This window comes from Streptomyces sp. NPDC001678 (assembly GCF_042892945.1).
Taxonomy (GTDB): Bacteria; Actinomycetota; Actinomycetes; order Streptomycetales; family Streptomycetaceae; genus Streptomyces.
Window position 1 is genome coordinate 57,889 of sequence record NZ_JBIAUP010000005.1, and the last position, 112,227, is coordinate 170,115.

The 112,227-nt window shown below is 72.5% G+C and carries 102 protein-coding genes, 1 tRNA gene and 3 pseudogenes (2 of these 106 cut by a window edge); 63 read left to right on the forward strand and 43 right to left on the reverse strand.

Annotated elements, in window-relative coordinates:
- The 5 genes from ACFYZR_RS12045 to ACFYZR_RS12065 form a co-directional block, all read left to right on the forward strand.
- Positions 1 to 1,237, forward strand: the 3' portion of a protein-coding gene (locus ACFYZR_RS12045) for an NtaA/DmoA family FMN-dependent monooxygenase (RefSeq protein ID WP_391909757.1). 59 nt of this gene lie to the left of the window's left edge; only the last 1,237 of its 1,296 coding nucleotides appear in the window; its start codon lies beyond the left edge, outside the window; the stop codon is at positions 1,235 to 1,237.
- Between the two features lie 5 nt (positions 1,238 to 1,242).
- The gene (locus ACFYZR_RS12050; RefSeq protein ID WP_391908717.1) at positions 1,243 to 2,037 is read left to right on the forward strand and encodes a DUF1684 domain-containing protein; all 795 of its coding nucleotides are present in this window, start codon (positions 1,243 to 1,245) and stop codon (positions 2,035 to 2,037) included.
- 246 nt (positions 2,038 to 2,283) lie between these two features.
- Positions 2,284 to 3,204, forward strand: coding sequence for a S1 family peptidase (locus tag ACFYZR_RS12055; protein ID WP_391908719.1), 921 nt, complete (start codon positions 2,284 to 2,286; stop codon positions 3,202 to 3,204).
- 193 nt (positions 3,205 to 3,397) lie between these two features.
- The gene (locus ACFYZR_RS12060) at positions 3,398 to 4,309 is read left to right on the forward strand and encodes a slipin family protein (RefSeq protein WP_391909759.1); all 912 of its coding nucleotides are present in this window, start codon (positions 3,398 to 3,400) and stop codon (positions 4,307 to 4,309) included.
- Positions 4,310 to 4,566: 257 nt separating this feature from the next.
- Positions 4,567 to 5,607, forward strand: a complete 1,041-nt coding sequence (locus ACFYZR_RS12065) for a S1 family peptidase (protein ID WP_391908722.1) — start codon at positions 4,567 to 4,569, stop codon at positions 5,605 to 5,607.
- 78 nt (positions 5,608 to 5,685) lie between these two features.
- Here ACFYZR_RS12065 and ACFYZR_RS12070 read toward each other — a convergent pair whose 3' ends face one another.
- On the reverse strand, positions 5,686 to 6,135 hold the full coding sequence (locus ACFYZR_RS12070; RefSeq protein ID WP_391908726.1) for a subtilase-type protease inhibitor: 450 nt from the start codon (positions 6,133 to 6,135) through the stop codon (positions 5,686 to 5,688).
- A gap of 529 nt (positions 6,136 to 6,664) precedes the next feature.
- Positions 6,665 to 7,699: a DUF3533 domain-containing protein gene (locus tag ACFYZR_RS12075; protein ID WP_391908729.1), complete on the reverse strand. Its 1,035-nt coding sequence runs from the start codon at positions 7,697 to 7,699 to the stop codon at positions 6,665 to 6,667.
- A gap of 166 nt (positions 7,700 to 7,865) precedes the next feature.
- Between ACFYZR_RS12075 and ACFYZR_RS12080 the strand changes: the two genes are divergently transcribed.
- The 3 genes from ACFYZR_RS12080 (at position 7,866) to ACFYZR_RS12090 (ending at position 13,591) form a co-directional block, all read left to right on the forward strand.
- Entirely contained in the window at positions 7,866 to 11,354 is a 3,489-nt protein-coding gene (locus ACFYZR_RS12080; RefSeq protein WP_391908732.1) for a DNA polymerase III subunit alpha, read from the forward strand.
- 176 nt (positions 11,355 to 11,530) lie between these two features.
- Positions 11,531 to 12,511 carry a hypothetical protein gene (locus ACFYZR_RS12085; RefSeq protein WP_391908735.1) on the forward strand — a complete coding sequence of 327 codons (981 nt, stop codon included), beginning with the start codon at positions 11,531 to 11,533 and terminating at the stop codon, positions 12,509 to 12,511.
- A gap of 183 nt (positions 12,512 to 12,694) precedes the next feature.
- A complete protein-coding gene (locus ACFYZR_RS12090; RefSeq protein WP_391908737.1) occupies positions 12,695 to 13,591 on the forward strand; it encodes an esterase/lipase family protein in 897 nt (298 codons plus the stop codon).
- 69 nt (positions 13,592 to 13,660) lie between these two features.
- On the opposite strand, the gene ACFYZR_RS12095 is transcribed toward ACFYZR_RS12090, so the two are convergent.
- Positions 13,661 to 14,014 (reverse strand): zinc ribbon domain-containing protein YjdM, encoded by a 354-nt coding sequence (locus ACFYZR_RS12095; RefSeq protein ID WP_391908740.1) that lies wholly within the window; start codon positions 14,012 to 14,014, stop codon positions 13,661 to 13,663.
- 160 nt (positions 14,015 to 14,174) lie between these two features.
- Between ACFYZR_RS12095 and ACFYZR_RS12100 the strand changes: the two genes are divergently transcribed.
- The 5 genes from ACFYZR_RS12100 (at position 14,175) to ACFYZR_RS12120 (ending at position 17,587) form a co-directional block, all read left to right on the forward strand.
- A complete protein-coding gene (locus tag ACFYZR_RS12100; protein WP_391908742.1) occupies positions 14,175 to 14,516 on the forward strand; it encodes an ArsR/SmtB family transcription factor in 342 nt (113 codons plus the stop codon).
- A 68-nt stretch (positions 14,517 to 14,584) separates the two neighbouring features.
- Positions 14,585 to 16,261: a SulP family inorganic anion transporter gene (locus ACFYZR_RS12105; protein WP_391909762.1), complete on the forward strand. Its 1,677-nt coding sequence runs from the start codon at positions 14,585 to 14,587 to the stop codon at positions 16,259 to 16,261.
- The gene (locus tag ACFYZR_RS12110) at positions 16,258 to 16,728 is read left to right on the forward strand and encodes a pyridoxamine 5'-phosphate oxidase family protein (protein WP_391908745.1); all 471 of its coding nucleotides are present in this window, start codon (positions 16,258 to 16,260) and stop codon (positions 16,726 to 16,728) included. Before ACFYZR_RS12105 ends, ACFYZR_RS12110 begins: the two co-directional genes overlap by 4 nt.
- The gene (locus ACFYZR_RS12115; RefSeq protein WP_391908748.1) at positions 16,725 to 17,153 is read left to right on the forward strand and encodes an ATP-binding protein; all 429 of its coding nucleotides are present in this window, start codon (positions 16,725 to 16,727) and stop codon (positions 17,151 to 17,153) included. The genes ACFYZR_RS12110 and ACFYZR_RS12115 overlap by 4 nt, the downstream gene beginning before the upstream one ends.
- Before the next feature lie 62 nt (positions 17,154 to 17,215).
- A complete protein-coding gene (locus ACFYZR_RS12120) occupies positions 17,216 to 17,587 on the forward strand; it encodes an anti-sigma factor antagonist (protein WP_391908750.1) in 372 nt (123 codons plus the stop codon).
- 10 nt (positions 17,588 to 17,597) lie between these two features.
- On the opposite strand, the pseudogene ACFYZR_RS12125 reads toward ACFYZR_RS12120, so the two are convergent.
- From ACFYZR_RS12125 to ACFYZR_RS12145, 5 genes and pseudogenes are all read right to left on the reverse strand, one after another.
- A pseudogene (locus ACFYZR_RS12125) lies at positions 17,598 to 17,690 on the reverse strand (hypothetical protein); the annotation flags it as partial.
- A 104-nt stretch (positions 17,691 to 17,794) separates the two neighbouring features.
- Positions 17,795 to 18,106 (reverse strand): annotated as a pseudogene (locus ACFYZR_RS12130) (ATP-binding protein); the annotation flags it as partial.
- Positions 18,103 to 18,453: an ArsR/SmtB family transcription factor gene (locus ACFYZR_RS12135; protein ID WP_391908753.1), complete on the reverse strand. Its 351-nt coding sequence runs from the start codon at positions 18,451 to 18,453 to the stop codon at positions 18,103 to 18,105. The gene ACFYZR_RS12135 and the pseudogene ACFYZR_RS12130, both read right to left, overlap by 4 nt.
- Positions 18,450 to 18,644 (reverse strand): hypothetical protein, encoded by a 195-nt coding sequence (locus ACFYZR_RS12140; RefSeq protein ID WP_391908755.1) that lies wholly within the window; start codon positions 18,642 to 18,644, stop codon positions 18,450 to 18,452. Before ACFYZR_RS12140 ends, ACFYZR_RS12135 begins: the two co-directional genes overlap by 4 nt.
- 83 nt (positions 18,645 to 18,727) lie before the next feature.
- Complete coding sequence (locus tag ACFYZR_RS12145; RefSeq protein WP_391908757.1) at positions 18,728 to 18,952, reverse strand: hypothetical protein; 225 nt, start codon at positions 18,950 to 18,952, stop codon at positions 18,728 to 18,730.
- An 80-nt stretch (positions 18,953 to 19,032) separates the two neighbouring features.
- Between ACFYZR_RS12145 and ACFYZR_RS12150 the strand changes: the two genes are divergently transcribed.
- Positions 19,033 to 19,974 (forward strand): DUF4232 domain-containing protein, encoded by a 942-nt coding sequence (locus ACFYZR_RS12150; RefSeq protein WP_391908760.1) that lies wholly within the window; start codon positions 19,033 to 19,035, stop codon positions 19,972 to 19,974.
- Between the two features lie 91 nt (positions 19,975 to 20,065).
- Here the strand turns inward: ACFYZR_RS12150 and ACFYZR_RS12155 are convergent, their stop codons facing one another.
- A complete protein-coding gene (locus ACFYZR_RS12155; RefSeq protein ID WP_391908762.1) occupies positions 20,066 to 20,233 on the reverse strand; it encodes a hypothetical protein in 168 nt (55 codons plus the stop codon).
- Positions 20,234 to 20,363: 130 nt separating this feature from the next.
- On the opposite strand from ACFYZR_RS12155, the gene ACFYZR_RS12160 reads away from it, so the two are divergent.
- From ACFYZR_RS12160 to ACFYZR_RS12235, 16 genes are all read left to right on the forward strand, one after another.
- A complete protein-coding gene (locus ACFYZR_RS12160) occupies positions 20,364 to 21,158 on the forward strand; it encodes a helix-turn-helix transcriptional regulator (RefSeq protein WP_391908764.1) in 795 nt (264 codons plus the stop codon).
- A complete protein-coding gene (locus ACFYZR_RS12165) occupies positions 21,155 to 21,355 on the forward strand; it encodes a DUF397 domain-containing protein (RefSeq protein ID WP_391908767.1) in 201 nt (66 codons plus the stop codon). Before ACFYZR_RS12160 ends, ACFYZR_RS12165 begins: the two co-directional genes overlap by 4 nt.
- A gap of 41 nt (positions 21,356 to 21,396) precedes the next feature.
- A complete protein-coding gene (locus ACFYZR_RS12170) occupies positions 21,397 to 21,885 on the forward strand; it encodes a DUF402 domain-containing protein (protein ID WP_391908770.1) in 489 nt (162 codons plus the stop codon).
- Positions 21,886 to 21,889: 4 nt separating this feature from the next.
- Positions 21,890 to 23,452, forward strand: a complete 1,563-nt coding sequence (locus ACFYZR_RS12175; RefSeq protein WP_391908773.1) for a carboxyl transferase domain-containing protein — start codon at positions 21,890 to 21,892, stop codon at positions 23,450 to 23,452.
- Between the two features lie 165 nt (positions 23,453 to 23,617).
- Positions 23,618 to 24,577 carry a FecCD family ABC transporter permease gene (locus ACFYZR_RS12180; RefSeq protein WP_391909765.1) on the forward strand — a complete coding sequence of 320 codons (960 nt, stop codon included), beginning with the start codon at positions 23,618 to 23,620 and terminating at the stop codon, positions 24,575 to 24,577.
- Positions 24,574 to 25,629, forward strand: a complete 1,056-nt coding sequence (locus ACFYZR_RS12185) for a FecCD family ABC transporter permease (protein ID WP_391908776.1) — start codon at positions 24,574 to 24,576, stop codon at positions 25,627 to 25,629. The genes ACFYZR_RS12180 and ACFYZR_RS12185 overlap by 4 nt, the downstream gene beginning before the upstream one ends.
- 89 nt (positions 25,630 to 25,718) lie before the next feature.
- A complete protein-coding gene (locus tag ACFYZR_RS12190; protein WP_391909768.1) occupies positions 25,719 to 26,558 on the forward strand; it encodes an ABC transporter ATP-binding protein in 840 nt (279 codons plus the stop codon).
- A 43-nt stretch (positions 26,559 to 26,601) separates the two neighbouring features.
- On the forward strand, positions 26,602 to 27,603 hold the full coding sequence (locus tag ACFYZR_RS12195; protein WP_391908779.1) for an ABC transporter substrate-binding protein: 1,002 nt from the start codon (positions 26,602 to 26,604) through the stop codon (positions 27,601 to 27,603).
- Between the two features lie 119 nt (positions 27,604 to 27,722).
- On the forward strand, positions 27,723 to 28,958 hold the full coding sequence (locus ACFYZR_RS12200; protein ID WP_391908782.1) for an acetyl-CoA carboxylase biotin carboxylase subunit family protein: 1,236 nt from the start codon (positions 27,723 to 27,725) through the stop codon (positions 28,956 to 28,958).
- On the forward strand, positions 28,955 to 30,721 hold the full coding sequence (locus ACFYZR_RS12205; protein WP_391908785.1) for an IucA/IucC family protein: 1,767 nt from the start codon (positions 28,955 to 28,957) through the stop codon (positions 30,719 to 30,721). Before ACFYZR_RS12200 ends, ACFYZR_RS12205 begins: the two co-directional genes overlap by 4 nt.
- The gene (locus tag ACFYZR_RS12210) at positions 30,718 to 31,935 is read left to right on the forward strand and encodes an MFS transporter (protein ID WP_391908788.1); all 1,218 of its coding nucleotides are present in this window, start codon (positions 30,718 to 30,720) and stop codon (positions 31,933 to 31,935) included. Before ACFYZR_RS12205 ends, ACFYZR_RS12210 begins: the two co-directional genes overlap by 4 nt.
- A gap of 1 nt (position 31,936) precedes the next feature.
- Positions 31,937 to 33,694 (forward strand): IucA/IucC family protein, encoded by a 1,758-nt coding sequence (locus tag ACFYZR_RS12215; protein WP_391908790.1) that lies wholly within the window; start codon positions 31,937 to 31,939, stop codon positions 33,692 to 33,694.
- The gene (locus ACFYZR_RS12220; RefSeq protein WP_391908793.1) at positions 33,691 to 34,896 is read left to right on the forward strand and encodes a type III PLP-dependent enzyme; all 1,206 of its coding nucleotides are present in this window, start codon (positions 33,691 to 33,693) and stop codon (positions 34,894 to 34,896) included. Before ACFYZR_RS12215 ends, ACFYZR_RS12220 begins: the two co-directional genes overlap by 4 nt.
- Before the next feature lie 51 nt (positions 34,897 to 34,947).
- On the forward strand, positions 34,948 to 36,810 hold the full coding sequence (gene asnB, locus ACFYZR_RS12225; RefSeq protein ID WP_391908796.1) for an asparagine synthase (glutamine-hydrolyzing): 1,863 nt from the start codon (positions 34,948 to 34,950) through the stop codon (positions 36,808 to 36,810).
- A 71-nt stretch (positions 36,811 to 36,881) separates the two neighbouring features.
- Positions 36,882 to 37,256 (forward strand): GntR family transcriptional regulator, encoded by a 375-nt coding sequence (locus ACFYZR_RS12230; protein ID WP_391908799.1) that lies wholly within the window; start codon positions 36,882 to 36,884, stop codon positions 37,254 to 37,256.
- Positions 37,257 to 37,397: 141 nt separating this feature from the next.
- Positions 37,398 to 37,817 (forward strand): hypothetical protein, encoded by a 420-nt coding sequence (locus ACFYZR_RS12235; RefSeq protein ID WP_391908802.1) that lies wholly within the window; start codon positions 37,398 to 37,400, stop codon positions 37,815 to 37,817.
- 102 nt (positions 37,818 to 37,919) lie between these two features.
- On the opposite strand, the gene ACFYZR_RS12240 is transcribed toward ACFYZR_RS12235, so the two are convergent.
- From ACFYZR_RS12240 to ACFYZR_RS12265, 6 genes are all read right to left on the reverse strand, one after another.
- Entirely contained in the window at positions 37,920 to 38,288 is a 369-nt protein-coding gene (locus ACFYZR_RS12240) for a hypothetical protein (protein WP_391908805.1), read from the reverse strand.
- Positions 38,289 to 38,422: 134 nt separating this feature from the next.
- Positions 38,423 to 38,818, reverse strand: a complete 396-nt coding sequence (locus ACFYZR_RS12245) for a hypothetical protein (RefSeq protein WP_391908808.1) — start codon at positions 38,816 to 38,818, stop codon at positions 38,423 to 38,425.
- A gap of 87 nt (positions 38,819 to 38,905) precedes the next feature.
- Entirely contained in the window at positions 38,906 to 42,286 is a 3,381-nt protein-coding gene (locus ACFYZR_RS12250) for an ALF repeat-containing protein (protein WP_391908811.1), read from the reverse strand.
- Positions 42,287 to 42,597: 311 nt separating this feature from the next.
- Positions 42,598 to 44,190, reverse strand: a complete 1,593-nt coding sequence (locus ACFYZR_RS12255; protein WP_391908814.1) for a trypsin-like serine protease — start codon at positions 44,188 to 44,190, stop codon at positions 42,598 to 42,600.
- 92 nt (positions 44,191 to 44,282) lie between these two features.
- Complete coding sequence (locus tag ACFYZR_RS12260) at positions 44,283 to 45,884, reverse strand: S1 family peptidase (RefSeq protein ID WP_391908817.1); 1,602 nt, start codon at positions 45,882 to 45,884, stop codon at positions 44,283 to 44,285.
- 102 nt (positions 45,885 to 45,986) lie between these two features.
- Positions 45,987 to 46,484 (reverse strand): hypothetical protein, encoded by a 498-nt coding sequence (locus ACFYZR_RS12265; RefSeq protein WP_391908820.1) that lies wholly within the window; start codon positions 46,482 to 46,484, stop codon positions 45,987 to 45,989.
- Positions 46,485 to 46,925: 441 nt separating this feature from the next.
- Here ACFYZR_RS12265 and ACFYZR_RS12270 point away from each other — a divergent pair, with 441 nt between their 5' ends.
- Positions 46,926 to 50,228, forward strand: coding sequence for a hypothetical protein (locus ACFYZR_RS12270; protein ID WP_391908823.1), 3,303 nt, complete (start codon positions 46,926 to 46,928; stop codon positions 50,226 to 50,228).
- 43 nt (positions 50,229 to 50,271) lie between these two features.
- Positions 50,272 to 50,673, forward strand: a complete 402-nt coding sequence (locus tag ACFYZR_RS12275) for a hypothetical protein (protein WP_391908826.1) — start codon at positions 50,272 to 50,274, stop codon at positions 50,671 to 50,673.
- 145 nt (positions 50,674 to 50,818) lie between these two features.
- On the opposite strand, the gene ACFYZR_RS12280 is transcribed toward ACFYZR_RS12275, so the two are convergent.
- The gene (locus ACFYZR_RS12280) at positions 50,819 to 51,952 is read right to left on the reverse strand and encodes a DUF5925 domain-containing protein (RefSeq protein WP_391908828.1); all 1,134 of its coding nucleotides are present in this window, start codon (positions 51,950 to 51,952) and stop codon (positions 50,819 to 50,821) included.
- A 104-nt stretch (positions 51,953 to 52,056) separates the two neighbouring features.
- Here ACFYZR_RS12280 and ACFYZR_RS12285 point away from each other — a divergent pair, with 104 nt between their 5' ends.
- The 4 genes from ACFYZR_RS12285 (at position 52,057) to ACFYZR_RS12300 (ending at position 55,086) form a co-directional block, all read left to right on the forward strand.
- The gene (locus ACFYZR_RS12285; protein ID WP_391908830.1) at positions 52,057 to 53,451 is read left to right on the forward strand and encodes a xylan 1,4-beta-xylosidase; all 1,395 of its coding nucleotides are present in this window, start codon (positions 52,057 to 52,059) and stop codon (positions 53,449 to 53,451) included.
- Between the two features lie 68 nt (positions 53,452 to 53,519).
- Positions 53,520 to 53,777, forward strand: coding sequence for a hypothetical protein (locus tag ACFYZR_RS12290; protein WP_391908833.1), 258 nt, complete (start codon positions 53,520 to 53,522; stop codon positions 53,775 to 53,777).
- The gene (locus tag ACFYZR_RS12295) at positions 53,777 to 54,403 is read left to right on the forward strand and encodes a hypothetical protein (RefSeq protein WP_391908835.1); all 627 of its coding nucleotides are present in this window, start codon (positions 53,777 to 53,779) and stop codon (positions 54,401 to 54,403) included. Before ACFYZR_RS12290 ends, ACFYZR_RS12295 begins: the two co-directional genes overlap by 1 nt.
- A 50-nt stretch (positions 54,404 to 54,453) precedes the next feature.
- Entirely contained in the window at positions 54,454 to 55,086 is a 633-nt protein-coding gene (locus tag ACFYZR_RS12300; protein WP_391908838.1) for a hypothetical protein, read from the forward strand.
- A 22-nt stretch (positions 55,087 to 55,108) separates the two neighbouring features.
- On the opposite strand, the gene ACFYZR_RS12305 is transcribed toward ACFYZR_RS12300, so the two are convergent.
- From ACFYZR_RS12305 to ACFYZR_RS12330, 6 genes are all read right to left on the reverse strand, one after another.
- Positions 55,109 to 58,744 (reverse strand): lipopolysaccharide biosynthesis protein, encoded by a 3,636-nt coding sequence (locus ACFYZR_RS12305; RefSeq protein ID WP_391908841.1) that lies wholly within the window; start codon positions 58,742 to 58,744, stop codon positions 55,109 to 55,111.
- Positions 58,737 to 59,579 (reverse strand): polysaccharide deacetylase family protein, encoded by an 843-nt coding sequence (locus tag ACFYZR_RS12310; protein ID WP_391908844.1) that lies wholly within the window; start codon positions 59,577 to 59,579, stop codon positions 58,737 to 58,739. The genes ACFYZR_RS12305 and ACFYZR_RS12310 overlap by 8 nt, the downstream gene beginning before the upstream one ends.
- A complete protein-coding gene (locus tag ACFYZR_RS12315) occupies positions 59,576 to 60,721 on the reverse strand; it encodes a glycosyltransferase (protein ID WP_391908847.1) in 1,146 nt (381 codons plus the stop codon). Before ACFYZR_RS12315 ends, ACFYZR_RS12310 begins: the two co-directional genes overlap by 4 nt.
- Complete coding sequence (locus ACFYZR_RS12320) at positions 60,718 to 61,539, reverse strand: glycosyltransferase family 2 protein (RefSeq protein WP_391908850.1); 822 nt, start codon at positions 61,537 to 61,539, stop codon at positions 60,718 to 60,720. The genes ACFYZR_RS12315 and ACFYZR_RS12320 overlap by 4 nt, the downstream gene beginning before the upstream one ends.
- A gap of 409 nt (positions 61,540 to 61,948) precedes the next feature.
- On the reverse strand, positions 61,949 to 63,043 hold the full coding sequence (locus ACFYZR_RS12325) for a GNAT family N-acetyltransferase (RefSeq protein ID WP_391908852.1): 1,095 nt from the start codon (positions 63,041 to 63,043) through the stop codon (positions 61,949 to 61,951).
- A 1-nt stretch (position 63,044) separates the two neighbouring features.
- Positions 63,045 to 63,518: a hypothetical protein gene (locus tag ACFYZR_RS12330; protein ID WP_391908854.1), complete on the reverse strand. Its 474-nt coding sequence runs from the start codon at positions 63,516 to 63,518 to the stop codon at positions 63,045 to 63,047.
- Between the two features lie 336 nt (positions 63,519 to 63,854).
- Here ACFYZR_RS12330 and ACFYZR_RS12335 point away from each other — a divergent pair, with 336 nt between their 5' ends.
- Complete coding sequence (locus ACFYZR_RS12335) at positions 63,855 to 64,658, forward strand: SGNH/GDSL hydrolase family protein (protein ID WP_391908857.1); 804 nt, start codon at positions 63,855 to 63,857, stop codon at positions 64,656 to 64,658.
- Between the two features lie 19 nt (positions 64,659 to 64,677).
- Here the strand turns inward: ACFYZR_RS12335 and ACFYZR_RS12340 are convergent, their stop codons facing one another.
- Positions 64,678 to 66,336: a serine/threonine-protein kinase gene (locus ACFYZR_RS12340; protein WP_391908860.1), complete on the reverse strand. Its 1,659-nt coding sequence runs from the start codon at positions 66,334 to 66,336 to the stop codon at positions 64,678 to 64,680.
- Positions 66,337 to 66,575: 239 nt separating this feature from the next.
- Here ACFYZR_RS12340 and ACFYZR_RS12345 point away from each other — a divergent pair, with 239 nt between their 5' ends.
- Positions 66,576 to 66,866: a hypothetical protein gene (locus ACFYZR_RS12345; RefSeq protein WP_391908863.1), complete on the forward strand. Its 291-nt coding sequence runs from the start codon at positions 66,576 to 66,578 to the stop codon at positions 66,864 to 66,866.
- Positions 66,867 to 66,989: 123 nt separating this feature from the next.
- Here the strand turns inward: ACFYZR_RS12345 and ACFYZR_RS12350 are convergent, their stop codons facing one another.
- From ACFYZR_RS12350 to ACFYZR_RS12360, 3 genes are all read right to left on the reverse strand, one after another.
- Complete coding sequence (locus ACFYZR_RS12350; RefSeq protein ID WP_391908865.1) at positions 66,990 to 67,769, reverse strand: GntR family transcriptional regulator; 780 nt, start codon at positions 67,767 to 67,769, stop codon at positions 66,990 to 66,992.
- Positions 67,766 to 69,091: a homogentisate 1,2-dioxygenase gene (gene hmgA, locus ACFYZR_RS12355; protein WP_391908867.1), complete on the reverse strand. Its 1,326-nt coding sequence runs from the start codon at positions 69,089 to 69,091 to the stop codon at positions 67,766 to 67,768. Before hmgA ends, ACFYZR_RS12350 begins: the two co-directional genes overlap by 4 nt.
- A 138-nt stretch (positions 69,092 to 69,229) precedes the next feature.
- Positions 69,230 to 69,757: a DUF2165 domain-containing protein gene (locus ACFYZR_RS12360; RefSeq protein ID WP_391908870.1), complete on the reverse strand. Its 528-nt coding sequence runs from the start codon at positions 69,755 to 69,757 to the stop codon at positions 69,230 to 69,232.
- Between the two features lie 146 nt (positions 69,758 to 69,903).
- Between ACFYZR_RS12360 and ACFYZR_RS12365 the strand changes: the two genes are divergently transcribed.
- Positions 69,904 to 70,548 (forward strand): TetR/AcrR family transcriptional regulator, encoded by a 645-nt coding sequence (locus ACFYZR_RS12365; RefSeq protein WP_391909771.1) that lies wholly within the window; start codon positions 69,904 to 69,906, stop codon positions 70,546 to 70,548.
- A gap of 26 nt (positions 70,549 to 70,574) precedes the next feature.
- The gene (soxR, locus tag ACFYZR_RS12370; protein WP_391908872.1) at positions 70,575 to 71,039 is read left to right on the forward strand and encodes a redox-sensitive transcriptional activator SoxR; all 465 of its coding nucleotides are present in this window, start codon (positions 70,575 to 70,577) and stop codon (positions 71,037 to 71,039) included.
- 80 nt (positions 71,040 to 71,119) lie between these two features.
- Here soxR and ACFYZR_RS12375 read toward each other — a convergent pair whose 3' ends face one another.
- Together ACFYZR_RS12375 and ACFYZR_RS12380 are read right to left on the reverse strand one after the other, a co-directional pair.
- Positions 71,120 to 71,731, reverse strand: a complete 612-nt coding sequence (locus ACFYZR_RS12375; RefSeq protein ID WP_391908875.1) for a hypothetical protein — start codon at positions 71,729 to 71,731, stop codon at positions 71,120 to 71,122.
- Between the two features lie 179 nt (positions 71,732 to 71,910).
- Positions 71,911 to 73,266, reverse strand: a complete 1,356-nt coding sequence (locus ACFYZR_RS12380) for a serine-threonine protein kinase (protein ID WP_391908878.1) — start codon at positions 73,264 to 73,266, stop codon at positions 71,911 to 71,913.
- Between the two features lie 235 nt (positions 73,267 to 73,501).
- On the opposite strand from ACFYZR_RS12380, the gene ACFYZR_RS12385 reads away from it, so the two are divergent.
- Entirely contained in the window at positions 73,502 to 74,113 is a 612-nt protein-coding gene (locus tag ACFYZR_RS12385) for a TetR/AcrR family transcriptional regulator (RefSeq protein ID WP_391908881.1), read from the forward strand.
- A 60-nt stretch (positions 74,114 to 74,173) separates the two neighbouring features.
- On the opposite strand, the gene ACFYZR_RS12390 is transcribed toward ACFYZR_RS12385, so the two are convergent.
- The 3 genes from ACFYZR_RS12390 to ACFYZR_RS12400 form a co-directional block, all read right to left on the reverse strand.
- The gene (locus ACFYZR_RS12390) at positions 74,174 to 75,391 is read right to left on the reverse strand and encodes an acyl-CoA dehydrogenase family protein (RefSeq protein WP_391908884.1); all 1,218 of its coding nucleotides are present in this window, start codon (positions 75,389 to 75,391) and stop codon (positions 74,174 to 74,176) included.
- A 5-nt stretch (positions 75,392 to 75,396) separates the two neighbouring features.
- The gene (locus ACFYZR_RS12395) at positions 75,397 to 76,425 is read right to left on the reverse strand and encodes a phosphotransferase family protein (protein WP_391908887.1); all 1,029 of its coding nucleotides are present in this window, start codon (positions 76,423 to 76,425) and stop codon (positions 75,397 to 75,399) included.
- A 179-nt stretch (positions 76,426 to 76,604) separates the two neighbouring features.
- On the reverse strand, positions 76,605 to 77,786 hold the full coding sequence (locus ACFYZR_RS12400) for a helix-turn-helix domain-containing protein (RefSeq protein ID WP_391908890.1): 1,182 nt from the start codon (positions 77,784 to 77,786) through the stop codon (positions 76,605 to 76,607).
- A gap of 143 nt (positions 77,787 to 77,929) precedes the next feature.
- Between ACFYZR_RS12400 and ACFYZR_RS12405 the strand changes: the two genes are divergently transcribed.
- From ACFYZR_RS12405 to ACFYZR_RS12420, 4 genes are all read left to right on the forward strand, one after another.
- Complete coding sequence (locus ACFYZR_RS12405; RefSeq protein WP_391908892.1) at positions 77,930 to 78,256, forward strand: hypothetical protein; 327 nt, start codon at positions 77,930 to 77,932, stop codon at positions 78,254 to 78,256.
- Positions 78,238 to 79,368, forward strand: coding sequence for a radical SAM protein (locus ACFYZR_RS12410; RefSeq protein WP_391908895.1), 1,131 nt, complete (start codon positions 78,238 to 78,240; stop codon positions 79,366 to 79,368). The genes ACFYZR_RS12405 and ACFYZR_RS12410 overlap by 19 nt, the downstream gene beginning before the upstream one ends.
- The gene (locus ACFYZR_RS12415; RefSeq protein WP_391908897.1) at positions 79,365 to 79,517 is read left to right on the forward strand and encodes a hypothetical protein; all 153 of its coding nucleotides are present in this window, start codon (positions 79,365 to 79,367) and stop codon (positions 79,515 to 79,517) included. Before ACFYZR_RS12410 ends, ACFYZR_RS12415 begins: the two co-directional genes overlap by 4 nt.
- 85 nt (positions 79,518 to 79,602) lie before the next feature.
- Positions 79,603 to 80,469, forward strand: coding sequence for a GNAT family N-acetyltransferase (locus tag ACFYZR_RS12420; RefSeq protein ID WP_391908898.1), 867 nt, complete (start codon positions 79,603 to 79,605; stop codon positions 80,467 to 80,469).
- 55 nt (positions 80,470 to 80,524) lie between these two features.
- Here ACFYZR_RS12420 and ACFYZR_RS12425 read toward each other — a convergent pair whose 3' ends face one another.
- Together ACFYZR_RS12425 and ACFYZR_RS12430 are read right to left on the reverse strand one after the other, a co-directional pair.
- Positions 80,525 to 81,472, reverse strand: coding sequence for an MBL fold metallo-hydrolase (locus tag ACFYZR_RS12425; RefSeq protein ID WP_391908900.1), 948 nt, complete (start codon positions 81,470 to 81,472; stop codon positions 80,525 to 80,527).
- Positions 81,473 to 81,568: 96 nt separating this feature from the next.
- Positions 81,569 to 82,009, reverse strand: a complete 441-nt coding sequence (locus ACFYZR_RS12430; RefSeq protein ID WP_386724708.1) for a MarR family winged helix-turn-helix transcriptional regulator — start codon at positions 82,007 to 82,009, stop codon at positions 81,569 to 81,571.
- A gap of 149 nt (positions 82,010 to 82,158) precedes the next feature.
- On the opposite strand from ACFYZR_RS12430, the gene ACFYZR_RS12435 reads away from it, so the two are divergent.
- Positions 82,159 to 83,655, forward strand: coding sequence for an MFS transporter (locus ACFYZR_RS12435; protein WP_391908902.1), 1,497 nt, complete (start codon positions 82,159 to 82,161; stop codon positions 83,653 to 83,655).
- An 89-nt stretch (positions 83,656 to 83,744) separates the two neighbouring features.
- On the forward strand, positions 83,745 to 84,668 hold the full coding sequence (locus ACFYZR_RS12440) for an NADP-dependent oxidoreductase (protein WP_391908905.1): 924 nt from the start codon (positions 83,745 to 83,747) through the stop codon (positions 84,666 to 84,668).
- A gap of 28 nt (positions 84,669 to 84,696) precedes the next feature.
- Here ACFYZR_RS12440 and ACFYZR_RS12445 read toward each other — a convergent pair whose 3' ends face one another.
- Both ACFYZR_RS12445 and ACFYZR_RS12450 read right to left on the reverse strand, forming a co-directional pair.
- A complete protein-coding gene (locus ACFYZR_RS12445; protein ID WP_391908907.1) occupies positions 84,697 to 85,239 on the reverse strand; it encodes an NUDIX hydrolase in 543 nt (180 codons plus the stop codon).
- 62 nt (positions 85,240 to 85,301) lie between these two features.
- Positions 85,302 to 86,186 (reverse strand): DMT family transporter, encoded by an 885-nt coding sequence (locus ACFYZR_RS12450; protein ID WP_391909774.1) that lies wholly within the window; start codon positions 86,184 to 86,186, stop codon positions 85,302 to 85,304.
- 419 nt (positions 86,187 to 86,605) lie between these two features.
- On the opposite strand from ACFYZR_RS12450, the gene ACFYZR_RS12455 reads away from it, so the two are divergent.
- The 3 genes from ACFYZR_RS12455 to ACFYZR_RS12465 all read left to right on the forward strand — a co-directional run bounded on the left by ACFYZR_RS12455 (position 86,606) and on the right by ACFYZR_RS12465 (position 91,345).
- Positions 86,606 to 87,595, forward strand: coding sequence for a hypothetical protein (locus tag ACFYZR_RS12455; RefSeq protein WP_391908910.1), 990 nt, complete (start codon positions 86,606 to 86,608; stop codon positions 87,593 to 87,595).
- Between the two features lie 146 nt (positions 87,596 to 87,741).
- Positions 87,742 to 89,301: an APC family permease gene (locus ACFYZR_RS12460; protein ID WP_391908913.1), complete on the forward strand. Its 1,560-nt coding sequence runs from the start codon at positions 87,742 to 87,744 to the stop codon at positions 89,299 to 89,301.
- 16 nt (positions 89,302 to 89,317) lie between these two features.
- Positions 89,318 to 91,345 (forward strand): primary-amine oxidase, encoded by a 2,028-nt coding sequence (locus ACFYZR_RS12465; protein ID WP_391908915.1) that lies wholly within the window; start codon positions 89,318 to 89,320, stop codon positions 91,343 to 91,345.
- A 6-nt stretch (positions 91,346 to 91,351) separates the two neighbouring features.
- On the opposite strand, the gene ACFYZR_RS12470 is transcribed toward ACFYZR_RS12465, so the two are convergent.
- Together ACFYZR_RS12470 and ACFYZR_RS12475 are read right to left on the reverse strand one after the other, a co-directional pair.
- Positions 91,352 to 91,753 carry a (2Fe-2S) ferredoxin domain-containing protein gene (locus ACFYZR_RS12470; protein WP_391908918.1) on the reverse strand — a complete coding sequence of 134 codons (402 nt, stop codon included), beginning with the start codon at positions 91,751 to 91,753 and terminating at the stop codon, positions 91,352 to 91,354.
- Positions 91,754 to 91,826: 73 nt separating this feature from the next.
- Positions 91,827 to 91,914, reverse strand: a tRNA-Leu gene (locus ACFYZR_RS12475).
- A 257-nt stretch (positions 91,915 to 92,171) separates the two neighbouring features.
- Between ACFYZR_RS12475 and ACFYZR_RS12480 the strand changes: the two genes are divergently transcribed.
- The 3 genes from ACFYZR_RS12480 to ACFYZR_RS12490 all read left to right on the forward strand — a co-directional run bounded on the left by ACFYZR_RS12480 (position 92,172) and on the right by ACFYZR_RS12490 (position 94,918).
- Entirely contained in the window at positions 92,172 to 93,506 is a 1,335-nt protein-coding gene (locus ACFYZR_RS12480; protein ID WP_391908921.1) for a M20/M25/M40 family metallo-hydrolase, read from the forward strand.
- 153 nt (positions 93,507 to 93,659) lie between these two features.
- Positions 93,660 to 93,893, forward strand: coding sequence for a chaplin (locus ACFYZR_RS12485; protein ID WP_391908923.1), 234 nt, complete (start codon positions 93,660 to 93,662; stop codon positions 93,891 to 93,893).
- A 158-nt stretch (positions 93,894 to 94,051) separates the two neighbouring features.
- Positions 94,052 to 94,918: a chaplin family protein gene (locus ACFYZR_RS12490; protein ID WP_391908925.1), complete on the forward strand. Its 867-nt coding sequence runs from the start codon at positions 94,052 to 94,054 to the stop codon at positions 94,916 to 94,918.
- A gap of 138 nt (positions 94,919 to 95,056) precedes the next feature.
- On the opposite strand, the gene ACFYZR_RS12495 is transcribed toward ACFYZR_RS12490, so the two are convergent.
- Positions 95,057 to 95,245, reverse strand: a complete 189-nt coding sequence (locus ACFYZR_RS12495) for a DUF5703 family protein (RefSeq protein WP_126913460.1) — start codon at positions 95,243 to 95,245, stop codon at positions 95,057 to 95,059.
- Between the two features lie 47 nt (positions 95,246 to 95,292).
- Here ACFYZR_RS12495 and ACFYZR_RS12500 point away from each other — a divergent pair, with 47 nt between their 5' ends.
- The gene (locus tag ACFYZR_RS12500) at positions 95,293 to 96,120 is read left to right on the forward strand and encodes a hypothetical protein (protein WP_391908927.1); all 828 of its coding nucleotides are present in this window, start codon (positions 95,293 to 95,295) and stop codon (positions 96,118 to 96,120) included.
- Between the two features lie 152 nt (positions 96,121 to 96,272).
- Here ACFYZR_RS12500 and ACFYZR_RS12505 read toward each other — a convergent pair whose 3' ends face one another.
- Both ACFYZR_RS12505 and ACFYZR_RS12510 read right to left on the reverse strand, forming a co-directional pair.
- Entirely contained in the window at positions 96,273 to 98,633 is a 2,361-nt protein-coding gene (locus ACFYZR_RS12505; protein ID WP_391909777.1) for a helix-hairpin-helix domain-containing protein, read from the reverse strand.
- A 122-nt stretch (positions 98,634 to 98,755) separates the two neighbouring features.
- Complete coding sequence (locus ACFYZR_RS12510; RefSeq protein ID WP_391908930.1) at positions 98,756 to 99,739, reverse strand: aldo/keto reductase; 984 nt, start codon at positions 99,737 to 99,739, stop codon at positions 98,756 to 98,758.
- Positions 99,740 to 99,887: 148 nt separating this feature from the next.
- Between ACFYZR_RS12510 and ACFYZR_RS12515 the strand changes: the two genes are divergently transcribed.
- Together ACFYZR_RS12515 and ACFYZR_RS12520 are read left to right on the forward strand one after the other, a co-directional pair.
- Positions 99,888 to 100,937 (forward strand): LLM class F420-dependent oxidoreductase, encoded by a 1,050-nt coding sequence (locus tag ACFYZR_RS12515; RefSeq protein ID WP_391909780.1) that lies wholly within the window; start codon positions 99,888 to 99,890, stop codon positions 100,935 to 100,937.
- 221 nt (positions 100,938 to 101,158) lie between these two features.
- Positions 101,159 to 101,947, forward strand: coding sequence for a ferritin-like domain-containing protein (locus ACFYZR_RS12520; protein WP_391908932.1), 789 nt, complete (start codon positions 101,159 to 101,161; stop codon positions 101,945 to 101,947).
- 141 nt (positions 101,948 to 102,088) lie between these two features.
- Here the strand turns inward: ACFYZR_RS12520 and corA are convergent, their stop codons facing one another.
- Positions 102,089 to 103,081, reverse strand: a complete 993-nt coding sequence (gene corA / locus ACFYZR_RS12525) for a magnesium/cobalt transporter CorA (RefSeq protein ID WP_391909783.1) — start codon at positions 103,079 to 103,081, stop codon at positions 102,089 to 102,091.
- Between the two features lie 64 nt (positions 103,082 to 103,145).
- Between corA and ACFYZR_RS12530 the strand changes: the two genes are divergently transcribed.
- From ACFYZR_RS12530 to ACFYZR_RS12550, 5 genes and pseudogenes are all read left to right on the forward strand, one after another.
- Positions 103,146 to 103,841 (forward strand): histidine phosphatase family protein, encoded by a 696-nt coding sequence (locus tag ACFYZR_RS12530; RefSeq protein WP_391908934.1) that lies wholly within the window; start codon positions 103,146 to 103,148, stop codon positions 103,839 to 103,841.
- Positions 103,842 to 103,947: 106 nt separating this feature from the next.
- On the forward strand, positions 103,948 to 104,538 hold the full coding sequence (locus tag ACFYZR_RS12535; RefSeq protein WP_126913456.1) for a DUF3090 domain-containing protein: 591 nt from the start codon (positions 103,948 to 103,950) through the stop codon (positions 104,536 to 104,538).
- On the forward strand, positions 104,502 to 105,323 hold the full coding sequence (locus tag ACFYZR_RS12540) for an SCO1664 family protein (RefSeq protein ID WP_391908937.1): 822 nt from the start codon (positions 104,502 to 104,504) through the stop codon (positions 105,321 to 105,323). The genes ACFYZR_RS12535 and ACFYZR_RS12540 overlap by 37 nt, the downstream gene beginning before the upstream one ends.
- Positions 105,324 to 105,454: 131 nt before the next feature.
- Positions 105,455 to 106,684: a cysteine--1-D-myo-inosityl 2-amino-2-deoxy-alpha-D-glucopyranoside ligase gene (mshC, locus tag ACFYZR_RS12545; protein WP_391908939.1), complete on the forward strand. Its 1,230-nt coding sequence runs from the start codon at positions 105,455 to 105,457 to the stop codon at positions 106,682 to 106,684.
- A gap of 140 nt (positions 106,685 to 106,824) precedes the next feature.
- A pseudogene (locus ACFYZR_RS12550) lies at positions 106,825 to 109,092 on the forward strand (TIM-barrel domain-containing protein); the annotation flags it as partial.
- 403 nt (positions 109,093 to 109,495) lie between these two features.
- Here ACFYZR_RS12550 and ACFYZR_RS12555 read toward each other — a convergent pair.
- On the reverse strand, positions 109,496 to 109,948 hold the full coding sequence (locus ACFYZR_RS12555) for a hypothetical protein (protein WP_391908941.1): 453 nt from the start codon (positions 109,946 to 109,948) through the stop codon (positions 109,496 to 109,498).
- Between the two features lie 96 nt (positions 109,949 to 110,044).
- Entirely contained in the window at positions 110,045 to 111,295 is a 1,251-nt protein-coding gene (locus ACFYZR_RS12560; RefSeq protein ID WP_391908944.1) for a helix-turn-helix domain-containing protein, read from the reverse strand.
- Between the two features lie 239 nt (positions 111,296 to 111,534).
- Between ACFYZR_RS12560 and ACFYZR_RS12565 the strand changes: the two genes are divergently transcribed.
- Both ACFYZR_RS12565 and ACFYZR_RS12570 read left to right on the forward strand, forming a co-directional pair.
- Positions 111,535 to 111,858: a hypothetical protein gene (locus tag ACFYZR_RS12565; protein ID WP_391908947.1), complete on the forward strand. Its 324-nt coding sequence runs from the start codon at positions 111,535 to 111,537 to the stop codon at positions 111,856 to 111,858.
- Positions 111,859 to 111,925: 67 nt separating this feature from the next.
- On the forward strand, positions 111,926 to 112,227 hold the 5' end (the start) of the coding sequence (locus ACFYZR_RS12570; RefSeq protein WP_391908949.1) for an SDR family oxidoreductase. 460 nt of this gene lie beyond the right edge of the window; the window shows 302 of its 762 coding nt (coding positions 1–302); the start codon lies at positions 111,926 to 111,928; its stop codon lies beyond the right edge, outside the window.

Here is a 112,227-nt window from a genome sequence, read left to right on the forward strand (position 1 = left end):
GGCGGGCAGCCAGATCGACTTCGCCTCCTTCGAGCACCTCGCGCGCGTCGCCGAACGCGGGCTCTTCGACTTCTTCTTCCTCGCCGAGGGGCTGCGCCTGCGCGAGCACAAGGGGCGGCTGCACGACCTGGACGTCGTCGGCCGTCCCGAGTCGATCACCGTGCTGAACGCGCTGGCCGCCGTCACCGAACGGCTGGGCCTCGCCGCCACCGTCAACGCCACCTTCAACGAGCCGTACGAGCTCGCCCGGCGCCTCGCCTCCCTCGACCACCTCAGCGCGGGGCGCGCGGCCTGGAACGTCGTCACCTCCTCCGACGCCTTCACCGGCGAGAACTTCCGGCGCGGCGGCTACCTCGACCGGGCCGACCGCTACACCAGGGCCGCCGAGTTCGTCGCCACGGCCAGGGAGCTCTGGGACTCCTGGCCGCCACATTCCTCGGGGGCCGACGGCACCCCGCGTCCCTTTGCCCACCACGGACGGCACTTCTCCGTCACCGGGACCTTCGACGTGCCCCGGAGCCCGCAGGGCCACCCCGTGGTGATCCAGGCGGGGGACTCCGAGGAGGGCCGGGAGTTCGCCGCGTCCGCCGCCGACGTCATCTTCACCCGGCACGGCACCCTGGAGGCGGGCCGCGCCTTCTACGCCGACGTCAAACGGCGGCTGGCGGCGTACGGGCGGCGGCCCGGGGACCTGAAGATCATGCCCGGGGTGACCTTCGTGCTGGGCGACACCGCCGCCGAGGCCCAGGAGAAAGCGGACCACATCCGCGAGCAGCAGGTCTCCCCGCAGACCGCGATCCTCACCCTGGAACAGGTCTGGGGCCGGGACCTGTCCGGCTACGACCCCGACGGCCCGCTGCCCGACGTCGACCCCGACCCGGAGGGGCGGCTGACCCAGGGGCGGGTGCCGCTGGGCGATCCGTTCGCCGTCGCCGCCAAGTGGCGCGCCCTGGCGGAGGCCAAGGGCCTGTCCATCCGGCAGACCGTGATCGAGGCGACCGGGCGGCAGTCCTTCATCGGCACCCCGAGCCAAGTCGCCGCGCGGATGGACGAGTTCGTCACCGAGGACGCCGCCGACGGCTTCATCCTCGTCCCCCATCTCACCCCCGGCGGGCTCGACGACTTCGTCGAGCGGGTCGTCCCCCTGCTCCAGGAGCGCGGCGCGTTCCGTAAGGAGTACACGGGGTCGACACTCCGGGAGCACCTCGGGCTTCCGCTGCCCGTATGGAAAGGTTGACGGCCATGAGCACGAGTGACGCGCGACAGCGGTGGAAAGAGTGGCGCGAGGAGCGCACCGAGGTGGTCTCGGCCCCCTACGGCCCGCTCGCCCTGACGGGGACGTACTGGCTCTCCGGGCTCGCGGAGGGGCGGATCCCGGACACTCCCGGGCACTGGACCGAGGCCCCGGGCGGCTCGGGCGTCCTGCTGGCCGCGACCGCCGGCGACGGGCTCGCCCTGGACGGGCGGCCGTTCGAGGGCGAGACGGTGCTCACCGCCGACGCCGGGCCGGGCGCGGCCCGGGTCGCCCACGGGGAGCGGAAGCTGGTGGTCATACGGCGCGAAGGGCTCTGGGCGGTCCGGGTGTTCGACCCGGCTTCCCCGGGCCGCCGGGCGTTCACCGGGATCGACGCCTTCGAGCACGACGAGAGCTGGGTGCTGCCCGGGGTGTTCCGCCCGTACGACCGTGACCGGACGGTCGTGGTGGAGAACGCCGACGGGCGGACGCGCGGCCTGGGCGTGGCCGGTGAACTGGCCTTCGTCAAGGACGGGGAGGAGTACGCGCTACGGGTCTCGGCGGAGGCCGACGGCTCGCTGTGGGCCGTCTTCGCCGACGGCACCAGCGGCGTCTCCAGCTATCGCTTCCGTTTCCTCAAGCCCGGGGCCCCGGACGCCCAGGGGCGGCTGACCGTCGACTTCAACCGGGCGCTGCTGCCGCCGTGCGCCTTCGCCGACCACTTCATCTGCCCCTTCCCGCCACCGGGGAACAGGCTGCCGCTCGACGTCCCGGCGGGGGAGCGGAACCTCCTCGCCCGCTGACGCGTCGAAGCACCCGGGCAGGCCCAGGGCGATGGCCCCGGCGGCCGGAGAGCCGCCGGGGCGCTTCGTGGTGCGCGGGGGGCGCGTCCGAAAGGAGCCCTTGCGCCATGCCGTCCATGGCCCGAATACTCCCGAACAGCGCTTGTCAGGGGCACGGCGAAAGCGGAATCCGGTGTGCCTTTTCGGCTGCGCCTCACGGGTCCGCGCCCACCACGCGGACCCCCGACCCCCCTCGGGAGGAAGAACGTGAGGATCAAGCGCACCACCCCCCGCGGCACCACCACCGGACACATCAGGGTCCTGGCCGTGACGACCGGACTCCTGGCCGCCTCCGCCCTCGTCACAGGCGTCGCCCGGGCCGAGCCCGGCGCGTCGGCCGTCCCCTCGGCCGCCCGGCTCGCCTCCTTAGGGATGGCGGTGGAGTCCGCCGACGTCCCCGGCACCGCGTGGGTCGTCGACCGGGCCGCCGGATCCGTCGTGGTCACCGCCGACTCCACCGTCTCCGACGAGGCCATAGCCGGCATCAGACGCTCGGCCGGGGACGACGCCGACGCGATACGCGTCGAACGCACCCCCGGCACCTTCCGGAAGCTGCTCGCCGGCGGCGACGCGATCTACGCGCCGACCTGGCGCTGCTCGGTCGGCTTCAACGTCCGCAAGGGCAACACCTACTACTTCCTGACCGCCGGTCACTGCACCCAGGGCAAGCCGCAGTACTACACCAACTCCAGCCACACTACGAGCATCGGCCCCACCACCGGCACCAGCTTCCCGGGCAACGACTACGGCATCGTCCAGTACACCAACGGCACGATCCCGCACCCCAGCGAGGTCGACCTCTACAACGGCGGATCGCAGCGCATCACCACCGCCGGCAACGCCACCGTCGGACAGCGCGTCCAGCGCAGCGGCTCCACGACCGGGGTGCACGGCGGCACCGTCACCGGCCTGAACGCCACGGTCAACTACGGCAACGGCCAGGTCGTCCGCGGCCTGATCAAGACCGACGTCTGCGCGGAGCCGGGCGACAGCGGCGGCGCGCTCTTCGCCGGCTCCACCGCCCTCGGCCTCACCTCCGGCGGCAGCGGCAACTGCTCCTCCGGCGGTACGACCTTCTTCCAGCCGGTCACCAAGGCGCTCGGCGCCTACGGGGTGAGCGTCTTCTGAACCCGTTCCGAACCCGCCGGGCGCCCCTCGCGGGCGCCCCTCCACACGCCTGACCGCGAGCGCGCTCCGCCCTTCCCCACGCCTGCGGCCAGCAGCAAAGGAGCCCCCGGCCCCCGGGCCGGGGGCTCGACCACACCCGGGCGCGGGCATACCGTGGATATGTATCACCCGACGGTAACGGCAGGGGGTCATGATGCTCGCAGACCTCGTGGCGGCGGCGGTGGCCGCCGGTTCGGCCGGGGCGGTGTACGCGGCCGCGGCGTCCCGGGTGGTCAAGCAGTACGAGCGCGGTGTGGTGCTACGGCTGGGCCGGCTGCTCCCGGAGATCCGGAAGCCGGGATACACCATGATCATTCCGGGCGTCGACCGGCTGCGCAAGGTCAACATGCAGATCGTCACGATGCCCATCCCGGCCCAGGAGGGCATCACCCGCGACAATGTCACCGTCCGGGTGGACGCGGTCGTCTATTTCAAGGTCGTCAACCCCACGGAAGCCGTGATCGCGGTCGAGGACTACCGCTTCGCCGTCTCGCAGATGGCCCAGACCTCGCTGCGCTCGATCATCGGCAAGAGCGACCTGGACGATCTGCTCTCCAACCGGGAGAAGCTCAACCAGGGGCTGGAGCTGATGCTCGACAGCCCGGCCATCGGCTGGGGCGTGCAGATCGACCGGGTCGAGATCAAGGACGTCTCGCTGCCGGAGACGATGAAGCGCTCGATGTCGCGCCAGGCGGAGGCCGAGCGCGAGCGCCGGGCCCGGGTGATCAACGCGGACGCGGAGCTGCTGGCGTCGAAGAAGCTCGCGGAGGCGGCGGGCACGATGGCCGCGCAGCCCGCGGCCCTGCAACTCCGGCTGCTCCAGACGATCGTGGCGGTGGCGGCGGAGAAGAACTCGACGCTGGTGCTGCCGTTCCCGGTGGAGCTGCTGCGGTTCCTGGAGCGGGCGGGGGCGCCTGCGGCTTCGGAGGACTTGGAGGGGCCGCCTGTGCCGCCGGCCGCCCCGCCACCGGTCGCGCCGGAGGCTTTGGGCGTGCCGGATGTGCCGGAGATGCCGCCCGGTGTTCCGGAATCCGGTGAAGGGGAGGCGGGTATCGGACAGGCGTAGCCCACGGACCCCTTCTTGTCCTCAAGCGCCGGACGGGCTGAACAGCCCGTCCGGCGCTTGAGGACAAGAAGGGGCGCGCGTATGAAAATACGCGCTTCTGAAATTCGCCCTTGTGCACTCCCTCGCCCGCTGGGGACACTCGACGGACCAACTTGGCATGGACGCGACCCCCTCGTGGGGGTGCGGCTGTGTCGTTCTCCCTCCGGGCCCGGTCCGCATCCCGACCCTGGGCCCAACCCCCCACTGGAGGTGCCGAGTTGAAGAACCGTCGGGTGTCCGTCCGCGCCGTCCTGGCCGGGGTGGCGGCCGCCGCCCTCGCCGTGGTGACGCTCGTCCCGCAGCAGGCCCAGGCCTCGCCGGGCCCGGTCGTCCCCACCGCCCTCGCGGGGCTCACCGCGCTGACGGCCGCGGGGTCGTACTACGACGAGGGGTCCGGGCGGCTCGTGGCCGACGTCCTGGGGCGGGACGCCGAGGAGGCCGTCCGGGCGGCGGGCGCGCTGCCCCGGCAGGCCCGGTTCTCCCGGGCGCGGCTGGACGCGACCCGGCAGGTGCTGAGCGACCGGGCGGCGATCCCCGGCACCGCGTGGGTGACGGATCCCAGAGTCAACCGGGTCGTCGTGACCGCCGACAGCACGGTCACGGGGGACAGGCTCACCCGGCTGAACGAGGTCACCTCGAAACTCGGCGACACCGTGACCGTACGCAGGATCGGCACCCGGCTCACCCGGATGATCGCCGGCGGTGACGCGATCTGGGGTGGCTCCGCCCGCTGTTCGCTGGGCTTCAACGTCGTCAAGGACGGACAGCCCTACCTGCTGACCGCCGGGCACTGCGGCAACGTCGTGGCGAACTGGACGGCGGAGAAGGGCGGGCCGGTGGTCGCCACCACCCGGACGTCCGTCTTCCCCGGCCACGACTACTCCCTCGCGAAATTCGTGCCCGGTGTCGAGCACCCCAGCGCGGTGACCCTCGGCGGCGGCCGGACCCAGCCCATCACCCGTGCCGCGCCCGCGTACAACGGCGAGTCCGTGCGGCGCAGCGGCTCCACCACCGGGGTGCGCAGTGGGCGGGTCACGGGCCTCGACGCGACCGTCAACTATCAGGAGGGCCAGGTCACCGGGCTGATCGAGACCACGGTGTGCGCCGAGCCCGGCGACAGCGGCGGGCCCCTCTACGACGGCGACGCGGCGATCGGCCTGACCTCGGGCGGCAGCGGGGACTGCAAGCTCCCGGGCGCGAAGACGTACTACCAGCCGGTGCCGGAGGCGCTGGCCGCCACCGGGGCGGCCATCGGCTGACCCCGCCACGGACCGCGGCCCCCGGACACACCTCCACGGTGTCCGGGGGCCGCTTTTCGCGCGAGGACGCGCTCCGGATCAGAACTCGAAGACCGAGCCCTTGCCCGACTTCAGTTCGCACGGGTTGGCGAACGTGTGCTCGAAGCTGACCCTACGGCCGTCCCAGACGCCTTCCGCGGTGACGGTGGAGGGGTTCCACTCCCGCGTGCACGCGGTGCCTTCCTTGATCTTCACGACCTTGTCGAAGTCACCGTCGTTGAGGCGCAGCTGGGCACAGGCGCCGCGGGTGTTCGGGTGGGTGCCGCCGGCCTTCGGCGTACAGGTGAGCGTCACCGCGCGCTGAACGCCCGCGGTCGCCGCCGAGTCGCCCTGGCCGATGGTGAGTACGAGCGCTGAGGGCGCGTACAGACTCTGTGTCTGCGCCGCGGGTATGGGCGAGGGCGAAGCGGTCGCCGTCGTGCCCGCTCCCGCCAGGCCGCCCAGCGCGAGCGCGGCTCCCAGCGCGATTCCCCCAGTGATGTACCGCATTCCGAACACTCCCTTGTTCGTCGGTGCAGATAACGGACGGCAGTCTGGCCCAACTCGAGCATGAACGCACCCCGAACGGACACTTTCAGTCGTCGCCCGAAAACCCTGTGTAGCGGTGCCGTATGGCTGGATCCCGCGTGAGGCGGGTCTCCTCGGTGGCGGCACGGGAGTGCCGGACGGAGAAGCGAGTCCGGATTGGCGGGATATGGAGGGATTAAATGTTTCAGGAGTGTTGACCAGCGAGGATGCCTTGTTTTCATTGACGAAATATCAAGCAAGGCTTTGAAAACGCGAATTGCAACCCTTCGAGCCATCAGATCTAATGATCCCCAGGTCGCTCCGGGAGGCCCCCGTAGCCCGGCCGAAAAGAGGCTCGCCCGGTGACCGTGCGGCGGTCGCACCGATTCCGGGGCGTCGCAGCAATGGCCGAAGACCACTCAGACCGACCGTTCGGTCTGGGCCCTCCGGGGTGTCGCCGCCCGTGGAGGGGACGGGCGGCGACACCCGTACCGGAACCCCCGTGCGGCCGTCAGTCGGCCGGGATCTCGCGCCCGCGCCGGAGCGTGGCGGAGAGCAGCGTGACCGCCGTGCCCGCCACGGCCCACGCGGAGAGCACCAGCAGCGGGCCGGTCAGCGCGTTGCCCCGGAAGTAGGCCAGGGAGCGGGCCGACCAGGTGCCCGCGCCCGGTGGGAGGGCCGGGCCGATGGCCCGCCAGAAGGGTGGCAGCAGGGGGTAGGGGTAGGCCCCGCCCGCGCTGGGGTTGCCCAGGACCACGACGATGCCGATCGCCAGCCCGATGCCGACGATGCCCACCAGCCCCTGGAGGGCCAGCGTCAGGGACCCGACGGCGAAGACGACCAGCGCGCCCAGCCCCCACAGGCCGAGGATCCCGCCCGGCAGCGCGCCCAGGGCCGGGCCCGCGATCACCGTGCCGAGCAGGCCCGCGGCCAGCGCGTAGAGCGCGAGCGAGGCCAGCCGGATGACGGCCCGGTGGAGGTTCGCGGGGCGGGCGCCCGCGCTGATGGCGAGGATCGCGGCACACAGATAGCCGCCCACACACCAGCCCACGACCAGGTAGAACGCGCTGAGGCCGCGGGCGTCGCCGGCGGCGGCCGGGGCGGTGTCGACGACCCGCAGGCTGCGGCCCTCGGCCCGTTCGGCACGGGTGAGGACCGCCTCCGCCGCCTGGGCGAGCGAGGCGCCCGCGCCCCCGGCGACGAGCAGGGTGTCGGTGGTGCCGCGCGGGTGGACGAGCAGGGCCGCGTCCAGGTCCCGCGCGCCGATCTCCGCACGGGCCCGCGCCTCGTCGGGGACCGTGCGTGGGTCCAGGGGGTGGCCGGGGAGCGCGTCGAGCTTCTTCACCAGCTGGTCGCCGAGCGGCCCGGGCGCGACCACGCCGACCGCGATGTCCTTGGGCTTCGGGTTGTGGAAGGCGCCGACATGGGAGGCGACGAACGCGAGCTGGAGCACCAGCGCGCCGATCACCAGGACCGCCGCCCGGCCCGTCACGGCGTCCCGGACCTCCTGGACGAAGCGGGCGCCGCCGCCCGGGGTGCTGACCATGCTCCGAGCCTGCGGGGTTCGGGCGGCGGGCGCAGGCGGTGGGGGCCGGCCGGGTGACGCCATCGGGCGTGTTCGTACGAATGTTCGAGAGTTGGTTTATGGTGGAGACAGGAGGGGCGAAAAGAATCGGCCAAGGGGAGGGTGAACGCGAGCGGCAGGAGGTGCGATGGCGGCGTTCCGGGCGACCCGGGCCCCCGGGTTCACACACCTGCGCGTCGCGTCCGGCTTCTCGGCACGCTACGGGGCCGCACACCCCGAGCGGCTGGCCGAACGGGCCGCCGAGCGCGGCATGGACGCCCTCGCCCTCACCGACCGCGACAGCCTCGCCGGCGCGATCCGGTTCGCCAAGGCCGCGGCCAAAGCAGGGGTGCGCCCGCTGTTCGGCGTGGACCTGGCCGTCTCCGCGCCACCGCCCGCCGACGGCCCCACCGTGCGCCACCGCGCCCCCGACCGCGGCGGCGCCTTCGTCGACGAGTCCGCGCCCCGCGCGGTCTTCCTCGCCCGCGACGGCGCCCCCGCCTGGGCCGCGCTGTGCGGGCTGGTCTCCGCCGCCCACGCGAGCGGCGCCGAGCGGCCCGAGGTGCCCCGGGAGGAGCTGGCCCGCGCCGGCGCCGGGATCCGCGCCCCGCTGACCGTCCTGCTCGGACCGGACTCCGAGATCGGCCGCGCGCTCGCCGCCGGACGCCCCGACCGCGCCGCACTACTGCTGCGGCCCTGGCGCGAAATGTTCGGTGACGGGCTGCGGCTGGAGGCCGTCTGGCACGGCCGCACCGGCCCCGGCACCGGCCCCGGCTCACTGCGGCTCGCCGCCCGCACCGTCGGCTTCGCCGCCGACCAGGGCGTACGCGCCGTCCTCAGCAACGCCGTCCGCTACGCCGACCCCGGCCAGGGGCCCGTCGCCGACGTCCTCGACGCCGCCCGCCGGCTGGTGCCCATCGACCGCCGCCGGCCCGAGACCCTCGACAGCGGCGAACGCTGGCTCAAGGACCCGGCCGCCATGACGGCCGTCGCCACCCGGATCGCGGAGGCCGCAGGGCTCCGCCGGGACGCCGCGCACCGGCTGCTCGCCACGACCGAGGAGACCGCGGCCGAGTGCCTCGTCGACCCCCGGGACCACCTGGGCCTGGGCTCCGTCCACTTCCCCGAGCCCCACCTCGTCGGCACTGGCCCCCGCACCTCCGCCCGGGTGCTGCGCTCCCGCTGCGCCGCCGCCTTGGTGCTGCGCGGATACGACCGCGACCGCCGCTACTGGGACCGGCTGGAGGACGAGCTGCGCACCGTCGAACAGCGCGGCCTCGCCTCGTACTTCCTCACTGTCGCCCAGGTCGTCGACGACACCCGCGCCCTGGGCATCCGGGTCACGGCCCGGGGCTCCGGCGCGGGCTCCCTCGTCAACCACCTCCTCGGCATCGCCCACGCCGACCCCGTCGAACACGGCCTGCTGATGGAGCGCTTCCTGTCCACGCGGCGGACCGCGCTCCCCGACATCGACATCGACGTCGAATCCGCCCGCCGCCTGGAGGTCTACCGCGCGATCTTCGACCGCTTCGGCGCGGAGCGCGTCGCCACCGTCGCCATGCCCGAGACCTACCGCGTCCGCCACGCCGTACGGGACGTGGGCGCCGCCCTCGGCATGGCCCCGGCCGTCGTCGACCGGCTCGCCAAGTCCTTCCCGCACATCCGCGCCCGGGACGCCCGCGCCGCGCTCGCCGAACTGCCCGAGCTGCGCGCCGTGGCCGCCGAGGACCACGGCCGGCTGTGGGAGCTGGTCGAGGCGCTGGACGGGCTGCCGCGCGGTGTCGCCATGCACCCGTGCGGGGTGCTGCTCTCGGACGCCTCGCTGCGCGCCCGCACCCCCGTCGTGCCCACCAGCGGCGAGGGGTTCGCGATGTCGCAGTTCGACAAGGACGACGTGGAGGACCTGGGCCTGCTCAAACTCGACGTGCTGGGCGTGCGGATGCAGTCCGCCATGGCGCACGCCGTCGGGGAGCTCGAACGGGCCACCGGGCGCCGCCTCGACCTCGACGACCCCGCGCAGGTGCCGCCCGGCGACCGCAGGACGTACGAGCTGATCCGCTCCACCGAGACCCTCGGCTGCTTCCAGATCGAGTCGCCGGGCCAGCGGGACCTGATCGGACGGCTGCAGCCCTCGACCTTCCACGACCTCGTCGTCGACATCTCGCTCTTCCGGCCCGGCCCGGTCGCCGCCGACATGGTCCGGCCCTTCATCGAGGCCCGCCACGGCCGCGCCCCCGCGCGCTACCCCCACCCGGACCTGAAGGAGGCGCTGGCCGAGACCCACGGCGTGGTCGTCTTCCACGAGCAGATCATCGAGATCCTGCGGATCATGACCGGTTGCGACCGGGGCTTCGCCGACGAGACCCGCCGCGCCCTGTCGAACCCGGCGCTGCTGGGCCGGGTACGGGCCTGGTTCACGGAGCGGGCGGCGGCGCGCGGCTACGCGCCGGACGCCGTCCGCCGCACTTGGGAGATCGTCGAGGCGTTCGGCAGCTACGGCTTCTGCAAGGCGCACGCCGTGGCCTTCGCCGTGCCGACCTACCAGTCGGCCTGGCTCAAGGCCCACCACCCGGCGGCCTTCTACGCCGGGCTGCTCACCCACGACCCCGGGATGTACCCCAAGCGGCTGCTGCTCGCCGACGCGCGGCGGCGCGGGGTGCCGATCCTGCCGCTGGACGTCAACCGCTCGGGAACGGCCTATTCGATCGAACTGGTGCCTGAGTCCGGGTCCGATGGGGTCTTCGGGATCCGGCTCGCACTCTCCGACGTACAGGGCATCGGCGAGGCCGAGGCCCGCCGGATCGCCGACGGGCGCCCGTACACCTCGCTCCAGGACCTGTGGCAGCGTGCCCGCCCCAGGCGGCCCGTGGCCGAACGGCTGGCGCGGGTCGGGGCGCTGGACGCCTTCGGCACCAACCGCCGTGACCTGCTGCTGCACATCGCCGAGCTCCACCGCGGACTCCGCCACGGACGGCGGGTGCCCGCCGCCCAGCCCACGCTGATCGACAGCGCCCGGACCGAGCCCGCCGGCCTGCCCGACCTGGACGCGGCCGAACGGCTCGGCGCCGAGTTGTCCGTGCTCGGCATGGACGCCTCCCGCCACCTGATGACCGATCACCGCGCCTTCCTGGCCGAGCTGGGCGCGATCCCGGCCCACCGGCTGCGCGACGCCCGCCACGGCGAGACCGTCCTGGTCGCGGGCGCCAAGGCCGCCACGCAGACACCTCCGGTGCGGTCGGGGCGACGGGTCATCTTCACCACCCTCGACGACGGCACCGGCCTGGTCGACTGCGCCTTCTTCGACGACAGCCACGCGGCGTGCGCGCACGTCGTCTTCCACTCCTGGCTGCTGCTCGTCCGCGGCGTGGTCCAGCGACGCGGACCGCGCAGCCTCAGCGTGGTGGGGGCGGCGGCGTGGGACCTGGCGGAGCTGGCGGGGCTCCGGGCGGAGGGCGGGTTGGGGGCGGTGGCGGCGGTCCTCGCCGCGCCGGCTGCGCCGGTGGCTCCGGTTGACCGGCGCATCCGGTTGTCCACCGGCTATGCCATGCACCCGTGGGCGGATCTGCAGCCCGCGGGTGAAGGGGTGCCCACGGGGCGGAAGTTGTGGCACGCGAGTTCTGGGAGTGCGGGCCGATGACCGAGCGTTGGCTTTCCCCAGTCCCGCCCCTTCCCGGCTCAGCCGATATGCGGCTCCGCCGCGTGGGGGGCTCCGCCCCCGGACCCCCGCCCGGTTGTGGGCAATCGTCCCGCTGGGCGGGACGGGTGGGCACAACCGGACCACCGGCCCGCACCGGCCCGACAACCGTCCTGTACGTGCACTTCCACCCGGCCGATGGATCCCTCGGAGAGGAGACGTACGACGGACTCCTCGCCCTCCTCGCCGAGATGACCCCCGTGGTGGAGGCCGTGCCTCCGGATGCCGCGCTCATGGACGTACGCGGAGCGTCCCGCTACTTCGGCCATCCCCCAGCGGAGCTGGCCGTCCTGCTGCGGGTGCGCGCCCTCGCGCGATACGGCGCCGACTGCACCGTCGGTATCGCGGCCAACCCCACCCTCGCGCGGATGGTCGCGAGGGACGGCCCGCCCGGCGCCGTCCGTGCGCTCCCCGCCCCGGACGCCGTCGCCGCCTTCCTGGCCCGCAAGCCGGTCGCCGCGCTGCCCGGCGTGGGGCCCGCCACCGCCCGTGCCCTCTGCGCGTACGGGCTCGACAGCGTCGGCCGGGTCGCCGAGGCGCCGCTGCCCACCCTGGAGCGGATCCTCGGCTCGGCCGCCGGACGGCGGGTCCACGAGCGGGCGCGCGGCATCGACCCGACGCCCGTCACCCCGGACGCCCGGGCGCGGTCGATGGGGGCGGAACACCGCTTCGCCACCGACGAGCTGGACCCCGGCCACCGGCGCCGCGCGCTGCTCGCGCTCGCCGACGGGCTGGGCGCCCGGCTGCGGGGGAGCGGCCAGGTCGCCCAGGGGCTGAAGCTCACCGTCCGCTACGCGGACGGCTCGTCGAGCACCCGCGCCAAGTCCTTCGCCGAACCGACCGCGCACTCACCCGACCTGATCGCCGCGGCGTACGCGCTGCACGCCGCGCTCGCCCTCCAGCGGGCCAGGGTGCGGTCCGTGGCGCTGCGCGCGGAGCGGCTGCGCGACGGCCACGCCGCCGCGCACCAGTTGTCGTTCGATCCCGCCGACGAGAAGGCCCGGCGCGTCGAGGCCGTGGTCGACCGGGCGCGGGCGCTCTTCGGCCCGGGAGTGGTGGGCCCCGCCGCGGCCCTGGATGTGGCACGAGACGTGGCGTGAGACGCGGCATGAGACGTGGCGTGACCTGAGCAAATCGTCGCGATCTTTGTGATTTTGCTTGACGCAAGCAAAGATCGCCCGCAATCTACCCGCAAGTAAGTTAACGACTTTTTCACACGCCCGTAACAGCTGTTGCCGGCGCTGTTCGGCGTACCCAAAACCCCCCATCCGCGAGGAGTTCAGATGAAGCAGCGTCGCAGCATCTGGAGAACGGTCAGATCCCTGCTGCCCGCGCTCGGCCTGGCCGTGGCCGCGGTCGCGATGCCCACCGCCGCGTCCGCCGCCACGGCCTCCGCGTCCCCGGCCGCCGCCTCCACCGTCAGCAGCGGCTGGAACGACGAGTCGTGCCGGCCGTCCGCCGCCCACCCCCGCCCCGTCGTCCTCGTCCACGGCACGCTGGAGAACGGCACCAACAACTGGTGGTCCTTCGCGCCCTATCTGACCGCGCGCGGCTACTGCGTCTTCTCGTTCGACTACGGCAAGATCCCCGGCATCCCCGCCATGTACGGCCTGGGCCCGGCCGAGAAGTCCGCCGGGGAACTGGCGGCGTACGTCGACAAGGTGCTGGCGGTCACCGGTGCGGCCAAGGTCGACATCGTCGGCCACTCGCAGGGCGGCATGCTGCCGCGCTACTACCTGAAGTTCCTGGGCGGCGCGCCCAAGGTCAACGCCCTGGTCGGCATAGCGCCCAACAACCACGGCACCACCCTGTCCGGGATCGCCAAGCTCCTGGACGTCGTCCCGGGTGCCCGGGGCATCATCAGCGGCACCGCCGCCGGCCTGACCGACCAGGTCGTCGGCTCGGACTTCATGAAGAAGCTCAACGAGGGCGGCGACACCGTCCCCGGCGTCCGCTACACCGTCATCGCGACCCGCTACGACGAGGTCGTCACTCCCTACCGGTCCGGGTTCCTCGACGGCCCGAACGTCCGCAACGTGCTGGTGCAGGACCTCTGCCCGGTCGACATCTCCATGCACCTGACGCTCGGCACCATCGACCGCGTCGCCTTCCACGAGGCCGTCAACGCCCTCGATCCCGCGCACGCCACTCCGGCCACCTGCGCGTCGATGCTCAGCTGACCCGCACCGATCCGTATCCCCGGGGGCCGCACTCGCGTGCGGCCCCCGGCCCCGTTCCGGCGTACGGGGTCAGGCCTTCTTGACCACACTCGACTTGAGCTGCATGGCGCCGAAGCCCTCGATCTTGCAGTCGATGTCGTGCCCGGCCACGCCCTCCACGAGGCGGATGTTGCGCACCTTGGTGCCCGCCTTGATGCCGGTCGGGTGGCCCTTGACCTTCAGGGTCTTGACGACGGTGACCGTGTCGCCGTCGGCGAGGACGTTGCCGACCGAGTCCCGGATCACGCCCTCCTCCGCACCGCCCGCGGACTCGGCGGGGGCGGGCGTCCACTCGTGGCCGCATTCGGGGCAGACCAGCAGCGCGCCCATCTCGTAGGTGTAGGCGCCGGAGCACTCGGGGCAAGGGGGGAGGTTCTCGTTCACCAGGACAGTCTATGGCGAGGCCCGCAAGGATGACGAATTGCAAAACTTTGCAATTCGCTACATGATGGCTTCGCTGTGCCCGCAGGTAGCCGCGGGCACAGCATCAGACGCCGCCTCCGCGTCGGAGGCCGGGTGACGCGAGAGGCTGGAGGTTGGTTCCATGCCGGTTCCGCTGTATCAGGCGAAGGCCGAGTTCTTCCGGATGCTCGGGCATCCGGTCCGCATCCGTGTGCTGGAGCTGCTCCAGGACGGGCCGCAGCCCGTACGCGATCTGCTGGCCGCGATCGAGATCGAGCCCTCCAGCCTCTCCCAGCAACTGGCCGTACTGCGCCGCTCGGGCATCGTGACCTCCACCCGCACCGGCTCCACCGTCGTCTACGAACTCGCCGGCGGCGACGTCGCCGACCTGATGTCCGCCGCACGCCGCATCCTCACCGAAATGCTCACCGGACAGAACGAGCTGCTGGAGGAGCTGCGGGACGCCGAGGTCGGGGCCCGGTGAGTTCTCCCGTCGTCCGGGCGTGGGCCCGGGTGCGTTCCGTGCTGCCCGCCCGCGCCGACCTGGCGGTCATGGGCCGCAGCCCGCGCCGTGATCTGCTGGCGGGGCTCACCGTGGCGATCGTGGCGCTGCCACTGGCGCTCGGCTTCGGGGTCTCCTCCGGTCTGGGCGCGGAGGCCGGGCTGGCCACCGCGGTGGTGGCCGGTGCGCTGGCCGCGATATTCGGCGGGTCGAACCTTCAGGTCTCCGGGCCCACGGGCGCGATGACCGTGGTGCTGGTGCCGATCGTCGCCCAGCACGGGCCCGGCGGCGTCCTCACGGTCGGTCTGCTCGCGGGACTGATGCTGATCGCGCTCGCCCTCGCTCGTGCCGGACGCTATATGCAGTACGTGCCGGCCCCGGTGGTGGAGGGCTTCACCCTCGGAATCGCCTGTGTGATCGGCCTGCAGCAGATGCCGAACGCACTGGGCGTGGCCAAACCGGAGGGCGACAAGGTCCTGGCGGTGAGCTGGCGAGCCGTCGAGGCATTCGTGAAGGCCCCCGACTGGACCGCCCTCGCCCTCGCCGCGGCGGTGGCCGCCGTCATGCTGACCGGCGCGCGGTGGCGGCCGACGGTCCCGTTCTCGATCATCGCCGTGATCGGAGCCACCGTCGTGGCCCAGGGCTGTCACCTGGAGGCCGCTCGTCCCATCGGGGATCTGCCCTCGGGGCTTCCCGCGCCCTCCCTGTCCTTCCTCGACCTCGGCGCCCTCGGGTCGCTGCTCGCGCCCGCCGTGGCGGTGGCGGCCCTGGCGGCCCTGGAGTCGTTGCTGTCGGCGTCCGTCGCGGACGGCATGACCGTCGGGCAGAAGCACGATCCCGACAAGGAACTGTTCGGACAGGGACTGGCCAACCTCGCCGCCCCGCTGTTCGGCGGTGTCCCGGCCACCGGTGCGATAGCCCGGACCGCGGTCAACGTCCGTACGGGCGCGACGACGCGGCTGGCGGCCCTCACCCATGCCGCTGTCCTCGCGGTCATCGTCTTCGCGGCGGCCCCGCTGGTCTCCCGCATTCCGCTGGCCGCCCTCGCCGGCGTACTGATCGCCACCGCCGTCCGCATGGTGGAGGTGGGCAGCCTGCGGGCCATGGCCCGCGCCACCCGCTCCGACGGCCTGGTGCTGATCCTGACCGCCGTCGCCACCGTGGCCCTGGACCTGGTGTACGCCGTGATCATAGGTCTGCTGGTGGCGGGCGCGCTGGCGCTGCGGGCGGTGGCCAAGCAGGCCCGCCTGGACCAGGTCCCCCTGAAGGCCGACCTGCCCGGCGACCACAGCGCCGAGGAGCACGCGCTGCTGGCGGAGCACATCGTGGCGTACCGCATCGACGGACCGCTGTTCTTCGCCGCCGCCCACCGCTTCCTGCTGGAACTCTCGGAGGTCGCGGACGTACGCGTGGTGATCCTGCGCATGTCGCGGGTGACGACCATGGACGCCACCGGCGCCCTGGTCCTGAAGGACGCGGTGACCAAGCTGAACCGGCGCGGCATCACCGTCCTGGCCTCCGGCATACGCCCCGGCCAGCGCCAGGTGCTCGACTCCGTCGGCGCACTCGGCCTCCTCAGGGCCACCACGGGAGACGACTACGCCGCCACTCCCGAGGCCATCGCGGCAGCCCGTGCCCATCTGCACGGTGCCGGCGTCCTGTCCGTCCCGGCCCAGAGCCCACCCGTCCGTCCTGTGCCCGTGATCACCGAGGAGCCCTCCCGTTGACCACCTCTCCACCCCTTCGCCGCATGTTCGAGGTCTCCGGCGAGGAAGCCTGGTACCTGCTCGGCGGAATCTCCCAGGGCCGCATGGTCTACGAGCAGCGGGACGCGCTCGCCGTGCGTCCCGCCGCCCACGTCGTGGAGTACGGGCGGCTGATCGTCCGCACCCCGGCCCCCAGTGCCGCGCTCTTCGGCCGGGTCGGCGTCACCTACCACTGCGACTACATCCACCCCAACACCGGCACCGGCTGGGCCGTGACGACAGGCGGCCTCGCCGAGGTCATCACCGACCCGGACGAGGCCGCCCACTACCGCCGCACCCTCCCCGGCTGGGCGCACGGCCCCCACGACACGCTCCTGCGCATCCATCCGCAGACCACGACCGGCTTCCGCTTCACCCACTCCACCGAGACGACCGGCACGACCTCCGGCGCCGCCCGTGGCGCCGCCCGGAGGCCGCAGGCCCGGTGACAGGCCCGGTGAAGCGGCTCGCGGTCCTGCCGTACCGGCACGTGCTCACTTGCCCGGCGGTCCCCGCGTCGGTGTCCCTGGCCCGCCGCACGGCCGAGGCGACGTACGCCTCCTGGGGCATCGACCCCGGCCACCGCGTCATGGGACCGGCACTGCTGATGCTGAGCGAGCTGGTCCTCAACGGCGTCCGCCACGCCGCCCGCACCTCCCCACAGCTGACCGTCGTCTACGCGGTCCGTACCGGCCTGCTCGACTTCGCCGTCCACGACCGGCACCCGTACCGGCCCGACCCGGCGCGTTTCACCGAGAGCCCCGGCGGACTCGCCGTCGTCGCCGAGTTCCTGACGGAACTGGGCGGTTCCTGCACCGTGCTGGCCGACGGCGACGGCGGCGGCAAGAACATCTGGATCACCCTGCCCACCTGACCGGCACCGGGACCGGCGTCCTGCCGCCGGAGACCGCCGGAGAGAACACCGCGAGGAACACCATGACCATCGAATGGCGCTACACCGACTACCCGGCCGCGGGCGTCCTGTCGATCTCCGGCCATCTCGGCGTGCAAGCGGCGGACCGCTTCGGCGGCGCCATCGGCTGGGTCGCCGAGCGCGGCACCGGACCCGTCATCCTCGACCTGACCGAGCTCAAGGGCTGGTCGGCCGAAGGCCAGGCCGCCATCGCCGAGGCCGCCGTCCGCCTCGCCGCGCACGACCGGCCCTTGGAGCTCGCCGCGATTCCCGCCGACGGCTCCCTCGTCCCCGACGCGGACCAGCGGCCCATACCGGTGCACCCCGATCTGACCGCCGCTCTGGCCGCCCACCGGGTGGGTGCGGACGGCCGAGGTGGAGCAGCAGCCGGATGAAGCCCGCTACGAGGTGGGTGACGAAGGCGTAGACCAGGACCCGCAGGGCGACCTGTCCAGGTCCTCGGGGACACAGAAGCGGACCAGTACGACTTTGCCGCAGCCGTGCACGGCGGGTTCCACGCTCAACATGCCGTCGTAGGCGGCGGCCAGGTCGGCGACGGTCCGCAGGCCGTCCCCCACCACCTCCGGGGACAGATCGGGCAGGCGTGGGTCCTGGTCCGCCACGCCGACGACGAGCTGACCGGCCCCGATCGCGATGGTCACATCCGCCGTGGGGGACTGGACGGCGGCGTGCCGGACGGCGTTGGCGACCAGTTCGCTCACCACGAGCAGGACGGCTCCCGCGAAGGCGGTGTTCGGGTGGAGCCCGTACTCCGAGAGCGCCGTCGTCGTATCGCGCCGTGCCTGCCGCACCGCTTCCGGGACCAGCGGAACCGTCAGGATGCGCCGCCATACGGGCGAAGAAGTGCTCTCGCACGCCGCTACCGGCAGCGTGCGCCTGCGACGCCACTTCACCGCGATGCCTCCGCCTCGGCTCCGAGGAGTTCTTCGAGGAGCTCGTTCTGTCCGGTGAGCATTTCGGTGAGGATGCGGCGTGCGGCGGACATCAGGTCGGCGACGTCGCCGCCGGCGAGTTCGTAGACGACGGTGGAGCCGGTGCGGGTGGAGGTCACGATGCCGGAGCGGCGCAGTACCGCCAGTTGCTGGGAGAGGCTGGACGGCTCGATCTCGATCGCGGTCAGCAGATCGCGTACGGGCTGCGGCCCGTCCTGGAGCAGCTCCAGCACACGGATCCGGACCGGGTGTCCCAGCATCCGGAAGAACTCGGCCTTCGCCTGATACAGCGGAACCGGCGCCCTCATGACCGCTCGTCCTCCGTGTCCACGCCGTGCGCCTCGGCGATACGCAGCGCGTCCTCCAACTCCTCCTCGGCCACAGCCATCGCGTACACGTCCCCGGCCTCCCTCGCGGCATCGAGAGCCGACCGCGCCTCGCGCACCCGAATCCGCGCCGCCTCGACGAACCCGCCCACCCAGACCTCCACGCCCGACACGTCTTGACCATTACGGCAACTGGTGAATTGAAGAACTCTTCAAGTCTACCGCGCAAAGGCTCCGGGCTGTCTGTGCTCCGTGCCTACGCGTCCTCGGACCGGGACCAGACGCCGGGCCCTCCCTCACGCCATTCGACCAGGCCGGGATCCTCCAGCCGTAGGTCGTTCATGTCCAGGCCGGCATGGCCGAGGAACTCGAGCACATCGGCGAGCCCATAAGCCACCCCGAGGAACTCCGTTCCGATCGTCACCTGCCGGCCGCCCGACGCCAGCGGGGGGTGGACGATGATCCGTGCGGGTCTGGACATACTCCCAGCCTGCGCCCGGACGGGCCGGGACGCCTCCGGGCCGCTTGCCCAAATGGTCCGGTGCTTGATGGGGTGGCCGGATGCGTATACGTATCGCCACGCCTTGTGTCGTATCCGCCGTTTTTGCGAGCGCCGTGCTCCTGACGGCGTGCGGATCGGAGAGCGCCCGTCCGGAAGGCGTCCGTCCGGCGGGCGGCGGTGAGGGACGGACCGCCGTGCCCAGCGGCCCCGAGAAGGACGGTGTCAGGATCACCGGCAGTATCGGCAGTAGTGGACAGGCGGCCTCGGCCGACTTCGAGGTCACCAACCGCGACACCGAACCGTTCACGTACACCATCACCTTCGAGGTCCTCTCCGACTCCGGCGGGGTGATGACGAACGAGCGACAGACGGTGTTCTCGGTCGGCCCCGGCCGGACCGTGAAGGACACCGTCCGCACACATACTCCGGGGCGGGTACGGGTCGGCAAGGTCCGGCGCGTCCCCTCGGCCGAAGCGCCGGACGGGACCGGCGCGTGCCCTCCTTCCGGGGTCCGCGTCACGGCCGACGAGGGCGACGCCGCCATGGGCCTCCGCGTCCTGGGACTTCACCTGGAGAACTGCGGGACCCGCCCCTACACCGTCGAGGGGTACCCGCTCCTCGGGCTGCTGGACGAGGACAGGAAACCGGTCTCCGGCGTCGGGATCCTGCACGGCAGCGGTGATATCGCCACCATGAAGGCTTTCGACGAGCCGCCTCGGCCGGTGGTCCTGAAGCCGGGCGAGACCGCGTCCGCCGGTCTGATGTGGCGCAATACCACCGGCGCCGGCGACGCTGTGAACGTCCCTTACGTGAGGGTCGAGGCCAAGCCCGGGGCTCAGCCGATGACGGTGGCGCCGGAACTCGACCTCGGCACCACGGGAAAACTCGGTGTCGGCCCATGGAAGAAGGAGACACCCCAGCGTGAGGGCGTCAGGCCCCTCGCCCTGGTCGTGGGTGCGGCTAAGGGCGGTGGCGGCTCGTCCCAGAGCAGGGCCGCGTAGTCGCTGAAGCGGCGCACCCCGCAGTTGCCGCATGTCATGACGCCGCGCGTCTCGCTCCGGCTCTCCGCCGGGTGCGCACAGAAACGCAGGCTCACGCGTGGGCCTGCCTCTGGTGCCGGCCCATCGTGGTCGCCCAGTACGCGGCACGTTCACGGTCGCCCGTGTGGCACGCGGCGTAGTACTCGCCCTTGATGCGCTGACACTCCTCGCACCGCTTGCGCGTGTGGGCTTCGCTGACCTGTTCGGGGGTATGGGGCATGAAGCAAACCCTTGTTAGACGGTCGCTCACTCACGCGAGCGATGTTCGCTGCTTGCGCTTCCAGCGTTGCGCCTCGTGCCTACGCTCAACAGGTCTGGAGCCACGCCAAAGGGTTTGGGGTGAAGGTGGGATGGCGGAGAGCGGTGCGGCCTACTTCGGGACCGAGGTGCGGGCCTGGCGCACGGAGAAGGACATGAGTCAGCGGGAGCTGGGGAAGGAGGCGCAGTACGGGCAGCAGTACGTGGCGAAGGTGGAGGCGGGGGAGCGGCTCGCCAGCCCGGAGTTCGCCGACGCGTGTGACGTCGTGTTCGGTACGCCGGGTACGTTCGCGCGCTTGCGGAAGCGGGCCGCGCAGCGGGGGTATCCCGACTGGTTCGTGCCGTACGTGAAGCTGGAGCAGAGGGCCACCACGATCCTCGACTACAGCTCGACCTTCATCATGGGCTTGCTGCAGACGGAAGACTACGCACACGCGATCTTCCGCAAGGCACACCCACGAGACGACCTGGACACGACTGCCGAGAGGGTCGCCCGACGGTTCAAGCGGCGGCGGATCATGGAGGTGGACAAGCCACCGTTGCTATGGGTCGTCCTCGACGAGTCGTGCCTACGGCACATGATCGGCAGCCCGCAGGTCATGACGGAGCAACTGCTCCATCTCCTCAGGAGGCAGGATGTAACGCTTCAGGTGTTCCCGTATGCGTCGGGCGCACCGGCGTGGCACGTCCCTTTCACTCTCCTGCAGTTCGCCGCCGACGAACCCGACGTGCTCTACCAGGAGGACCTCGTCGCTGGCCAGGTCTTCGACTCGCCTGCGGCAGTCGCCGACGCCAAGGAAGCCTTCGATCGGCTGCGTGCCGACGCGCTCTCCCCGGACGCGTCATTGACGCTGATCCGCAAAGCCATGGAGGAATGGAACGCATGACACACATACGCGCCCTCTCGGGGGCGGAATGGACCAAGTCCAGTTACAGCGCAGGTAACGAGGGCCAGTGCGTCGAGTTCGCCCGCAACCTCGCGGGCAGCGGCATCGTCCCTGTCCGGGACAGCAAGAACCCGCAGGGTTCGGCGCTCGCCTTCACCCCCGCCGCCTGGGCGGCGTTCACCAGGGCCCTCCGGTAATTCACTGGCGTCCGGCCGACGGCCCGGGAGACGCTGCGATCATGAACACGACCGTTTCCCTCCTCAAGGCAGGCCGCATCAAGGTGCGCTATCCGGCGGAGGTCCTGACCGACGACGGCACGCACGTCGTCGTCCGCGCGGCCTGGGCCGGAACGTCCGCGCGGGACTTCGGGTTCGTCCGCTTCGAAGAGGGCGACGTCTTCACCGAGCACTACTGGCGTGACCGCTGGTACGCCGTCAAGGAGGTGCGGGACGGCGGCGGCACGCTCAAGGGGTGGTACTGCGACGTCACCCGCCCGGCCGCCGTCGGGCCGGACGGGATCGTCGTCGAGGACCTCGACCTCGACCTATGGGTATCGGCCGACGAGACCGCCATTCTCCGCCTCGACGAGGACGAATTTGCCGCCAGTGGGCTGGCGGAACGGGATCCCGGCGCGGCCGACGCCGCCCTCCGGGCGCTGGACGAGCTGGAGGGCCTGGCCAAGGCGGGTTTGCTCACAGACCTGCCCGGGGGCGCCGTGGCAGGGTGAGGCCATGACCGAGCACAGCAGACCCGCCCCCGTTCCCGCTCTCGACCTCATCCTGGCCGTCGTCGACCCCGGCAGCTGGCGCAGTTGGGACCGGCCCGTCCCGCTCGCCACGCAGGACGCCGACTACCGCGCCGATCTGCTCGCCGCGCGGGAGCGGACCGGGCTCGACGAGTCCGTCGTCACCGGCGAGGGGACGATAAAGGGTCGCCGGGTGGCGCTGGTGGCCTGTGAGTTCCGGTTTCTGGGCGGGTCGATCGGGGTCGACGCGGGGGAGCGGCTGGTGCGGGCCGTGGAGCGGGCGACGGCGGAGGGGCTGCCGCTGCTGGCGGCGCCGGCCTCGGGCGGCACCCGGATGCAGGAGGGCACGATCGCCTTCCTCCAGATGGTGAAGGTCGCCGCCGCGATCACCGACCACAAGGCCGCCGGGCTGCCCTATCTCGTCTATCTGCGGCACCCCACGACCGGTGGGGTGCTGGCCTCCTGGGGTTCGCTCGGCCATCTCACCGCCGCCGAACCGGGCGCCCTCATCGGCTTCCTGGGCCCGCGCGTCCACGAGGCGCTGTACGGCGAGGAGTTCCCGCCGGGCGTGCAGGTTTCCGAGAACCTGCTGGCGAACGGGCTGGTGGACGCGGTGCTCCCGGCCGCGAGCCTGGCGGGGGTCGCGGCGCGGGCGCTGTCCGTGCTGTGCGACGGAGCGGATGGGCCGGACGCAACCGCCCCCGCCGGCCCGGAGGGTGGCGTTCCGGAGCCGTCCGTCCCGGCCGTCGTGCCCTCCGCCGAGGAGTCCATCCGGGCCTCCCGTCGCCCCGGGCGGCCCGGGGTACGGGAGTTCCTGCAAACGGCCGCCACCGACGTCACCCCGCTCAGCGGCACGGGCGCGGGGGAGCGGGACCCGGGGCTGCTGCTGGCGCTGGCCCGGGTCGGCGGGACCCCGTGCGTCGTCCTCGGGCACGACCGGGGCAGCCGTCCCGACCGGAGCGCGGGGCAGGCGCTCGGGCCGGCCGGGCTGCGGGCCGCCCGGCGGGGGATGCGGATCGCGGCGGAACTGGACCTTCCGTTGCTGACGGTGGTGGACACCGCGGGGGCCGCGCTCTCCCGTGAGGCGGAGGAGGGCGGGCTCGCCGGGGAGATCGCCCGCTGTCTCGCCGACCTGGTGAACCTGCCCGCGCCGACGCTGTGTCTGCTGCTGGGTCAGGGAGCCGGCGGGGCGGCTCTCGCCCTGCTGCCGGCGGACCGGGTGGTGGCGGCCCGGCACGCCTGGCTCTCCCCGCTGCCGCCCGAGGGCGCCTCGGCGATCCTCTACCGGACCACGGACCGGGCGTACGAGATCGCCGCGCGGCAAGGGGTGCGCTCCGCCGACCTCTTGGCGAACGGGATCGTGGACCGCATCGTGGAGGAGGAGGCCACCGAGGCCACCGAGGGCGGGGACTTCCTGGTGACTCTCGGCCGGGTGATCGGAGGGGAGATGGCTGCTCTGGTGGCGTGTGATGAGCAGGAGCGGCGCACGGCCCGACGTGCGCGCTACCGGCGCCTCGGTAGCGCGGGTGCGGGGGTCCTTCACGCCTAGGTCAAAGGGGGTATTACGGGCACACATTCGCAGGGAATTGACAAGGTTAGGTTTGCCTAACCTAAGGTCGATCTCGTGAACGTGACTGATGTGCGGCCGGCCGGCCCGGCCCGGCCGTCGCGGCCCCCCGCCGGGCGGGCCTCGGCGACGCGTGGGGCGTTTCTCCTGGCCGGCGGGGTGGTTCTGCTCCTCGTCGTGGCGGTGCTCGGCCTGGCGGCGGGCTCGCGCCCGGTGCCGCTGACCACCGTCTGGCACGCCCTGGCCGACGGGGACCGCAGCCGGGATGGTCTCGTCGTCACCGGGCTGCGCGTGCCCCGCACGGTGATCGGTGTCGTGGTCGGCGCCGCCCTCGGCATCGCGGGCGCCCTCGCCCAGGGCATCACCCGCAACCCCCTGGCCTCGCCCGCCACTTTGGGTATCAACCACGGTGCCGGATTCGCCGTGGTCCTCGCGAGCTACGCGCTCCACCTCTCGCGCCCCGCCCAGTACCTGCCCTTCGCCTTCGCCGGCGCCGCCCTCGCCACCTTCGCCGTTCTCGCCCTCGCCCGCCGCGCCGGCGACCTGGACCCCGTACGCCTCGCGCTCGGCGGTACCGTGCTGGACGCCGTCCTCATCTCCTGGACCTCCGCGGTCATGCTCACCAGCCACCGCACCCTGGACGAGGCCCGGTTCTGGCTGGCGGGCTCTCTCTCCGGGCGGCAGACCGGCATCCTGCTGCCCGTCGCCGTGCCGCTGTTCGTCGGTCTCGTCCTCGCCCTGGCCGTCGCCCCCGCGCTCAACGCCCTCGCCCTCGGCGACGAGACCGCCCAGGCGCTCGGCGTCCCCGTCGCCAGGATCCGCGCGGCCGGCGGCATCGCGGTGATCCTGCTCGCCGCCTCCTCCGTCGCGGTCGCGGGCCCCCTGTCCTTCGTGGGCCTCGCCGCCCCCCACCTCGTCCGCAGGCTCATCGGCACCGACCACCGCTGGGTGCTGCCCGGTTGTGCGATCGCCGGGCCGCTGCTGCTGCTCTCCGCGGACATCCTCGGCCGTCTGGTGCTGCGGCCCGTCGAACTCGAGGTCGGCATCGTCACCGCCCTGCTCGGTGCCCCGCTGCTGGCCTTCCTCGCCCGGAAGGTGGCCCGATGACCACCCTCGTGACAACCGCCGCACCGGCGGCCCCCCGTGCGCTCGCCCGGCAGCGCCGCCGCACCGCGCTGCTGAGCGCGGCCGCCACGGCACTGATCGTCGTCCTGGCGGCGGTCGGCCTCGGCACCGGCGAGGTGTCGATCGCCCCGCTCGACGCCTTGCGCGCTCTGGTGGGCCTCGGCGACCCCGGCTCGGTGATGCTCGTTCAGGAACTGCGCGCCCCCCGGGTGCTCTCCGCCCTCGTGGCGGGCGCCGGGCTGGCCGTCGCCGGAGCCGTGCTCCAGCGCGTCGCCCGCAACCCCCTCGCCTCCCCGGACGTGGTCGGCGTGACCGGCGGCGCCTCGCTGGGCGCGGTGGTCGCCATCGCCACGGGCGCCTCGGCGGCCCTCACCCCGCTCGCCGCCCTCCTGGGCGGGCTGCTCGCGGCCGTCCTGCTCGGAGCGCTGGCCTGGCGGGGCGGGTTCACCGTCTCCCGGCTCGTCCTCGTCGGCATCGCCGTCCAGTCGGGGCTCGCCGCCGCCGTCAACCTCTTCATCGTGCGCTTCCCCCGCGAACTCGCCTCCACCGCACTGCAGTGGACCACCGGCTCGCTCTACGGGCGCACCTGGACCGAGTCCGGCGCCGGAGGCGCGGCGATCCTCGCCGGGATCGTCCTCGCCCTGGTCTGCCACCGGCGGCTCGCCGTCCTCGACCTCGGCGACGACACCGCCGGCGCCCTCGGACTGGCCCCCAGGGCCGCCCGGCTGCAACTGCTGCTCCTCGCCGTCGTCCTGGCCTCGGTCGCCGCCGCCCTCACCGGGCCCATCGGCTTCGTGGCCCTGGTCGTCCCGCACATCACGCGGTTCCTGGCCGGCCCCCACACCGTGGGCACGCTCGCGCTGACCGCCCTGACCGGAGCCGCCCTGCTGCTGGGTGCCGACCTGGTCGTGCTGCACCTCCTGCCCGTGCACGGGCTGCCCGTGGGTGTCGCCACCGCGACGCTCGGGGCGCCCTGGCTGCTCGTACTGATGCTGCGTCAGATGAAGCCCAACGCTGGGAGTACCACCCGATGAGCGCCACGAACGCCTCGACGAACGCGAACGCCTCGACGAACGAGGACGCGAACGCCTCGACGGAAGCGAACGCGAACGCGAACGCCGCCATGGGCACGGGCCCCGGCGACGCGGCGCGCCCCGGCCGGCTCGCCGCCCACGGCCTGACCCTCGGCTACGGCGGCACCACCGTGGTCGACGGCGTCGACCTGACGCTCCCCGGCGGCGCCGTCACCGCCGTCGTCGGCCCCAACGCCTGCGGCAAGTCCACCCTGCTGCGCGGCCTGGCCCGGCTGCTGGCCCCCACCGCCGGGACCGTCACCCTCGACGGCGCCGGCATCCACCGGATGTCCGCCCGCGCGCTCGCCCGCCGCATGGGCCTGCTGCCCCAGCAGGCCGTCGCCCCCGAGGGCATCACCGTCGAAGCCCTCGTACGCCTGGGCCGCTACCCCCACCAGAAGCTGCTCACCCCCTGGTCCAAGGCCGACCAGGCGGCCGTGGAGGAGGCGCTCGCGCGCACCGGCACCGCCGCGCTGCGCGACCGCGCCGTCGACGAGCTCTCCGGCGGCCAGCGCCAGCGCGCCTGGATCGCCCTCGCCCTCGCCCAGGACACCCCGCTGCTGCTCCTGGACGAGCCCACCACCTTCCTCGACCTGCGGCACCAGCTCGACGTGCTCGACCTGGTCGAGGAGCTCAACGCCGAGGCCGGCCGGACCGTCGTCATGGTCCTGCACGACCTCGGTCAGGCCGCTCGCTACGCCGACCACCTGGTCGTCATGTGCGACGGCCGCCCGGCCGCGGCCGGGCCCCCGGCGGAGATCCTGACCGCCGGACTCGTCGAGGAGGTCTTCCGGGTGCCCTGCCGGGTCGTCCCCGACCCCGAGACCGGCACCCCCCTGGTCGTCCCGCGCGCGAGCGCCCGCAGACGCCCGGCGCCCGGCGCCTCCTGACACCCCCTCGCACCACCCGACCCGCTCGAAAAGGAACCCCACCATGACCCTGCTCCGACCGGCCCTGTGGCGACTGCGCAGAGTGTTCGCGGTGCTGCTCGCCGTGATCGTCGGTACCGCCGCCCTCGCCGCCTGCGGGGGAGAGGAGAAGAAGGACGACGGGGCCGAGCCCGCCGCCGGGAGCGGCTTCCCGCGCTCGGTCACCCACGCCATGGGCACCACCGAGATCAAGAAGAAGCCCGAGCGCGTCGTCGTCCTCGACACCGGCGAGCTCGACGACGTGACCATGCTCGGCATCGAGCCGGTCGGCGCGGTCTCCCCCCATATGAAGACCGAGGGCGGCTTCCCCTCCTACCTCTCGGCCAGGACGAAGAACACCAAGGACGTGGGCCCCATGGCGGAGCCCGACATCGAGCGGATCATGTCGCTCAAGCCCGATCTGATCCTGTCCTCCAAGGTCCGCCACGCCAAGGTCTACGACAAGCTCAAGGGCATCGCCCCCACCGTCTTCACCGAGACCACCGGCGCCCCCTGGAAGGAGAACCTGAAGGTCCACGCCCGGGCGCTGGGCCTGGAGAAGGAGGCCGGCGCGGCCATGGACGCCTATGAGAAGCGCGCCAAGGCTCTAGGCGAGGAGATCAAGAAGAAGAACGACGGGAAGATGCCCACCGCCTCCGTTGTCCGCTTCGTCGCCGGCCCCACCCGGCTCTACCAGAAGCAGTCCTTCAGCGGCATCGTCCTGACCGACATCGGCCTGCGCCGCCCCGAGTCCCAGGACGTCGACAAGGCGATGCTCGAGGTCTCCCCTGAGCAGATCGACAAGGCCGACGCCGACCTGGTGTTCGTGACCGTCGCCGACGACCCCAAGAAGACCCAGCAGAGCGCCGTCCAGGACAACCCCCTGTGGAAGGGACTCGGCGCCGTCAAGAACGACAAGGTCTTCCAGGTGCCCGACGAGACCTGGATGTCCGGCATCGGCATCCAGGCGGCCAACCACGTCCTCGACGACGTCGCCAAGGCCGCGGGCGTCCCCGCGCCGAAGTAGCTCCCCCCGGCCCGCAGGGCCGGCCTCCCCCTCCGTTCGCCCCGGGCCGTACACCCCCGGCCCGGTGCGGACGCCTGCCCCTCTCTTCGCGCACCCCTGCCCCCACGAAAGGTGCCCCCGTGCGGCTGCATCTCCTCGCGCTCAACCCGACCGACTCCGTCACCGAGGGCTATCTGCCCGCCGCCGCCCGCCTGGGCCTCGCGGTCACGCTCCTGACCGACGCGCCCGAGGCGCACCGCCGCGCCTACGCGCGTCACGTCGCCCGGGGCGGCGACCCCCTGCCCGAACTGGACGTCGTCGCCTGTGACGTACGCGACTTCCGCGAGGTCATAGGGCGCGTCTCCGAACTCGGCAGGCCCGACGCCCTCTTCACCAACAGCGACCACCTGCAGACCCAGGCCGCGCTCGCCGCCGACTACTTCGGCCTGCCCGGCAAGGACTGGAAGGCGGCCCTCAACGCCAAGAACAAGGCCCAGCTGCGCCGCGCCCTGGCCGGAGCCGGCCTGGACGCCGTGCGCTCCCTCGAACTCCGCCCGGACGCGGACCTCACCTCCCTCGCCACCTCCCTCACCGCCGGCGACTTCCCCTTCCCCTGTGTGGTCAAGCCCCGCGAGGGCGTGGCCAGCGAGGACGTCGTCCTGGTGAACGACGCGGGCGAACTCCTGGAGCGCTGCCGGGAGATCCGCGCCCGCCGCCCCGACGCCGCCCTCGTTGTCGAGGAGTACCTGGACGGGGAGCTGCACACCCTGGAGACGCTCGGCGACGGCGCCACCCTTCACACCTACGCCGCCTTCCGCACCGAGCTCTCCCCCCTGCCGTACTTCATCGAGGAACGCCTCCATCTGCTGCCGGAACCGCCACAACCGCACAGCGGCCAGATCCTCGCCCAGCTGAAGGCGCTCGGCATCGGCTTCGGCGTCTGCCACACCGAGTACGTCGTCCAGGGCGACCGCGCCCGACTCATCGAGGTCAACTACCGCTCCATCGGCGACCAGTGCGACCTCGTCCTCGCCGGACTGCTGGACATACCGCTCTTCGAGCACGTCCTGCGCACCCACCTCGGCGAGCCCCTGCCCGCCGCACTCGGTGGGCGCACGGACGGAAGGGTACGTATGGAGTACGTGTGCGCCGAGCGCGGCGGCACCCTCAAGACCGCGCCCGGGGCGAGCGACACCGAGCGCGACGGGGTCCGTCTGGTCTACCGGCCGCTGCGCGAGCTCGGCGAGGAGCACCCGCATTACCGCACGAACCGCGACTACCTGGGGGTGTTGCGGGCGACCGGTACCGACCAGGACCGGATCGACCGTGCCGTCGCGGAATTCCTGGCCGCCCAGCGATGGGAGATCGTCTCATGAGCCCGCTCATGGGCACGGCACCTACGGCCGCCGTGGCACCCGACGCCCTGGAGGACGAGCTCCTCGGCAGGGTCCTGAACACCCTGCTGCGCGAGGACGCCTACCGGCTGCGCACCAAGGCGGTCGCCGAACGGCACCCCGACGGCGACTGGCTCCGGCTCCCCGTCGAGGGGGAAACGTTGTTGCTGCCGGTCGGGCCCGAGGGCTTCCAGTGCGAGGTCCAGGCCCGCGAACCCGTCCTGCGCACCCCCGACGGCCCGGTACGCGGCCTGCGTCCCGCCCTGGCCAGGCTGCGGTCCGCCGCCGGGCCCGAGGACCGGGCCGGTTTCGACGCCTTCCTCGCCGAGTGCGACGAGGCGCTCGCCGCGATACGGCTGCACCACCGGGTCCGCGAGGACGTCGTCGCCCGGCTGGCCGGCACCTACGGCCGCTCCACCGCCAAGTGGACCGGGCTGCGCGGCTCCCTCGCCTTCGACACCCTGGCCGCCTACCGCGACCACCCCGTCTATCCCACCGGGCGGGCCCGCTCCGGCCTCACCGAGGACGAACTGCGCGCCTACGCCCCCGAGTTCCACCCCGGCTTCGCCCTGCGCTGGCTCGCCGTCCCGCAGGAGGCGGTCACCGGCGACCGGGCCGGGCTGCCGCACTGGTGGCCCACCCCCGGCGCCCTCGGACTGCCTCACCTGGACGGCACCCACCTGGCCTTCCCCGTCCACCCCCTGACCGCCCGCGGCCCGCTCGCCGGGGCGCTGCGCGCCACCGGCCTCGCCGGATCCGCCCACCTCGCCGAGAAGCCCCGGCTGGAGGTGATCCCCACGCTGTCGACCCGGACCGTCGCCGTCGCCGACGATCCCACCACCCACCTGAAGCTGCCGCTCGCCACCGCCACCCTGGGCCTGCGCAACCGGCGCACCATCAAGCCCGGCACCCTGCTGGACGGCGAGACCGGCCAGCGGCTCCTGGAGGAGATCATCGCCCGCGAGCCGCGCTTCGCCGGCAGCGTGCTCCTCGCCGACGAGCGCACCCACCTCGGTGCCGGCCACGAACTCCTGGCCGCCCTGGTCCGGCGCTACCCGGCGGGCCTGGGGAACGCCCATGTGGTCACCGTCGCCGGGCTGCTCGCCCGTACCCCCGACGGGCGGCTGGTCGCCGACGCCCTCGCCGAGCGCTACTACGGCGGTTCCCTCGTCGCCCTGGTCGACGCCTATCTGACCCTGCTCCTGGACTGGCACACCACCCTCTTCTCGTACGGCATAGCCCTGGAGTCCCACCAGCAGAACACCTCCGTCGTCCTCGACGAGACCGACGGACGGCCCCGGATGCGGCTGCTGCTGAAGGACAACGACGGGCCGCGCGTGCACTCCGTCCGGCTGGCCGCCCGGCTCGGCGGCGAGGCCGCCGACCTCCTCGGCTTCGACGACCGGCGCATCCTCGTGGCCGGCGACGGCCCGGTCGCCGACGTCTTCGCCACCATCACCGTCCATCTGTGCGCGGGCGCCCTGGCCTTCGAGCTGGCCCACCTGGGCCGGGGAAGCCTGGAGCGCTGGCTGCGGCAGCTGCGCGAGCGACTCGCCGAGGCCCTCGGCAGGATCGCGCCCGGCTCCGCCGCCGTGCTGAGATCGAGGGTCCTGGACGCCGACCGGCTGCCGGTCAAGGCCATGATCACCGCGGGCACCCTGCTGACCAAGGAGCGCTCGGGCGCCGCCGACATCAACAAGCACTACGTCGACGGGCCCAACTACCTGCGGGGGGCGGCCCGGTGAGCACCGTCCTCGCGCCCGCGCGGCGGCAGGAGACCGCCGCCCTGCGCACCCGGCAGATCCACGCCGTGGCCGCCTGCTACTTCGTCGCCTCCTTCGCGGCCCTCGGCCTGCCGCCCTACCTCACCGAGATCCTGCCCTCCCTCGGCGACCGCGAGGCCCGCTGGGCCGGGCTGCTGTACGTCGTGCCCACCGTCTTCGGCGCGCTGTGCGCCCCCGTGTGGGGCCGGCTGGCCGACCGCTACGGCCGCAAGCGGCTGCTGCTGCGGGCCCAGCTGGGCCTCGCCGTCTCCTTCGTCCTCGCCGGCTGGGCGGACAGCCTGCCCGCCTTCGCCGCCGCCCTCGTGCTCCAGGGCGTGCTCGGCGGCACCTTCGCCGCCTCCAACGGCTACCTCGCCGCCGCCATCGACGGCCACCGGCTGTCCTGGGCGCTCACCCTGATGCAGGGCGCCGCCCGGCTCGCCCTCGTGGCCGCGCCCATCGTGGTGGGCTCCCTGTCGCCCTGGATCACCCCGCACCGGCAGTACGCCGTGCTCGCCGCGCTGCCGCTGGCCGCCGCCCTGATGCTGGCCGCGCTCCCCGAACCGCCGCGCACCGGACAGGACGGACCCCCGGCGCCGGACACCGGGGACACGGCGGAGGACACGACGGCCACGGGCCCGGCCACGGGGGCGCTGCGCACCCTCTACGCCCTCGAGTTCGCCTTCGTCCTCGCCACCGTCATCTCCTACCCCTACCTGATCACCCTGATCGGGCAGCGGCTGCCCGGCCTCGGCCCCGTCGTCGGCGGAGTGCTCTTCGCCCTCCCGCACATGTGCTACCCGCTGCTCGCCAGGCCCGTGCACACCGCCGTGGCCGGCCGGCCACTGCTGGGCGCGGTCACCGGACTCGGGCTGGTCGCCGTGGCCCTCGCCGGGCACTGGGGTGCCGCGACCATGGCCTCGTTCATCGCCCTGCGACTGCTGCTGGGCGCCGGGATGACCCTGGGGCTGGTGAGCCTGTCCGCGCTCGCCGCCGACGCCAGCCGGGGGCGCCGGCCCGGCCGGATGTTCGGAACCCTGGAGTTCATATCCAAGGCCGGGGCCGTCGTCGCCGGAGCGGTCGCCGCCGTCTCCAACGACGTCTGGGGCCCGGCCGCCCCCGTCGTCGCAGGATCCGCCGTCGCAGCCCTGACGGCGGTCGTCAGCACGCCCGTCCTCCTCCGCTGGAGTCGCTGAAATGTCCTCAGCCCCCTCTGCCGCCTCGCTCGCCGCCTCCTCGCGCACCCGTCCCCTGGCACCCGCGGGCGTGCCCGCCGCCGACCACGTGGTCGCCCACACGCTGCTGAACTGCCTGCTGCGCGAGGTCTCGGGCCCCGAGCACCAGACCGCCGTCACGGACGGGCACCTGCTGCTGCGGCTGCCCCGCAACGGCGCCCTGCTGCGCGTCAGGCTCCGCCGCGCCTCCCTCGTCGGCGCCCACCGTTTCACCGGGCCCGTCACCGAACAGCGCGACGGGACCTGGGCCGAGCTGCCCTGGCAGGACCTGGCCGGCTACATCCACCGCGAGCTGGAACTGCGCACCGGCGTCCGCAACGACGAATTCCTCGGCCAGGTGGCCTCCAGCCACGCCGGAGTCAGCGCCGCCCTCGCGGCCCGGCGGCCCGGCGCGGACACCGTCACCCCCGCCGGCCGCTACCTGGACTCCGAGCAGTCCCTGCTCTTCGGCCACCGCTTCCACCCCACCCCCAAGGCCCGTACCGGCGCCGCCGAGGACTGGGCCCGCTACGCCCCCGAGGCCCGCGCCCGCTTCGCCCTGCGCCACCTCGCGGTGCGCCGCGAGTTCGTCCGCGAGGAGGCCGCCGTCCCCCGGGCGCTCGACGCGTTCGACCGGCAGGGGAGCGTGCCGGAGGGGTACGTCCTGCTGCCCGCGCACCCCTGGCAGTACGGGATGCTCGCCGGGCATCCCGTACTGCGTGCCGCCCTCGGCCGGGGCGACGTCCTCGACCTCGGGCCGCGCGGAGCGGACTTCGCGCCCACGGCCTCGGTGCGCACCCTCTACGACGGCCGGGACTTCCTGAAGTTCAGCCTGAACATCCGCATCACCAACTGCCTGCGCAAGAACGCCGAGTACGAGCTGACGGGCGCCGTCGCCCTGACCCGGCTGCTGGAGCCGGTCGCCGCCGGCCTGGCCGCCCGCTTCCCCGGCGCCGAGCTGCTGCGCGAGCCCGGCTACCGCACCCTGGACCTGGGCAGCCGCGAGCTCGCCGAGGGCTTCGGCGTCATCGTCCGCGAGGGCCTCGGCGCGCGGCTGGCCCCCGGCCTGACCGCGCTGCTGGCCGCCGCCGTCGCCGACGAGTACCCCACCGGCGCGGCCCAGGTCTCCACCCTGCTGGCGGGCACGGGCCCCGAGGCCGCCCTGCAGTGGTGGGACGCCTATCTGGACCTGCTCGTGCCCCCGGTGCTGGCCGCCTACTTCGACCACGGCGTCGTCCTGGAACCGCACCTGCAGAACGTCGTCGTCGGCGTCGACGACACGGGCATGCCCCGCCAGGTCCTGCTGCGCGACCTGGAGGGCACCAAGCTGCTCCCCGAGCACCACGCGGCGGCCCTCGCCGCGCTCGGCGACGAGGTGGCCGGGCCCATGACGTACGACCGCGAGCGCGGCTGGGACCGCGTCGTGTACTGCCTGCTCGTCAACCACCTCGCCGAGATGCTCGCCGCCCTCGCCGACCGCCACCCCCACCTGGAGCCCGCCCTGTGGTCCGCCGTGCGCCGGGTCCTGGCCGGCCGGGCGGCGGCCCACGGCAATCCGCCGCTGCTGCGGGCCCTGATCGCCGGGGTGCCGCTGCCGGCCAAGGCCAATCTGCTGACGCGCTGGGAGCGCAAGGCCGACCGGTTCGCCGGTTACGTCCGCATCGGCTCGCCCCTCGTGTCGGACGTCCTCGCCGCCGTCTCCTCGGCCGCCCCCACCGGATCCTGGAGCGCCGCGCTGTGATCACCCCCCGTGCCGCCGCCCACGCCGAACGCCTGCCGGTCGGCGAGCTGCCCGCCTACGTCCACGACCTGACCGCCCTCGACGAGCACGCCCGGGCGGTACGGGCCGCCCTGCCGCCGCAGACCGAGCTGTACTACGCGGCCAAGGCCAACCCGGCCCCCGGCATCCTCAAGACCCTCGCCCCCCACGTCAGCGGGTTCGAGGTGTCCTCGGGCGGCGAACTGGCCCACGTCCGCGAGGCCGTTCCGGGCCTGCCGCTCGCCTTCGGCGGCCCCGGCAAGACCGAGGCCGAGCTGCGGCTCGCCCTCGACCTGGGAGTGGAGCGCTTCCACGCGGAGAGCGAGCGGGACCTGCGGCTGCTCGCCGCCCTCGCCGGGGAACGGCCCGACGGGCCGCCCGTGGACGTGCTGCTGCGCGTCAACCTGCCCGTCGGCGAGGGCGACCTGGGCGGCGCGGCCCTGGCCATGGGCGGCCGGCCCAGCCCGTTCGGCCTCGACCCCCACCGCGCCGGGGACTGCGTGCCCCTGATCGAGGGGCGGCTGCGCCTGCGCGGCGTCCACGCCCACCTGGCCAGCGGCCTGGACGCGACCGCCCAGCTGGCCGTCGCGGAGCGGATCACCTCCTGGGCGCGGGAGTTCGGCGACCGGCACGGCCTCGGCCCGATGGAGGTCGACGTCGGCGGCGGCATGGCCGTCGACTACGCCCGGCCGCGCACCCGCTTCGACTGGGCCGCCTACGGACAGGGACTGGCCGAACTGGCCGCGCGCCACCCCGGCGTGACGCTGCGCGTCGAGCCGGGCCGGTCGATGACGGTGTACTCGGGCTGGTACGTCACCGACGTCCTGGACGTCAAGCACAGCCACGGCGAGGCCTTCGCGGTGCTGCGCGGGGGCACCCACCACATGCGCACCCCCGCCACCAAGGGCCACGACCACCCCTTCACCGTCCTGCCCGTCGAGGAGTGGCCCCACCCCTGGCCCCGCCCGGCCGCCGTGGCCGAACCGGTGACCCTCACCGGCCAGCTCTGCACCCCCAAGGACACCCTGGCGGCCGGGATCCCGGTGGCGGAGCTGAGGGCGGGCGACCGCGTCGCCTTCGCCATGGCGGGCGCGTACGCGTGGAACATCTCGCACCACGACTTCCTGATGCACCCGAAGCCGACGTTCCACATGCTGGGTGGATCCAACGTTTGGACGTCATAGTTGGTGGATACAACTACCCTCGGTATTCATGCGAAGGGAGCCCCGTAAACCATGTGCGGCATCACCGGATGGATCTCCTACGACAACGACCTCACCACCCCCCACGCCTCCGCCACCCTCGACGCCATGACCCGGACCATGGCCTGCCGTGGCCCCGACGCCGGCGGCGTCTGGCTGGACACCCACGCCGCCCTGGGTCACCGCCGCCTCGCCGTCATCGACATCGAGGGCGGCAAGCAGCCCATGCTCGTCGCACACGACGGCCGTACGCGGCTCGCCCTCACCTACAGCGGCGAGGTCTACAACTACCGTGAATTACGCGCCCAGTTGGAGAGTCACGGCCACACCTTCCGCACCAGCAGCGACACCGAGGTCGTGCTCCACGCCTACCTCGAATGGGGCGAGGCCTTCACCGAACGCCTCAACGGCATGTACGCCTTCGCCCTGTGGGACCCGCGCACCGAGGAACTCCTCCTGGTCCGCGACCGCATGGGCATCAAACCGCTCTACTACCACCCCACCCCCGACGGGGTGCTCTTCGGCTCCGAGCCCAAGGCCATCCTCGCCCACCCCGCCGTCCGGCCCGTCGTCGACGCCGAGGGCCTCGCCGAGATGCTGGCCTTCACCAAGACCCCCGGCCACGCCGGCTACCACGGCATGTACGAACTGCGCCCCGGCCACACCGCGCGCGTCCGCCGCGGGGGCCTGACCGTCCGCCGCTACTGGGGCCTCGAGGCCCGGGAGCACACCGACGACACCACCACCACGGTCCGCCGCGTCCGCGAACTCCTCGACGACATCGTCACCCGCCAGCTCATCGCCGACGTGCCGCTGTGCACCCTGCTCTCCGGCGGACTCGACTCCTCCGCCATCACCGCCCTCGCCGCCAAGGGTCTGGCGGAGGCCGGGCACGGTCCGGTGCGCTCCTTCTCCGTGGACTTCGCCGGCCAGACCGAGAACTTCAAGGCCGACCTGCTGCGCCCCACCCCCGACGGCCCCTACGCCCACGCCCTCGCCGAGCACGTCCGCTCCGACCACAGCGACATCGTCCTCGACACGGCCGCCCTGATGAACCGCGCCAACCGCGACGCCATACTCAGAGCCCGCGACCTGCCCACCGCCGGCTTCGGCGACGGCGACGTCTCGCTCTACCTCCTCTTCAAGGCCATCCGCGAACAGTCCACGGTCGCGCTGTCCGGGGAGTCCGCGGACGAGGTCTTCGGCGGCTACCGCTGGTTCCACGACCCCGAGTGCGTCCAGGCCGACACCTTCCCCTGGCTCGCCGCGGGCGTCGCCGACACCTTCTCCGGGCCCGCCAGCGGCGGGCGGACCGCGCTCCTCGACAAGGGCCTCCTCGCCAAGGTCGACATGCCCGGCCACGAACGGCAGCGCTACCACGAGGCCCTCACCGAAGTGCCCCGGCTGGCCGGCGAGAGCGGACTGCAGGCCCGGATGCGCGAGATCAGCTACCTCCACCTCACCCGCTTCGTCCAGCTCCTGCTCGACCGCAAGGACCGGGCCAGCATGGCCGTCGGCCTGGAGGTGCGCGTCCCCTTCTGCGACCACCGGCTCGTCGAATACGTCTTCAACACCCCCTGGGCCATGAAGACCTTCGACGGCCGCGAGAAGTCCCTGCTGCGCGCCGCCACCCGCGACCTGCTGCCGGACGCCGTCGCCGACCGCGTCAAGAGCCCCTACCCCAGCACCCAGGACCCCCGCTACGCCGACGCCCTGCGCGCCGCGCTCGGCGAACTCCTGGCCGACAAGGAAGCGCCCGTACGCCCGCTGCTCGACGCCCCCACCGTCGCCGAGGCCCTGGATGAGCGTGCGGGGGAATCGTTCCGGACCGCCACCGAGGTGGTCCTCAACCTCAACACCTGGCTCACCGAGTACGGCACCGAGCTGCGCCTCTAGCGGGCCTGCGGCCACGGCGGGCCCGCCTGACGCACAATGGACCCACCGTAGTTCTCACCAGGAGTCCCACCGTGGCCTTGCAGCTGACCGTCGACCAGGACGCCGCCGAACCCCCGTACGAGCAGATCCGGGCCGGCATCGCCGAGCGCGCCCGCGCGGGGGAGCTCCCGGTCGGCTACAAGCTGCCGACCGTCCGCGGCTTCGCCGAGGAGCTGGGCCTGGCCGCGAACACGGTCGCCAAGGCGTACCGCGCGCTGGAGGCGGACGGGGTCATCGAGACCCGGGGGCGGAACGGCACGTTCATCGCCGCCCCCGGGGACACCGCCGCCCGCGAGGCGGCCGCGGCGGCGGTCGCCTTCGCCCAGCGGGCCCACCGGCTGGGGCTGGACCACGACGCGGCGCTGGCGGCGGCGGGCGAAGCGCTCCGGGCGGTGTACGGCGACTGACGGGGCCGCGCCCCGGGACTGTGGGCCATCCGGCTGAATATGGCCCGCGAGCCCCCGGCCTTCTGTGGTTCGCCGGGACCATGAGGGACAACCGCAGCACGATACGTCCGGGAACAACGGACGGACCAGGCAAGGAGCGTCGTGAGAAGACTCGTGCGGGTGGTGACCCTCGCCGGGACCTGCGGTCTGGTGCTGTCCGGCACCGGGGCCGGCAGCGCGGAGGCGCAGACGCAGACCAATCCGGGCTCCCTGCTGGCCGCGGTGGCGGGCGCCGACGTCGGCACCCTCGCCGAGACGGTGTCCGGTGTGGTCTGCAACAACCGGCTGGCCGACTTCCACTACAAGTCGCCGGTGTCCCGCTCGCCGCACCCTTGCGTCAACGGTCCGGTCCAGAGCGGGAACAGCGAGAACAGCAACAACTTCATCAACCACGGGAACCCCGTGGACAGCGGGAACATCGAGACCGCCGCCGGCTCCACCAACAGCCTCAACGACGTCAAGGGGGCGCAGCAGAACAGCCCGCACGACATCTCCACGACCCACCCGGTCATCTTCCCCTAGGCGGATCCGGTCCGGACCCCGCCGTCCGGCCCGCCCCGGAAATCGCCTCAGGCCCCGGTCTCCCGGGGCCTGAGGCGTTTCGCGGGCGCTGCCGCCGCCGGCTCAGAGGTGGAGCTCACCGCCCTTGCCGAGCTGCCTCTGGTGGTTGGAGCTGCCCGCCGCGGCACCCGTACCGGAGGAGCCGGAGTTCGTGGAACCGCTGTTGTCCACGGGGCTGCCGCTGTCGCTGGGGTTCCCGTTGATCCGGACGTTCTGCGAGTTGCTGCTGTTGCCGCTGTTGACGGGGCCGTTGACACAGGCCCGGGCGCGGCCCTCGCAGGAGAATCCGGCGTGGAAGCGGACGAACGTGTCGCCGCCGGCGCTGAACGGTCCGTCGCCGCCCCAGGCCATGGCGGGCGATGCCCCGCCCCCGACCAGAAGCAGGCCGCACAGGCCCGCGGTCGCCGTCCTGATGGGACTGATGCTCTTCACTGTGTGGTCCTGACCCTCGGAGGTTGGTCAATCCCCCTTGCTACCGGGAGCGCCGGTGCGGGCCAAGCCTGAGGGGCACGCGGTCACCCTCTCCGACCACCGTATTCACCGTGACTGCCTAGTCCGTCATCGAGCTAGTCCACCATCGAGAGCCAGGAGCCGATCAGGGCCACCACGATGATCACGGTGACGGCCTGGAGCTGGGCGCCCTTGGACAGGGCGTTGTCCGGGCTGCTGCCGTGCTCCGCCGCGTACCGGGCCTTCTCCCTCAGCTCCGCGCGGCGTCCCAGGAAGCCGAGCGGAAAGCCGACGAGGGCCGCGGTGTAAAGCGGCAGGGAGACCTCGGCGCCGTGGTGCTTCACCAGAGCGCTCACCGCCACGAGCAGGACCGCCGCGAACGGGGCGAGGGAGATCCGGATCCGGTACCGCCGGTTCGGCATGAGCGGGACGAAGAAGGCCAGGAACGCGAACGTCGCCGCGACGGCGACGGCCCACCAGGCGGTCAGGGGTATGACGGGAGGCTGGGGCATGACTCTTCCTTGACTCTGTGGGGCCCGGCGAGCCGGGCCCCACAGTCGTTCTCTTCGGTCGGATCGTTCCGCCGGAGGCCGGTCAGGCTACCAAGTGAACCAGCCGACGACCGGGGAGATCGCCTGCTGTACGGCGTGCACTCCGCGCTCCACCTTCGAGAGCTGGGTGATGCCCTTGATGACCGGGACGCCGAACTTGATGGCATTGCTGGCGAGGTTGCCGACGCCGCCCAGTGCCATACCGGTGACGGCGCTGATCATGTTCGAGTTGCCGAAGCCGTCCGCGTACCAGGACAGCCCGGCGCTGATGCCACCGGCGATCATCGACGCCGCGCCGAGCACGGGGGTGACGACGACGTCGGCACCCGGGATGAAGGCCGAGATCGCGGCCGCCGTCCCGATGACCGTGCTCGCGCGGTTCAGCCACTTCGCCCCGCTGCGCGCCCAGCCCTTGCCGTCGTCGCCCTTGTCGCCGGCGTTCTTGCCGTCGCTGGTCGGCGCGGTGGACGAGCCGTGCTGGTCGTACTTGGGGTCGTTGGACGGGTCGACGTTCTTCTTCGCGTTCTCCCGGGCCTGCTCCGCCGCACGGGCGGCCTCGGCGGCCGCCTCCTGCCGGCGCTTCTCGATGACGACGCTCTGCGCCTCGGACGACGCCTTGGCGGCGGCGTCGCGGTCGCGGCCGGCCTGGGTGGCCGACGCGGCGGCACTGGCCGCCGAAGCCTTGGCGCTGTCGGCCGAGTCCACGGCCGCGGCGGCGGAGTTCTCCGCCTGGCTGGCCGAGTAGTTGGCCTGGCGGCTGGCCTGGCGGGCCGTCGCGGCGGCGTTCTTGGCCTTCTCCGCCGACGCGGCAGCGGCGGCGGCCGAGTTGTCGGCCTCCTTGGCCTTGTCGCGGGCCTTGTCGGCGTAGTCGTTGGCCTCGGTGGCCGACTTCTTCGCCTTCTCGGCCCAGTCGGCGGCCTCATTGGCCTTGTTCCGGGCGTTGGCGGCCACCTTGGACGCCGTGTAGGCGTTCTCGTTGGCGTCGGCGGCGGCGCTCGCGGCCTTGGCGATCAGGGCCTGGACGGACGCGACGTGCGTGGCGGTGTCCTGGTCCTTCTGGGCGGCCCGGTACTGGACGCGCGTGACGAAGTCGTGCTGCATCCAGGCGGAACCGGCCATCGCGACCTGCGCGGCGGCCTGCACGTTGGCGGCGCCGGTGTTCATGACGCGGAGCGTCTCGACCCGGTCGTCCTCCATCTGGGCCTGACGGTAGCCGCTGCTCAGGAAGGCGTACAGGGCCTTGACGCCGCCGTCGCTCAGAGCGGCGTTGCCGGCGTCCTTGACGGCCTTGCCGGCGCCGTTCATGAGCTTGAGGGTCTGGACGCGGTAGTCCTCGACCTGGACGTCGTAGGCACCCTTGGTGAGGAACTTCTCCGCCGCGTCCGGGTCGTCGCTCTGGAGCGACTTGGCGGCCGCGTCGGCGAGAGCCGGGCCGCCGACCTTGGCGAGGGCGAACACCTTCTCCCGGTCGTCCTGGCGCTGGGCCTGCTTGAAGTCCGTCTTCGCCCAGGCGACGACGGCCTCGTCGGTGCCGGACAGCGCGGTCTCGGCCGCGGAGCGCGTCCAGGCCCCGGTGTTGTCCAGCAGGTTGACGGCGGCCTTGCGGCCGAGGTCGGCCGCGGACTTGGTGTCGATGCCGGAGGCGGCGGCCTTCGTCACGAGCTGCTTGGTGTCGTCGTCCATCTGGGCCGACTGGTTCTGCAGCTGCTTGATGAAGTCCGTGCCGTCCTGGTCGGCCTTCGCGGCCGTCTTGGCCTCTTCGATGCCGAGCTGGGTGTTGGCGTCGAGCTCCGCCTTCTCGCTGTCGCGGGCGAGCTTCTCGGTCTTCTGCGCCTGCTCGACCGCGTTGGACGCCACCTTGGCGGCATCGATGGCGTTGTTGGCGTGCTCGGTCGCCTTGTTGGCCCAGTCCTGCGCCTGGCCGGCTTCGTCGGCCGCCTTGTCGGCAGCGGCGGCGGCCTTCTCCGCGTGGTCGGCGGCGTCATTGGCGGCCTGGTGCGCCTCGCGCGCGGCGGAGGCGGCCTGCGAGGCGAGCGACTGGGCGCGACCGGCGGCCGCGGTGGCCGTGTCGGCCGCGCCCTGGGCGACGTTGGCGGCCTCGCGCGCCCGGCGGGCCTGCGCCTGCGCCACACCGGCGGAGGCGGCGGCGTCCGCGGAGGCGGCGGCAGCGGCGGCGGAGTTCTGCGCGGCACGCGCGGCGGCGGCACCGGCGCTGCCGGCGGCGGCGCTGGCGTCGGCCGCGTGGACGGCGGCCTCGGCGGCGGTACGCGCCCCCTTCGCCGCGTCACGGGCGGCCTCGGCGGCCCGGCGGGCGTTCCCGGCCTCGGAGGCGTTCCCGGCGGCAGCGGCGGCGGCGTTGTAGGCGCGCGAGGCGGCCTGGCCGGCGGCAGCGGCGGCGGAGGCGGCGGCCTGGGCGGCGCTCGCGGCCGTACGGGCGGCGGAGACGGCGGTGTTGGACGCCTGGATGGCGGTCCGTGCCGCGGCGGCGGCGCCCTCGGCGGCCTGGGCGGCGCGGTTGGCGGCGTTCCCGGCGTCCTCGAGGCTGTCCTTGGCGGCGGCTGCCTCCTTGGCGGCCTTGAGCGCGGCCTCCTTGGCCTTCGCCGCGGCCTCCTCGGCCCGTGCGCCGGCCTCCTTGGCCGCGTCGGTCTCGGCCTTGGCCCGCTTGCCGGCCTGCTCGGCGACCTGCGCCAGCGCGCCGACCGTCGCGCTCTCCTGGTCCCGGCTGCGGGCCAGGTACTGCCCGCGCTCCAGGAACTCCCGGCGGTCGTCGGCCGTGCCCTGCATGGCCCGGTCGCCGAGCTTCTTCACCTCGGGGCCGCCGGCCTGCATGATCTTCAGGACCTGGACCCGGTCGTCCTCCTCCTGGGCCGTGAAGCGACCCTTGCTGAGGAAGGCGTCCAGCGCGTCGGCGGAACCGCTGTCGAGGGCCTTCTGGCCCGCGTCGCGGACGGCCTTCTCGCCGTTGTTCATCGCCGTCAGCACGGCGACGCGGCGGTCGTCGTCCAGCGGGTTCTTGTAGCCGTTCTTGACGAACTCGTGGATGTCCGCGTCACTGCCGCTCAGCGCCTTGGACGCGGCGTCGCGCACGCCCTTGCCGGAGGAGCTGAGCATCTTCAGGACGGCGAACCGCTCGTCCTCGGCCGTCGCCCGGTCGAGCCCCTTCTGGAGAAAGGAGCGAAGGTCCGTCTCCGAACCGAGCAGGGCCTTCGTCGCGGCGTCCTTGGTCGCGATGCCCCCCAGGCGATACGCGTCGACCACCTGCGCCCGCGCGTCCGCCGGCAGCGCGGGGCCGTCCGCGTCGGCCGGAACGGCCTGGGCCACGGTGGTGCCGAACACCGTCGCGGCCAGCGTCAGGGAGGTGAGGGCGAGAAGTCTTGTACGCCCCTGCCGCGTGAGCGGCTGACGTGCTATCGGTCTCTTGCTGGTCATATCCCCTCAAAATTCCGCCGGGTTTAGTCAACAACCCGTCATGAAGCAGCAGATGCCGCCACATCGGCGTGATCGTATGGGCGGAATCTTGATTCCGGATCTTGCGGGGCGGGGCCTTCGGTGCTCGTGCGAGAAGGCCCCGAGCGCCGTCGGGCCAGTCGTGGAGCCGCGGCGAGCCGGGTGCGCGGTCCGGGGTTCCCGGCCGGGCGCCCGGCTCGCGTGTGCGATCTTTTATGGTTTATTTACGGGAGTTCGGTGATTGCATTGGGCAGTACCGGAATCGGAGGATCCAATTCCGGAATAAGCCGCCCTTACCTCGGTGACCCGTTGACGACGAGCTCGATGCCACCGTGCGTGCCTTCGCGGTCTATACGCGGCCACAGGCCCACATTGCCGTTGTTCCAGATGATCAGGGCGTCGGTGGGGTCGCGGTACTGGGCATCGGCGAAGACCCCGGTGGTCATCAGCCGGACGTTCTTCCACGCCGAACCCGCCTCCCGGATGTTGTTGGGGAACTCCCAACCCTTGTCACCGTCGGGAAGCGGGTACATCGTTGTCTGGCCATTGCTGAACTGGACGAGCACCCTGTCGACCTCCCAGGAATGCCCCCAAGCCCCAGTGCCGATCTGTGTGGCGTCGGTCCACGTCTTGTCCGCCTTCGAGAGCTGTTTCCAGCCGCTCAGTCCCTTGGAATGGATGTCGGTGTACATCGACGTGGAGCCGTTCTCCCATACGACCAGCAGGTCGTCCCGGAGGCCGTTCTCCGTGAACCGGCCGGTCGTGATCAGCCGGGCGTTCTTCCAGAAGGGGTTGTCCCCGCCGCCCGCGCGCAGCGTCTTCTCGTCGTGTGTGCCGAACTGGTCCAGGTAGGTGTACTCGGTGACCCCGCCGTCGGCCCAGCGCACCACGAGCCCGTCCGTACCGTACGCGCCCCCTTGGTCCGTGAACCGGCCGCCGGTGATGGCACGAGCGTCCTTCCAGCGGCTTCCGGAGCCGGCAAGCTTGTGCTCGGCCGCGAAGGGCGCTCCGGTGTCCGAGTTGCCGTTGCCCTGGAACAGGCTGGCCGAGCCGTCCTTCCAGATCACGAACAGGTCCATACGGCTCCGACCCGGCTGGCCCATGAAGTAGCCGGGCGTGAGAAGGCGCGCGTCGTCCCACGAACGTTCGGACAGCACGAAGTTGCTACCCGCGTTCGCGATCCAGTCCTGGATGTCGTCCACGCGAGTGGCCGGAACGTTCTGGCAGCCACCCTGCCATGACGGGCCATTGATCGCGACGAGTTCGAGACCCTCGGAGGTTTGCTTGTGCACCGGGGCTCCGGTATCTCCCTCGCACACCGCGGTATCGGTCGGCTTGCGTCCTATGAGGTCGACCGTGGTGTCCTTCACCTGGCCGAGGCGAACGGGAAAGGTCTGCAGGCGGTGGGGCTTCTCCCCGTCCTGGGCATGTCCGAATCTGGCGAGGGTGACGTCCGATTTCGCCGGGACAGTACCGGGAGAGAGGTAGCCCTCGTTCCGCGCGAGCTCGACCATCACGACGTCCCGGTCGTTACGGGGAACAAGGTTGATGGCCTCGACGCGCGCGGGCTTCTCCGAGAGATCGGCTCCACCGAGTCCGCCAAGGATGACAGTGGTCTTCAACTTCGGCGGGCCGGCGGGGATGTGAAACCCCTTGGCAGGATCGTCGGCGAAGCAACTCGCGGCGGTGAGCACATGCCAAAAGTCCACCCGCGTGCCGGTGCAGCTGCGCTGACCTCCGATGTCCAGCTTCGCCATGTAGCTGTACTGGGATTCGCTGTCTTTCGCCTCTTCGGCGCTCGCCGGCGTTGCGGCCAGCCCGCCACCTGAGATCGCGACTCCGAGCAGCCCCGCTGCCCACCTCGCGCGCACGCGTCTGCCCAACATATGTCTCCTCAAGAAAATCAGGGCCGTAAAAGCCGAAGGAGCCCGGCCGGCGGATCCGGCCGGGCTCCCGTGTCCCACGGAGTGGGGAAGGGTCAGCTGACGAGCTCGATGCCGCCGTGGGTGCCGTCCGCGTCGACGGCGGGGAAGATGCCCAGGTTGCCGTTGTTCCAGCTGATCAGGATGTCGTTCACCTTGTTGCTGTTGTTGGCGAACGAGCCGGCGACCATGGTCTGCATGTTCTTCCAGGGGGAGCCGGCCTCACGGATCTTGGTGTAGCCGTGGAAGCCCTTGGTGTCGACGCCCTGGTAGATCCTGGTCTCGCCGCTCTCCCACTGGACGATCATGTCGGAGGTCGACTTGCCCGTGAAGTCGCCCGCGCTGATCTGCAGGGCGCCGTCCCAGGACTTGCTGGCCTCGGTGAGCTGGACGTGCCCGTTCAGGCCCTTGGTGTGGATGTCCGTCTGCATGGAAGTGGAGCCGTTCGCCCACAGCACGAGGACGTCGTCGCGCTGGCCGTTGCCGGTGAACTTTCCGGCCGTCACCATGCGGGCGTTCTTCCAGAAGGGGTTGGGGTTGTCCTTCTCGCCCTTCTGCAGCTTCGTCTCGCCGTGGGCGCCCTTCTCGTCGAGGTGGGCGTACTCGGTCACCTCGCCGTCCTTCCAGACGACGAAGAGCCCGTCGCGGCCGTCGCCCGCGAAGTCGCCGCCGGTGATGGCGCGGGCGTACTTCCAGGTGCTGTCGGCCCCGGCGATCTGGTACTCGGCCGAGAAGGGTGCCTTGGGGTCGCTGCTGTTGGAGCCCTGGTACAGGCTGGCCGAGCCGTCCTTCCAGATGACGAACAGGTCCATGTAGCGCTTGCCGCCGGACGGGCCGGTGAAGTAGCCGGACGCGGTGTAGGCGGCGTTCTTCCAGTCCTTGCGGGGCAGGACCGTGCTGGCGGCGGTGGACTGGACCCAGTCGGCGACGTCGTCGACGCGGGTGCCGGTGGCGCCCTTGCGGGTCTCGCTCTCCTCGGTACCCCAGCAACCCGCCTGCCAGAACGTGGAGTTGATGGCGACGATCTCGGCCTTGCCGCCCTTCTCCCGGAAGGCGGGGGAGCCGGTGTCGCCCTTGCAGAGGGCGGTGCCGGAGTCCTTGCCCGCGAGATCGAGGGAGGTGCCGGAGACGGCGGAGACACCGAAGGCGGCGGAGTGCAGCCGGTCGGGGGCCCACTCGTCCTTGGTACGGCCGTAGCCGACGGTGCGCAGGTCCTCGCCCTGGCGGGGCTCGGAGGTGGCCACGGACGCGGGCGTCACGCCGGTCACCGGCTTGGCGAGCTTGACCATGACCAGGTCGCGGTCGCCGCGCGGTACGAGCTCGACGGCGCCGACCGTCGCGCCGGCGGTGCCCGAAAGGTCGGTGCGGCCCACGGTGACGGTGGTCTTCATCTTCGGGGCGCCGCCGGTGATGCGGTAGCCCTGTGAGGGGTCGTCGGCGAAGCAGCTCGCGGCGGTGAGCACCCACTGGCTCTCCACCAGCGCACCCGTGCAGGCGCGCTTGCCGCCGATGTCGAGCTTCGCTGTGAACTGGTACTGACCGTCCTTGGCTTCGTCACCGACGACGGCGTGCGCCTGCGTGCCGGCCAGGACGCCCGTGGCGACGGACGTGGCGAGGAGACCTGCTATCCACGCGGCGCGTGGACCTTTGCCAGACATGAGGATTCCTTCGGTGTCGTGAGAACTGCGGAACGTGAGGGAGGGCGGGCCGGATGCCGTGGGGCCGCCGGTCGCCGGAGGGAGCGGATGCCGCCCGGCCGCCTACTTCTTGGCGACGATCTCCAGCAGGTCGAACGTGCGGCCCTGCGGGTCGACGGTCTCACCAACGCCGGTCCACGCGTTCTTGTCCAGGTCGAAGGACTTCTCCTGGTTGGCCGTCACCATGTTGAGCTTGACGGCGTAGCTGTTGACACCCTTGGCGTTGGCGCCGTAGACGGAGGGGAGCTCCAGGCTCAGGAAGCCGGACTTGCCGGTGACGCGGAAGCAGAACAGGCCCTGGCCGACCGTGTCCCTCTCCTGCATGCCGCGCGCCTTCACCTCGATCACGTCGGTCCGGCCGTCGCAGGCGACGAGCATGATGTGGCCGTCACCGCGCTTGAGCTTGATGCCCCGCTCCTTGAAGATCTTGTCTGCCTGCGGGTACTCGAAGTCCTCGACACCGGTGGGCGCGGAGTCGGCGGCCATCGCGGCGGTGGAGCCGGTCATGGCGGTGACGGCGACGACGACGCCGGTGGCCAGCAGCCGGGAGAACAGCTTCATTGGTCTGATTCCTTGCCCCTCATACGCAACAACGACAGAAAAAACGCACGGTCGTGCTGCCTGTCCGGCAAGGAACCCGGACGGTGTGGTCTGCCCCCCCGGTGACCCTGTCAGTCCTGACGGCGCGTCAATCGCCCCCTGCGCTCGGACCGGCGAGCTATTGATATCACCTGAGCGTGTTGTCCGGAAAATCGCGTTGACGCCGATATTTGGCAGCCTGCGTGGCTGGTTCTCTACGGGTGCATCGACCGCTCTGTAGGGAGACGCCGGAGAAGATACCAGACTGCCGGTTTGGGCTATACGATCTTGATCGCGGTGCAGTCTTTGCTGCTTCGTGACGGGTTGATGACCGAACCCGGTGATTTTTGAGGGGATATGACCAGTAAACGACTGATAGCCCATCAGCCGCGCACACGGCAGGTGGGCAGGAGACTCGCGGCCTTGACGTCCTTGACGCTGGCCGTGACGGTGTTCGGCACCACCGTGGCCCAGGCCGCGCCGGCCGAACCCGCAGGTCCGGGGCTTCCGGCGGACGCGCGTGCGCAGGTGGTCGAGGCCTACCGGGCCGGCGGGCCGACGACCAAGGACGCCGCAGCGAAGGCCCTCCTCGGTTCCGACGCGGACATCAGCGCGTTCCTCCAGAAGGGGCTCGACCGGGCGACGGCCGAGGACGAGCGGTTCGCCGTCCTACAGATGCTCGGCTACTCCGGCCAGGGTGTACGGGACGCCGCGTCGAAGGCGTTGAGCGGCTCGGACGCGGACATCCACGAGTTCGTCAAGAACGGCTACAAGAACCCGCTGGACGACGACCGCCACATCGCGGTCCTGGCGGCCATGAACAATGGCGAGAAGGCGGTCCGGGACGCGGGCCAGAAGGCCCTCGAAGACGGTTCCGCCAAGGCCCTCGACGGCTTCCTCACCGAGGGCCGGTTCACCGCCCAGGAGGAGGACGACCGCGTCCAGGTCCTGAAGATCCTCACGGCCGGTGGCCCCGAGGTGAAGAAGCTCGGCGACCGGGCCATGCAGGGCACGGCCGACGACCGCCGGGAGTTCCTGGAGCGCGGCCAGTACCTGGCCCGCAGCCGGGACCAGGAGAGTGCGACCGTCTCCCAGCTGGCCCAGGTGGCCCTGAAGGCCGGCAAGCGCGCCAAGATCGAGACCGACGCGGCCAAGGAAGCCGGCAAGCGGGCCGACGCGGCCGCGGCCGCGGCCAAGGAGGCCGCGCAGAACGCCGCCAAGGAAGCCGCCGCGGCCAAGGACAGCCTTGAGGACACCGCGCGGGCCGCCAACCGCGCGGCGGAGGCCGCCAAGGGCGCGGCCGCCGCCGCGCGGACCGCGATCCAGGCGTCCAACACCGCGCTCGCCGCCGCCCGTACGGCCGCCGAAGCCGCGCAGGCCGCCGCTGCCGCCGCGGCGGCAGCAGGCCAGGCCGCCGCTCGCGCCTACAACGCCGCCGTCGCGGCCGGCAAGAACGCCGCCGATGCCGGCGACGCCCGCCGGGCCGCCGAGGCCGCCCGGGACGCGGCGGATGGCGCCGAGACCGCCGCCGGTGCCGCCCTCCAGGCGGCCGAGGCCAGTGAGGAGGCCGGCAAGGCAGGTGTCGCGGCCGCCCACGCCGCACAGAACGCCGCGGCCGCCGCCATCGCGTCGGCCGAGGCCAGCAGCTACGCGGGTGTGGCCACCGAGCAGGCGCGCCGGGCCCGCGAGGCCGCCGCCGTCGCCACCAGCGCGGCGAACACCGCGACCGAGGCGGCCAACCGCGCCCAGGCGCTCGCCGCCCAGTCGGCCTCCGCCGCACGCGACGCGCACAAGGCGGCCAAGAGCGCCGCCGACCACGCGAGGAAGGCCGCCGCCGCCGCGGACAAGGCCGCCGCCGAGGCCGGCAAGGCCCAGGACTGGGCGAACAAGGCCACCGAGCACGCCAACAACGCCATTGACGCGGCCAAGACGGCATCCGACGCGGTCGAGCAGGCGCAGAAGGTCGAGAAGCTCGCGCGCGAGACGGAAGCGGCGCGGCTCGCGGCCGACAAGCAGCGGGCCGTGAAGGAGGCGGAAGCCGCCAAGACCGCCGACAAGGAAGCCCGCGACCAGGCCGAGACCCTGCGCACGCAGGCGACCGCCGCCGACGCCGAGACCAGGGAACTGCTGGCGAAGGCCGCCGCCTCGAACGACACCAGGACCGTGGCCGAGCTGGGCCGGAAGGCCGCCGTCAAGCTGCTGGAGAGCACCGGCGCCTGGACTCGCGGGTCCGCCGCGACCGCACTTTCCGGTACGGACAGCTCCGTCGTCAACTGGGTCCGGGCGGACTACAAGAAGGCCACGCAGCTGGACGACCGCGAAAAGGTCCTCTACGCCGTGAAACTGGGCGGTACTGGTCTGGCCCAGGCGTCGCAGAAGGTCCTGGAGAGCGACGATCCCGCCCGGGTCGAGAAGTTCCTCACCGAGGACATCTACACCGTCCAGGCCGACGACTACCGCGTCCAGGTCCTCAAGCTCATGAACGGCGCGGGCAAGGCGGTCAAGAAGGCGGGCGACGCCGCGCTGAGCGACGGCAGCGTCAAGGCATTGATCACGTTCATGCTGACCGGCTACCAGGAGGCCCTCAAGGAGGACGACGAGGTCGAGACGTTCCGGATCAAGAGCGCGGGCGGGGCCACTGTCGCGGCCGCCGCCGATGTCGCGCTGTCCGGTCCCTCGCGGATGCAGCACGAGTTCGTCGCCCGGGGCCAGTACAAGGCGGCCCAGCTCGACGCGGACACCGCCACCCACGTGGCCTCCGTCCAGTCCGTGATCGCCTCCGCCGCACGCAACGCGGCCGTTGCCGGCCAGAACGCCTCGCTGGCGTACTCCGTGGCCTTGAACGCCCGTGGCAAGGCCACGGAGGCCGCCAAGTGGGCCGAGAAGGCACGCGCCTCGGCCAACGAGGCCAAGGGCTACTCCGACGAGGCGCAGAAGAAGGCCAAGGAGGCCGACGCCTCAGCGGCCTCCGCGGCCGAATCCGCCAAGAAGGCCACCGCCGCGGCGGCGACGGCCCGCCAGGCCAGCCGCCAGGCCAACTACTCGGCGAACCAGGCGACCGTGTCGGCTCAGCAAGCCGTGAATTCCGCGGAGCGCGCCCGCGCGTCTGCCGCCAGCGCCCGCCAGTCGTCCTTCGAGGCAAAGCAGGACGAAGCCGCCGCCTCCGCCGCCGCGAGCGAAGCCCAGGCGATCGCGTTCGTGAAGCGTCAGCAGGAGATGATCGAGGCCGCGACCAAGGCCGTGGGCGAGCTCGCGGAAAAGGTCAAGAACGGGCTCAGCAACTTCTGGGACACTCCGGACAGCGACCAGGTCATCCAGGTCGACCTCGCCAGCTTCAAGGACGACAACCCCACCTGCCGGAACGAGCTGTCGTGCAAGTGGGCGAAGCACTTGGAAACCGCGGGTGTCTGGACGGGAGGAGCCGCACTCTTCACGCTTGCCATCCCTCCGTTCTGGGAGGCTACCCCCTTTCTCGGCACCGCATCGTTTTTGTCCTTCTCCGCCAGCACCCTCTTCACCGGGGTCGGATACGGGTGGACGAGCTCCGAGTTCAAGTCGAGTGTCGGTGGCGTCGCCCTGAGTCTCATCCTGGGCGGGCAGTCCAAGTTGGTGAGCAGGATCCCCGAGGTCGGTGCGGGGGTGAAGAAGGGCGCGGACATACTTTACGAGGGTGCCTCGGACCTGATCGGTATCGTCTCCAGCTCCCGCTGGAATCCTTTCAATTGATTGTGGGGCCCTCGCAGAGGGCCCCACAGGCCAAGGAAGTGACGTGCACGCTCCCTCTGTTCCCCTGACCGCCTGGTGGGCCATGGCCGTCGCCGTGACCGTGATATTTCTCGTCGTCTTCGTTCCGCTCATGCCGAATCGCAATCTTCGGATCCGGATGTGTCTCGGCCCTGTGGGCATGGCGGCCTTCATCGCCGCCGCCGCCCGCCTGACGGATACGGGCACGTCGCAGGAGACGGCGCTCCCGGTTTACGTCACCGTGGTCCTGGCATTTCTTGTGGGATTCATAGGGCGCTGGGGCGATCTGCGGGAGAAGTGCCGTGACTATGCGATCCATGGGAAGCGTCGGGAGAACTCACTCTCTCGCGGTACGTGGGTGCAGCTGACAGCGGCAGTGCTCGTCTTCCTGCCGCTCGGAGTCTGGCTCACGACGGCGAGTACGTGACGTATGCGTCGTCCTCGGACACCGGACGGGCCGATGCCGGCCGTCCGGTGTCCGAGGACGACCACGCGCGGAGACCGCCGCCCGCCGGACCACCGGGACGGGGCTTCAGCAGCGGGCGTCCCACCCGTAAAGGCCCTGCGAGGCCCTACAGGTACAGCCCCGCGTCCGACCCGTCCCGCTGGCCCGGAACCGACGCCGGAACCGTCCCGCGCCGCAGTGCGAAGAGCTCCGCGAGCGTGGCGCCCTGCCGGCCCACGCCCTCCTCGCGGCCCAGCCACCGGACGGACTCCGTCCGCGTCAGCGGGCCCACCTCGATGCGGGCCAGGCAGCGGCCCGGCCGGACCACCGCCGGATGCAGCCGTTCCAGATCCTCGTTGGTGGTGACGCCCACCAGGACGTTCCGGCCCTGCCCCAGCAGACCGTCCGTCAGGTTCAGCAGCCGCGACAGCGCCTGGCCCGCCGCGTGCCGGGCCTCGCCGCGGATCAGCTCGTCGCAGTCCTCCAGGAGCAGCAGCCGCCAGCGGCCGCCCTCCGAGCCGTCGTCCTCGCCGATCGCGATGTCCATCAGATAGCCGACGTCGTTGAGCAGCCGCTCCGGGTCCAGCACGCAGTCCACCTGGCACCAGTCGCGCCAGGAGCGGGCCAGCGTGCGCAGCGCGGAGGTCTTGCCGGTGCCCGGCGGGCCGTGCAGCAGGAGGAGACGGCCCGCGACGTCGTCCGGGGTGACCTTCATCAGACGGTCCATCGCGTCGGCCACCGGGGCCGTGTAGTTGGCGCGGACCTCCTCCCACGTGCCGGCCGAGATCGAGCGGGTCGTGCGGTGCGGACCGCGCCGGGGCGAGAGGTACCAGAAGCCCATGGAGACGTGCTCGGGCGTGGGCTCGGGATCGTCCTCGGCGCCCGCCACCGCCTGCCGCAGCACCTCCTGGGCCAGCTCGTCGCTGACGGCCGTCACCGTCACATCGGCGCTCCGCTGCCAGCGCGACACCAGCAACGACCAGCCCTCGCCCTCGGCGAGGACCGCGCCGCGGTCGTCGTCCCGCGCGGAGCGCACCACCCGGGCCCCGGGCGGCAGCAGCGTCGCCCCGGACCGGATCCGCTCCACCGAGTGCCCGCGCGCGTAAGGCTGTTCACCCCGGCCGAACGGCGCGAGGAAGAGGGCGTCCATGACGTCGGCCGGGGAGTCGCTGTCGACGTGGATCCCGATGGCCGGGGAATCGGCTGGAGAAACCGGAGAAAGGGGGCGCTCGGCACTGCGGTCGGCACACATGCGCACCATGATCCGGCACGGATCGCCCCGGCGCACCCGGGTTTTCGCCGGTTCCGCACCCGCCTGCGCCGAACGCGCCGCAGACCGATTCCGCCCCCGTTACCCTTTCCGTGATGGGACGTCATGGTGAAGGTCGGGCGTGGCGGCGGGCGAGGGGGTGGCGGTCCGGCGGGCCGTCGCGACGGCGGCGGATCGCCGCACTGCTCGCGGGCGCGCTCCTCGCCCTGGCCGCCCTGGTCACCGCGAGCGTCGAGGCCTGGCGGTCCGGGGACGGTCCCCCGGCCGCGCCCGCCGGCTCCGCGGCCTGGGTGGGCTGGGGTTTCACCCACACCCAGTACAGCGCCGACCTCGGTCAGGACGCCGCGACGGCGACCGCCGGGAAGACCCTCGCCCGCACCCCCCTGCCGCAGGACCAGCACATCATGGGCTGGGGGGTCGACAACCCCGAACCCAGACCCGGCGCGTACAACTTCACCGACCTCGACCGGCGCGTCGCGCTGATGCGGAAGACGGGCACCACGCCCGTCCTCACCCTGTGCTGCGCCCCCGACTGGATGAAAGGCGGCGGCGACCGCACCGACTGGTCCCAGAAGTCCCTGGAGAAGGCCCCCGACCGCGCCCACTACAAGGACTTCGCCGCGCTCGCCGGAAGGATCGCCAAACGCTACCCGGACGTACGCCACTTCATCGTCTGGAACGAGTTCAAGGGCTTCTACGACGATTCCAGGAACCGCTGGGACTACGAGGGGTACACCGAGCTCTACAACCTCGTCTACAAGGCGGTGAAGAAACAGAACAGCAAGGCCCTCGTGGGCGGGCCGTACGTGGTCATGGACAGCGAGGCCCCCGGCACCGGTTCCTACGACTCGAGAGTGAGGGGCGACTGGGGGTCGGTGGACCAGCGCGCGGTCGACGCCCTGGAGTACTGGACCGAGCACAAGGAGGGAGCGGACTTCGTCGTCGTCGACGGCGCCAGCTATACCCATACGGGCAGCAGAACCGTTCCCGACGAGTTCCGGGCCACACGGAAGTTCACCGACGTCACCGACTGGGTGCGCAAGACCACCGGGCTGCCGGTCTGGTGGGCCGAGTGGTACGTCGAGCCCGCCGACGAGAGCGACGCCCGCAAGACCTGGACCGAGCCCCACCGCATCGCCGTCCAGGCCACCGCGATGATGCGGATCGCCGAGGCGAACGCCGCCGCGGCCTTCTACTGGAACCCCGAGGAGGAGGGCGCCGACTGCCCCGGCTGCCTGTGGCGCAGCACCCAACTCCCGGACGGCGGCGGGCCGCTGCCCATGCTGGACCTGCTGACCCGCTTCGCCGAGGAGTTCCCGCCCGGCACCGGACTGCGCCGCATCGACGTCGGCGGCGCCGACGCCCCGGCTGTCCAGGTGATCGGCGCGGGCAGGACCGTACTCGCCGTCAATACCCTCGACCGGAAGATCACGGCTCAGGTCGACGGCCAGAGCGTCGACTTCGGCCCGTACGAAGTCCGCTGGCTCTGACCCGTTGCCCCGCACCGCGCGGGGCGGCAACACTGAAGCGGCGTCAACCGAACGGAAAGGGAGACCTCATGCCTGAAAACACGGCTCAGGCGCTGGTCATCGTCGACGCGGAGGACAACTACTACGTGCTGCCCAGGGAGGTCGTCGAGACCGCCAGGGCGGCCCCCGAGGCCAGGGAGACCATCCGCGAGCACCTGCGGGACGCCGCCCACGTCCCCCTCGCCGACGGCTACTCCTTCGCCGGGGTGCTGAACCTGACCGACGAGAACGAGATGGCCCACTACACCCCCGAGGCCTCCTGGCCGGTCGCCACCACCACCTCGTGATGGCCGGCGTCCCCCGGAGCGGCGACACCCGGATCGCCGCCCGATTACCGGGCCCCGCCGAACGGCGGGCCTTCACCGCACTCGGCTGCCTGGCCGTCGAAGGACTCTGGGACGACGGTTGCGCCGCCGCGCTGGCGCACGAGGCAGGGCGGCTGCTGCCCCGCGGCCGCCGTGCGGGCCCCGAGGGGCCGGAGCGGCCCAGCCGGCAGGCGGTCGCCGCCGACGCCCCGCTGCTGGCCCGGCTCCACCGCGCCCTCGTCCCCCTGGCGAGGGCCCTCGCCGGACGCCTCCTCGTGCCCACCTGCGCCTGGTACAACTACTACGAACAGGACGACGGCATCTGGCTCCACATCGACATCGACGCCTCCGAGCTCGCCCTCCTCACCACGGTGCTGGGCGAGGTCGGCCCCCTCCACCTCCACCCCGCGCTGCGCGGGCGCACCCAGGAACAGCTCGACGCCCTCCAACGCGCCCCGGACTGGGACCGCCAGAGCGGTACCGCCGTCCGCTACCCCCGCCGCGGGGTACTGGCCCAGCTGGGCCGGGCCGTGCCGCACCACCGGCCCGGGCGGCCCCTGGCCCGGCCGGGAGCGGTCGCCGCCCTCCACTACCGCTCACCGTTCTAGCCCCTGCCCCAGGCACACAGACAAGCGGCTCCCGCACGGAAGAGGCACTCGTGACGCACGCCCCGGTCCTTCCGCAGCCCGCCCCCGTCACCCCCGCCGCACGACGGTCCTTCGCCGACCACGGCTTCGTCCACCTCCCCGGACTGTGGGACCGCGCGCTGGCCGACGGGATGGCCCGGGAGGGCCGAGAGCGGTGGCCGCACGCCGAGATCCCCCGGCACGGCCCCCGCACCCCCGTCACCGCGCGCCGCATCACCCGCCGGGGCACACCCGCCGCGAGCGGCCCGCTGCTCGCCCGGGTGCACCTGGCGCTGACACCGGCGGCCCGGGCCCTCACGGGCCGGCTCCTCGTCCCGACCTTCGCCGCCTACGGCTACTACGAGGACGACGACGAGGTCTTCCTCCACATCGACACCGAACAGTGCGACCTGACCCTGCTGACCACGGCCTTCGGGGACGTAGGCCCCCTCCACGTCCACCCCGGCCTGATCGGCAGCACCATGGAGCGGCTCGGCGAGCTGGAGAGCGACCCCTCCTGGGACCACGCCGGCGGCATCCGCGTCGGCTACCCCGACACGGGTGCGACCGCGCTGAACGGCCATGTCCTGCCCCACCACCGCCCGGGCCGCCCCCGCCCGGGACTCCACGCGGTGGCCGCCCTGTGCTACCGCTCCCTCTTCTGACCCGGGAGGCCGACAGGACGACTCACGACAACACTGCCATCCGCCACACCAGGGACCCCAGCACCACCAGCAGCAGAGGCAACGCGAACCAGAAGGAGCCCTGAATCCACCGCAGCTGCCGCACCCCCGGCCCCGCCGCCACCCGCACCAGCTCGCGCACCGTCAGCAGCACCAGCAGCCCCGCCGCCGCGAGCGCCCCGGCCACGGTGACCGGCGTCCAAGTCACCCGGGGCCCCACCGGCCCGGGCGCGGGCTCCGGCACCGTGCCCGCCGGACGGTCCCTGAGCTCGTAGAGCACCGCGTCGTCGTTGCCGAACACCCGTCGCAGCTCCGGCCGTCCGTCCAGGGCCCGGCGCACCCGGGAGTCCCAGTCGGGCGCGTAGCCCGCGCTGAGCTCCAGATAGTCGGACTGGCCACGGTTGACCACGAGCAGGGAGCCCGGCCCCGCCTTGCGCAACGCCTCCACCAGGTCGGCCACCCGGCCGGGGTCGCGCGGGGCGAGCGTGGGCTCGTAGCGGACGCGCTCCATGTCCCGCGCGCCCCACGGCAGGGCGGGGGTGACGTTGTTGACGGTGTCGCTGCTGGTCCACAGCAGCCGTACGGTCGGCCGGTCGTGGGCGTAGACGTAGTCCATGGCGGCGACCTCGCCGGGGCGCACCCGCTCGAAGGACTCATTGCCCCAGCGGGCCACCAGGAACCCCAGGACGAGCACCAGCCCCGCCAGCAGCGCGGCCAGCGCCCCCCGGTGCGCCCGGCGGGGTGCGGCCGCCGGACGAGGGAAGAGCGCGAGCGCGGCCAGGAGGCAGGCGCCGGGCAGCGCGAACAGGAAGACGCGCAGGGCGACCTCACCGCCGTAGGACTGCATCCCGAAGGCGAGGAACGGCACACAGGTCAGGAGCAGCAGCGACAGATCGCCGATGCCCGCCCGGCGCCGCCGCCACCAGCCGAGCGCGGCGAGCCCCAGCACCCCGGCCGCCAGCGCGACCCTTACGTAGAGCACCATCTTGTGGGTGGCGCTGCCGCCCTCGATCCGGCCGGAGACGGACGAGGAGAGATTGCCGCCCAGGGAGCCCAGCCCGCCGAAGAGCTCGTCGAAGTGGCCCGACCAGTACGGCTCCGCCAGGAACCCCACCCACACCGCCAGCATCACCCCGCACAGCAGGGGCAGCCCGGTCGGGGTGAGCCGGCGGGCCAGCACCAGCGCGGTGAGCACGCCGAGCATCACGAACGGGGTGAGCTGGTGACTCGCCACCGACGCGGCGAACAGGGCGACGACCAGCCCCAGCAGGACCGCCGCCGGGCCCCGGCCGACGGGGAGGACCTCCCGCTCACCGGGCAGCAGCCGGCCGCGCAGCTGACCGGGCCAGCGGAACCACAGCAGCAGCACGGCCACGAACAGCAGATAGAAGAGGTAGTTGAGCGACTGGGGGGAGAAGTAGTCCTGGCCCACCCAGCCGCTCAGGGCGAACAGCCACAGCGCCGCCCACGTCGCCCGCCAGCCCGCCCGCACCACCCGCGTCAGCAGCAGCATCGGGGCCAGGCTCAGCAGTTGCACGGCCAGCGGCCACCAGCGCAGCACCTCGGTCAGGTCGCCCACCCCGCAGGCGCGGGCGGCGAACGCGGCCGCGGCGAAGAAACCCGGCCAGCTCCAGCGGGCGTCCAGATCGGGCACGGCGTCGCCGGTGCGGCCGATGTAGTCCAGGAAACCCAGGTGCTGCCAGGCCGTGGCGAACCGCGGGGGACCCTCCAGTACGGCGGGCACCGCGTGGAGGGACACCACCGTCGCCAGCAGCACCGTCAGCAGCAGCCACCGGCGGCACTCCGGCAGCCACAGCGCGCCCGCGAACGCCACCACCAGCAGCCCGGCCCCCAGCAGCGTGGCCACCGGCAGCACGGACACCAGCCCGAAGCCGCCCATGCCGTCCAGGTCCACCCGGCCCACGGCCGTGAGCGGCACCCAGTACAGCGCCAGCGCACAGACGAGCAACAGCGCGATCCCGGCCTCCGGCGTACGCCACCGGACGCCCGGCCAACCGGCGACCGGCCACCCGGCACCGGAGCCCGGGGGCGGCAGCGGGGCGCTCCCGGGCCTCTCCATGACCGGCAGTCCCTCCGCCGGACGGACGTCGGGCCGGCGCTCCAGATGGTCTATGTCCAGCCGGACCCCCAGCGGCAGCGTGTCGGCGTCGAGCGCCGACCGCAGCGCCCAGCGCGTACCGGTGCGCCCCTTGGCCGGCGCGGCCTCCTCGTCGTGCCGCTCGCCGCGCGGCGCCAGATCGGCCAGATCCCCGTCGGGCGCCGGGGGCTCGGCCGCCGTCCGCTCCTCCGGCGGCGCGGCCTTGAGGACGCCGCGCAGCTTCACCGCCGCGATGGAGACGATCACCGTGAGGCTGCAGATCTCCGCCACGCCCGCGCCCGTCAGCCCCATCCGGGGGAGCAGCAGCACCGTCAGCCCCAGCACCAGCACGCACAGCAGGCCCTGGAGATAGGCGAGCCCGGCCGTACGGCTCTGGGCCCGCAGCACCGCGAAGTACACCTCCATCACCACGCGCAGCGCCGCCCCCACCGCGAACCAGCGCAGCAGCGGGGTGGCCGCGTCCGCGTACCCCCGGCCGAAGACCCGCAGGATGTACGGCGCGAGGAGGAACAGCAGCACACAGACCGGCACCATGATCCTGGCCATCCGGCCCAGCGCCGCCCGGCAGTTCTCCGCCAGCCGGGCCGGGTCGTGCGAGCCCTCCACGGTCAGCGAGGCACCCATGTTGATGGCCAGCAGATTGACCGTGCCGCCGATGGTGGAGGTGATGTAGAAGTACGCGTTGTCGGCGGAGTCGATCTGCGCCGCGACGATCACCGGCACCAGATAGACCACGGCCAGCGAGAAGAGCGAGCCCGTGTAGTCCCCGGCGAGGAAACGGCCGATCTCCCGGGCGGAGACCGGCCGGGCGCTCTCCTCGGTCGCCCTGATGTGCGCGGGCACCAGCCGCCGGAACACCAGCCAGCCCAGCGGCACCACCGACACCGCGATGGAGACCACCCAGGAGACGAACACCCCGGAGGTGGGCAGCGCCACCGCCAGCGCCACCAGCAGCGCCAGCTTCACCGCCGAGAAGACCGTGTTGCCCACCGGCACCCAGAACGCGCTGCGCAGCCCGGTCAGCACCCCGTCCTGGAGGGTGAGGAGCGACCAGGCCACGACGGCGGCGATGAACCCCAGGCCGGGCAGCGGGCCGTGGAGGAAGCGGTAGGACGGCCCCCACAGGCCGAGGGTGAGCAGGAAGACGCCCGCCGCGACCGCGACGAACACGGAGCTGCCCGCGTAGGTGGCGAGGACGAGCCGGCCCGTGCGCCGTCCGGCGACCGGGATGAAACGGGCCAGGGCCCCGGTCAGGGTGACGGCGGTCAGCCCGGCGATGAGCTTCATCGCGGCGATGGCCGCCGAGCCCTGGCCGACCGAGTCCTCGGTGTAGTAGTGGGCGGCGATCAGCCAGAAGCCCAGTCCGAGGACGGCGCTGATGCCCGTGTTGAGCATCAGCGCGAAGGCGTTGCGGAACAGCGGACTGCCGACGCCCCGCCCGGGCAGCCGCAGTCGCCGGGCTGTCGGCTCCACGGCTCGTTCCTCGGTTCGTTCCTCGATCCGGGCGGACGTGTCAGACACGGGCTTCGGTCGCTTTCCTGTTCCTGGTGGCGCGCTCTGCGGTGAGGCGGCGGCCGGCGCCGTAGAGGCCACGGCCTCTGCGGAGCACGGCGTAGCCCTTGGTCAGCGCCCGGTCCCGGGCGAACAGCCGGCCGATCCCCCGGCCCTCGACGAGCCGTTCGAACTCGTCGATGCCGGTGGAGCGGCGCACGGTCACCCGCTCCAGGGCGTACGGGCCCTGGGAGCGCCGGGCCAGGGAATTCCCCACGGCCAGCGAGATCCCGAACCCGGCCGCGCGCACGGTATCGCGCACCCGGCGGCTGGAGTAGCCGTAGGGATAGGCGAACGACACGGGTGGGTGACCCAGTTCGGCGGTGAGCAGGTCGTGGCAGTGCCGTACCTCGTACCACAGGGGCCCGTCGCGCAGCTGGTCGAGCTGGGGGTGGGTGTGGCTGTGCCCGCCGATCTCCACGCCCGCCGCCGCCAGCTCCCGGAGCTGGTCCCAGCTCAGCATCAGGTCCAGGGCGCCGCCGGTCTCGTGGGCGCCCCGCAGCCAGCCGGTCGAGGCGAACAGGGTGGCGGGGAAGCCGTGTTCGGACAGGGCGGGGAGGGCGTAGCGGTGGACGCCCTCGTAGCCGTCGTCGAAGGTGATCAGCAGGGGTCTGGGGGGCAGCGGGCCGCCGCCGCGCCAGGCGGCGGCCAGCCGCGCGGTGGTCACCGGGGTGAAGCCGTGGTCGGCCAGCACCCGCATCTGCTCGGCGAATGCCCCGGGGGACACCGACAGCCCGTACGCGGCCCGGGCCGGCGCGTGGGCCACCGCGTGGTACATCAGGATCGGCACCGGGCCGCCACTCATCCGCCCGCCCCCTCGCACGCCGGCGCGGCCCCGGCGTCCGGCGCGGCTCCGCCCTCCTCCGGCGCTCGGCCATCCGACGCGCGCCTTCCGCCCGGCGCCGCCACCCCGCCGTCCGGCGGCGCCGCCGGCTTCGCCACGGCGAAGCTGGAGGCGCCCCCGCGCGCCCGCAGCGTGCCCACGGCGTAGCCGCCGGCCGCCGCGGCGACCCCGGCGACGATCGCCCCGGCCCGTCCCGCGCCGCCCGGCCGGCCCAGCAGCGCGTCGCGCAGCCCGCGCGCGACGCCGGCCGGCAGGACGCGGGTGGTGTAGCGGCGCTCGCTGGCGAGGCCCTCGCGGGTGCCCACGCTCCGGGCCACCAGGGCCTTGGAGAGCCCCTCGGCATACGACCGGGTACGGAAGTAGCCGAAGCGCTCCCGGGCCGGCGGCACCCGGTGGTGGATCACCGAGCGGTCGTCGATGAGCAGCACGGCCTCCGGCATCGCCCGGGTGAGCCGGATGCACAGCTCCGTCTCCTCCCCGCCCAGCGGCAGCCGCTGGCCGTCCCGCCCGATGCCGCTGGCGAAGCCGCCGACGGCCTCCAGGCCGGACTTCCGGAACGAGGCGTTGCCGCCGAGGACGTTGCGGACGGCCACTCTGCCCGGCGGCAGCCCCCGGTAGCTGCACCCGACCACCCAGTCGAACTCCTCCGGAAACCACGCGGGGCGGCGGCGGGAGGCCCAGACGGGCTGGGTCCTGCCGCCCACCGCCATCACCCGGGGATCGGCGTAGCCCTCGGCGAAGTGCAGCAGCCAGTCCCGCTCGGCCACCGCGTCGTCGTCGAGGAAGGCGATCACCTCGCCGGAGGCGGCGGCCACCCCGGTGTTGCGGCCCGCCGACAGCCCGCGCGGGCCGGCGTTGGCGAGCACGCCCACCCGCTGGGCGCCCGTCTGTGCCCCCGCGCCGTCGTCGCCGTAGGTCTTGGCCAGCCGGCGCAGCAGCGCGGGGTTGTGGTCGACCACGAGCAGGGTCTCCAGCGCGGGGTAGGACTGGTCCCGCACCGAGGCCACCGCGGCGAGGATGTCGCCCCAGCGGTCCTCGGTGTAGACACAGATGACCACCGACACGGTGGGCGCGCCGGTCCGTCCGTCGGGCGCTGCGCTCAAGACACTTCCCCGCGGTTGGCCGCCGGCGCGAGGGCCAGTGGACGGCGCCGCCGGTGCCGCCGGCCGGTGCCGCGCTCATGGAGGATCACCTTCAGCACACGGATGCCGTCGCGCACGGCGCGCAGATTGCTGGTGCCGTGTATGCGGACGAACTCATGGCTGGGAATCTCCTGGACCCGCAGGCCGGCCTTGACCACTCTGATGTTCATCAGGGTCTCCACCTCGAAGCCGGCGCAGTCCAGGGCGATCTCGCCCAGGCAGCGCTTCCAGAACGCGTTGTAGCCGTAGCACAGGTCGGTGTACCGGGCGCCGAACTTGTGGTTGACCATGGACGTCAGCACCCGGTTGCCCAGCTTGCGGATCAGCGTCATGTCGTCGGTGCCGCCGCCGTTGGCGAAACGGGAACCCTTGGCGAAATCGGCCCCGCCCACCAGCGCGGAGACATAGCTGACGATCTCCCCGCCGTCGGCCGAGCCGTCCGCGTCGACCATGACGATGATCTCGCCCGTGCAGGCGGCGAAGCCCGTGATCAGGGCGTCGCCCTTGCCCTTGCCGTGCTGCTCGACGACCTTGACGCCCGGATACAGATCGCGGGCGACGCGAACGGTGTCGTCGGTGGAATTGCCGTCGACCAGTACCACTTCGTGGATCCAGTCGGGAAGCGTCTTGAAGACATAGGGAAGGTTCTCCGCCTCGTTCATGGCGGGAATGACGACGCTCACCGGTGGCGCTATCGCGAAGTGCGAGGTCACCGGCCGGTAGCGGCCGGAAGTCTCCGGATCCTCTTCGCTGGCCGCCGGCTGAAGGAACGCACTCATGTGTCTTCTTTCCCTCTCGTCCGGTGGACCGCCTGCCCCAGCGGTCCGATCGTGTGTCCGGTTCGAAAAGGGGGTACTCGACCTGGCTCCGAACGGCAGCGAGCACCGTACGGAGAGGGCGAGTTGGCAAGTACACCGTGCCGCGCGGCACGCGACCCGGCACGGTGGAACGGCCGAGCGCGGCACCCCCTGCCGCGCCCCCGCGCCGGTCACCATCGCGACGCTGCGAAGCCCTCCCCGGAGCCGCTTAGAGAAGATGGGCCGATGCGGGTAGATGTACGACGGTATTGAAGCTTGAGTCCGTATGGCAAGAGGTGGGGCGGAGGCTCCTCCTTTGGTGTTATTTGCGCCTATGCATCCATTCGCAGGGACTTAACTATTGACGCCGTGTCCATGGCGGGTGGTTCCCTCAACCGCCTTCCCGGATCCGCCCCATGCGCTTGAGCAGCCTGTCCGCCTGTTCGAACAGCTCCGGCCGGGCCAGCACCGTGTTGCGCAGCGCCCGCAGGGGCGCGCGCCGGGCCCGGTAGCCCAGCGCCACCGGGTGCCGGCGGGTCACCCAGCCCTCGGAGACGCTGAGCTCACGGGTCTTCAGCGAGTCCTTGTAGGCCTTGCCGCCCCGCCCCAGGTCCAGATAGGCCAGCCCCTGCGCCGCGGCCCCCTCGGCCATCCGCATGTGGAGTATCAGGCCGGGGGAGTAGCGGGCGAACTCCGGGTCGTACGCCGGGAACCAGCACGCCAGCACTGTGCTCGAGCGCAGTCCGAAGTGGGCCGCGACCGGCCGCCCGGCCGCGTAGAGCACCGACAGCAGCCCGGCGAAGGACTCGGTGCGGGTGTGGAACAGCTGCTCGACGAGATGGGCTATCCACGGGCGCGCGAAGCGGTCCGCACGCCCTGTTCTTCGGTACTGCGCCGATTTCCAGCCGGTCAGCACGCGCAGCACCGCCGGGTCGCGCTCGTCGTGGACGTAGCGCACCTCGCCCAGGTCCCGGCCGAGCCGGCGCTCCTTGGCGAGCGTGGTGCGGGTGAACTTGGGCGACTGTTTGCGCAGCGCCGCCAGATACCGCTCGTACCCCTGGTCGACGTCGATGACCGGGGAGGCGAAGGAGCCGGAGGCCGCCACCTCGAAGGGTTTCTGACCCTCGACCAGGTGGTCGAACTCCCACAGGGAGAGGCCGCAGGCGAGCAGCAGCTCCCGGGTGTCCCACTGGAAGCCGGGGCGGTGCACCAGCCCCTGGGCGTCCGAGACGCCCAGCCCGATGGCCCGTCCCACGCCCAACGAGGTGCGCTGGAAGGGGAAGAACGCCACCGGCTCGCCCTCCTCCCGTACCACCGCGATCCGGATCCCCCGCCGGCAGCGGCCCATCGCGAGGGCGAACTCCGGAGCGAGGAAAGGATTCGCGAGCTGTGGTGAGCCGTCCTCGACGGCCCGCGCCTGCATCGCCGACCACGCCGCCCGGTCGGCCGCCGTGAGCTCGCCGGGCCGGTACACGCTGATGTCCACGTCAGGAAGCCCGACTTCTCGTGGCGCGGCCCCGGTGGCGCCGCGCGTGTGCCAGCAGGAACGCGAGGAGCAGCAGGGCGGCGCTGACGGCCGCCACCGCCACCACGCCGCCCCGCACCGTCCAGGTGTGCAGCGCGAGCATGGTCTGGGCCACCAGCAGGTCGACCGCGACCGCCCCGCCGGTGGCCACCACGGCCCGGCTGAGCGGGTCGAGCCCCCGCAGCGGGGCGGCCACCGCGCAGGCGGGTGCCACGATGAGGAAGAACAGGGCGAACGGGGCGCGCAGCGGTGAGGTGACGTCGGCGAGCGCCAGCGCGCCGCCCACCCCCGCGATGGCCGCCGCGACGCCCGCCATGAGCGGCAGCGAGTCCCGGGCGGCCGGACCCCCGTCGCGGCCGCTTCCCCCGTCCGTACCCTCGGTGCCGTCGCGTTCCGCCGGGTCGTCGAGTCCGGTGAGATCAGTAAAGCTCTGCATTGGCGACTTTGCCCCCCGAAGCGCCGGATGCCGGGCTTCAATGTCGCGCAATCGGCAAAGGCCCGTCAAGATGTGAAGGCCATGCGAAACAGCCCCGGACGGTCGTGACCGCCACAACCGGAGGCTGTCCGTCAGATGAACAGTGAGTGACGTGGTCCTACTGTCGGATCGTGCGTCAACCGACGGATTTCAAACGCGGGTTGACGGCTCCGTTCCCACCCTTCGTGCCCGGATGACCGTTTGACGAACCGGCCCTTATTTTTGGCATGGACACTTCCAGCGACATGGGGTCGCTGCTACCACGGAGGTGGCAGAAACCCCTGCTAGGGAGGTTCCATGAAACTGTCCCGGTTCGCGGGTGCCCTATCCGCGCTGGCCCTCACCGCCGCCCTCGCCCTCGGCGGGGCCGGCGCCGCGCACTCTGCCGAACGCGCGTCAACCCCCGCTTACACGGCCCTCGGTGACTCCTACTCCTCCGGTCTCGGCGCCGGGAGCTACGACTCCGCCAGCGGTGACTGCAAACGCAGCACCAAGGCCTATCCGGCCCTGTGGGCCGCCGCCCACAAACCGTCCAGATTCGACTTCAAGGCCTGTTCCGGCGCCCGTACGGGTGATGTTCTCAGCGGTCAGCTCGGCACGCTGGACGGCTCCACCGGGCTCGTCAGCATCTCCATCGGCGGCAACGACGCGGGCTTCGCCGACACCATGACCACCTGTGTCCTCGGCACCGACGCCTCCTGTCTGAGCCGGATCGACCAGGCCCGCGCCTACATCCAGGACGAGCTGCCCGCCAAGCTCGACGACGTCTACTCCGCCATCAGCGACCGCGCGCCCCAGGCCCAGGTCGTCGTCCTCGGCTACCCGCGCTTCTACCACCTCGGCGGCGTGTGCCTCGGCCTCAGCGACACGAAGAGGAGGGCCATCAACGGGGCCGCGGACCTGATCAACTCGGTCACCGCCAAACGGGCGGCCGACCACGGCTTCGCCTTCGGCGACGTCACGACCACGTTCACCGGGCACGAGCTGTGCTCGGGGAGCGCGTGGCTCAACAGCGTGACGTTCCCCGTGAACGAGTCGTACCACCCGACGGCGTCGGGCCAGTCACGCGGCTATCTGCCGGTGTTCGCCGCGGTGGAGTGACGCTCCCCGGGGCGGGGCCTCAGCCGCTCGTGCCGCCGTATCCCCCTGGGTAACCCGACGGACTCGCCGATCCGGACGGCGAAGCCGAAGCCGACGGCGGCGACGAGGGCGCCTTCTGGCACGTCACCGTGAACGGCACGTGCCGCGACACCCCCGCCCCCTTCACCTCCAGCGCGATCCAGTCCTTCTCCTGGTCCCCCGCCCGGTGCGCGGTGTCCGTGTGCGCGAGCACCTTGCTCCGCTCCCCGGCGCCGACGCGCGTCGTCCGCCAGCCGCCGTCCGTGACGTTCCCGCTGCCCGTCACCCAGCGGTAGGTGACGTCGGCGGGGGAGCGGTCCACCGCGATGGCGGCCTGGAAGGCGGGGGCCGCGTCGCCCGGCGGCGGGCAGGGGCCGGAGTAGTGGTCGCGCAGGGCGACGACGGTGATGGTGACGTTCACCGCGGGCGTGCCGCCGGGGGAGGCCGAGGTGGGCGGTGACGCGGCGGCCGACGGCGTCGTACGCTCGCTGTCCCCCGGCGTGGGCGCCGCCCCCGCGTTCTTGTCGCTCCCGGTGGAGGGGGCCGTGCCCCCGCCGCCCGACCCGCCGCCCCCGTCGTTGTTCGAGGTGAGGGCCCACACCAGCCCGCCCACGGCGAGCAGCGCGACCAGCGCGCCCCCGGCCAGCGCCACCCGCTTCCCCGCCCGCAGCCCGGCCGGACCGGCCGGACCCGACGGGCCGGGCGGCGGCACCGGCACCGGCTGCGTCGGTGCCCCGGCCGCCGCCCCCACGGGCTCCGGGGGTGCCACGGATCCCGCCGCCACGGTCGGCGCGTACGCCCCCGCGCCCCCGCCCGTCTCCACGCGCGGCACGCTCCCCGCCGCCACCGTCCGCAGCAGCCGTTCCGCCTCCGCCGCGCCGAGCCGTCGTGCCGGGTCCTTGCGGAGCAGTCCGTCCAGGACGGGCGCGAGCGGGCCGGCCCGGCGCGGCGGGGGGAGCTCGGCGTCGACGACGGCGCGCAGCGTGCTGAGCGGGGTGTCCTGCCGGAAGGGGGAGTAGCCCTCCACGGCCGCGTAGAGCATCACCCCCAGCGACCAGAGGTCCGACTCGGGTCCCGGCGGGTGGCCCAGCGCGCGTTCCGGGGCGAGGTACTCGGGGGAGCCGACCAGCTGGCCCGTCGCGGTCAGCGCCGAGCTCCCCTCGATCATCGCGATGCCGAAGTCGGAGAGGACGACACGCCCGTCGTTGGAGATGAGCACGTTTCCCGGTTTTACGTCGCGGTGCAGCACGCCCACGGCGTGCGCCCCCCGGAGCGCGGCGAGCACCTCCACTCCGATCTGCGCCGCCCGTACCGGGGTGATGGGTCCCTCGGCCAGGAGGACCTCCGCGAAGGAGAGGCCGCGCACCAGCTCCATGACGATCCAGGGCCGGCCCTCCTCGGTGACCACGTCGTGGACGGTGACGACGTTGCGGTGGGAGATCCGGGCCGCCGCGCGTCCCTCGCGCTCCAGCCGGGCGTAGAGCTGCCGTACGTCGGGGGCGGGCAGCCCGGCGGGCGCCCGGACCTCCTTGACCGCCACTTCCCGGCCCAGGACCTCGTCCCTGGCGCGCCATACCACGCCCATGCCGCCCTGCCCCAGCTCGCCCAGCAGCCGGTAACGGCCCGCCAGCACCCGTCCGGCGCCGGAACCCACGTCCATGCGTCCGTCCCTCCCCCGAGAGCAATTCGGGGTGAATGTACCGCAACGGAGCGTGATTGCCCCCTGTTCGGTACCGTATTGTCCTGTTCAACTCGCTGTCGGTGACGGCAGGTTCACGTCATGTCTGTCAACGCCCTTGACGGGGTGGTGAATCGGCCCCGCCGATGCGCGGGTGACGCGATGGGGCGATAGAGTTACCCTGCCTGGGCCGGGTGCCTCGTACGGGTGGGGAGTGTCGAATGGATCAGATAGCGATGCGGAGCAGGGCGCGTGTGCCTGCCGTCAGCTATGGAAGCGGTGCGTCGAGCGCGCGCCTCGACCGTCACCTCGCGGTGCTCGGCGGGCCCGCCCTGCCGCAGCGCGAGGTCGAGGGTGCGACGGTGCTGATGCGCGAGATCACCTCGCGTGACCACGTCCGCGCCGGTCGCAGCAAGAGCCAGAGCCGTACCGCCCGTCTCTCCCTGTTCGCCCCGCTGCGGCGGCTGCGTCGCTCGCTCTTCGGCAGCCGGAGCACCACCTCCCACGCCTGACCCCCGGCCCCGGCCCGTCCCCGTACGGCCTGCCCTTTCCCCGGGGCCGGTCGATCGGCACCCCTCGGCATCCCCCCGACACCTTCCGGCCCGCCGTCGTCCCCGGACGTTCGCACAATCTCCTCAGTGCGCGTCGAGGGTGACGGTGAAGGAGAAACGGTCCCCCCGGTAGTGGATGCGGGCGATGTCGACGGCCCGTCCGTTCTCGTCGTAGGTGATGCCCGTGTAGTGGAGGATCGGGCTGAGCAGCGGCACCTGGAGCAGCCGGGCCGTCTCCGGGTCGGCCAGCCGTGCCTCGACGGTGTCCGTGATCCGGCTGATGCGCACCCCCACGACGTCGCGCAGCACCTTGGTCATGGGCCAGCGGGCGAGGTCCGCGACGTCGATCTGCTCGGCCAGCTCCGGGCGGACCAGGTTCTCCGCCCAGTTCGTCGGCTCGCCCGACACCTCGTCATGGCGCAGCCGCCGGTAGGCGACCGCCTCGTCCAGGCCGGGGAAGTGCTCGGCCAGCTCGGCCGGGACCGGGGCCGGGCCATGGCCGACGACGGTCGTGCGCTCGCCGGACTGCTGGGCGACGATGGTGTCCACCGAGCCCAGCAGCCGTACGGGCGAGCCGCGCCGGGCGCTCGGCTCGATGAACGTGCCCCGCCGGCGGTGCCGGGTGATCAGCCCCTCCGCCTCCAGCTCCTTGAGCGCCTGCCGCATGGTCAGCACGCTGACGCCGTAGTGCGCCGCGAGGGCGTCCTCGGTGGGCAGGCGCAGGGGGTCGTCCGGGCGCCGGCCCAGTATCGAGGCGCGCAACGACTGCGACACCTGGTACCACAGCGGCAGCTTGCGGTTGAGCGCGAGGGAGTCGGGGGCGAAGGTCACGGGGGCTCCGGCTGTGCGAACGGGGGGTGTCACCGACGGAAATGGCGCTCCAGACCCTGCCACACCCGGTCGTATCCCGTCTGCAGGTGGTCGGCCTCCGCCGCCTGTGCCGTGAGCGTCATCGGCCAGCGGGTCTCGAACATGAAGGCGAGGCCGTCGTCGATCTTCTGGGGTCCGAGCTCGGCCGCGCTCGCCCGCTCGAAGGTCTCCCGGTCCGGTCCGTGCGCGGACATCATGTTGTGCAGCGAGCCCCCGCCGGGGACGAAGCCCTCCGCTTTGGCGTCGTAGGCGCCCTCGATCAGGCCCATGTACTCGCTCATCACGTTCCGGTGGAAGTAGGGCGGCCGGAAGGTGTCCTCACCGACCAGCCAGCGCGGCGCGAAGACGACGAAGTCCACGCCGGCCAGTCCCGGGGTGTCGGAGGGGGAGGTGAGCACCGTGAAGATGGACGGGTCCGGGTGGTCGTAGCTTATGGAGCCCAGCACATTGAAACGGCGCAGGTCGTAGACGTACGGCACATGGTTGCCGTGCCAGGCGACGACGTCCAGCGGGGAGTGGTCGTACGTGGCCGACCAGAGGTTGCCGCAGAACTTGTTGATCACCTCCACCGGGCCCTCGACGTCCTCGTAGGCGGCGACCGGGGCCAGGAAGTCACGGGCGTTCGCCAGCCCGTTGGCGCCGATCGGGCCGAGGTCGGGCAGGACGAAGGGCTGTCCGTAGTTCTCGCAGAGGTAGCCGCGTGCCGAGTCGTCGAGGAGCTCCACCCGGAAGCGCACCCCGCGCGGGATCAGCGCCACGTGGCCGGGCTCGGCGCGCAGCAGCCCGAGCTCGGTGCGCAGCAGCAGCCCGCCCCGCTCGGGCACGATCAGCAGTTCCCCGTCGGCGTCGCTGAACACGCGGTCGGTCATGGAGGCGTTCGCCGCGTACAGGTGGACGGCCATGCCGGCGCGCTGGGTGACGTCCCCGTTGCCGCCCAGGGTCCACAGGCCGGCGAGGAAGTCCGTGCCCCCGGCCGGCTCGGGCAGCGGGTTCCAGCGCAGCCGGTTGGGGTCGGGGACGGTCTCGGCGAAGGGGGCCGTGCGCAGGGCGCCGTTGCCGACGCGGGTGAAGGGCGGGTGCGCGGCGGAGGGCCGGATCCGGTACAGCCAGGTCCGGCGGTTGTGCGCGCGGGGCTCGGTGAAGGCGCTGCCGCTGAGCTGCTCCGCGTAGAGCCCGAGGGGGGCCCGCTGCGGTGCGTTGCGCCCCAGGGGCAGGGCGCCGGGGAGGGCCTCGCTGCTGTGCTCGTTGCCGAAGCCGGGGGAGTAGACCAGCGCCTCCGCGGTCTTCCGCGCCCGCTCATTGCCCGTACCGCTCATCGCGTGCTCCCACTGCCGATGGATTCCTATGGGAGACCGTAGGATTCCCGGGCCGGGCGCGTCAATGGACCGGTTCCGGGCATGCGGGAGAACCGGCCGTCGGGTGAACCTGAGGCGATCATGTGGAGCGGGCCGTGATCAGCCCGCCCGGTCCGCCCGCCACTGCGGCGACGGCAGATGGATCAGCAGCAGGACGATCCCCGTCAGCGTGAACATGCGGGTCGCGGCCTGGAGCCCGTTCCACTTCGTGGACTGCCACATCGCGAACCACTCCCCGCCGATGGCGACGAAGCCCAGCCCGAAGAGCAGCATGAGCATCAGCAGCCCCAGCGTGGTGGCCCGCCGGGCGGGCCCGAAGCCCTGGCCGGCCCCACCGCGCCGCAGCTCCCGCACCCACAGCCCCGTGGCCGCGAGCAGCACGAGCGCCGCCAGCGTCTCCCAGACGATGATGGTCACGTAGGCGGCGTTCTGGAGCGTGGCGTCGGTGACGGCCCGCCACATCACATCGCGGTCCTGGAACGTCGTGTCCATGGCCAGGACATGCCGGACGAATTCCTGGTTGGTACCGAAGTCGGTGACATTGCCGAAGGCGACGAGCGTGATGTAGACCGCGATCGTGGCGGTCAGCGCCGTGGCCGCCACCGGCAGGGTGCGCTCGGCGGTCATGGGGTCATGCATGCCCGTCCGGCCGGGCCGCTACGCGCCACGGCCCCGGGCCATGCGCCCTAAGCGCTTGCTCAGGCCCCGGGGTATGGTGTTCGTCCTTGTCGACGGCGAGGGGCCCGGGCGGGCCCGGAGAGCGGGGCACCGAGATGGGCGAGCGGACGCCACGGACCGAGGCGTGGGCCGACGTCACGCCCGACGCGGCGCGCCGCCTGCTGGCCGCCGGCGTGGAGGCCTTCGCCGAGCGCGGCTACCACGCCACCACCACCCGCGACATCGCCGGCCGCGCCGGGATGAGCCCCGCCGCGCTCTACATCCACTACCGGACCAAGGAAGAGCTGCTCTACCGCATCAGCGGCGTCGGGCACCGGCTCGCCCTCGACATCCTGCGCCGGGCCCGCGACGGCGCCGGCACCCCGGCCGAGCGCCTCGCCGAGGCCGTCCGCCGCTTCGTCCGCTGGCACGCCGAGCACCACACCACCGCACGCGTCGTCCAGTACGAGCTCGGCGCGCTCGGCGAGGAGCACTACGCCGAGATCGTCGCGCTGCGCCGGGACACCGACGCCGCCGTCCGCGCGATCATCGAGGACGGCGTCGCCTCGGGCGACTTCGACGTCCCCGACGTCCGCGGCACCGCCCTCGCCGTGCTCTCCCTGTGCGTCGACGTCGCCCGCTGGTTCGACGCCGCGGGCAGGCGCACGCCCGCCGAGGTCGGCGACCTCTACGCGGGCCTGGTGCTGCGCATGGTCGGCCACCCCGAGCGCCACCCGGAACCCTCGCCACGGCCGGCCTGACAGTGCCGTCACGTACAGTCTGAGCCGTGCCGCAGATTACGAAGAAGGTTTGCGAGCTGACTGTCGGTCAGCTCTCGGCGCGCAGTGGCGCGGCCGTCTCCGCCCTTCACTTCTACGAGACCAAGGGCTTGATCAGCAGCAGGCGCACCTCGGGCAACCAGCGCCGCTACGACCGCGACGCGCTGCGCCGCGTCGCCTTCATCCGCGCGGCCCAGCGCGTCGGCATCCCGCTCGCCACGATCCGCGAGGCGCTGGCCGAACTGCCCGACGGCCGCACGCCCAACCGGGCCGACTGGGCCCGGCTGTCGGAGACGTGGCGGGTCGAGCTGGACGCCCGGATAGCGCAGCTGGGCAAGTTGCGCGACAGCCTCGCGGACTGCATCGGCTGCGGCTGTCTCTCCCTCGACCGGTGCGCGCTGTCCAACCCCGACGACCGCTTCGGCGGCCTCGGCAACGGCTCGATCCTCTACGGCCAGCGCGACGCCGGCTGATCGCGCGCCCGGCGGCGGCGGCCGACGCTGCGCCCGAGGGCGGCGGCCGACGCTCCCCGGAAGGGGTCCGGGGAGCGCGCTCACACCCCCGCGTACCGCCCGGCGAGGCTCCTCCTGCGCGCCGCGGTCAGCGCGGCGGGCGTGAGCACCGATACGGGCACCACGATGCCGCAGTCGGCGCAGACGGGGCCTTCCAGCGGATAGCGCTCCAGGTCCGTGCGCCATTCGACGCGCTCCTGCCCGCACACCGGGCAGGCGTCGCCGGGGGCGGACTCCATCGCCGCGATCACCCGGCGCAGCACGTCCGCGAGCCGGGCGTCCGGGGTGATGTCGGGGGACGCGCAGGGCACGATGTCACAGCCGCCCCAGGTGTTGCGGTACCAGTCGTCGATGGCGCTCGGCTGGCGGATGCCGTGGTGCTTCTCCCGGCGGCGCCGGCCCGCGAACCGGGCCTCGTACGCCAGCCAGACCTCGCGGGCCTCCTCCAGCTCGGACAGCGCGGCGATCAGCAGCGCGGGATCGGGGGCGCGGTCGTCGGGGGCGAGGCCGGCACGGGCGCACAGATGGCGCCAGGTCGCCCGGTGCCCGTAGGGGGCGAAACGTTCGAGGCATTTGCGCAGGGAGGTCCTGCGGAGCGCGATGGTGTTCCGTGGATTGCGCACTTCTCGGGCTAGTGCTCTGAAACCTGCCACTGCATCCCACCTCCGGCGGCGCGGACTCGGATCGACATGGAAGGGACGTAACGCACGGCCGATCGGATCCATCGGATTTTCGGATCCCGGCCCGCGTCACGGCGCCGACTCCGCTCTGCTACCCCCATCGGGCGGACAGATGTGGGCCATCACGAAGGTGGCGGAACCCGGTGCCGTGCTCAGCGCACCAGGCGCCCGGCCAGCAGGACGAGCCGGGCCAGCTCCCGGTGGCAGATGTCGCTGTGCGCGCCGGACGGCGGGCCGCCGCGCCGCACGACCGCCGAGGCGTCGACGTTGACGCAGCCGTCGGCCGGGAACGGGCCGGTCAGGGCCTGGTCGAGGACGAGTGCCGCGGTGCCGGGCACGGCCTGGACGCCGTCGTGGCCCATGGCGCCCCAGCGGGGGTCGGACAGGCCCAGCGGGTCCAGGCCGAGCAGCGAGTCCATGTCCCCGGAGACCCGGGAGGCCAGCGGATAGAGCAGCCCCAGCGCCTGGTCGTGGCTCGAATGGCAGCACACCACCGGGCCGTCGACCCGGTGCTGGAGTTCCTTGAGCGCACCCGCGAGGCCGGGGGCGAACGGCAGCCGGGGCGCGAAGGCGTAGTGCGAGAAGGCGCCTTGGAGCATGGTGACGGAGCGCACACAACGCGCGCGCCCCGGAAGGCCACGCAGCGCGAACGCGACGAGCCGTCCCCCGAAGCTGTGCCCCGCCAGATGTATCCGCAGGCCGGGGCAGGAGCCGTCGAGCTCCCCGAGGAGCCGTCCGAGCCCCGACTCTCCCACGGTCCCCGCCCGTCGCTTCATCTCCCAGTAGGTCCCCTGGCGCAGCATCTCCAGCGCACCGCCCCACAGCCGCTCCAGCGCGCCGGACAACTCCGAGCGCGCCAGGCCCGCGAGCGCCAGGGCCTCCGCGAAGCGCGCGCACACCCGCTCGGGGCTCCCGGAGAACATCGTGGGCTCCTCCGGCTCCCCGGCCCCCGGGTCCAGGTCGTGGAGGTGCGGATCGGCGGCCCCCGTCGCCCGGTCGCCCCGGCCCCGGGCGACCAGACCACGCGTCAGCGCCGCGAACTCCGCCAGCCGCGCCGGGTCCGCCGGCCGCCGCTCCAGCAGCTCGGCCAGCCGGTCCAGCACGGCCTCGCTGCCGGGGAAGACCGCGGCCAGCCCCGTCAGAGTGCCCGGGTCCAGCAGCGGCCCGGCGGCCGCCGCCGGGGGCCGCTCGGCGGGGAAGTCCGGGATGGGCTCGTCCGTGAACCGCATGGACGGCCAGATCACACCCCCGTAGCCGAGACGCACGGGGCCACCGGTGGCGGAGGGGGCGGGGGCCTCGGCGAGCACGGCGGGGAAAGGGGCGAAGAAGCGGTCGTAGAGACCGGTGGCCATCGAGCGGGTGTTGTTCCAGCCGTGGACGAAGACCACCAGATCGGTGATCTCCTGCTCCGCCACCCCCCTCAACAGGGCCTCCCGTTCGCCGGGGGCCATGTCCCCCTCGGCGTCGAACATCAGCTCCCAGTACGGCTGCACACCTATGGTCGCCATGGCGTCCCCCTGCCAGGTCAGTTGGCGCGCATCGTCCTGCCGTCAAGAAAGTGTGTCCAGCCTTCCCCGGATGTCTTCACCCGTTCGTGAGCCACGATTCGAGCCCTTGCGGCACGCGCAGGTGAGCGAACCCGGGCAACTCCCCGCGCGCCCCCACCGCCTGGTGGCAAGATCTCGAATAGGGGGGCCGCGCACGCGGCGCGGCACCGCACCACGGCGGAAGGGGTGGTGGCTCATGCACATCAGGACGGCGACGCAGGGAGCGACGGAGAGCTGCGCCAGACCGGTACCGCAGCGTCTGCTCGCCGCCGCCACCCGGCTCTTCGCCGAGCAGGGCTACGACCGCACGTCCGTCCAGGAGATCGTCGTGGCCGCGGGCGTCACCAAGGGCGCGCTGTACCACTACTTCGGCTCGAAGGACGACCTGCTGCACGAGATCTACGGACGGGTCCTGCGGCTCCAGCAGGAGCGGCTGGACGCCCTCGCCGGCACCGACGCGCCCGTCGAGGGCCGGCTGCGGGACGCCGCGGCCGACGTGGTGGTGACGACCCTGGAGAACCTCGACGACACCACGATCTTCTTCCGTTCGATGCACCACCTCTCGCCCGAGAAACTCAAGCAGGTGCGCGCCGAACGGCGCCGCTACCACGAGCGGTTCCGGGCCCTGGTGGAGGAGGGACAGCGCACGGGCGTCTTCAGCCGGGCCACACCCGCCGACCTCGTGGTGGACTACCACTTCGGCTCCGTCCACCACCTGGGCAGCTGGTACCGCCCGGACGGCGCGCTCAGCGCGCGGGCGGTCGCCGACCACCTCGCGGACCTGCTGCTGCGGGCCCTGCGCCCGTAGCGGCAGGTGGACAGGCTCGTTCCGCCCGGAGGGGATCCGGGCGGAACGAGCGAGCGGGGGCTACCGCGCGTAGCGCTTGAGCTCCCGCCGGGCCAGCGACCGCTGGTGCACCTCGTCCGGCCCGTCCGCCAGCCGCAGCGTCCGCGCCGCCGCCCACAGCTCCGCCAGCGGGAAGTCCTGCCCCACGCCGCCCGCGCCATGGAGCTGGACGGCCTTGTCGATGATGTCCGTCACCGTGCGCGGCGTCGCGATCTTGATGGCCTGGATCTCGGTGTGGGCGCCCGGGTTGCCCACCGTGTCCATCAGCCAGGCCGTCTTGAGGACCAGCAGCCGCAGCTGTTCCACCGCCACGCGCGCGTCCGCGATCCACTCCTGGACCACGCCCTGCGCCGCGAGCGGCTTGCCGAAGGCCGTACGGTCCACCGCCCGCCGGCACATCAGCTCGATCGCCCGCTCGGCCATGCCGATCAGCCGCATGCAGTGGTGGATACGGCCCGGGCCCAGCCGGGCCTGGGCGATGGCGAAGCCGCCGCCCTCCTCGCCGACCAGATGGTCCGCCGGGACGCGCACCCCGTCGAAGCGGACCTCCGCGTGGCCGCCGTGGTAGTGGTCCTCGTAGCCGTAGACCCGCATGGCGCGGCGGACCTCGACACCGGGGGTGTCACGGGGGACCAGGACCATCGACTGCTGCCGGCGGATGTCGGCGTCCTGTGGATCGGTCTTGCCCATGACGATGAGGACACGGCAATCGGGGTGGAGCGCCCCGGAGATGTACCACTTCCGGCCGGTGACGACATACGCGTCGCCGTCCCGCTCGATGCGCGTCTCGATGTTCGTCGCGTCGGAGGAGGCCACCTCCGGCTCGGTCATCGCGAACGCCGAACGGATCTCCCCCGCCAGCAGCGGCTCCAGCCAGCGCTTCTTCTGCTCCTCGGTGCCGAACTGCGCCAGTACCTCCATGTTCCCGGTGTCGGGCGCGGCGCAGTTGAGGGCGGTGGGGGCCAGCTGCGGGCTGCGGCCGGTGATCTCGGCGAGGGGCGCGTACTGGAGATTGGTCAGCCCGGCCCCGTACTCCTCATCCGGCAAGAACAGGTTCCACAACCCCCGCCGCCGCGCCTCCGCCTTGAGCTCCTCGACGACGGGCGGTACGTCCCACGGCGAGGCGAGCGCGGCCCGCTGCTCCTCGGCGACGGTCTCCGCCGGGTACACGTGCTCGTCCATGAAGGCGAGCAGGCGGGCCCGCAGTTCCTCGGTGCGGGCGTCGAATGCGAAGTCCATGCCGCTCAGCCCTTCCGGAGGGTGGTGAGGCCGTTGTCGATGAAGAGCGGGACGAGCTCGCCGATGCGGTCGAAGCCCGCGCCGACCGTCCGCCCGAGGGTGTGGCGGTAGTGGATGCCTTCCAGGATCACGGCGAGCTTGAAGTAGGCGAAGGCCGTGTACCAGGGCAGGGCGGAGACGTCACGGCCGGAGCGGGCGGCGTAGCGCTCCACGAGCCCGGCCGGATCCGGGTGCCCCGGGGCGCTTCCGGTGGCGGCCACGGGCGAGCCGGGGACGGACCGCTGCTCGGCGTACATCACCAGCAGCCCGAGGTCGGTGAGCGGATCGCCGAGCGTGGACATCTCCCAGTCCAGGACGGCCCGTACGGTGTCGTCGGCGCCGACCAGGACGTTGTCGAGCCGGTAGTCGCCGTGCACCACGGCGGGCGCGGGGGAGCGGGGCAGGGCGTCGGTCAGCGTGGCGCGCAGCTCGTCGATCCCCGGCAGCCCACGGCTGCGGGACGCCTCCAGCTGGGTGCCCCACCGGCGCAACTGCCGCTCCAGGAAGCCCTCCGGGCGCCCGAAGTCCCCCAGCCCCACCGCCGCCGGGTCCACGGCGTGCAGCTCCACGAGCGTGTCGACGAGCCCCAGCACCACCTCCCGCGTCCGGCCCGGACCGATCGCGGCCAGCTGCTCCACCGAGCGGTAGGGCGTGCCGGGGACGAACTCCATCACGTAGAACGGCGCCCCGAGCACCTCCTCGTCCTCGCACAGCAGCAGCGCCTCCGGCACCGGCACGGGCGTGTCGCGCAGCGCGCTGATCACCCGGTGCTCGCGGGCCATGTCGTGGGCGGTGGCGAGCACATGCCCGAGCGGCGGCCTGCGCACCACCCAGCTCCCCCCGGCGCCGTCCCGCACCGCGTACGTGAGGTTGGACCGCCCCCCTTCGATCAGCGAGACCTCCAACGGCCCGGCCGTCAGCCCCGGCCGTTCCCGCTCCAGATACCCGCGCAACCGCTGTGGATCGAGCCCCGGCGGGGGACTGGCGTTGCTCATCGCGTGCTCCTCCAAAGGGAGTCGGGCCGCGCTCGGCGGACGTCCGGCGACCTGCTGACGCCGATCATGATGCCGACCGGTCGGTATGCCGTCCAGAGGGCCGAGCGTCTCCGCTTCCAGACGGCAGGTCTCCGGCCGTCTCGCTCGCGCAGAGGTAGTGTCACCACCCCAAGCGGGCGTCAGAACCTGATGTTTGCCCTCCTCGCCAACCGGGTCAGTCTCGGGTTGCTGCGCTTGTGCATCGTGGTGAGGACCCGAAGGAGTTCCTGGCTCGTAGGGTGGACCCGGGCCATTTGCGGAGCAAGTGCCCACGCCACTTCGAGCTCGGTAAGCGCTCCATCCCTGTCCCCAAGGGCCAGTTTCGACCGCGCGACGTTCATTCGCAGAGGGCTGGTACGTGTCGGCGGCAGTTTCAGGGGTCTTTCCTGCGGGTTCCTGGTCAGCTCTTCCATGGTCTCGATGGCTTTGGCGTGCCGATGCAGGTCCCCGTATGTCGCCACAACATGAACCGCCGTATTCTGCGGCCCGAAGTGGATGCCAAGTCTGTCCACATCGGCGTTGAATTCCTCGGACAGGGCCCAAGCCCGCGCGATGTGCTGGTCTGCGGTCGTCTTATGCCTCAGCCGGCCCGCCAGGGTCATACCGCGAAGGTGGAGAATGCCCAGCGCGTAGGAGCGCTTCGGTCCTTCGGGGGCGCCACTTTCGATGAGAGTGATAGCCCGGTCGACCACCGAGAGTCCGTCTTCGAATTCGCCCATGTTCAGGTAGACGCCGGCCTCGTCGCGAGCCGAGATCGCCTGGGCCAGCGGGTCTGCTTGCTGCGCGGCGAGCTTCTGCTTCGTCACCGCCAGGTCGGCAAGCATCATCCAGCGATGCCGGGCAGCCAGCCAGTAGACGGTGCTGTAGGCATCGGCCACCATCGCCCAGCCCTCCGGTGTCGCGGCCGCATGGGCAAAGTTGGTCACCCCGGAGACGAGCTCCGGCAACTTCGACAGCACCTCGTTGAGTTTCGCGTTCTCGCGCAGCTTGGTCATCTCTGTCAAGGCGGCCTTGAGCTCTTGCCGAGATGCATCGGGCTCTCGCGGGAGGTCGAAGCGCCGGATGGCGGAGTTGAGGGCCTTGAGCGAGTCTTCGGAAGGTACCGGCGCTTGCCCCAGTACCTCTTCGAGGGGGAGGGCGAAGGCTCGTGCGATGGAGGCTGCCACGCCCTGCGTCAGGGCTCGCTCACCCCGTTCGATCTTACCCAGCATGGAAGCGGAGATCCCGGATTCTTGGGCGAGGCGGTGTTGTCCCCAACCCCGTTGCTTGCGGAGCACGGCTACGTTCATGCCAGGCCCCGGCACCGCACTGATAGCACCCATGTTCCCTTCCTCTGTCGTTCTTGTGCCCAGGTTCCAAGGGTCGCCTACCCCGGTGCCTCATGTGTGCGCTTCTTGTGCACTTTCACTTGTGCGCTCCGCTGTTGACTTGGTGTCAGACCGATAGGACCGAAGGGAAGTGAGTGATGCGAGCCGCCGCGAAGCCCCAGAAGTCGGCCGACGTGCGCGCTGGTACCCCTGAAGGGACGGCGCTGTCCGTGGCTGCGGGGGCCGTACCGGTTCTACAGGAGGCCTTGAAGTTGATGAGGGTCATCGGCGAGGTGCGGGCGGGAGGCGTCCTGAATGGCAACGGCCTGGTGCATGTGGTCCTGTGCACGCGCGACGCCTACAACCTTGCCCGATGGGTGCGTGAGCGCGACGTGCAGGCGGTGAGCGCCGGGCCGCCCGCAGAAGGGAGCACGAAGGGAGCGGCGGCGAAAGGGGTGAAGGAAGGATGCATGAACTCATCGTGAGCCCATTTCTCGACGGATATCTGGCCCTTCGGCCGGGGCGCCAAGCCGGCCTGCGTCTGCCCGAGCAGAAGTATCGAGAGCTCCGGACGGCAGCCCGCGCCGACGCTCCGCCCCCGAAGTGGCTCGTTGAGGCGGCACACGAGGTCTGGGGGCTCGAGATCGGTGGACGACCAGCACGGTCCACCCTCCTCGTGCGGGAGCCTTCCGGCTACGGTTTCAGCCGCGCGAGCTGGGAAATCAATCTCGGCTGCAACTTCGCTTGCAAGCACTGCTACCTGGGGCTGAAGGAGTTCTCAGGCCTGCCCTGGGAAGAAAAGATCCGTCTCCTGGACATCATGCAGACCGTAGGCGTGGTCTGGTTCCAGATCACCGGCGGTGAGCCGACGATAGACAAGCACTTCCAGGACGCCTATCGCTACGCGTACTCGCTGGGAATGATGCTGACAGTCTCCACCAACGCATCGCGCCTCTGGAACGGGCCTCTCCTGGAGATGTTCGAGGAGTGCCCCGCCTACCGGATCGTCGTCAGTGTGTACGGGGCTACCGAGCAGAGCTTTGACGGGTTGACCCAACGACGTGGCGCCTGGAAGTCATTCAAGAGGGGCGTGGATGCCGCCCGTGAGGCCAAGCTCCCTGTCCGCCTCAATCTGATCGTCACAGAGGACAGCGCTGATGAAGTCGACGCGATGGTGGCGCTGGCCGAGGCGTGGGAGCTCGACCACCACGTCTACACGAACATGACGCCGACGATCTACGGCGGCCCGGAATCCCTCCTCGCGCAGTCGACCGAGCACCTCCGCGAGCGGACCCCCTTCCAGGGCTGCAATGCCGGCCACACGTTCTTCCACGCCGACCCCCACGGCAAGGTCAGTATCTGCAAGGTTGGCAGGGACGACCAGATCGACCTCATGGCCGAGGGCGCGGAAGGACTGCGCAAGCTCGGCGGTATCGCCGACAAGTTGATGCTTCGCACCGGAGGCTGCCAAGGGTGCCTGCTCTCCGGTTCGTGCCTGGTCTGCCGGCCGCTGGCCAAACAGTTCCAGGAGGCGAAGGCCCCGCTGGCGAGCTACTGCCAGCACGGACAACCGAAGAAGGAGATGGTGAAGGCATGAGTGCCGTACCCGTGACCATCGCTCGCACCCGGCCTCCGGACCGGGGTCCGATCGTGGCGACGACGGAGATCGCCGTGGTGGCCGACCTCGACGGCGTCCTGGAAGGCGTCGAGTGTTCGTGCAGCGGAAGCGACGACAACCCCCACTAGTCGCTGACCGGGCACACATGCTCAGGCCCTGGCGTATTTCACGCCAGGGCCTGATTCGCCTGGTGCCGCCGAGTAGGGTGCCGCTATGCGCTTCCGGTGGGACTGGCTTCGCCCAGTGGTGACGGCCCCCTTCGTTCCGACTATCGGCCCGGTGCATCCCTCGGTACTTACCGAGGACGTCTTCGCGGACACGCTGGCCGCCGCCGCCAGCGACCGGTTCCTCCGGTACGACAAAGACATCCGATGGTCTGATGCCAAGGACGAGACGGTCCTGGTCGAGGACGTCATCCATCAGCCCGGCGAGACCTTGATCCCCACTCTCTCCCGACGCGGTTCCGGAACGGTCAAGGTCCACGTCTACGGAGTGCGTCCCGATACTCTCCTCGTCGCATCCGAGCTGGCGGAGAAGCTCTGTGCCGCGCAGGGGGCTGCGAAGGCGCGCGTGGTGCGGTTCCTCGGCCCCGAAGCGCCGCAGGGCCGGGGAACCCGGATCCAGCTCAAGGACTTCCGCACCCAGACCTGCGCGGCCCCGACAGGCCCGGTCCGCAGATACACGGAATGGCCCACACCGATTCAACGCGACTTCGCGAGCTTCGCCGAGCGGATGGCGGCCGATGGCTTCCGGTTCCTCTACGGCCGCATGCGGGCGGGGACGGTGGGGGCCGTGCTGGTGGCCGCCTCGCAGGGGAAGGTGGCCGGCGCCATCGGCCCCATGGAAATCCGGCCCGACGCCATCGGGTCGCGACAGCTCATGCCGCAATACTTCGGTGTACTGCCCGAACACCGGGGGAAAGGTCTCGGCCGACTGCTGTGGCGCGCCGCGATGCACTGGGGACAGACCCACGGGGCCGCCTACCAGCTCCTTCAGACGGAGGTCGGCGGGGCTTCCGATCGGCTGTGCCAAGCCGAGGGGCTGACCTCCCTCGGCTTCACCTACTCCCGGCCCGCCTGAGAGCGGGGCCCCGGCCTGCACGCCCGGGGGCCGCTCCCCCTCCCCATCGCAATTCCTACGCGTGGCAGGCGATCGGCCGGCCGCCGTTCATCGTCATCATGTCGCCCAGGACCGTCAGCAGGTCCAGCGGCGCCCCCAGCGGGAGCCCGTCCAGTTCGGCGTAGGCGCGGTGGAGGTTGGCGACCAGGCGCTCGCTCTCGCGCAGGGCGGCGAATTCGCCGAGGTCGGCGTCGCGGGCGGCCTCCAGGGGGGTGCGGCCGGCGGCGTGGGAGGTGCGGGCGAGGTCCTCGACGTAGCGGAGGTAGCGCTCGACGGTGTCGTAGACGGAAGGGTCGGTGACCCGGCCGTGGCCCGGTACGACCACGCTCGCGTCCAGTGCGCGCAAGGTCGCCAGGGCGCTCAGGGAGCCGCTGAGGGAGCCCATCATGATGAAGGGCGTCCCGCCGTTGAAGATCAGGTCGCCGGTGAAGACGACGCCCCGGCCGGGGAGGTGGACGATGGTGTCGCCCACGGTGTGGGCCGGGCCCGGGTGGAGGAGGCGTACCTCGGTGTCGCCGATGTGGACGGTCAGTTCGTCGGTGTAGGTGAGGGTGGGCGGGGTGACCTCGATGTGCCCGTAGTCGACCTCGGGCCAGGCGAGGTGGAGCTGGAGGCCCGCCGCGAGGGTCTCGCGGCGGCAGTCGGCGTGGCCGACGACCGTGGCCCGCGGGGTGAAGACGCAGTTGCCGTAGGTGTGGTCGCCGTGGTGGTGGGTGTTGACGACGGTGGTCGGCAGCGGCGCCCCGCTCGCGACGACGGCCTCGCGCAGCAGCTTCGCCCGGCGCTCGGTGGCGGCCGTGTCGACGAGCAGGGTCCGCTCGCCGTCGGTCACGAACCCCGCGTTGTTCAGGCACCAGCCGCCGTCGGGCTGGATGTAGGCGCTCACGCCCGGGGCGAGCGGGACGGTGTAGGGCTCGGTGCCCTCCGCCTCGATGGTGGTCGGTCTCGTGTTCGCGCTGGTCATTCGCTGGCCTCCCTCGCCGTCCGCCGCGGGGGTGGGCGGATCGGACCACCCGTCAGAATACGGGCGGCCGGAGGCCGTCGGTCCGGTATCCGCCGGTCAGGCGCGGTGTTCGAGTCCCGGCCGGAGCCGGTCCAGGAGGCCGTAGAGCGTGGTGCGCTCGGCCTCGTCCAGCGCGTCGAGCGCGCTGTGCGTGGCCTGCATCTCGGCCCGTACCCGGCGGATGGTCTCGTGGCCCTCGTCGGTGGCCACCACGTTCTTCACCCGGCGGTCGGACGGGTCGGGCTCGCGGCGGACGAGGCCGCGCGCCTCCAGCCGGTCGACGATGCCGGTGACGTTGGAGGCGTCGCAGACCAGCAGGGTGGCCAGGCCGCGCATCGGGACCGGGCCCTTGAGCTGGGCGAGCAGCTTGGCCTGGACGGACGTGAGGCCGTGGCGGGCGGCGGCCGCCGCGAAGTCCTGCCACTGGGCGGTGCCGAGCGCCGCCACCAGCTCCAGGAGCTGGGCCTTGGACGGGGGCTGGGGGGTCGTGCCGGTCATGGCTCAAGTGTACTCAAACAGCTTGAAGTCTTAAATCATTAACTTGACTACCTGAAGTATCCGGGGCTAGCGTGACCCAGTTGCTTGACGATCTCAAGCATCAAAGTCGTGAAGTAACGCGCAGCATCCCTAAGGAATCCCTCCCGCCCATGACCTCCCCAGCGTCCACCGCCCCCGCCACGCAGCGGAACGAGACGGTGATCGTCTTCGCCCTGAGCCTGGCCGCCATGGTCGTCTCGATGATGCAGACCCTGGTGGTGCCGATCCTCGGCCTCATCCAGAAGGACCTCGGCACCTCGTCCGCGAACGTCAGCTGGGTCACCACCGCGACCCTGCTCTCCGCCGCCGTCTTCACCCCGCTGCTCGGCCGCTTCGGCGACCAGCACGGCAAGAAGAAGACCCTGGTGGCCGTTCTGGTCGTGATGGTCGCGGGCTCCGTCCTCGCGGCCGTCACCCACTCCCTGCTCTGGCTCATCGTCGGCCGGGTGCTCCAGGGCGCCGCCACCGCGATCTTCCCGCTGGCGCTCTCCGTGCTCCGCGAGGAGGTCCGCCCGGCCCGCCTGCCCGGCGCGATGGCCATGGTCAGCGGCACCCTCGCCTTCGGCAGCGGCCTCGCGCTCGTCGCCACCGGCCTGCTCACCTCCGGTGACGACCCCGACTACCGCAGCGCCTTCTGGCTGGCCACCGGCCTCGCCGCGCTCGCCCTCATCGCCGTCGCCACCCTCGTGCCCGCCACCCGGGAGACCACCGGCGGCCGCACCGACGCCCTCGGCGCCCTGACCCTGGCCGCCACCCTCGTGCTGCTCCTGCTGCCCATCACCCAGGGCCACGAGTGGGGCTGGTCCTCCGCCCGGACCATCGGCTGCTTCGCCGGCGCCGCGGTGATGGCCGCGATATGGACGCTGGTCGAGCGCAAGGTGCGCGAGCCCCTGGTCGACATGCGGATGTTCGCCCACCCGCCCGTGCTCTTCGCCAACATCGCCGGCCTGCTCGTCGGCTTCGGCTCCTTCGCCCTCTTCATCGGCGTCTCCTACCTGGTGCAGATGCCCTCGAAGATCACCGGCTACGGCTTCGACGCGACCGTCCTGCGCGCCTCCGTCGAGTACCTGCTGCCCAGCACCGTCGTCTCGCTGCTCGCCGCGCCCGTCGGCGGCCAGCTCGTCCGGCACAAGGGCCCCCGCCTGGTCCTCCTGCTGGCCTCGATCGTCGGCACCGCCGGCTTCGTGTGGATCGCGCTCGACCACGAGCACGCCTACGCCGTGATCGCCGCCGGAATGTGCGTCGGCGCGGCCATCAGCTTCGGCTACGCGGCCATGCCCGCCGTGATCGTCGCCAGCGTGCCCCACCACCAGACCGGCATAGCCAACGGCATCAACTCCATCTCCCGTTCCACCGGCAGCGCCATCGGCAGCGCGATGATCACCACGGTCCTCGCCTCCAAGAGCATCGAGCACCTGCCGCCGGGCGCGCCCAAGCTGCCCGCCGAGAGCCAGTTCACCCTCACCTTCGTGATCGCGGGCGCCGCGTTCGTCCTGGTCTCGGTGGTGGCCGGGCTGGGGCTGCGGAGGATCCGCACCCTGGGCGAGGCCGCGGTGGCGGAGGCGGCCCCGGCGGCCGAGGCTGGGACCGCGCCCGTCGCCTCCTGACCCCGGGGGCGGGCCCCGCGCCCGCCCCCACCCGCCGGGCACCCCTGGCACCGTGCACGAACACCTCTGGTACCGAAGGAGCCAGCACCATGAAGGCTGTCAGCTACCGGGCCTACGGCGGCCCCGACGTCCTCGAGTACGGCGACCTCCCCCTGCCCAAGGCCGGCCCCGACTCCGTCCTGATCAAGGTCAGGGCGGCGGCCGTCAACCCCGTCGACTGGAAGGCGCGCGAGGGCTACCTCGACGGCATGCTCCAGCCGGTCTTCCCGGTCGTGCCCGGCTGGGACGTCTCGGGCGTGGTCGTCGGGCTGGGCGCGGACACCCCCGAGTACCGGGAGGGCGACGAGGTCATCGGCTACGTCCGCGAGGACTTCCTCTCCCGGGGCACCTTCGCCGAGTACGTGGCCGCGCCCGTGCGCACCCTGGCGCCCAAGCCCGCCGGACTCACCTTCGAGGAGGCCGCGGCCATCCCGCTGGCCGGCCTCACCGCCCTCCAGTGCCTGCGCGCGGTACGGGCCGCCGAGGGCGACACCGTGCTGATCCACGGCGCCTCCGGAGGGGTGGGCTCCATGGCCGTCCAGCTCGCCCGCCGGCTCGGCGCCCGCGTCATCGGCACGGCGAGCGAGCGCAACCACGACTACCTGCGCGCCCTGGGCGCGGAGCCCGTCACCTACGGCGACGGCCTCGCCGAGCGCGTCCGGGCCCTGGCGTCCGGGGGCGTGGACGTCGTGCTCGACCTCGTCGGCGGCGGTGCCGTCGCGACCTCGCCCGCCGTCACGGCCCACGGCGCCCGTCTGGTCTCCATCGCCGACCCGGCCGTCACCGAGCTCGGCGGCCGGTTGCTGTGGGTGCGCCCCGACACGGCCGACCTGGCGGAGCTGGGCCGGCTGGCGGCGGAGGGCGTCCTCAAGGTCGAGGTGGCCGAGGTCTTCCCGCTGGAGAAGACGGCGGACGCGCACCGGCGCAGCGCCGAGGGCCACACCCGGGGAAAGATCGTGGTGACGGTGCCCTGACCGGGCCCCGCGAGAGGCCGGGCTGTCGTCAGCCGCCGGACGGGCCCGCGCCCGTCCGGCGCTCGCGCAGCCGGACGTAGGCCTCCAGCCCGTCCGGCACCCAGTCCCACTCGCCCAGCCTGGCCGCCACCTCCTCCTCGGGGAGGAAGTCCCACCAGGCCACTTCCTCCTCCTGGGGCGAGACCGGAAGGTCGCAGCGCACCTCGTACACCGCCGACCACCACCCGCCCCCCGGCCCCCGGTAGAGGAAGCGGAACAGCGGCGTGGGCGCCGGGAGGCCGCTGACCCCCAGCTCCTCCTCCGCCTCCCGCAGCGCGGCCTCGTCGTACGACTCGCCCGCCCCGACCACCCCGCCGACGAACATGTCGTACCGCGAGGGGAAGACCAGCTTCCGGTCGGTCCGGCGGTGAACGAAGATCCGCCCCCGCGCGTCGCGCGCCTGGACGAACACACACCGGTGGAGCATCCCCTCGGCGTACACCGCGCCGCGCGGTGCCTGCCCCACGACCCGGTCGTGTTCGTCGACGATGTCCAGCACCTCATCCGCCCCGAGCGGCCGCTGATCGGTCATGGCCCCATCCAACCAGCAGCGGCCCACCCGCAGGAGCGAAAGTCCCTGTCGGCGGGTGGCGGTCAGTGCGGCTGGAGATCCCGGACCTGGCCCGGCTCCGCCATGCCTGACGGCATCGCCGGATGCCGGCCGATCAGCACGATGCCGCACACGATCGCGACCAGCCCCGCCGCCTGCACGGCCAGCGCCGCGGGCGTCGTCCGCAACTGGTCGCCCATGAAACCCACCCCGCACGCGATCCCGGCCAGCGGCTGCGCCGCCGTCAGCGCGGGCAGCGACATCCGCAGCGGGGCCGTCTCGAAGGCGCTCTGCACCAGCACCAGCGCCGTGACCCCGAGCACCAGCACCCCGTAGGGCTGCCAGCCGGTGACCAGCTCCCGCCAGCCGCCGTGCGCGAACCGGGTGCCGCTCACCCGCGTCAGCGCGTCCTGTACGCCGTACAGCAGTCCGGCCGCGACCGCCAGCAGCGCCGCCTCCGTGCTCATCCGCACCCGCTTGGAGACCGCCGCCAGCAGCAGCGCGGCACCCACCATGACCCCGACGATCAGCCAGTGCCGCAGCGGATCCGTGACCGTCCGCCCGCCGTGCGGGCGCCCGGCGACGATGAAGGCCGCCACCCCACCCGCCAGCAGCCACAGCCCGCCCCAGCCGCTGCGGCCGAGCGGCTGCTTGGTCTGCCAGCGGGAGAGGGCCATGGCGAACAGCAGGTTCGTCGCCATCAGCGGGTCGACCAGCGACACCTCGCCCCGGCTGAGCGCGATGGCGCCCAGGGCCATGCCGCAGACCATCAGCGCGATGCCCGCCAGCCAGCGCGGCATCCGGGCGAGGTCCAGCAGCAGCCTCAGGGAGAGGAAGTCGCTCATGGGCGCCCGCTGCGCGGCGTTCTGCTGGAGCACGAACCCCACGCCCAGACAGCACGCCGCACCCAGGGCGAAGGCGAAGACCATCACGTCGCGCACCTCAAGACCTTGCGGTCGTAGGAGACTTGACAGCAAAACGATAGCCGCCACGAGGGCGGTGCGACGGTCGAGTACCCCCCTTTCGGCCGTTCATCCGGGTCGGGGTCCGGGGAGAGGCCCCCGGCATAGAACTACTGTTCGCCGGGCTGGTGTGCGAGGCGGGAGGGGTGGGGGTGGCGTCGCGGGGCTCGTGCGGCGAACCGGCGCCGGTCCGTGCCCTCGCCCCTTCCCGCAACTGGAGCTGACGGCGCATTATTTGACGTCATGTCAGCATCGTTCGACCGGCCTTGACGCGGAGCAGTGACTACCGGTTTGCTGTGCGTGATCGGGAAGAAGGAACGAGACAGCGCGCGGACGCCCCTGACCCGGCGCCCGGAGGGGACGTACGCCGTGGAGGAAGCCCGCTGATGACGCCCCCACCCCCCTTGGGCCGCCACCGGAACAAGGACGGGCTGACCTTCGACCCCGCCCTGGACGACACCGAGCTCGTCTCCGTCCGCGACGCCCTGGCCCGGGGCCGCTGGGCCGACGCCCGGCAGCTCCTCGCCCGCACCGGCGACGACTGGGACCGCCGCGGCCACCGCCTCGTCGTCCTCGCCGAGGGCCCCGCCAGCGCCGCCTGGGCCCGCGACTGGCTGCTCGCCGAGCCCGACAGCCCCGACGCCGCCGTCCTCCTCGCCTGCGCCGGAGTCTTCCGCTGCCTCGGCGGCAAGGACACCCCGGAAACCGCCCACGCGCTCTGCCTGACCGCCGCCCGGATGGCCCCCCGCGACCCCACCCCCTGGCTGGCCGTCCTCATCCTCGCCCGCCGCACCGGCACCGCCGACGAACGCGTCCGCGCCTTCGACCAGGTCCGCGCCCGCCACCGCGACCACCACCACGCCCACCACCTCATGGCCGCCTGCCTGGCCGAGCGCCAGGAGGGCGACCGCGACGACCCCCTCCACGAGGTCTACGACTTCGCCGCCTGGGCCGCCGAACAGGCACCCGCCGACTCCCCCCTGGCCGTCCTGCCCGTCATCGCCCACGCCGAGCGCTACCGCGCCCTCGCCCGCGCCGGGCTGGAGCCGGCCGACCCCGCCCGCTCCGCGCACTGGACCACGCGCCGGGCCCGCCAGGTGATGAAGGCCGCCTTCGACTGGTGGCTGGAATGGGACATCGACGAGGACACCACGGCCGGCCCGGACACCACGACCGCCGCCACCGCCCACCCCCGGCGCAAGGTCGACCTGAACTACCTCGCCCACGCCAAGCTCCACGAGGGCCGCCTCGCCGAGGCCGCCGCCCTCCTCACCCGCATCGGCCCCCACGCCACCCGAGCCCCCTGGGCCTACCCCGACCGGGACCCCGGCGCTGCCTTCCGGGCCGCCCGCCGCACCGCGCTCGGCGCGACATGACCACGGCGCACATGACCACGGCGCTGATGGTCACGGCGCCCATGAGCCCGGTGCGACCGCCCCGGGCAGGGCCCCCGCACCCCGGCACCCCCGAGTCCCCCCACCCCCGCGTCCCCCGCGCTCCCCACCGGAAGGACCACCGCCGCATGTCGACCGGCACCACGCGCGATATCAGCACCTTCAAGGGCCGGGAGAGACGCCTGCGCGCCGGCCGCATCGGAGTCGCGGGCCTGCTGCTGTCGGTCGTCGCCGCCAGCGCCCCGCTGATGGTCACCGCCGGCGTCATGCCCACGACCTACGGCACGATGGGCGTCGTCGGACAGCCCCTGCTCTTCGTCCTCCTCGGCGTCGTCCTGACCCTCTTCAGCGTCGGCTACGCCGAGATGAGCCGCCACGTCCACAACGCCGGCGCCTTCTACGCCTATATCGCCCGAGGCCTCGGCGGTACGGCCGGCGCCGCCGCCTCCGTCGTCGCCCTCGTCGCCTACAGCGCCATGCAGTTCGCCATCTACGGCATCTTCGGCCACGAGTTCTCCGGCCTCCTGCGCCGGCACCTCGGCCTCACCCTCGACTGGTGGGTCCCCGCCCTCGCCGCCGTCGCCGTCGTCGGCGTCCTCGGCTGGCTCAAGATAGACCTCAACGTCAAGGTCCTCGGCGCCCTGCTGCTCGTCGAGTGCGCCATGGTCGTCGTCTTCGACATCGCCTGCCTCGGCCGCCCCGGCCCCGAAGGCGTCTCCTTGCGCGCCTTCGACCCCACCACCCTCGGCGGCGCCGGGCTCGGCACCGCGCTCTGCTTCACCATCGCCGCCTTCGTCGGCTTCGAACAGGCCGCCGTCTACGCCGAGGAGGCCAACCGCCCCCAGGTCGTCGTCGCCCGCGTGACCTTCCTCGCCGTCGGCTTCGTCGCCCTCTTCTTCGCTCTCGGGTCCTGGGCCCTGACCATCGCCACCGGCCCCTCGCGCGTCGTCGCCGCCTCCCGCGAGCAGGGAACCGGCCTCCTCTTCGCCCTCACCGAGGACCGCCTCGGCACCACCTTCACCGACCTGACACACCTCTTCTACGTGACCGGCATGTTCGCCGCGATGCTGAGCTTCCACAACGTCGTCGCCCGCTACGCCTTCGCCATGGGCCGCGACGGCCTCCTCCCCGCCTCCCTCGCCCGCACCTCGGGCGGCAGCGGCGCGCCCGCCTACGGATCGCTGCTCCAGAGCGGCGTATCGCTGCTGGTCGTGGCCGTCTTCGCCATCACCGACGACCGCCCGCGGGGCGATCCCACCACGCCCGTCATCCGGCTCTTCACCTGGATGGGCAACGTCGGGGCGCTCGGCGTCATCGTCCTCATGGCCACCGCCAGCGTCGCCGTCATCGTCTTCTTCGTCCGGCGCGGCGCCGGGCGGGCCCAGGCCCCCCGGCTGGTCGCCTCCGGCGCGGCCTGCGCGGCCCTGCTCGGCATCGTCGGCTACGCGGTCAAGGACTTCCACGTCCTCGTCGGCGCCACCGCGGGCTCGGCCCTCGGCTGGATCCTGCCCGGCATCATCGGTGCGGCCGTCGTCCTCGGCGTGATCCACGGGCTGGTGCTACGGGCGGTACGGCCCGAACTGCACGCCCGGATCGGGCTCGGCAACGAGGCGTTCCAGCTGGAGAAGGCGGCCGCCGCGGAGGCGCGTCCCGGCGATCCGACGCACCCCGGAAGGAGTTCCTCATGACCGGAAAGGTTTCCTCATGAGCTGCCACCCCATCGAGCCCCCGGTGCCCGCGTCCCCGGCGTTCCCCGCGTCCCCGGCGTTCCCCGCGTCCCCGGCGTCCCCGGCGTCCCCGGTACCGGCCCGGTCCGCGCACGCGCACCCGCACCCGCACCCGCTCGACCCGCTGACCGCCGACGAGATCACCACGGCCCGCCGCGTCCTCACGGAGGCCGGCAAGGTCACCCCCGCCACCCGCTTCCCGCTCGTCCTCCTCGACGAGCCCGACCGCCACACCGCCGCCGTCCACCGGCCCGGCGACCCCGTCGTCCGCAGGGTGCGCGTCACCCTCCTCGACCAGGAGACCGGCGCCGCCGCCGAGGCCCTCGTCGACGTCACCGGCGGCCTGCTGCTCGCCCACCGCGAACTGGACGTCGCCACCGAGGGCCAGCCACAAGTGATGTTCGAGGAGTACCCCCTCGTCGAGGCGATCGTGAAGGCCGACCCCGGCTGGCGCGAGGCGATGGCCGCCCGCGGCGTCGACGACCCGGCCCTCGCCGTCTGCGCACCGCTCGCCGCCGGCAGCGTGATCATCGACCGGCCGGGCCGCCGACTGCTGCGCTGCCTGACCTGGATGCGCTGCGAGCACGGCGACAACCCCTGGGCCCACCCCGTGGGCGGGCTGGCCGCCGACGTCGACGTCATCGAGCGGCGCGTCGTCCGGATCACCGACACCGGGCCCGTGCCCATACCCGCCGAATGCGGCCGCTACGAGCCGGAGTTCACCGGAGCGGCCCGTACCGACCTGCGCCCGCTGGAGATCCGGCAGCCCGAAGGCCCGTCCTTCCACCTCGACGGGCCCCTGCTGACCTGGCAGAACTGGAGCCTCCGCGTCGACTTCAACGCCCGGGAGGGCCTGGTCCTCCACCGGATCACCCACCGCGACGGCGACCGGGAACGGTCCGTGCTCCACCGCGCCTCCCTCGCCGAGATGGCCGTGGCCTACGGCGAGGCGGAGGAGACCCGCAACTGGGTGGCCTTCCTCGACGCGGGGGAGTACTCCCTCGGCCGCAACACCAACCCGCTGCGGCTGGGCTGCGACTGCCTCGGCGAGATCCGCTACCTCGACGCCGTCCTCGCCGACGACCACGGCCGTCCGCAGACGCTGCCCAACGCCGTCTGTGTCCACGAGGAGGACCACGGCCTGCTCTGGAAGCACACCGACGTCTTCCACGACAACGCTGTCGAGAGCCGCCGCTCCCGCCGCCTGGTGATCTCGTACATCGCCACCGTCGGCAACTACGACTACGGCTTCTACTGGTACTTCCACCAGGACGGCACGATCGCCTTCGAGGTCAGGTCCACGGGCATCGTGCAGACCTCGGCCGTCCCGCCGGGCGCCGGCTCGCCCCACGGCACCGAGATCGCCCCGGGCCTGCTCGCCCCGTACCACCAGCACCTGTTCTGCGTCCGGCTGGACGCGGCGGTGGACGGCCCCGCCAACACGGTCGAGGAGGTCGACGTCGTCCCGGTGCCCGCCGGCCCCGCGAACCCGGCCGGCAACGCCTTCACCGCCCGGACGACCGTCCTCTCCGACAGCGCGGAGGGCGGGCGCACCGCCGATACGACGGTGGGCAGGCGCTGGCGGATCACCAACCCCGGCTCGCGCAACCGTATGGGGCAGCCGGTCGCCTACACCCTCGTCCCCCAGCCGGGGCCGGTGCTCCTCGCCCGGCCGGGCTCACCGCTCGCCGGGCGCGTGGCGTACGGCACCAAGCACCTGTGGGTCACCCGCCACCGCCCCGACCGCCGCTATCCGGCGGGCGACCACCCCAACCAGCACCCCGGCGGGGCGGGTCTGCCGGAGTGGACGACGGGCGGGGAGTCCCTGGAGAACACCGAACTCACCGTCTGGCACACCTTCGGGCCCACCCATCTGCCCCGGCTGGAGGAGTGGCCCGTGATGCCCGTCGACATCACCGGTTTCAGCCTCAGGCCCACCGGCTTCTTCGACCGGAACCCGGCGCTGGACCTGCCGGAGGAGCCGGGCGGCCACCGCCCGGTCTGAGGGACGTCAGTCCTCCAGCGCCTTGCCCACCCGTCGCGAGACCGTGAACTCGTAGAGGTCCAGCACCCCCGGCGGCTCGGCCAGGCCCGGGCCGCCGGCCCGTATCCACGCGGCGATGTCCGCCAGCGCCTCGTCGTCGTTGACCAGCCCCAGCCACACGGGCCGTCCCCCGGCCGCCCGGCCCGCCGCCGACGGCTGCACCACGACCACGTTCGCCTGGTCGCACACGTCCAGGCACTCCGACGCCCGCACCTGCCCCGCCCCGTCCAGCGCCTCCCGAAGCCGGACGATCTGCCCGGCGTGATCGACCCCGGGCACCTTCGCCGGGTCGCCGCAGCAGCAGCCGCGGCAGACCGTGATCCGGCAGGGGGCGGCGGAGGCGGGCCGAGCGGCCTTCTTGGTGATCATCGGGCGATGATACGCACGGGCCCGGACAGCGAAAAAGCCCCGGTCTTCCGACCGGGGCTTCCCGTGTTCCTGCTGGTGTCCGAGGGGGGACTTGAACCCCCACGCCCGATAAAGGGCACTAGCACCTCAAGCTAGCGCGTCTGCCATTCCGCCACCCGGACCGGGTGTTTGTCTCTGCGGTGTGTTCCCCGCGGCGACATGGAAAACAATACCAAACATTCGAGGTGCTCGATCACCACCGTCCGTGCCCCCGCCCGCACCTCCTCCCGGGCCGCCCGCGCGTGATCGTTGCGGGTGTGTGTCGGCGGTATTGCGGCCTTGGGCTGGGCGAACGGGAGGGGGAGGATGGCCGTGGACCCACGCCGGGGCCGCCCGCGTTTTCGGGCGCGGTCCCGGCGGCGAACCACGAGGAGGCAGCGTGAGCGAGTCGAAGCCGGTCGGGACCGGCACCTTCAGGAGTGGCGAGGACGAGGTCGTCGACCTCTGCCGCGACCTGATCCGCATCGACACGAGCAATTACGGCGACCACTCCGGGCCCGGTGAGCGGCTCGCCGCCGAGTACGTGGCCGAGAAGCTGGCCGAGGTGGGGCTGGAGCCGCGGATCATCGAGTCGCACAAGGGCCGGGCCTCGACGGTGGCGCGGATCGAGGGCGAGGACCCGTCCCGGCCGGCGCTCCTCATCCACGGCCACACCGACGTCGTGCCCGCCAACGCGGCGGACTGGACCTACGACCCCTTCGCGGGCGAGATCGCGGACGGCTGTCTGTGGGGCCGCGGCGCGGTCGACATGAAGGACATGGACGCGATGACGCTGGCGGTCGTCCGCGACCGGCTGCGGTCGGGCCGCAAGCCGCCCCGCGACATCGTGCTGGCCTTCCTCGCCGACGAGGAGGCGGGCGGCACGTACGGCGCCCGCCACCTGGTCGACAAGCACCCCGAGCTCTTCGAGGGCGTGACCGAGGCGATCGGCGAGGTCGGCGGCTTCTCCTTCACGGTCAACGAGAACCTGCGGCTCTATCTGATCGAGACCGCCCAGAAGGGCATGCACTGGATGCGGCTCACCGTGGACGGCACGGCGGGCCACGGCTCCATGACCAACAAGGACAACGCGATCACCGAGCTCTGCGAGGCCGTCGCCCGGCTGGGCCGGCACGAGTTCCCGGTACGGGTCACCAAGACCGTGCGGTCCTTCCTCGACGAGCTGTCGGACGCCCTGGGCACCCCGCTGGACCCGGAGGACATGGAGGCGACGCTCGCCAAGCTCGGCGGCATCGCCAAGATGGTCGGCACCACCCTGCGCAACACCGCCGCCCCGACGATGCTCGGCGCCGGGTACAAGGTCAACGTCATCCCCGGCCAGGCCGTCGCCCACGTCGACGGAAGGTTTCTGCCGGGCTACGAGGAGGAGTTCCTCGCGGACCTCGACCGGATCCTGGGGCCGCGCGTCAAGCGGGAGGACGTCCACGCGGACAAGGCGCTGGAGACCAGCTTCGACGGCAGGCTCGTCGACGCGATGCAGTCGGCGCTGAAGGCCGAGGACCCCATCGCGCGCGCCGTGCCGTACATGCTCTCCGGCGGCACCGACGCCAAGTCCTTCGACGACCTGGGCATCCGCTGCTTCGGCTTCGCGCCGCTCCAGCTGCCGCCCGAGCTGGACTTCGCCGGAATGTTCCACGGCGTGGACGAGCGGGTGCCCGTCGATGGTCTGAAATTCGGTGTGCGTGTGCTCGACCGCTTCCTGGACCAGTGCTGAGCCCGTTGTCCAACCCCCGCGGCCTTGCGGGTATTCGGCGCTTCCGTAGCCGGAAAGAGTGAACGCAGGGAGGCTTACGTAGCCCCATTCCCTCCTCGTCGTTACAGGTGTGCGGTCCGCGGCTGGGACCGCATTGCCAACAAGGAGGAAACAATGCTCAAGAAGGTCGTCGCCGCCGCGGCTGCCACTGGTGGTCTCGTCCTCGCGGGCGCCGGCATGGCCGCCGCCAGCGACGGAGCCCAGGGAGCGGCCGTGAACAGCCCCGGCGTCGTCTCGGGCAACGTCATCCAGGCGCCCATCGAGGTGCCGGTCAACGTGTGCGGTAACACGATCAACGTCGTCGGGCTGCTCAACCCTGCAACGGGCAACGTCTGCGTCAACAAGTGACGTTCTGTCCAATCTCGTAAGGGATTGAACCAGGGTGGCTCCGGGGTACGTCGCACGTACTCCGGAGCCGTTGGGCTTTCGACTGGGTCATTCCGGGCGCGGTAAGACGATCGTTCCGAGCGTTCGGTATGGCAAAACGCAGAGGGGCAAGACAAATAATGCGACAGGTCACCAAGAAGGGCCTGCTCTCCGTAGCGGCGGCGAGCGGCGTGCTCGCCGTGACCGGCGGCTACGCGATGGCGGACTCGGGTGCCACCGGCGCTTCGGCGCACTCCCCGGGCGTCGCGTCCGGGAACACCGTCCAGGTTCCGGTCCATGTGCCGGTGAACGCCTGCGGCAACACCGTGAACGTGATCGGGCTGCTCAACCCGGCCACGGGCAACCGTTGCTTCAACGGCGGCGGCGGACACGGCCACAAGGGCCACGGGCACGGCGGCAGCGGCCACGGCGGCGCGCTCGCGCAGGGCAAGAGCGAGGACTCGCCCGGCGTGGCGTCCGGCAACACCGTGCAGGCGCCGGTCAGCATCCCGGTCAACGCCTGCGGCAACAGCGTCGACGTCGTGGGCATCGGCAACCCGGCCACGGGCAACACCTGTGTCAACGACGGTCACGGCGCTCCCGGCCACGACCACGACCACAACAAGCCGCCGCAGGGCGACCACCCGGGCCACCCCGGGCACCCCGGGAAGCCGGGTCACCCCGGTGAGCACAACCCCGGTGGGCACCACAACCCGCCCACCGAGCACAAGCCGGGCCACCAGCCGCCGGCCGGTGAGCACCACCACGGCCCCGGCAGCCACCCGCAGACCTCGGGTGCGCACCACCCCAAGCCGGCCATGGAGGTGAAGGACGCGCACCGCGCTCCCGCCGTCCTCGCCGAGCACCGTCCGGCCACGGTCGCCCAGCAGGCCGCCCAGCTCGCGCACACCGGCGCGGGCCAGCTCGGCGCGGCCGGCGCGGCCAGCGCGGGCCTGCTGGTCGGCGGCGCGATGCTCTACCGCCGCTCGCGCGGCGCCCAGGGCTGACCCGTCCCACCCGCGGTACCGGAAAGGAGCGGGCCCCGCGATCGCGGGGCCCGCTCCCTTCGCTTTCCCTCCCCGCCGCGGCCCGTGGCGGCGGGCTCCACGAGCCCGCCGGCCGGCCGTCGGCTCACCGTTCGGCCGTCACCATGTGGCGCGGAGCTGACGGATGATCCTGCGCCGCAGCCGCACCTTGCGGCTGCCGTCCGGATAGAGACGTAGTCGGTCCAACTCCCAGTGTCCGTACTCGGCATGGTCGGTCAGCAAGCGTGTGGCCGCCTTCCGGGAGACCCCCCGGGGCACATACACATCGCAGAATTCGTATTCCGGCATCGCATCTATTGTGCGGGAACGGGTCCGGTGCGGATAGCGTCTGCACTATGTCTGATGCTGCGCAGCCAACCGCTGCCGAGGTACGGGCCGCCGCCGAGGCGGTCAAAGCCGCTCTGGACCGCCACCTCGAGGCCGTCGAACGCCGTTCGGGGGAGGACGACCCGGCCGTCTACGCCGCGTTCAACGAGCTGGCCGCGACAGCCGAGGCCTACGACGAGCTTCTCTACGACGTCTACGACGAGGTCACCCCCTTCGAGATCCCCGGCGACGACACCCTGCCCGCCTACGCCGGGCCGGAGGAGCCCAGCGCGCTGAGCGTGCTGATCCGCAGGGACTACGCGGTGGCCGAGCCCCAGCGGCTGCTCGCGCAGGCACAGCGCGTCGCGGACCTCGATCCGGACGTGGACGCGGACCTGCGCGCGGGCGCGTCCGGCGGAGGCAAGGGCTCCGGGAGCGGTGTGCACACGGCGCTCGGGGTGATCTTCGAGGAGTACGAGGCCGACGAGATCGCCTCCCGGCACAAGGAGTTCGGCCTCGTCGAGGGCGACTCCACGCTGTGGGTGACCGCGGCGGAGGAGCTCCCCGACCCGGGGGAGTGGCTGTCGGCCCCCTTCGACCAGCCGGACCCGCAGACGGTCGTCTGCCGCTTCGACGCCAGTGCCGTCTTCGACGAGGACGGCGACGACGAGGGCGCCGCCGACGATGACGGCGAGGACGGCGACGACGACCTCGACGAGGACGACATCGACGGCGACGACGGCGTCGACGACGACCTGGACGTGGAGGACGCGGAGGACGTGGACGTCGGCGCCGGCCCGGCCGACCGGGCCGGCGGGGCACCGGAGAAGGACGCCGGCCGGACACCGGGACGCTGACCGGGGGCGGCACACGAGCCCGGGTCAGCACATGGCCCGGGGGAGCCGGGCGGACGTTCCGGCAGCGCGGTCCTCTTCCTCTCCGCCCGGAGAGGAAGAGGACCGCGCTGTCAGCCGCCGGGGCCCGTGCGACGGCCGACCGGTCCGGCCGGTCAGCCGGCCGGTCGCGTCTGGGCCTCCAGCAGCGCCCTGAGCCGGGTGGTCCGCTCCTTCGCCGGCACCTCGGCGACCGCGCGGGGCAGGGCCTGCTCCACGCCGTGCACGACCGACAGATGCCGCTCGCCCCGGCCGAAGGCCGTGTAGACCCAGGACCGGGTGAGCGTCGGCGCGGCGTCACCGGGCAGTACGACGACGGCCGCCGGCCAGCGCGTACCGGCCGCCTGATGGGCCGTCACGGCCCAGCCGTGGCGCACCTCGTCACCGACGCGCTCGCGCGGTACGACGACGGGGGTGCCCCCGCAGTCCAGCCGCAGCCCCTCGGTTTCCGCCGACACCACCGTGCCGGGAACCATCCGGCCGGGCGCGGGCACATAGGCGACGCGGTCGCCCGGGTCGAAGCCGCCGAAGCGGCCGGGGCCGGGGTTGAGCCGCTCCTTGAGGGCCGCGTTGAGCGCGCGGGTCCCGGCGGGGCCGCCATGGCCCGGGGTGATCACCTGGGTGGCGCCGGGCTCGATGCCGAAGGCGCGCGGCACGGATTCGGCGACGAGCTGCACCGTGCGGTGCACGGCCTCGGCCGGCTCCCGCACCGGGACGATCACGACCTCCTTGCCGGGGGCGGCCACCTGGTTGAGCTCGCCGACGCCGATGCCGGAGACCAGCTCGCCGATCGGGCCCGGGTCCGGGGTGCGCGAGACGACCGCCGGGCAGGCGCGGGCCGCCAGCACGTCCGCGAAGACGCGGCCCGGACCGGCCGACCACAGCACGCCCGGGTCGCCGCCGAGCACCAGCCGGGTGCCGTCCGCGAGGGACTCCACCAGCAGCGCGGCGGTCTCCACGTCCAGCTGCGGGGCGTCCAGGACGGCCAGCACGTCGAGCGCCAGCGCGCCGTCCGCGTCCCGCCCCGGGCCCTCCTGGCCGGACAGCAGGCCGGCTACGGTCACGGCGTCGGCCACACCGAGCTCGGTCAGCCGGCGCCTGCCGTCCTCGGTGTGGGCGGCGGCCCACGCCCGCAGGCCCAGGCCGGCGGCGGCCGTCACCAGCGCGGCGGGCTCCGCGCGGGCGGCCTCGCCGCCGCTGTGGGTCACGAGGCCGGAGGCCGCGACGGCACGGATCAGCTCGGCGGCCGAGGGGGAAGGGGCGTCCTCCGCCGCGGCGGCCCAGTCGGGCCCCTGCTCGGGGGTGGCGTTGACCAGCCGCGCGAGGCCGTCGGCGAGGCTCTCCTCGGCCATGGCGTACCGGTCGAGCCCGAGCAGCAGCCGCACCGGCTCCCCGGCCTCTTCCCCTTCCTGCTCCTGTTCCTGTTCCTGCTCGTCCTCCGGCCCTTCCCGGAACACCAGCACGGTGCCCTCGGCGAGGACGTCGCGCAGCGCGGCCTCCGGGTCGGGGACGGAGCGCCGGGAGAGCTCGGCGAGCACGGCCGAGGACTCGAGCACGGTGTGCCCGGCGAGGGCGGCGCGCTCCAGGAACCGGCCCACGAGGGCCCGTGCCCGGCGCTCGTCGTCCGGCCCGCACGCGTCGCCCAGCAGCGCCCGTGCGAATCCGTCGGCCTGCTCGGGCCGCACCGCCGGTACGGCCAGCAGCCGCCACGGGTCCTCGCGGAGCTCCTCGGCGGCGTGCTCGCCGAGCGCCTCGGCGACCTGACCGGCGAGCGCCTCGGGCGCCCCTCCGGCGGCGAGCACCTCGGTGAGCCCGGCGCTGGGCGCGACGTGCGCGGCCCGCACGGGCCGGGCCACGGCGCCCGGCCCGGCCACGGCGGGCCCGGCGGCGGCCGGAGCGGGCGCGGGGCGCCGCGCGGCGGGCTTCGGCTTCGGCTCGTTGAAGAACGACGCCGCGTCCCGCTCCCCGCTCTCCACGGCCCGCACCGCCGCGGCCAGCGCCTCGGCGACAGCGGACCGCGGCTTCCCTGCCGGAGGCTCACCTCCTCCACCGGGCGCGGGCCCCGAGCCCGGGTGCCCGGCGCTGCCACGCGCGGAGGCCTCCCCGTCGGGGGCCTGTGCGTCGCCGCGCGAGGCCGTTTCCGGCTCCGTGGCCGGGGCGGAATCCCCGGAACCACGTGTGTCCCGCTCCCCGCCGGGGTGCTCGGCGCTGTCACGCGAGGCTGTGCCGGGTTCCACGCCCGCCGCGGCCTCGGACGCGTTCGGCTCCCCGTCGGAGGACCGCGCGTGCGAGGCAGCCGCCGGATCCGGCTGCGGGGCCGGCACGGCCCCGGCGTCGGCCGGAGCGGTGCTCGACGAGGCCGCCTCGTCTGCCCGCTCCCCGTCGGGGGCCTCCGCATCCCCCTGCGGGGAATCCGTCGGGCCCCCGTCCGGGCCCGCCTCGGCGGCGCCGGGCGTGCCCGCCGCCCCGGCGGGCACGGCATCCGGTGCCGCCGGCGCCCCCTGCCCCCCGCCAGGGGACCCGGGCGCCGTGCCCTCTCCGTTCGCGCGCTCCCCGTGAGGGGGCTCCGGCTCGGCCTCGCCGGCGGGGCGATCGGTACTCACAGCGTGCTCCAGTCGTGGTCCGGGTAGCGGTGCACGGGCGCCGACACGTCGTCGAGCGCCCGGCAGATCTCGTCCGGAAGCGTAAGGGTCTCCACTGACAACGCCGCCTTGAGCTGCTGCGCCGTGCGGGCGCCGAGGAGCGGGGCGACGACGCCGGGGCGGTCGCGGACCCACGCCAGGGCCACCTGGAGGGGCGTCGTGGCGAGCCCGTCCGCCGCCGTGCGCACCGCCTCGACCACCCGCTGCCCCGCGTCGTCCAGGTACGGGGCGACGAAGGCGGCGAGGTACTCGGAGGCGCCGCGCGAGTCGGCGGGGGTCGCGTGGCGGTACTTGCCCGTCAGCACGCCCCGGCCGAGCGGCGAGGACGGCAGGATGCCGACGCCCAGGTCGAGCGCGGCGGGCAGCACCTCCCGTTCGATGCCGCGCTGGAGCAGCGAGTACTCCATCTGCGCGCACGCCAGCCGCGTCCGTGCCCCCGGCGCCGCGAGCTGCCAGGTCGCGGCCCTGGCGAGCTGCCAGCCGCTGAAGCCCACGACGCCCGCGTAGCGGGCCCGTCCGCTGCTGACCGCGAGGTCGACGGCCTGGAGGGTCTCCTCGATGGGAGTCGTGGTGTCGAAGGCGTGGATCTGCCATATGTCGACGTGGTCCGTGCCGAGCCGGTCCAGCGAGGCGTCGAGCGCGGCGAGGAGGTGGCCGCGCGAGCAGTCGACGCGCCGCGCCGGGTCGAGGACGCTGCCCGCCTTGGTCGCGATGACCAGGTCCCGGCGCGGCACGAGGTCGTCCAGGAGCCGCCCGAGCAGATATTCCGCGCCCCCGTCCGCGTAGACGTCGGCGGTGTCGACGAGTGTGCCGCCCGCGCCCCAGAAGTGCTTGAGCTGCTCGGCCGCGTCGTGCTCCCCCGTGTCCCGGCCCCAGGTGAGGGTGCCCAGCCCGAGCCGGGACACCCGTAGGCCCGTACGGCCGAGATGCCTTTGTTCCATGAGCGCTGAGGGTACTGGCCGTGCCCCGCGCCGACGCCATCCCGCCACGGCCCCCGCCCGGCCGACCGGTGACGTGGCACGGGTCCGCGCGCTAGAGTCCCGGCAACGACGACGTTACTGATGAGTAAGGGGCGTGGACATGGGCCGGATGAAGCTCGGGATCAACCTCGGCTACTGGGGGGCCGGGATGGACGCCGACAACCTCGCGGTCGCCCGCGAGGCCGACCGGCTCGGCTACGCGGTCTGCTGGGCCGCCGAGGCCTACGGCTCGGACGCGCCCACCGTGCTGTCCTGGGTCGCGGCGCAGACCGAGCGGATCGACGTCGGCTCGGCGATCTTCCAGATCCCGGCCCGTACGCCCACCATGACGGCGATGACCGCCGCCACCCTCGACTCCCTCTCCGGCGGCCGCTTCCGCCTGGGCCTCGGCGTCTCCGGCCCGCAGGTCTCCGAGGGCTGGTACGGCGTGAAGTTCGACAAGCCGCTCGCCCGCACCCGCGAGTACGTCGAGATCATCCGCAAGGCCATGGCCCGCGAGCGCGTCTCCCACGACGGCGAGCACTGGACGCTGCCGCTGCCCGGCGGCCCGGGCAAGCCCATCAAGCTCACCGTCCACCCGGTGCGCGAGCACATCCCGCTGTACATCGCCGCGATCGGCCCGAAGAACCTGGAGCAGACCGGCGAGATCGCCGACGGCGCCCTGGTGATCTTCTTCGCGCCCGAGCACGCCGAGGAGACCACCCTCTCCGCCCTCCGCGCGGGCCGCGAGAAGGCGGGCAAGACCCTCGAGGGCTTCGACATCGTCCCGACCGTGCCCATGGCCGTCGGCGAGGACGTCGACGCGCTCGCCGACCTCTTCCGCCCCTACACCGCCCTCTACGTGGGCGGCATGGGCAGCGCCAAGCAGAACTTCTACAACAAGCTGGCGCGCCGCATGGGCTACGAGAAGGAGGCCGCCGAGATCCAGGAGAAGTACCTCGCCGGCGACAAGGCGGGCGCCGCCGCGGCCGTCCCCCGGCAGCTGATCGACTCCACCACCCTGCTGGGCCCCGTGGAGCGCATCGCCGACCGGATGCAGGCCTACGCGGACGCCGGGGTCACCACCCTGTCGCTGGCCCCGGCCGGGCTCACCCTCGACGAGCGGATCGCCGCCCTGCGCACCGGCGTCGAGGCCCTGGAGCGGGCCGGGCTCGCGTAACGGGCCAGCACCAGGAGGTCCGCGGCCGTGGTGGGGGCTCGGGGGTCGTCTTCCCCGCCACGGCCGACACCGAACACAACGCCCGGACGCCCGCGTGGTTACGCGCCGGGACGATCCGGAATCTTTAACCGCCGTCCTTCGATCGGCCGAGCGCCCCGGGCTCTTGGATTGCCGCCTCCGGGGCACCCCACTTGACTGGGGTGCCTATGGAGGTGACGGCCATGCTCACGGCCCGGAGTCTGTTCCAGGAGATCCTCGGCAACGACGAGGCGTACCGGCTCTTCTGCTCGATCGCCGCCGGCGGCGAGGCGCAGGGCGGCTGGGAGAACGGCCGCATCGCCGCCCTGGTGCCCGAGAGCCAGCGCCACCTCGCACCGAAGATCGCCCGGCACGGCGCGGACGAGGACAAGCACGGCCGGATCTTCAACGGCCTGCTGCGCCGCCGCGGCCTGGAACCCTGCACCGTCCCGGCCGAGACCGACTACACGATGATCCTCGAACGCCGCGGCATCGGACTCCCGCACACCAGGCTGCGCGCCGACGAGCCGCTCACCGAGCGGGACATCATCACGTACCTGGCCCACAGCCGGGTCACCGAGCAGCGCGCTGCCGACCAGATGGACATGCTGTCCCGGCACTTCTCCGACCACCCCGAGGTAGGCGCGGCCATCCGCATCATCCGCGCCGACGAGACCGATCACCTCGCCTACTGCCACGAGGAACTGCTGCGCCTGGCCGCCGCCGGGCACGGCCGCGTCATCCACGCCCTCCTGCGGCGCAGCGCCCTCGCCGAGATCGCCGTCCACCGCGACGTCGGCCTCGCCGTCATGACGCGTATGGGCCGCGTCCTGCGCTGGCCGGCGGCCAAGACGGCGGCGCTCACGGCGGGCATCCACGCCCTGTACGCGTACGAGCGCCTGGGCGGCTGGCGCCGGATGGTCACCCTCCGGATGCCGGAGCGCCGCGACGCGCTCGGCGGCCCGGCGACGGCGGCCCCGGAACTGGTCTGAGCCGAGCCGCGCGAGGTCGCGGCACCCGGCCGGGGGCGCACGGTCGGCCGGCTCACGGCCGGGCGGCATCCAGCCAGGGACACCCGGTCCGACGGCACACGGCCAGGCGGCACCCGGCGAGGCGGCGCCCGGCCATGCCGCTCACAGCCACCCGCGCCGTTTGAACAGCCGGTACAGCCAGCCGACCAGCCCCGCCATCAGCGCCACCACCACCGGGTAGCCCCACGGCTGCCGCAGCTCCGGCATATGGGTGAAGTTCATCCCGTAGACCCCGGCGATCATCGTCGGTACGGCCGCCATCGCCGCCCACGCCGAGATCTTGCGCATGTCGTCGTTCTGCTGGACCCCCATCTGCGCGAGATGAGCGGAAAGAATGTCCGAAAGCAGCCGGTCCAGACCCTCCACCGACTCGTTCGCCCGGGCCAGGTGGTCGTTCACATCACGGAAGAACGGCCAGGACTTCTCGTCCACGAACGGCAGTTCCGTCGCGGACAGCCGCGCCAGCGGTTCGACGAGCGGCAGTATCGCCCGGCGGAACTCCACGACCTGGCGCTTGAAGGAGTAGATCCGCGACGCCGTGTGCCGCACGTCCTCGCCCAGCGGCGCGAACACCTCGGCCTCCAGCTCGTCCAGATCCGCGTGGAGCAGGATCGCCACGTCCGTGTAGTGGTCCACGACCGCGTCGCACACCGCGTACAGCACCGCCGTCGGCCCGTGCCGCAGTATGTCCGGATCCCGCTCCAGCCGCCGGCGCACCTCGCCCAGCGGACTGCCCTCGCCGTGCCGGACGGTCACCACGAAGCAGTTCCCGATGAAGACCATCACCTCGTCCGTGGTCACCGTGTCCCGTACGTCGTCGTAGACCACGGGCTTGAGGACCATGAACAGCGAGTCGTCGTAGACCTCCAGCTTCGGCCGCTGATGGGCGTTGAGCGCGTCCTCCACGGCCAGCGGATGCAGCCCGAACTCGCTCGTGACCAGGCCGAACTCCTTCTCGGTGGGTTCGTACAGCCCGATCCAGACGAACGACTCGCTCTCGGCGCGGGCCGCCTGAAGCGCGTCCGCCAGCTCGGCCGGGGTCTCGGTGCGCTCCCCGTGCCGGTAGATGGCACAGTCCACGATCACACCCGCCATTCTGCCGCTCATCCGTCCGCCGTACACCCGCCGCGGCCCGGACGGTGGTCGTAGGCTGACGGTCATGCCCACGCTGATCCTGGTCCGGCACGGCCGGTCGACCGCCAACACCGGGGGAGTGCTCGCCGGACGGACGCCCGGAGTGGCCCTGGACGAACGGGGCACGGCCCAGGCCGCCGCCCTCCCGGCCCGCCTCGCGGACGTCCCGCTCGCCGCCGTCGTCACCAGCCCGTTGCTGCGCTGCCGCGAGACGCTCGCCCCGCTGCTCGCCGCCCGGCCCGGGCTGCCGCTCCACACCGACGAGCGGATCACCGAGTGCCACTACGGCGACTGGTCCGGCCGCAAGCTCACCGAGCTGGCCGGCGAACCGCTGTGGGAGGTCGTCCAGCGCCACCCCTCCGCCGCGGCCTTCCCCGGCGGCGAGTCCCTGCGCGCCGTGCAGACGCGCGCCGTGGACGCCGTCCAGGGGTGGAACGAGCGCGTCGAGCGCGAGCACGGCGACGACGCCGCCTATCTGATGTGCACCCACGGCGATGTGATCAAGGCCGTCGTCGCGGACGCCCTGGGCCTCCACCTCGACCAGTTCCAGCGGATCACCGCCGACCCCTGCTCGGTCACCGCGATCCGCTACACCCGGTTGCGGCCCTATCTGCTGCGCCTCGGCGACACCGGCGACCTCACGGCCCTCGTCCCGCGGCCGGCCGTCCCGGGCGGCGAGGGCGCGGACGCGGCGGTAGGGGGCGGTGCGGGAGCACCGTGATCGTCGCGAGCAGTAGGGTGGTGGCGCGGGAACTCCGGGGCCACCGCCCCGCTCCCGCGCCGGAACGCAAACCCCAAGTGACCTCCGAACCCCATGGAGCAGGACGTTGTCCCGTCAGGTGTTCCTCTATGACCCACCGGACCGCTTCGTCGCCGGTACGGTCGGGCTGCCGGGCCGCCGTACTTTCTTCCTCCAGGCCAGCGCGGCCGGCCGCGTCACCAGCGTGGCGCTGGAGAAGGCCCAGGTCGAAGCCCTCGCCGAGCGCATCGACGAGCTGCTGGACGAGGTCGTCCGGCGCACCGGCGGCAACGCCCCGGTGCCGGCCGTGGCCCCGGTCGAGCTCGCCGACTCCGCCCCGCTGGACACCCCCGTCGAGGAGGAGTTCCGCGTCGGCACCATGGCCCTGGCCTGGGACGGCGACGGCGAGCGCATGGTGGTGGAGGCCCAGGCCCTCGTCGAGCTGGAGGCCGGCACCGACGAGGACCTCGCCGAGGCCGAGGAGCGGCTGCTCCAGGACGAGCTGAACGGCCCGCCCATGCTCCGCGTCCGGCTGACCGGCACCATGGCCCGCGCCTTCGCCAAGCGCGCGCTCGAAGTCGTCAACGCCGGCCGGCCGCCCTGCCCGCTGTGCAGCCTGCCGCTCGACCCGGAGGGACACGTATGCCCGCGCCAGAACGGATACCGCCGGGGAGCGTGACCCCGCACGAGCTCCTGGCCAAGGGCGAGCTGACGGTCCGGGCCCGGGTCCGCGAGGCCTCCAACGCGGTCCTGTACTGCACGGTCGAGTACGAGGGCGTGAGCGCCGCCTGCGTCTACAAGCCCGTCGCGGGGGAGCGGCCCCTGTGGGACTTCCCCGACGGCACCCTCGCCCAGCGCGAGGTCGCCGCGTACGAGCTCTCCGAGGCCATGGGGTGGGGCCTGGTCCCGCCCACCGTGCTGCGCGACGGGCCCTACGGCGAGGGCATGTGCCAGCTGTGGATAGAGGCGTCGGCCGACGAGGAGTCCCTCCTCGCCCTGGTGGAGGGCGAGGAACCGGGCCCCGGCTGGAAGGCCGTGGGCTTCGCCGACGTGGGCGAGGACCGCACCGCGCTGCTCGTCCACGCCGACGACGAACGGCTGCGGCGGCTGGCCGTCCTCGACGCGGTGATCAACAACGGTGACCGCAAGGGCGGCCATCTGCTGCCCGCCCCCGGCGGCCGGCTCTACGCCATCGACCACGGTGTGACCTTCAACGCGGACGACAAACTGCGCACGCTGCTGTGGGGATGGGCGGGGGAACCGCTGCCGGAGGAGGCTCTGGAGGCCCTGCGGCGGCTTTCGGCCGACCTGGAGGAGGGCCGACCGCTGGCCGGCCGGCTGGCGGAACTGATCACTCCGGCGGAGCTGGAGGCGCTGCGGGGCCGAGTGGCGGATCTGCTGCGGACGGGACGCCATCGCGAGCCGAGCGGGCAGTGGCCGGCGATCCCCTGGCCGCCGGTGTGATCGTTCCGGTGTGATCTTTCCGGGCCGGCGCACGGGAATACACATGTGGGAAGCCCCGCGCAAGAACGGAACTTCGGCCAACCCGCCCGCCCGGTTCGTATCCGGAACTCGCATCCGGTTACGCTCAGGACATGCATGCCTGGCCCGCTTCTGAGGTTCCCGCCCTGCCCGGCAGTGGCCGCGACCTCCGGATCCACGACACCGCGACCGGCGAGCGGGTGACCCTCGCTCCCGGTCCCGTCGCCCGTATCTACGTGTGCGGCATCACGCCGTACGACGCCACCCACATGGGACACGCGGCGACCTACAACGCGTTCGACCTCGTGCAGCGCGTGTGGCTCGACACCAAGCGGCAGGTGCACTACGTCCAGAACGTCACCGACGTGGACGACCCGCTGCTGGAGCGGGCCGTGCGCGACGGCGAGGACTGGACCGCCCTCGCCGAGCGCGAGACCGCGCTCTTCCGCGAGGACATGACCGCCCTGCGGATGCTCCCGCCGCGCCACTACGTGGGCGCCGTCGAGTCGATACCCAAGATCGTCCCGCTGGTGGAGCGGCTGCGCGAGGCCGGTGCCGCCTATGAGCTCGAGGGCGACATCTACTTCTCCGTCGCCGCCGACCCCGCCTTCGGCGGCGTCTCCCACCTCGACGCCGAGGCGATGCGCCTGCTGTCCGCCGAGCGCGGCGGCGACCCGGACCGCCCGGGCAAGAAGAACCCCCTCGACCCGATGCTGTGGATGGCCGCCCGCCCGGGCGAGCCCAGCTGGGACGGCGCCTCGCTCGGCCCCGGCCGGCCCGGCTGGCACATCGAGTGCGTCGCCATCGCCCTGGAGCACCTGGGCATGGGCTTCGACGTCCAGGGCGGCGGCTCCGACCTGATCTTCCCCCACCACGAGATGGGCGCCTCGCACGCCCAGGCGCTCACCGGCGAGCACCCCTTCGCCAAGGCGTACGTCCACGCCGGCATGGTGGCCCTCGACGGCGCGAAGATGTCGAAGTCCAAGGGCAACCTGGTCTTCGTCTCCGCGCTGCGCCGCGACGGCGTCGACCCGGCCGCCATCCGCCTCTCCCTGCTCGCCCACCACTACCGCGCCGACTGGGAGTGGACGGATTCCGTCCTGACCGAGGCCGTGGAGCGCCTGGACCGCTGGCGCGCCGCCGTCTCGCGCCCGGACGGACCCTCCGCCGACGCGCTGGTGGCGGAGATCCGCGAGGCCCTCTCCGACGACCTCGACTCCCCGGCCGCCCTGGCCGCCGTCGACCGCTGGGCCGCCGCCCAGGCCGCCGACGGCGGTACGGACGAGGGGGCGCCGGGCCTGGTATCCCGCGCGGTCGACGCGCTGCTGGGCGTGGCGCTCTGACGGGCTGAGTCCGACTGTCCTTCAGGGGCGCTCCGCGGCGACGCGGGGCGCCCCTTCGCCGTATTCGGCGTACATAAGTCCATGGGCGGGCTACGCGAGTCCATGGTGACGCCAGTGACGGGTGCGTTAAGCACGCGGACATGAGGCATCGACTGAGGTATCGATTACGTCTGAGAACGGCGGTGGCGGGCGCCCTCCTGGGCCTGGCGGCCGCGACGGCCGGCCCGGTGGAGCCCGTACAGGCCGCGTCCTCCGCTGCGGGTGAACGGACCGTCGGCGACATCACGGGCTTCTCGACCGCCGGCCCCGTCTTCCACTTCCGCGCGGGCGAGGCGGCGGCACGAGTGAGCTTCGTGGCGGCCGACACCTTCCGCATCGAGCTGGCGCCCGACGGCACCTTCACCGACCCGGCGGGCAAGGACATCGTTCAGCGGCAGGGCCCGCCCCCGGCGACCCACTGGCGGGACCGGGGCGACCGCTACGAGCTGAGCACGTCCGCGGTCACCCTGCGCGCGTACAAGAAGCCCCTGCGCTTCGCCCTCCACCGGGCCGACGGCAGCCGCCTGTGGGCCGAGACCAAGGGCATCACCTGGACGGACGACACCACCACCCAGAGCCTCGCCCGCGGCGCCGACGAGCAGTTCTACGGCGCCGGAATGCAGAACGGGCGCGGCAGCACCTCGCACCGGGGAAAGACCGTCGAGGTCGGTGTCGACTACAACTGGAACGACGGGGGTCACCCGAACTCCGTCCCCTTCTACCTCTCCTCGGCGGGCTACGGCGTCTACCGCAACACCTACGCCCCCGGTACGTACTCCTTCGCCGACCCGGTGACCACGAGCGAGAAGGAACGCCGCTTCGACGCGTACTACTTCGCGGGGAATTCACCGAAGGCCGTCATCGGCGGATACACCAGGCTCACCGGCCGCCCCTTCCTGCCGCCGCTGTACGGCCTGGAGATCGGCGACTCGGACTGCTACTTGCACAACAAGAACCGCGGTGAACGGCGCACGCTGGACGCCCTGAAAGTCGCCGACGGATACGTCGGCCACGACATGCCGCTCGGCTGGATGCTCGTCAACGACGGCTACGGCTGCGGCTACGAGAATCTGGCCGACGCCAACAAGGGCCTCGGCGACCGCCGGATGAAAATGGGCCTGTGGACCGAGGACGGCCTGGGCAAACTCGCCGACCAGGTGAAGGCAGGCCAGCGCGTCGCCAAACTCGACGTCGCCTGGGTCGGCGACGGCTACAAATTCGCCCTCGACGGCTGCAAGGACGCCTACAAGGGCATCGAGGACAACAGCGACGCCCGCGGCTTCACCTGGGCCCCCGAGAGCTGGTCCGGCGCCCAGCGCTGCGGAGTGCAGTGGTCCGGCGACCAGAAGGGCTCCTGGGACTACATCCGCTGGCAGATCCCGACCTACGCGGGCGCCACGATGTCCGGGCTCGCCTACACCACGGGCGACGTCGACGGCATCTTCGGCGGCAGCCCCCGCACCTATGTCCGCGACCTCCAGTGGAAGGCGTTCCTGCCCGCCGTGATGACGATGGACGGCTGGGCGCCGAGCGACAAACAACCCTGGCGGTACGGCGATCCGTACACCACCATCAACCGCAAATACCTGAAACTGAAGGAATCCCTGCTGCCGTACATGTACTCCTACGCGGCGGAGGCGAACCGCACGGGCGTCGGCCCGGTGCGCCCGCTGGCACTGGAATACCCGGACGACCCGAATGCGGCGTCGGACGCGGCGAAATACGAATTCCTGACGGGCGAGTACTTCCTGGTGGCCCCGGTCTACGAGGACACGGACGTCCGCAACGGCATCTACCTCCCCAAGGGGAAGTGGACCGACTACTGGACGGGCCGCGTCTACGAGGGCCCGACGACTGTCGACGGCTATCGCGCCCCGCTGGACACCCTCCCCCTCTTCGTGAAGGCGGGCGCGAACATCCCGATGTGGCCCGGAATCCGCTCGTACGAGGACCGGACGGGGGATTCCCCCGTGGCCTGGGACGTCTACCCCCGCCCCCAGGGCACGTCCTCCTTCACCCTCTACGAGGACGACGGCGTGACCCGCGCCCACCGCATGGGCGCCTACGCGGAGCAGAAACTGACGGTCCGCGAGGTGGGTTCCGGCGACGTCACCCTGACCCTTGACGCCTCCCGGGGCGACTTCCGCGGCAAACAGACGGCCCGCCCGTACGACTTCACGGTCCACACGGGCACGGCGGCGCCGAACGGTGTCTCGCTGGACGGCCGGGAACTGCCGAGGCTGGAATCGAAGGCGGCATTCGAGGCGGCGGAGTCGGGCTGGTGGTACGACGCCGGCGACCGGGGAGGTATGGCGAGGGTGAAGACGGGGACGCGGCCGACGGACCGGGCGCTGACGGTGGCGCTGAAGCGCTGAGGCCCGCTGTTCAACCGCCCATCGGGTACTCGTCCGTCCGCGTCCAGCGGCCGGCCGGGCTGATGCCCACCTCGTAGGCGAGGGCGCGGCCCTCGGCGTCGTACGCCAGGTGCCGCACCTCGGCCGCGGCGGCGGGGCGTCGAGCCGGAGGAGCTCCCGATCCTCCTCGGTGGCGAGGCTGGCCGTCCACCAGTCGCGGCCGGTACGGGCGTGCCGCCCGGTCGTCGGCTCCACGTACCGGGTGGTGCCCTCCCCGATGTCGGCGGCGGTCTGGTCGTACTTGGGAAGCGCCATCGGTTTTCTCAAGGGTCGGCGGTGGGGGAGCGGTGATTGCCGCTGTCAGACGGTCGTAGCGGAGGCGGGGCAGGTGGCGTGCGACGACGCGCCGGGTACGGCGCTATGCCTTGCGGACGAGCCGGTGGCGGGCGGTGTCGATCGCGGCGAGGAGGCGTTCGGCGGAGGTGAGAACCGGGCGGCGGCCCTGTCCTGCTGTTTCCTGCGGCAGCACCCAGGCCCGGCCGCCCACGCACCTGGCGGGCGGCGGCGCGAGAACGGCCCAGTCGGTGGGGTAGACGACGACGCCGTCCATTCCGGCGAACCGGTAGCTCGTACCGAGCGGGAGCAGCCACCGCATGGCGCGTTCCGTGTCGCTCATGAGGTAGGGGCCGATGGGGTCGGAGTCTGCTTTGAGTTCGGACACGGCCGCCGTGCCCAGGGTGAAGTTCAGCCGGACCGCGTCCCACCGCCGCCCGGTGAGGAGCGGGGAGGTGCCGCCCATGTCCCAGAGTCTGAGGGTGGTCTCGGGGTCGGTGGCGGCCTGGGCGAGCCAGTGTGTGACAGCGGTGTGCACGATGCTCCTTCAGATCTTCCGTGACGGATCCGAAGGCGACCGTAGGCCGGGCCCGTGCGGGGAGGGGGCACAGCCCGTACCCCCTTCCGCAGGGGCTTATGCGGCGAGCAGGCCGATCTTCACGGCCAGTTGTGCCGCTCGCTTGCGGCGGGCAGGGCTCTTCGACTCGGACTGTTCGAGGACGATCGTCCGGGCGTAGCCGTTGTAGCGGATGGTCTCCGGGGCGGTCTCGAACGCCTTGTCCAGCGTGGCGAGCGCGGCCTCGTGCTGTCCGTCGAGCCGGTAGCCGCGTGCCTCCTCGATCCGGTGGCGGGCCTGCCGGGGCCGTGAGGGGATGGCCAGCGCGTCCGCTGCCGCCGCTTGGCGAACGGACTCGCCGCCCGCGTGCAGCTCGACGGCGACGGTGACAGCGTGGGCGCCCATAACGGCGCGGGAGAAGGACGTGACCGAGTGGTAGTAGTCGGCGGGGAGGCGGTCGGCCATGGCGCGGGCGGTGTCCCAGTGACGCCACGCCGTGCCGCTGTCGCCGCGACGGGCAGCGGTGTAACCCGCTTCGAAGCGCAGCGCGCCGGTGATGGCGAGGACGTCGTCCGGGGCATCGGGCAGCAGGGGTTCCAGGAAGCGCAGCGTCTTCATGGTGACGGCGTCGGCGGCGTCGAAGTGCGCGGGGCCGGAGTCCCGGTGCGCCTGCGCCGCCAGCCAGGCCGCGACACCGATGACATGCGGGTCTTCGGACTCCTGCGCGGCGGTCATCGCGCGATCGGTGACACGCCAGTGCAGGGCGGCGTCGGGCTGGTAGGCCAGGAAGAACTGGCTGAGGCCGTACACCTCGGCGAGCACCGACTGCGCAGCTCGCCGGTCGGCGGCCTGGTCGGCCTGGCGGACGGAGAGCTGGGCGTCGTGGATCAGGCCGGGCAGCAGGGCGCCGACGACGTCGCGGTGGTTGGGCGAGGAGTGACGTGCCCGCCACGCGCCCGACAGCCGTGCCCGCAGCTCTGCCGTCGGGGGAGCCTGCTCGTCCGTACCGTACGGGAACGCGTTGACGGCGTCCCGTACGGCGGGCAGCCGCGCGTGGCCGGGCCCGACGAAGAGGTCCACGCGCGTGCCCTGGTCGCCCGTGAGCTCGGAGAGCTCGCGCACGCGCAGCACCTCGGCGATGCGCAGGATCACATCGAGCCTCGGCGTCTTGAGCCGCCCGCACTCGACGGCCTTCACCCACGAGGGCGACCTGCCGAGCAGTCCGGCGAGCACCGTCCGGGTCATTCCTCTGCGGGTGCGGAGCAGTTGCAGCCGCTGGCCGAAGGCCAGCGGGTCGGTGTACGGCGCGTCGATGGCATCAGATGGCACGGTCCCGCCCCTCTCCGAACGGCTCGTCATGAGCAGAGTATGGGGAGGAGGGGCTGTGATTGACGTGCCTACGAAGCCTGTTGTCGGATGAACGTCCCGCTCGCCCCGACATGGATGGACGCATGGCCACTCCTGCCGCCGATCGCAAGGTCCTGTACGTCGTCGTCTGTGCCGCAAACCCCGCCAGGGACGCCGTCCGTCTGGTGACGGCCGCGACCGATCGTGGCTGAGACGTCTGCGTGATCGCCACCCGGGCCGCCGCGGACGGCGACTTCATCGACCGCCCGGCCCTGGAGGCCGCGTCGGGCCGTCCGGTCCGTAGCGACTGGCGTCGCGCGGGGCCCTTCTGGTCTTCCGCCCTCGATTCCCACCCGGCGACGCGCCGGTCGATCGAGATTCTGCGTGGCTCAGGAGTGCGCGTTCTCTACGGCGAGGGGGAGTGGACTCCCCACGACCCCGGTACGGGCGAGGCGCGGATCGCCTCGTATCCGTGGCTCCGGGCCCTCGACGCGCTGTCGGACGTGACGCGCGTCCCGGACGCACCGGACGCCCGGGCGAAATAGTGCGTATCGCGTCGGTCTGGCCAAGAATGGGCCGGGGGCCCGTGATCGTGCCCGCGAGGAGAAGCGCATGCCCCGTGCCCTGGACGGCAAGACCGCCATCGTGACCGGCGGGTCCGCGAATCTCGGGGCGCGGTTCGCCGCCGCGCTCGCCGAGGACGGCGCCAATGTGATGGTGCACTACAACAGCGACTCCAAGCGGGGCCAGGCCGAGGACGTGGCCCGGAAGCTCACCGGGTACGGGGTGGGGGCCGCCACCCGGCAGGGTGATCTGACCCGGGTCGAGGAGGTGACGGGGCTCGTCGACGCGACGATCGACACGTTCGGGCAGTGGGACATCCTCGTCAACACCGCCGGGATGATCGTCCGCAA

Coding starts and splice junctions, on each gene's coding strand:
- ACFYZR_RS12050 (WP_391908717.1), top strand. CDS start 1,243: ATGAGCACGAGTGACGCGCGACAGCGGTGGAAAGAGTGGCGCGAGGAG.
- ACFYZR_RS12060 (WP_391909759.1), top strand. CDS start 3,398: ATGCTCGCAGACCTCGTGGCGGCGGCGGTGGCCGCCGGTTCGGCCGGG.
- ACFYZR_RS12070 (WP_391908726.1), bottom strand. CDS start 6,135: ATGCGGTACATCACTGGGGGAATCGCGCTGGGAGCCGCGCTCGCGCTG.
- ACFYZR_RS12075 (WP_391908729.1), bottom strand. CDS start 7,699: ATGGTCAGCACCCCGGGCGGCGGCGCCCGCTTCGTCCAGGAGGTCCGG.
- ACFYZR_RS12080 (WP_391908732.1), top strand. CDS start 7,866: ATGGCGGCGTTCCGGGCGACCCGGGCCCCCGGGTTCACACACCTGCGC.
- ACFYZR_RS12090 (WP_391908737.1), top strand. CDS start 12,695: ATGAAGCAGCGTCGCAGCATCTGGAGAACGGTCAGATCCCTGCTGCCC.
- ACFYZR_RS12100 (WP_391908742.1), top strand. CDS start 14,175: ATGCCGGTTCCGCTGTATCAGGCGAAGGCCGAGTTCTTCCGGATGCTC.
- ACFYZR_RS12105 (WP_391909762.1), top strand. CDS start 14,585: ATGGGCCGCAGCCCGCGCCGTGATCTGCTGGCGGGGCTCACCGTGGCG.
- ACFYZR_RS12120 (WP_391908750.1), top strand. CDS start 17,216: ATGACCATCGAATGGCGCTACACCGACTACCCGGCCGCGGGCGTCCTG.
- ACFYZR_RS12135 (WP_391908753.1), bottom strand. CDS start 18,453: ATGAGGGCGCCGGTTCCGCTGTATCAGGCGAAGGCCGAGTTCTTCCGG.
- ACFYZR_RS12145 (WP_391908757.1), bottom strand. CDS start 18,952: ATGTCCAGACCCGCACGGATCATCGTCCACCCCCCGCTGGCGTCGGGC.
- ACFYZR_RS12150 (WP_391908760.1), top strand. CDS start 19,033: ATGCGTATACGTATCGCCACGCCTTGTGTCGTATCCGCCGTTTTTGCG.
- ACFYZR_RS12155 (WP_391908762.1), bottom strand. CDS start 20,233: ATGCCCCATACCCCCGAACAGGTCAGCGAAGCCCACACGCGCAAGCGG.
- ACFYZR_RS12160 (WP_391908764.1), top strand. CDS start 20,364: ATGGCGGAGAGCGGTGCGGCCTACTTCGGGACCGAGGTGCGGGCCTGG.
- ACFYZR_RS12165 (WP_391908767.1), top strand. CDS start 21,155: ATGACACACATACGCGCCCTCTCGGGGGCGGAATGGACCAAGTCCAGT.
- ACFYZR_RS12170 (WP_391908770.1), top strand. CDS start 21,397: ATGAACACGACCGTTTCCCTCCTCAAGGCAGGCCGCATCAAGGTGCGC.
- ACFYZR_RS12175 (WP_391908773.1), top strand. CDS start 21,890: ATGACCGAGCACAGCAGACCCGCCCCCGTTCCCGCTCTCGACCTCATC.
- ACFYZR_RS12185 (WP_391908776.1), top strand. CDS start 24,574: ATGACCACCCTCGTGACAACCGCCGCACCGGCGGCCCCCCGTGCGCTC.
- ACFYZR_RS12190 (WP_391909768.1), top strand. CDS start 25,719: ATGGGCACGGGCCCCGGCGACGCGGCGCGCCCCGGCCGGCTCGCCGCC.
- ACFYZR_RS12195 (WP_391908779.1), top strand. CDS start 26,602: ATGACCCTGCTCCGACCGGCCCTGTGGCGACTGCGCAGAGTGTTCGCG.
- ACFYZR_RS12205 (WP_391908785.1), top strand. CDS start 28,955: ATGAGCCCGCTCATGGGCACGGCACCTACGGCCGCCGTGGCACCCGAC.
- ACFYZR_RS12215 (WP_391908790.1), top strand. CDS start 31,937: ATGTCCTCAGCCCCCTCTGCCGCCTCGCTCGCCGCCTCCTCGCGCACC.
- asnB (WP_391908796.1), top strand. CDS start 34,948: ATGTGCGGCATCACCGGATGGATCTCCTACGACAACGACCTCACCACC.
- ACFYZR_RS12245 (WP_391908808.1), bottom strand. CDS start 38,818: ATGCCCCAGCCTCCCGTCATACCCCTGACCGCCTGGTGGGCCGTCGCC.
- ACFYZR_RS12250 (WP_391908811.1), bottom strand. CDS start 42,286: ATGACCAGCAAGAGACCGATAGCACGTCAGCCGCTCACGCGGCAGGGG.
- ACFYZR_RS12255 (WP_391908814.1), bottom strand. CDS start 44,190: ATGTTGGGCAGACGCGTGCGCGCGAGGTGGGCAGCGGGGCTGCTCGGA.
- ACFYZR_RS12260 (WP_391908817.1), bottom strand. CDS start 45,884: ATGTCTGGCAAAGGTCCACGCGCCGCGTGGATAGCAGGTCTCCTCGCC.
- ACFYZR_RS12265 (WP_391908820.1), bottom strand. CDS start 46,484: ATGAAGCTGTTCTCCCGGCTGCTGGCCACCGGCGTCGTCGTCGCCGTC.
- ACFYZR_RS12280 (WP_391908828.1), bottom strand. CDS start 51,952: ATGGTGCGCATGTGTGCCGACCGCAGTGCCGAGCGCCCCCTTTCTCCG.
- ACFYZR_RS12285 (WP_391908830.1), top strand. CDS start 52,057: ATGGGACGTCATGGTGAAGGTCGGGCGTGGCGGCGGGCGAGGGGGTGG.
- ACFYZR_RS12290 (WP_391908833.1), top strand. CDS start 53,520: ATGCCTGAAAACACGGCTCAGGCGCTGGTCATCGTCGACGCGGAGGAC.
- ACFYZR_RS12295 (WP_391908835.1), top strand. CDS start 53,777: ATGGCCGGCGTCCCCCGGAGCGGCGACACCCGGATCGCCGCCCGATTA.
- ACFYZR_RS12310 (WP_391908844.1), bottom strand. CDS start 59,579: ATGAGTGGCGGCCCGGTGCCGATCCTGATGTACCACGCGGTGGCCCAC.
- ACFYZR_RS12320 (WP_391908850.1), bottom strand. CDS start 61,539: ATGAGTGCGTTCCTTCAGCCGGCGGCCAGCGAAGAGGATCCGGAGACT.
- ACFYZR_RS12330 (WP_391908854.1), bottom strand. CDS start 63,518: ATGCAGAGCTTTACTGATCTCACCGGACTCGACGACCCGGCGGAACGC.
- ACFYZR_RS12335 (WP_391908857.1), top strand. CDS start 63,855: ATGAAACTGTCCCGGTTCGCGGGTGCCCTATCCGCGCTGGCCCTCACC.
- ACFYZR_RS12340 (WP_391908860.1), bottom strand. CDS start 66,336: ATGGACGTGGGTTCCGGCGCCGGACGGGTGCTGGCGGGCCGTTACCGG.
- ACFYZR_RS12345 (WP_391908863.1), top strand. CDS start 66,576: ATGGATCAGATAGCGATGCGGAGCAGGGCGCGTGTGCCTGCCGTCAGC.
- hmgA (WP_391908867.1), bottom strand. CDS start 69,091: ATGAGCGGTACGGGCAATGAGCGGGCGCGGAAGACCGCGGAGGCGCTG.
- ACFYZR_RS12360 (WP_391908870.1), bottom strand. CDS start 69,757: ATGACCGCCGAGCGCACCCTGCCGGTGGCGGCCACGGCGCTGACCGCC.
- ACFYZR_RS12365 (WP_391909771.1), top strand. CDS start 69,904: ATGGGCGAGCGGACGCCACGGACCGAGGCGTGGGCCGACGTCACGCCC.
- ACFYZR_RS12380 (WP_391908878.1), bottom strand. CDS start 73,266: ATGGCGACCATAGGTGTGCAGCCGTACTGGGAGCTGATGTTCGACGCC.
- ACFYZR_RS12385 (WP_391908881.1), top strand. CDS start 73,502: ATGCACATCAGGACGGCGACGCAGGGAGCGACGGAGAGCTGCGCCAGA.
- ACFYZR_RS12390 (WP_391908884.1), bottom strand. CDS start 75,391: ATGGACTTCGCATTCGACGCCCGCACCGAGGAACTGCGGGCCCGCCTG.
- ACFYZR_RS12395 (WP_391908887.1), bottom strand. CDS start 76,425: ATGAGCAACGCCAGTCCCCCGCCGGGGCTCGATCCACAGCGGTTGCGC.
- ACFYZR_RS12400 (WP_391908890.1), bottom strand. CDS start 77,786: ATGGGTGCTATCAGTGCGGTGCCGGGGCCTGGCATGAACGTAGCCGTG.
- ACFYZR_RS12405 (WP_391908892.1), top strand. CDS start 77,930: ATGCGAGCCGCCGCGAAGCCCCAGAAGTCGGCCGACGTGCGCGCTGGT.
- ACFYZR_RS12410 (WP_391908895.1), top strand. CDS start 78,238: ATGCATGAACTCATCGTGAGCCCATTTCTCGACGGATATCTGGCCCTT.
- ACFYZR_RS12415 (WP_391908897.1), top strand. CDS start 79,365: ATGAGTGCCGTACCCGTGACCATCGCTCGCACCCGGCCTCCGGACCGG.
- ACFYZR_RS12420 (WP_391908898.1), top strand. CDS start 79,603: ATGCGCTTCCGGTGGGACTGGCTTCGCCCAGTGGTGACGGCCCCCTTC.
- ACFYZR_RS12425 (WP_391908900.1), bottom strand. CDS start 81,472: ATGACCAGCGCGAACACGAGACCGACCACCATCGAGGCGGAGGGCACC.
- ACFYZR_RS12430 (WP_386724708.1), bottom strand. CDS start 82,009: ATGACCGGCACGACCCCCCAGCCCCCGTCCAAGGCCCAGCTCCTGGAG.
- ACFYZR_RS12435 (WP_391908902.1), top strand. CDS start 82,159: ATGACCTCCCCAGCGTCCACCGCCCCCGCCACGCAGCGGAACGAGACG.
- ACFYZR_RS12440 (WP_391908905.1), top strand. CDS start 83,745: ATGAAGGCTGTCAGCTACCGGGCCTACGGCGGCCCCGACGTCCTCGAG.
- ACFYZR_RS12445 (WP_391908907.1), bottom strand. CDS start 85,239: ATGACCGATCAGCGGCCGCTCGGGGCGGATGAGGTGCTGGACATCGTC.
- ACFYZR_RS12450 (WP_391909774.1), bottom strand. CDS start 86,186: ATGGTCTTCGCCTTCGCCCTGGGTGCGGCGTGCTGTCTGGGCGTGGGG.
- ACFYZR_RS12455 (WP_391908910.1), top strand. CDS start 86,606: ATGACGCCCCCACCCCCCTTGGGCCGCCACCGGAACAAGGACGGGCTG.
- ACFYZR_RS12460 (WP_391908913.1), top strand. CDS start 87,742: ATGTCGACCGGCACCACGCGCGATATCAGCACCTTCAAGGGCCGGGAG.
- ACFYZR_RS12465 (WP_391908915.1), top strand. CDS start 89,318: ATGAGCTGCCACCCCATCGAGCCCCCGGTGCCCGCGTCCCCGGCGTTC.
- ACFYZR_RS12470 (WP_391908918.1), bottom strand. CDS start 91,753: ATGATCACCAAGAAGGCCGCTCGGCCCGCCTCCGCCGCCCCCTGCCGG.
- ACFYZR_RS12485 (WP_391908923.1), top strand. CDS start 93,660: ATGCTCAAGAAGGTCGTCGCCGCCGCGGCTGCCACTGGTGGTCTCGTC.
- ACFYZR_RS12490 (WP_391908925.1), top strand. CDS start 94,052: ATGCGACAGGTCACCAAGAAGGGCCTGCTCTCCGTAGCGGCGGCGAGC.
- ACFYZR_RS12495 (WP_126913460.1), bottom strand. CDS start 95,245: ATGCCGGAATACGAATTCTGCGATGTGTATGTGCCCCGGGGGGTCTCC.
- ACFYZR_RS12500 (WP_391908927.1), top strand. CDS start 95,293: ATGTCTGATGCTGCGCAGCCAACCGCTGCCGAGGTACGGGCCGCCGCC.
- ACFYZR_RS12510 (WP_391908930.1), bottom strand. CDS start 99,739: ATGGAACAAAGGCATCTCGGCCGTACGGGCCTACGGGTGTCCCGGCTC.
- ACFYZR_RS12515 (WP_391909780.1), top strand. CDS start 99,888: ATGAAGCTCGGGATCAACCTCGGCTACTGGGGGGCCGGGATGGACGCC.
- ACFYZR_RS12520 (WP_391908932.1), top strand. CDS start 101,159: ATGCTCACGGCCCGGAGTCTGTTCCAGGAGATCCTCGGCAACGACGAG.
- corA (WP_391909783.1), bottom strand. CDS start 103,081: ATGGCGGGTGTGATCGTGGACTGTGCCATCTACCGGCACGGGGAGCGC.
- ACFYZR_RS12530 (WP_391908934.1), top strand. CDS start 103,146: ATGCCCACGCTGATCCTGGTCCGGCACGGCCGGTCGACCGCCAACACC.
- ACFYZR_RS12540 (WP_391908937.1), top strand. CDS start 104,502: ATGCCCGCGCCAGAACGGATACCGCCGGGGAGCGTGACCCCGCACGAG.
- mshC (WP_391908939.1), top strand. CDS start 105,455: ATGCATGCCTGGCCCGCTTCTGAGGTTCCCGCCCTGCCCGGCAGTGGC.